The following is an 87,932-nucleotide window of genomic DNA, read 5'->3' on the forward strand; positions in this document are numbered from 1 at the left end:
CGAGATGGACGCCGACCAGCTGGCCGAGACGACGATGGACCCGCGCCACCGCACCCTGCGACGCATCAACCTCTCCGACCTGGAGGCCGCCGAGCGGGTGTTCGATCTGCTCATGGGTAATGACGTGGCGCCGCGCAAGGAGTTCATCTCCAGCTCTGCGGCGACGCTCGACCGGTCTCGCATCGACGCGTAGCCGCTGCGGCGGGCCCGGCCGGTCTTCTCGCCGGTTGGACTTGAAGTCCGGGGGTTCGGCTGGGGGTTCTCCACCTGTGGGTGGAGAACCCCGGCCTCCACGGATTCCACCCGTGATCCACCCCCGCTCCGATCTGCGGACCGGCGTGTTTCCGTAGCGTCGAAGGCGTCGGCAGTGCTCGCTGCCGGTTTCCCCTTCCCGCTCGCGGAGGCCGTGATGTCCGGGCTCGTCAACGCACTGCTGATCGTGGCTGTGGCCGCACTGGTGATCGTGCGCCAGTTCCGCGCGAGCCGCATCGACACAGATCGGCGATGGTGGCTCCTACCAGGGATCCTGGCTGTCGTGGCGCTGCGTGAGCCCGACCTGCTCGACGCCCGTCATCCCACCGAATCCGTCCTCGTGCTCGGCGCCGAACTGGCCGTTGCCCTGGCCGTGGGAGCCGCCTGGGCCTGGACCACCCGCATCTGGGCGGAGCCGGACGGGGCCGTGTGGGGCAAGAGCACCAAAGCGAGCGTGGCCGTCTGGGGCACGGGCATCGGTCTGCGAGCGGGCCTCTTCGGGGTCGGTGCACTACTGGGCGTCCATCAGGGCAGCTCGGCCCTGATGCTGGGGCTCGCGGCCACCCTGCTCGTTCGCTCCGGGATCCTGATCTGGCGCGTGCAGTCCCTGAACCAGGCCCCCGTCCACGTCACGGCGTACGGTGACCACGTGCCCCGGTCCCCGTGGAAGGAGCGCGTGTGACGGAGAACGTCTGGACACGCTGGCCCTCACGGGAGGCGCTGGGGCCGAGAGGGGTCTCGCGCCCCAGGCGGCTGCTGGCGTGGGCCGTAAGGCTGCTGGTCGTGAGCGCGCTGATGTGGAGCGCCTTCCACGACAGCCACGTACACGGGTGGGCCTCGGTCGCGGGAGCCGGCGGAGTGCTTGTGGCAGGCGGGCTGGCCTGGGCTTTGTTCCGGACCACGCTCGAGCACCGGCTGTTTCCGTCCCTCGCACTCCTCCTCGTGCTGATGGGGCTGGCGGTCGGAGCCGAGGCCGCCGGATTCCGCTCCCCAGCCGTGGTCCTGTGGTGCGGGTGCGCCATTACGGCACTGGAGCGACTGCCCCTGAGGGCGGCGCTGCCTGCGGCTTCGGTCGGGTTCGCGGCCTTCGCCGTGGTCAACGACGACCCGGGGACGACCACGGCCGTCGTCGTCGGGGCGATGGCCCTCGCCGGATACGCACTGCGTCTGGATGCCGAAGCGAGGGGCAACGCGCAGCGGCTGCTCGCCCAGGAGCGGGCCGCGCGCGTGGCCGAGGCCGAATCCGCCGCACTGGCGGAACGGGCCCGCATCGCCCGGGAGATCCACGATGTCCTGGCCCACAGCCTCTCGGCGCAGCTCGTGCACCTGGAGGCGGCACGGTTGCTGATCGAGCGGGGCGCGGATCGCGAGCAGATTCTCGACCGCGTGGTGGCGGCGCGGGGAATGGCCCGGGACGGTCTCGAGGAGACCAGGCAGTCCCTCTCCGCCCTGCGCGGTGAACTGACGCCGCTGGAGGACTTCCTGACCGACCTCGTCCGTGCGTCCGACGGCGCCGAGGTCACCGTAGAGGGGGAACGCAGGCCGCTGCCGGCCGAGGCGTCGCAGGCCGTGCGCAGGGTCGCTCAGGAGGCGTTGACGAACGCCCGCAAACACGCACCGGGCGCGAAGGTTCGTGTACGGCTGGAGTACGGCCCCCAGGAAGTGACCCTGAACGTGCGGGACGCGGGTGGTCCGCCGGGCGAACTCGCCGAGGCCGGAGGCGGGTACGGTCTGCTGGGTATGAGGGAGCGTGCCGAGCTGCTGGGTGGGTCGCTCGCTGCCGGGCCGGGCGAGGAAGGGTTCGTGGTGACGCTGAAGGTGCCGGTATGACGGAGGAGCCGGTGGCGAAGCCCGCCAGGGTGGTGGTCGCGGACGATCAGACGGTCGTCCGGGAGGGCATCGTGATGCTGCTCGGGCTGTTGCCCGGAGTCGAGGTCGTGGGCGCGGCGGGTGACGGGGAAGAGGCCGTGCGGCTCGTCGCCGAACTGGCGCCCGATGTGGTGCTGATGGACCTGCGCATGCCCCGCTGCGACGGAGTGGAGGCGACTCGGCGCATCCGGGCCGAGTATCCCGGAACGCAAGTCGTGGTGCTCACGACCTACGCGGACGACGAATCCCTGTTCCCGGCGCTGAAGGCGGGCGCCCGGGGATATCTGACCAAGGACGCGGGCGGGGACGAGATCGTACGGGCCGTGCACAGTGTGCTGTCCGGCGACGCGGGGCTGTCGCCGAGCGTCCAGCGGAGGCTGCTGGAGCGCCTGTCGGCGCCCGAACCGGAGCCGGCGCAGCCCACCGTGGTCCCCGACGGGCTCACGACGCGGGAGGCGGAGGTGCTGGTGCTGATCGCCGACGGTCTCAGCAACCAGGAGATCGCGCGCACGCTGAGTGTGTCCATGGCGACGGTGAAGACCCACATCAACAACATGTTCTCCAAGACAGGACTCAAGGACCGCGCCCAGGCCGTGCGTTACGCGTACGCGAAGGGGCTGGTCCGGCCGCCCACGGGGTGAATGGCCAGTTGGTCACCTGATGGGGTGAAGTGTGCGGGGAAGAAGAGTCGGGGATCTTCCCGTTCTGTCCATCCTTGGGCATGCAGTCAAGCAACGGTCGCCCCCGGGCCGACGGGGACGGTCCCGACAGCGGTGCCCCCATGCCACACGTGCGCGAACACCATCAAGGTCCGGGCCAAGCGTTCACCGAGGTACCGGAGGACGTGCGCTACGAGGACCCGTGGTACGACGCGCTCGCCTCGGGCTGGGGTGAGTCGGCCATCATGAGCGCGCCCGTGACCGACGTTCCCGTGGCACGTAGGCACAAGGAGACCGGAGCTCAGGCAGCGGCTCAGATCTACCTCGAGGTCCAGCGCAGCGCGGCGTTCCAGGAGGTACGCAGCCGGTACCGGAGGTTCGTGGTGCCGGCCGTCGCCGGGTTCTTCGTCTGGTACGTGGCATACGTCGTGACCGCCACGACCGCGCCCGGGTTGATGGCGCGACCGGTCGCAGGAGCGGTGAACGTGGCATTGCTGGCCGGGCTGGGACAGTTCCTCAGCACGTTCCTGCTCACCTGGGCCTATGCCCGCCACGCACGGCTGCGCCGGGATCGTGCCGCGCTCGAACTGCGCTGGGACACACAGGAGTTGACTCGGGGAGCAAAGGGCGGTGCCTCGTGAGCGGTAACCAGCAGACGCTCGCGTTGTGGCTGTTCAGCGCCTTCGTCGCGACCACGTTGGGGATCACGACCTGGGTGAGCCGCAACCGGCACGGTTCGGAGGTGGAGTTCTACGTCGGCGGGCGTCTGTTCTCTCCGATGGAGAATGGTTTTGCCATCGCGGGTGACTACATGTCGGCCGCCTCCTTCCTGGGTGTCACCGGGCTCATCGCGCTGTTCGGGTACGACGGGCTGCTGTATGTGGTCGGCTTCCTGGTGGCCTGGCTGGTGGTGCTGTTCCTCGTCGCCGAACTGGTGCGCAACTGCGGGCGGTTCACCCTCGCCGACGTGGTGGCCGCGCGGATGAGCGAGCGGCCGGTACGGATCGCGGCGGGAACCGCCTCGGTCACCGTGTCCGTTCTCTATCTGGTGGCGCAGATGGTGGGGGCGGGCAGCCTGGTCGCGCTGCTCCTCGGGAACACCACCGAGGCGGCCCGGACCTGGGCCGTCATCGGGGTCGGTGCCCTCATGGTGATCTATGTGTCGTTGGGAGGGATGCGGGCGACCACGTGGATTCAGATCGTCAAGGCGGTTCTGCTGCTGGCAGGCACCATCGTGCTCACCGTGCTGGTCCTGTTGCGCTTCCACGGCGACTTCGACCAGCTTCTGCTCACGGCGGCCGAGCGCAGCGGACACGGTGACGCGTTTCTGGCGCCCGGGCTGAAGTACGGCGGGGACTGGACCGCGCGCTTCGACTTCATGAGCCTGGGACTCGCACTGGTGCTGGGCACGGCGGGGCTGCCGCACATCCTGTCCCGCTTCTACACCGTGCCGACCGCGCAGGCCGCCCGGCGCTCCGTCGTCTGGTCGATCGGGCTGATCGGCGGCTTCTATCTGATGACGATCGTCCTCGGCTTCGGCGCGGCGGCGATCGTCGGCCCGGAGGCGGTGCGCGGCTCGAGCGCGTCCGGAAACACGGCGGTTCCGCTCCTGGCACTCGACCTGGGCGGCGGCGCCGACTCCACGGGTGGAGCGGTTCTGTTCGCGGTCGTGGGAGCCGTCGCCTTCGCCACGATCCTCGCGGTCGTCGCCGGGATCACGCTCGCCTCCTCGGCCTCGGTGGCGCACGACCTGTATGCCTCCTTGCGCCGCCGGCAGAGCAAACCCCGCAGCGAGGTCGCGGTGGCGCGGCTGGCCGCGGTGGGTGTCGGCGTGGTCGCGATCGCCCTCGGCCTGCTGGCCCGCGATCTCAACGTCGCCTTCCTGGTCGGGCTCGCCTTCGCGGTCGCGGCGTCCGCGAACCTGCCGGTCCTGCTGTATTCGCTGTTCTGGCGGGGCTTCACCACGCGGGGCGCCGTGTGGGCGGTGTACGGCGGGCTGGTTCCGGCTCTGGCGCTCGTCGTGCTGTCGCCGGTGGTCTCCGGGAGCCCCGAGTCGCTCTTCCCGGACGTGGACTTCCAGTACTTCCCGCTGCAGAACCCCGGCCTCGTCTCGATTCCGCTGGGCTTCCTGGCGGGCTGGCTCGGCACGGTCACCTCGGCCGAGATCGCGGACGAGGCCAAGCACGCGGAGACCGAGGTGCGGTCACTGACGGGCGCTGGTGCCGCGTAGCGGGCGGCTCAGCACCGCCGTAACACGTCGGGGTCCTCGCGCCCCCTCACGGTGCCACCCACGCGTACCGGTGTTCCGGGCGGCCCGTGTCGCCGTACCTGAGGGAGAGGTGCAGGCGTCCGGCCTGTTCCAGGTGGCGGAGGTAACGCTGGGCGGTGGAGCGGCTCAGGCCGGTCTCGGCGGCGACCTCGTGGGCCGACAGAGGGTGGCTCGCGCGGTGCAGGACGGCGCAGATCAGGTCCGTGGTCGGTTCCGAGTGGCCGCTCGGCAGGCCGGGCGAGGACGGCGCCGGACCGGTGCGCAGGGCGCCGAAGATCCGGTCGACCTGCTCCTGGCCGGCGATGCCGTGGCCACCCACGCGGTCCACCGTGCGGCGCAGGGCGGCGTACGAATCGAGGCGGGTGCGCAGGGCGGCGAAGGTGAACGGCTTGACCAGGTAGTGCAGGGCGCCCAGGCGCATCGCCGTCTGGACCGTCGTGACATCGCCGGCCGCCGTGATCATGATGACGTCGGTGCCATGGCCCTGTTCACGCATGCGGTGGACGAGCTGCAGGCCGGTCTGGTCGGGCAGGTAGTGGTCGAGCAGCACCAGGTCGATGGTTCCGCGCTCGATGGCGCCCAGCGCCTGGGCGGCACTGTGTGCGCGGGCGGCCACCCGGAAGCCGGGAACCTTCCCCACGTACTTGGCGTTGATCTCTGCGACACGGAAGTCGTCGTCCACGACCAGGACGTCAATCATCGGGCCTCTCTCCGTCAAGGCCAATCGGGCGTCAAGCCCGTGTTTCGGCTTCGCTGTTTCTAGCGCGAGCAAAACGAGCACAACAGGCTACTGCGAGCAAAAGAAGCGCATGCGGCCAGAAGGGTGACGTCGCCTCCCGGGTCACCTCTACCGTCCCCGGCCATGAGCGCACACACCAGCCCCGCCATCGAGCTGCGGGGCGCGAGCAAGGTCTTCAGGACCCCGTCGGGGGTCCCGCACACTGCCGTCCGGGAACTCGACCTCACTGTCGGACGTGGCGAGTTCGTGGCCGTCGTCGGCCCGACCGGCTGCGGCAAGTCGACCACGCTGACACTGGTCAGCGGCCTGGAAGAGCCCACCCGGGGCGAGGTGATGATCGCCGGGAAGCCCGTGCGGGGCGTCGGTGACAAGGTCGGCTTCGTCTTCCAGCAGGACGCCACCTTTCCCTGGCGTACGGTCCTGTCCAACGTCATGGCAGGGCCCCGTTTTCGCGGTGTGCCCAAGGCGGAGGCGAAGCGGAAGGCGCGTGAGTGGCTTGCCCGGGTCGGGCTCAGTGCTTTCGAGGACCGCTATCCGCACCAGCTCTCCGGCGGTCAGCGCAAGCGCGTCGCCCTTGCCGCGACCTTCGTGAACGACCCCGAGATCCTCCTCATGGACGAGCCGTTCTCGGCGCTCGACGTGCAGACCAGGGCCCTGATGTCGGACGAACTCCTCGAGCTGTGGGAGGGCACGGGCGCGTCCGTCGTCTTCGTCACCCACGACCTGGAGGAGTCCATCGCGCTGGCCGACAAGGTCGTCGTGATGACCGCGGGCCCCGCCACCGTGAAGCAGGTCTTCGACATCGACCTGCCGCGGCCGCGCAAGGTCGAGTCGGTGCGTCTGGAGCCGCGGTTCATCGAGATCTACCGCGAGATCTGGGAGTCCCTCGGTGAAGAGGTCCGCATCACCCGCGAACGAGGTGCCGCCCGTGTCGCCTGACCTTCTCAGCACACCGGTCGTCGACACCGTCAAGGCACCGGACCGCGCCCACTCACGCGCGCGTGCCGCGCGCAGACGCAAGGTCGTCGTGTCGGCGGCCCGTGTCCTGCTCCTGGTGACCGTGCTCGCCCTGTGGGAGGCACTCTCCCGGGCCAAGCTCATCGATCCCTTCAACTTCTCGATGCCCACGAAGATCTGGGACCAGATCTACACCTGGATGACGCACGGGACCGCGCTCGGTTCGCTGGGCGAGCAGATCTGGTACACGCTCTACGAGGCGCTCCTGGGCTGGATCATCGGTGTCATCGCCGGTGTCGTGTGCGGTATCGCACTGGGGCGGATCACCTTTCTCGCCGACATCCTTGGTCCTTACATCAAGGTGCTCAATTCCATACCCAGGATCGTGCTGGCCCCGATCTTCGTGATCTGGTTCGGCCTCGGCCCCGCCTCCAAGGTCGCCTCGGCCGTCGTCCTGGTGTTCTTCCCGGTCTTCTTCAACGCCTTCCAGGGCGCCCGCGAGGTCGACCGCAATCTCGTCGCCAACGCCCGCATCCTCGGTGCGAGCGACCGCAGGGTGACGCTCCTGGTGGTCGTCCCCTCCGCCACCTCGTGGATCTTCACCAGCCTCCATGTCAGCTTCGGCTTCGCCCTGATCGGCGCCATCGTCGGCGAGTACATCGGAGCGACCAAGGGAATCGGCCTGCTCGTCGCCCAGTCACAGGGCACGTTCAACGCGGCAGGCGTGTACGCCGCGATGGTCATCCTCGCCGCCGTCGCCCTGGTCGCGGAGGGGCTGCTGACCTTCGCCGAGAGCCGCATCTTCCGGTGGAAGCCGTCGGGCTCCGACAGCTGACCCATCGTTGAACGATCCCTCGGGAGGCTTTTCGCGAGGTACGCCCCTCGCGGCCTCCCTTCGACAGTTCCCTCGTCCCCACCCCGCGTCGCCCTCTCACAAGGACGTGAACCCGCCATGCGCACAACCGTCAGATACACGGCACTGGCCGCCGCCGGCCTGCTCGCCCTGTCCTCGCTCACCGCCTGTGCCAACGACGCGGCCGGCACCGCGTCCACCGGCTCCGGAGCCAAGGGGGACGGCAAGGGGACCAAGGTGAAGATCATGGTCGGTGGTCTGGACAAGGTGATCTACCTGCCCGCCATGCTCACCCACCGCCTGGGCTACTTCGACGCCGAGGGACTCGATGTCGAACTGCTGAGTGAGCCGGCCGGGGTCCAGGCCGAGACCGCGCTCGTCTCCGGCCAGGTCCAGGGTGCGGTCGGCTTCTACGACCACACCCTCGACCTCCAGGTGAAGGGCAAGGAGGTGGAGTCCGTCGTGCAGTTCTCGCAAGCACCAGGTGAGGTGGAGATCGTCTCCACCAAGGCGGGGGAGGACATCACCTCGCCGAAGGACTTCAAGGGCAAGAAGCTCGGTGTCACGGGCCTCGGCTCCTCCACCGACTTCCTGACCAAGTACCTCGCCGTCAAGAACGGCGTGAAGGTCAGCGAGTTCAGCCCGGTCGCCGTGGGCGCGGGACCGACCTTCATCGCGGCGCTCCAGCAGGGCGCCATCGACGGCGGCATGACGACCGACCCGACCGTGGCGAACATCCTGGACAAGAAGGCCGGCAAGGTCCTGCTCGACATGCGCACCCCGCAGGGCTCCGAGGAGGCGCTCGGCGGACCGTATCCATCGTCAAGCCTGTACATGCAGACGGACTGGGTCAACAGTCACAAGGACACCGTCCAGAAGTTGGCCAATGCATTCGTCAAGACGCTCACTTGGATGTCCACCCACAGCGCGAGCGAGATCGCCGCGAAGATGCCGACGGACTACTCGCAGGGGAACAAACTGCTGTACTCGGTGGCCATCAAGAACACGCTGCCCATGTTCACCAAGGACGGTGTGATGCCCAACAACGGTCCCGAGACCGTCGAGAAGGTCCTCAAGGCGTTCAACCCCAACATCCAGAACGCCGACGTGGACCTGAGCAAGACCTACACGACCGAGTTCGTCGAGAAGGCGGTGGGCTGACGGTCGAGCGGGCGGTGGGCCGGGATCCGTAACCCAGGAGGGGCACGGTTCCTTCCCCCGCCCCACGGGCCGTGCCTCAGGCGCGGGTCGCCCACACGTAACGGTGTTCCGGGCGGCCCGCGTCGCCGTACTTCAAGGTCAGCCGGGCCCTTCCCGTGCGCTCCAGGAGTTTCAGATAGCGCTGGGCGGTCTGGCGGCTCACCCCGGTCCGGTCGGCGATCTCCTGGGCCGACAGGGGACCTTCGGCGTTCATCAGGGACTGGCGTACGAGTTCGGCGGTGGTGGGGGAGTGCCCCTTGGGCAGACCGGGCTCCGAGGGGGCGGACAGCGCGCCGAAGATGCGGTCGACGTCGGCCTGTTCGGCCTCCCCGCCGCCGTCGAGCGTGCGGCGCAGCTCGGCGTAGGCCTCCAGTTTGGCCCGCAGACCCGCGAAGGCGAACGGTTTCACCAGGTACTGAAGGGCGCCCTGGCGCATCGCCGCCTGCACCGTCGAGACGTCCCGCGCGGCCGTCACCATGATCACGTCGGTCTGGTGGCCGCGTCGGCGCATCTCCTGGACGACCTCCAGACCCGTCTCGTCGGGCAGGTAGTGGTCCAGCAGGACGAGGTCCAGGCGGGGCAGCACCGCCAGCTGGCGCAACGCGTCGGCAGCGCTGTGGGCCTCGCCGGCGACGTGGAAGCCCGGCACCTTCTCCACGTAGGCCGCGTTGACCTGCGCGACCCTGGTGTCGTCGTCCACGACGAGGACCTCGATCATCGCGACTCCTCCTTGGCAGCGATCTTCGCGGGTGCGGCAAGGGCTGGTTCCAGGCCGGGCTCGGTCAGCGCCTCGGGCAGGACGACGGTGAACTCGGCGCCGCCGCCGGCCGCTTCGTCGACCGTCGCGTGGCCGCCCTGCCGCTCGGCCAGCCTGCGCACCAGGGAGAGCCCGATGCCCCGCTTGCCGTGCGCCGGCGGCTTCTTCGTGGACCAGCCCTCGGTGAAGATCAACTCCCGTTGCCCGGCCGGGATGCCGGGCCCCGTGTCCCGCACCCGCAGGACCGCAGTACGGCCCTCGGCGCGCAGTTCGACCTCCACGCGCGCGTGCGGCTTGCCCGCGACGGCGTCGAGCGCGTTGTCCACGAGGTTGCCGACGACCGTGACCAGCCCGCGCGGATCGATCAGACGGTCGGGCAGCCAGGTGCGGTCCGACACCCACAGGGCGACACCGCGCTCGGCCGCGACGGTCGCCTTGCCGACCAGCAGGGCGGCGAGCAGCGGGTCCCCGATCTTCTCGGTCACCTGCTCCGCGGTGGCCCGGTGATCGCCGACGACCTCCCCGACGAAGTCCACGGCGTCGTCGTACATCTCCAGCTCGAGCAGCCCCAACAGTGTGTGCATACGGTTGGCGTGCTCATGATCCTGGGCGCGCAGCGCGTCGATGAGGCCGTGCGTCGAGTCGAGTTCGCGGCCCAGCTGTTCCAGTTCGGTGCGGTCGCGCAGGGTGGCCACGGCGCCGCCGTCGTCGGTGGGCATGCGGTTGACGACCAGGACGCGCTGTCCGCGCACGGCTATCAGGTCCGTACCGGTCACCCGGCCCGCCAGGACGTCGGCCGTACGTCCCTCGCCGAGTGCTTCGTCGGGCGGTCTGCCCACCACCTCCTCCCCGATGCCGAGGAGACGCTGGGCCTCGTCGTTGAGCAACCGGACGCGGCCGGCACGGTCCAGGGCGACGACGCCCTCGCGGATGCCGTGCAGCATCGCCTCGCGTTCGGCGAGCAGCGCCGAAATGTCCGAGAAGGCCAGGTCACGGGTCTGTCGCTGGACCCGCCGGGAGATCAGCCAGGCGGCCAGCGCACCCACGGCGAGTGCGCCGCCGGCGTAGGCGAACAGCCCGGGAATCGCGTGGATCAGGCGGGCGCGCACGCTGTCGTACTCGATGCCGACCGAGACCGCGCCGATGATCTTGTCGTCGCTGTCGCGCAGGGGAACCTTGCCGCGGGCCGAGCGGCCCAGGGTGCCGCTGTCGATCTCCATGACGTCCTTGCCCGCAAGGGCCTGGCTCGGGTCCGTCGACACATGGCCGCCAACCTGCTCGGGGTCGGCGTGCGACCAGCGGGTGCCGTGAAGGTCCATCACCACGACGTACTCCGCACCACTGGCCTTGCGGATCCTCTCGGCCTCCCGCTGCACCGGTCCGCCCACCGACGGCCGGGTGCTCTGCAGGTCCTCGGCGATCTGCGGCACGGCCGCGGTGGTCTGCGCGATGGCGAGGGCGCGGCGCATCGCCTGGTCGTCCAGCTGATCGCTGAGCGGAGCGAGGAACAGCCCGGTCGCGAGCACCACGACTCCCGCGGCGATCGCCAGCTGCATCAGCAGGAGCTGCGAGAACATGCGGCGCGGCATTCCGAGGCGCAGGCGACGGGCGGGGGGAGTGGGGCTCATACCCAAGACGGTACGTGGGTGGACCGGCGCAGCCGTAGGGGTGGGTGATGTGGATCTCTTGACGGGATCAAGAGGAAACGGTTCGGCCGCGCCCGCGCTGAGATGCGGACGAGGCCTGCCGCGAGGTGGGTCGCCCCACCCGTGCCGTCCCGGTCAGCTCGTGTACCGCCACCACGTCCATCCGAGAAGGTGAACCGAGGACCGAGGTGCCGCAGCTTTCCGGCCGCGGCGGCAGCGAGGCGCCCTGGGCGACGACGACCTGCCAGTGCCGTCCGTCCACGTGCGCGACGGTCACCTCCCAGCGGGGTGCGCCGCCCGTGGTCCGGACCACGCTCAGCACCTCCGCCGCCGCCTCGCCGGTCGCCGAGCGCACCGCCAGCTCCGCCGCCTGACCGGGCCGATCCCAGGCCGAACACCCGCGGCACCCCTTCACGACGATCCGCCCCTCCTGGACCCCGTGCAGGACCTCCTTGACGGCGTGGGCCTCGGCGCGGCCGTACGCGTACCCGTGCGGCAGGACGAGCAGCGTGGGGGAGAAGCGATGACCTCCCAGATGGGTGACCTCCCAGGCGCCCGGCACCCCCGAGGCGGCGAGCTCCGCGGCCAGCGGACGGCCGAGCAGCGCACAGCAGCGGTCGCGCTTGCCGTTGGTGCACACGAGAGCGAGCGGGTCACCCATGTGGGGCCGGCCGCGCAGGGCGGCGTCGAAGGTCTGGTGGTCGCCCCTGCCGAGCGCGGCGAAGTCGAGGTCCAGCAGCTGCCGTGGGTCGTGGGTCGTGGCGCTGTGCAGCCACACCTTCCCCGGGACGGTGTGGGCCGCGTACACCTGCCGCGGGAGCGTTGCGCCGTGATCCGCGTGGCGTCCTGGACGGCGGATGAGCGCGATACGCACGCCTGTGTTCTGCGCGGCGGCCTCCAGGGCCCGGCCGAGGGCCGGGTCCAGGTGGCTCGCCACCAGCGCATTGGCACCCCAGGGGCCGGGCTGTTCCAGGAGGAGCCAGGTAGTTGCCGTGGCCGCGGTTCCGGAAATGGGCTCGTCGAGATCCCGCGAGACGGTCGCGCACGTACTCACACAGGTGAGCCTAACCTGACTTGCCGGAGCGTGGCTTCCGGCCGTGGAGTCTGCTGAGCCATGCGGGTACGCGTACGCGTGCCGTCCGGGACGGGGCGCCCGGGCCTGCTGGGACGTCTCCCCAGGTGGACGGGCCCCCTCGTCCGGGCGGGATGATCCGAGGGCTGCCGATGATCCGGCCGCGGATGTCGGTCCCGCTCGTTCCAGCCGCCGTCTGCCTACTTCGGCAGTGGCTGGGGCGGCTTGGGGCCCACGTAGTGACCGCTCGGACGCATCCGCAGGGGTCGCTCGCCGTACTCTTCCAGGGCGTGTGCGATCCAGCCCGCCGTACGGGCCACGGCGAAGATCGTCTCGCTGGCCGAGGACTCCATGCCGCAGGACGCGGTCAGGACGGCGAGCGCCAGGTCCACGTTGGCGTGCAGCGGCGCGTGGCGGGCGGTCGTGGCCACGATGTCCCGCGCCGCGGCGAGGGCGGGCGCGGCCTCGGGGATCTCCTCCAGGAGGGCGAACAGGGCACGCGCGCGTGGGTCCTCGCCGGGGTAGAGCCGGTGACCGAGGCCCGGAACGCGGCGGCCCGCCCGCAGTTCCTCGGCGATCACCGGGGCGGCGCTGCCGATGTCCAGCACCTCGAGCAGCATGCGATGGGCGAGCCCGCCGGCCGCGCCGTGCAGCGGTCCCTCGATCACCCCGAGTCCGGCGGACACCGCCGCATAGGCGTGCGCGCGGGCCGAGGCGGCGACGCGCACCGCGAGCGTCGAGGCGGCCAGGTCGTGGTCGACCAGCAGGCCGAGCGCCGTGTCGAGGACGCGCAGCTGCGCCTCCTCGGCGGGACGTCCGCTGAGGCGACCCCACAGGCGCAGGGCGAGCGGGCCTTCGTCACGGTGCGTGGGCAGCTGCGGGGGCAGGGCGGCGACGAGGGTGGGAATCAGGATCCGGGCGGTGCCGAGCACGGCGTCCTCGGACAGGTCGAACCGCAGGGGGTCGACGGCCGCCGCGGCGACGGCGGCGACCCGCAACCGGTCGGTGGGGCCGGTGTGCTCGGGCAGCGCCTCGACGACGCGACGGGCGGCCGTGACGGATGCCTCGGGCGCGGCGAAAGTGACCCCGGGACGCAGCCGCCCGGTCCACAGCCACTCCGCGACCTCTTCGTACGAGTGTTGGGTGGCCAGTTCGACCGCGTCGACGCCCCGGTAGTAGTAGCGGTCCTGGTCGATGAACGTGACGCGCGTGCGTACGGACAATTCCGCCCCGGAGCCCGGACTCCCGCCGCTCTCCCGCTTGTTGCGCCGTGCGAGCGCCTGGACCTCCTTGGCGTCGAAGGTGCTGCCCCGGCCGCCGGGCGTGCGGCGGCTGGTCAGCTGGCCGCGACTGACGTACGCGTACACGGTCTCGGGTTTCACGCCGAGCAGCTCGGCGGCCTCCTTGGTGCTCAGCCGTCGTTCGGGGTGGCCGGGTCCGGGTTCGTGATCGCGCATGGGGGTCACCGTATCCACAAGACATATATATTGATCCAATCAATATTGACAACAAGCAAATCAATCATGGACAGTCAAAATCAAGTTCAGGGAGGAAAGATGTCCATCAACCCGTCCGCAGCAAGAACCACAGCCACGGTCACCACCCCCAGCGACGTGCCGCGAGGACTCGCCGGTGTCGTCGTCGCCGACACGGTGGTCGGCGACGTCCGAGGGCGCGAGGGCTTCTACCACTACCGGCAGTAAATCTGCCGCACCCTTTCTGACCTGGGCTTATGAGGGTCAAAGCGGCTGTGACCTGCTAGGACGGGTTGCAGAGGCGATCGGAGGCAGTCAGAGGAAAACGCTCTGATTCGACCCCGGTACGACCCGGGTCGCTCGGAGGCAGTCAGAGGCAGTGCCTCTGCAAGCTGCTTCTGGGAGACCCGAGTTGACCGGGCGGATCAGGAGCGGCGACCTCGACGGCTCTCTGTTCCTGCCTTGGTCGAGTTGCGATGGGGACGCCTGCCTCCAGAGCGGGGCCAGGCATACGAATGCCTCCAGGACGGCAATCCTGGAGGCATCGCTGGCACCGATCGGAGGTCGGTTCCGGGCATCACCCGTGGTTTTAGCGGGCCTGGGTGTCGCCCTTGTCTTTGCGAGACGACCTCACCGTGCCACACCACAGTCATCAGGCAGAACCACAGCGGCAGATCCCTCACTCGTTCGGCCGACGGGGCCTTCACCACCTTCGTCCGGCTGCGGCCGAACTGGTCCTGCTCGGGGATCTCACCGGCCTGTACGCGACAGGCAGTTACAGCAGGCTCGGCTCCGACGGCCGCACCGTGGCCGTGCGCCAGGACCGGCAGGGCGCGGCCGAGCACGGGCATCGCGTCACGGCGGCGATCGCCTGCCATGTCGCTCGGGCCGGGGGCACCGTTGACGAGCTGGCCCGGTTGCTGCTGCACCCCGACCATGAGGGTGGCCGGCACGCCCGGCACATCGCACTGCGCTCGGGGCAGGCCCGCGCCCTGGACTACATCCGCCGGGTGTGGGCCAGCGCCTCGGCTGTGGTCGCCGGAACGCGAGTGCTGGACTCACGTCACCACGCCTACGAGGTTCTGGCCGCGCTGCGGGACCGCATCGAGACCACGCCCTGGCGCGGCGAGCGGGGACGGACCGCGCTGCGGGTGCTGCGGGCCCATCTGAACTTCGCCGAGACCGCCGGCGGCCCGCTGCACCACGCCAGCGAACGACAGACCGCGGAGGAAGCAGGGATCTCGCGGACGACGCTGCGCGTGGTCTACGAGACCGTCCTCAAGCCTGGGGGCTGGCTGCGTCGGCTGCGGGTCGGTCACGGCCGGGAGGGCTCCACCTGGTACCTCGACCACGGCAGCACCAGGAGCCGTCGTCCCCACGCTTCGCTGTCTCGTTTCTGGACCACTCAGTACCCCCCCGACCTGGCACTTGAGGAGTGGACCACCCCTGAGACAGGCATGACGGCCGACATCGACTCCACCGTCATCGCCCGCCTGATGGGCCACGACGCCTTCGCCCACCGCGGCCTCGGCAGCTCCGCCCTCATGATCATCGGGGCGCTGCACGTCCGGCCTGCTCAGAACGGTCAGCGATCTTGTCGGTACGGCCTCCGTGTCCCGTGCCACTGCCTACCGGACCTTGCGGCGCCTCGCCGACCACGGTCTCGTGCACCACGACGGTGAGACCTGGACCCTCGCTCCCCGCGCCGTGGAGGGCTTTTTCGAGTACACGGAAGACGACGACCTCGCCCCCCTCACAGGTGTGATCCTCGACCTGGACGACACCTGCTCCGAGGTCAAGATCGAGGCGGCGCTTGAAGTTGCTCGCCCAAACGACTTCCTCAAGGACTTCTGGTCGGCCAGCCAGCGGGAGCCGTTCGATCGCATCAAGTGGCTGCGCAAGAACTTCTCGGATTACTTCGCCCCGGCTTATCGCGCGGTCAGCCCCTTGGACGAGAACGTCCGCAAGGAGATCAAGCGCGGTGCCGCCGAGTCCATCCTGTCGGTCAAGTTCGTCTACGCGCAGACCAAGATGGATGACACGCCGAGCGACAAGGCCCGCACGTTGTCGAAGACGTTCGAGGCCTACTACAAGGTCAACAGCGGGCACGAGGACCGTCACCAGAGCATCGAGCAGATCGAGACCGCTCTGGCGTCCGCCTCACAGCAGCTCGACGACAACTACGCCACGCTGTTCGACCCGATCTTCGAGGACCTGCGCACCTTCGGGATGGGCACCATCACCCCGGTCCAAAAGCCCCGCATCGTCTCCCTCATCGAGGCCTCAGGCATCCTCCGCGGCAGTACCCGCATCCAGTACCCCTCCGGGGACGCCGACTTCCATCTTCCCGAAGGTCACAACGGGCTGGGCTACAGCAAGCTGATCTTTACGATCCTGCAGGTCATCAGCTTTCACCAGACCTACGAGCGCACCACACCCAAACCGGCGCTGCAGGTGCTGTTCATCGAGGAGCCCGAAGCCCATCTGCATCCCCAGATGCAGGAGACATTCATCAAGAACATCCAGGACTTCATCGACCGCAAAACGGGCTGGAAGGTGCAGGTGGTCATCACTACACACTCCTCCCGCATCGTTGCCAGCAGCGGCTTCCACACGGTGCGCTACTTCGACCGTTCCGAACCGCAGCTCACGGTCAAGGACCTATCGACCTTCGAGGCCAACGTGAAGGCCACTCCGCAGGGGGACGAGACCCTGCGCTTCCTGCGCCAGTACATGGTCTTGCACCGGTGTGACATGTTCTTCGCCGACAAGGTGATCCTGATCGAGGGCACCGCGGAACGGCTGATCCTGCCGGAAATGGTCCGGCGGTGCGCCAAGGGGCTTCTGCACCAGTACGTATCGGTCATCGAGGTCGGCGACGCCTACGCCGTCCGCTTCCGGGAACTGCTCGCCTTCCTGAACGTCAAGACGCTCGTCATCACCGACCTCGACTCCGTGTGCCCCAAGCACCGCAAGGCCTGCCCACCCGGCCAGGGGCAGACGGTCACCTCGAACCAGACGCTCAAGAACTGGCTGCCCGCAAAGTCCAGCATCGCCGAACTGGTCGCCACCGACCCGACTGACAAGGAGCAGGGACACGTACGCGTCGCCTACCAGATCCCGGAGAAGGATTCGGGAGCCTGCGCGCGGAGCTTCGAGGATGCCTTCATCATCGCCAACGCAGAACCCCTCGTACGTGGCTTCCGCCAACTCGCTCTGAAGGCGGCCTTCGTCAAGGAGGTCGGGGCCGACCCCACCGCCGACGACATCGAAGCCAAGGCCTACGGCATCGCACAGCAACTCAGCGACCACAAGACGGACTTCGCCTTCGACGTGATGCTCCTGGAGGACTGGGCCGTTCCCCGCTACATCGCCGAAGGACTGCAGTGGCTCGCCTAGACACCCTCGAAGCCGTCGCCACGGAGCTGGAGGCCCGGCGCAGCTTCCTCGTCGAAGCGGGAGCCGGCGCCGGCAAGACAACCACCCTGGTACGCGCCCTGCAGCACCTCCTGACCCACCACCGCGCGGACCTGGAGGCACACGGCCGGCGGATCGCCTGCATCACCTACACCAACGTCGCCAAGAAGAAGATCCACGAACGCATCGCCTCAGACCCGCTCGTCGACGTCGGCACCATCCACGAATTCCTGTGGAGTGCCATCCAGCCCTACCAACATGAGCTCTGGCAGCAGATCCTCGACTACAACAAGGACCTCACCAGACCGGACGACCTCGATGACGTCACCGCTCCACCGGCCATAGAATATTCCGACCGCGGGCGCAGGCTGAGCGAGGGACGCATCTCCCACGACGACGTCATCGCACTGTCGCTCCGCCTCGTCACATCCCACCCCAAGCTCATACGCATCATCGCCAGCAAGTACCCGGTCATCTTTGTCGACGAGTACCAGGACACTTCTCCCAAGACGATCCAGCTGCTACTCGACCACCTGGCGGGCGCGGGCCGTGACAAATGCGTGGTCGGTCTCTTCGGCGACTCCATGCAGAAGATCTACGAATCCGGCGTCGGAGCGGTGAAACGTCCCGGCCTCCTCACCGAGATCACCAAGAACGAGAACTACCGGTGCTCGCCTCCCGTCGTCGATGTGCTCAACCAGATGCGCCCTGAGCTCATCCAGGACGCCGTCGGCAAGCAGCAGACAGGCGAGGTCCACCTGTTTCTCAACAGTGGCATCTCACCCGGCCCTGAGCGACTGACGGCTGCCGAAGCGATACTCGCCCGGAACGGCTGGACACGGGAGAACAGCAAATACCTGCTCCTCACCCACCGAGGGATAGCCGGCACCCTGGAGTACGCCAACCTCCTGGAGCAGTAACGAAAGTTGGGCCGCTACGGTCCCGACGACCTCATGGCACGCAGCGAGCCGTACATCCAGTACCTCACCCGCATCGAGGCCATAAGCACCGCGTTCCGCAACAACGACTTCGCCGGGCTGACAGACCTGCTGGATGAGGGACGGACACGGATCACCCGTCACGCCCACAAACGCGCCATCAGTGACGCCATCCGTGCAATCGACGCCGTAAGCACGACCGGAACCATCGGCGACGTGCTCGACCGGATGGCCGACGGCCATCTCCTCGCCATGCCAGGAAAGCTCAAAGACCTCGAACGCCGCAGAACCGCAACGGACCTGGACGAGCGCGACCAGCGGCGAGCGGACTTCTCGAACAACCTCCGCGGCGTGTCCTACCGGGAAGTCATCAGCGTCACGTACTTCATCGACGAACTCACCCCGTTCTCGACCCAGCACGGCGTCAAAGGCGACGAATTCGAGAATGTCTTGGTGGTGGTCGACGACCGCGCGTGGAACAGGTACAGCATCGGCAAAATGCTTGCTGGCACCGACAAACCCGACCGGACAGAACGGTCACGCAACCTGTTCTACGTGTGCTGTTCTCGAGCCCAGCGCGGCCTGGCTGTCGTGTTCGTCGACGATCTCCCAGACGGGGCGGAATCCACACTCCACAAGTGGTTCGCCTCAGGAACCATCCATCCATAAGAGAATGGTCCGGAGCCTCCATCAGCTCGGAGCGGTCCACGTGGACACGTATCCTGGGACCTCGTCCTGAGCGCCTCAGGCAGGAGTCAGGACACGGGCACCGCCACTGGCGGTTGCGGTCCGACGTACCGCGCTGCCGGACGGATGATCTTCGAGTCCTCTGCCTGTTCGAGGATGTTCGCTCCCCAGCCGACCACTCGCGCGGCCGCGAACGTCGGGGTGAACATCTGCCGCGGCAGGCCGCACAGTTCCATGACCACGCCCGCGTAGAACTCGACATTGGTGTGGAGTTCGCGGCCGGGCTTGAGTTCCGCCAGGATTGCCTCCACGCGCTGTTCGACCTCGACCGCGAAGTCGACCAGCGGACCACCGAACTGTTCCGCGATGCCACGCAGCATGCGGGAACGGGGATCCTCGGTGCGGTAGACGGGGTGGCCGAAGCCCATGATGCGGTCCCCGGCAAGGACGTGTTGCCGGATCCACGGATCGATACGGTCCCGGCTGCCGATCGCATCCAGCGTGTCCAGCGCACGGCTCGGAGCGCCGCCGTGGAGGGGGCCGGAGAGTGCCCCCACCGCGCCGGCCAGGGCGGCCGCCACGTCCGCCCCGGTCGATGCGATCACTCTCGCCGTGAACGTTGATGCGTTGAATCCATGGTCAATGGTCGAGATCAAGTACTGCTCGATCGCCCTCGCCCGGTCCGCGTCTGGTTCCGAACCGGTCAGCATGTAGAGGTAGTTCGCGGCGTACGGCAGATCCGTCCGCGGCTCCACCGGTTCGAGGCCCTGCCCGAGCCGGTACAGCGCCGTCAGCAGCGTGGGTACGGCCGCTGCGGCCGCGACGGTGTCCGCGCGCCGTTGGTCGGCGTCGATGTCGTACACCGGCCGGAACCCCTTCGAGGCCCCGAGCAGGGACAGTGCGGTCCGTAGACCGGCAAGCGGCCCGGAGGCGCCGCTCGCCGCGGCGAGGGCGGGCAATACGGCGCGCACGTCATCGGGCAGGCGGCGGAGTTGTGCTGTCTGCGCCGCGAACGCGGACAGTTGCGCAGCCCCCGGCAGTTCGCCGTGGACCATCAGGTACCAGACGTCCTCGAAGCCGCGGGTCCGCGCAAGGTCGACGGCCGAGTATTGGCGATAGTGATAAAAGCCTTCCAGCCCTCTGACGTCACCAAGTGCGGTGTCGGTGACGATGACGCCCGCGAGGCCTCGCGGTACATCGATCGAGGTGGACGCGGCTGGGTTGGTAGGCATGTTCCCTCCTTGGACTTGATTCGACTGTCCATGATTGACGTAGTGCACGTCAATATTGATTGAATCAATGTAATGCGATGTGGCGTGACATCCGCGAGGGAGCGCGGGCTGGTGATCGCGCACATGGGTTCTCTGCTCGCGCGCAGGACGCTCCGTAGCAGAACACTGCCGCGTGCTTGGGTGAGCCGCGGCCAGTCCACCGCCGGCATGCCCGCGAGGATCAAACCCTGTCATCGGCCACGACAGCGCGAGTTCAGGCTCAGTAGCCAGGGCGGGAGGTGGCAGCACGGCCGGTGGCCGGAGTGTCAGCCACGAACAGCCATTCCGCGCGGACATCGGGGGCAATCGAGCGGCGCTCTTTCGCTGGGATTTGCGGGCGAAAACCGATCGGTTTACGAGCAGGCTGAACCGATCGGTTTTTCGTTGCGGAGACGGGCGCGGCCATTTCATTGCTGGGAGTACGAATGGCTTCCCCGCGCGACACCGAAGGGCAGCATGCCGAGATTCCCGCGACCTTATTCTTCAGGCGAGCGCTAAAAGTGTGTTCTTCATAGCCGGTCTCTGGGGTGGCGCACATCGCGACCCACGTCAACATCATCAACAATAAGCCGGCGTCCTGCTGCCAGCCCAGTGCCCGCCTAGAGCGACAAACACCAGTTTTCTGAGACCGAAGAGAGTATTGGCATGAGTGAGAATCCGCAGAACAAGAAGTTTTACGCCCTGAATATGTTCGACGTGGTCGCGAGAAGTACCTTGCGTATTTCAGCCGTCTGCCCGAAGTGGCTCCGAAGTATGGTGGCCGAATTGTGGCGTTTGGCCGTTTCCGGAGCAGCGTAGCCGGTGACCTCGCACCGCGGCAGGTTCTGTTTCTTGTTGAATGGGAGTCCGAAGAGGCGTTTAACAGCTTCCGGGACGATCCGGACTTGGCCGACTTGCATCCGCTGCGGGAGAACGGGACGGCGTCCTATGTCTGGCAGACGTTCGATGGTTCCGATATGAGTGACCCCGCCGGCGTTTCGCTCGATGACGTACTGGCGGTGCTCAAGCCTTGACCTCAGCATTTCGTGACGGCTCGCCAGTTGAACTGGCGAGCCGTTTCGGCTTGTTGGGCTGATGGCGGGCAGCGTGAGGGCCCGGCTGTCGCGCCGGGTGCCCGCCGGGTTCCACGGCTCCGGTGGGGTTGTGCTGTTCGCAGGGAAGGGAACGTGCTGGTCGGCTGGAGTTCGGCATGCTCTCCAGTCAGATCTGGTTCTGCGCCATGTCGTGGAGCGGGAAGTTGTGCAGGCCGGTGGCGCGGGCGGCGCAGATGCCGTCTTCGGCGCGGGCGCGCCGCGGCGGTGACGCGGTTCCAGGGCGGCGACACCCCAGCGGCGCGGCACGGCATGTCGACGCGGATGCGGTCGCTCTGTTCGTGGAACGGCTGCGCGGACGTCGAGCAGCCGGTCAGGCGTCGAGACAACACCGGCGGCAGGCGTGGGCGTCGGTGCTGTCTGGTTGCTCACGGGGTCAGAGACACCTCGTTCGCTTGCGCCATGGAAACCGATCTGTTTTCCTATGTGGAAACAGATCGGTTTCCGGCCGGTCTGCAGCCCATGACCAGCAGCCAAGGGAAAACATGACTACCACCTTCGATCGTGGGGCGCCCGCCTCCGGGAAAACAGACTCGGGCCGCCGCGGCTCACATGCCGTGCGCTGGTTGGTGCTCGTCGTGCTTGGCGTGGCACAGCTCATGGTCACTCTCGATGCGACCGTCGTGAACATCGCGCTGCCCGAAGCGCAGCACGACCTCGGTTTCAGTGACGGCAGCCGGCAGTGGGTCATCACGGGGTACGCCCTGGCGTTCGGCAGCCTGCTGCTGCTCGGGGGCCGGCTCGGTGACCTGTTCGGCCGACGTACGACCTTCGTGACCGGCCTGATCGGTTTCGCGGCCGCGTCCGTCATCGGGGGCGCGGCCGGCAGCTTCGAGATCCTCGTCGCGGCACGGGTGGCCCAGGGCCTCTTCGCCGCGCTGCTCGCGCCCGCGGCGCTCTCGCTGCTCAGCGTGACCTTCACCGACCCGGCCGAAAGGCCGAAGGCGTTCGGCATCTTCAGCGCGTTGTCCGGTGCGGGCGCCGCGGTCGGACTCCTGCTCGGCGGCATGCTCACCGAATGGGCGTCATGGCGCTGGGTGATGTACGTCAACGTCGTCTTCGCGGGCGTCGCGCTGGTCGGTGCGCTGCTGTTGCTGGCCAAGCCCGTGGTCACTGAGCGACCCAAGATCGACATTCCTGGCGCCGTCACGGTGAGCGCCGCGCTGTTCGGCATCGTCTATGGGTTCGCGCACGTCGAATCCACCAGTTGGACCGACCCGGTCGCCCTCGGCTCCATGATTAGCGGTGTGGTGCTGCTCGCGGTGTTCGTCTGGCTGGAGCTCAGGGTCGCGCATCCGCTGCTGCCGCTGCGCGTCGTGCTGGACCGGACCCGCGGCGGTTCGTTCCTTGCCGTGTTCGTCCTGGGCATGGGGATGTTCTCGATCTTCCTGTTCCTGACCTACTACCTGGAGGCCAGCATCGGCTACTCGCCGATCGAGGCCGGTCTGGCGTTCCTGCCGATGGTCGGCGGCATCGTCGCCTCGTCGACCACGGTGCCTTCGCTGCTGCTGCCCAAGGTCGGCCCGAAGATCGTGGTCAGCGCCGGCTTCCTGGTCTCAGCGTCCGGCATGGCTCTGCTGACCCGGCTCACGCTGGACAGCGCCTATGTCGCCGACATCATGCCGGGCATGATCCTGCTGGGTCTCGGTATCGGTGCGGTGATGACCACCGCGTTCCAGGGTGCGACCGCGGGCGTGCATCACGAGGACGCGGGCGTCGCCTCGGCGCTGATCAACACCAGCCAGCAGGTGGGCGGCTCGATCAGCACGGCGCTGTTGACCACCGTTGCCTCATCGGCCGCGACCGACTACCTGTCCTCGCACAAGCCCGGCGCGCTGACCGTGGCGCGGGCCGGGGTCGAGAGCTACACGGCCACCCTGGCCTGGGGTGCCGGGATCTTCGTGGTCGGCGCGGTACTCACGGCGTTCCTGATGCCGAACAAGGCTCTGGCGCCATCAGAGGGCGAGCCCGTCATCGCCCACTGAGTCCGATCCGACGAGGAGCGTAGTTGATCACAACGAGTGGCAGTGGGAAATGTCTTGTTGCCTGCGGTGACTGGTGCCCTCCAGGCGCAGATCGGCGAAGGAGGACGGGGCGTCTCCGAGATGGCCCCACCTCTGCCCCCGTGATCCGTCTTGAGGAATCTGATCATCGCAGCTAGCGGGCACCGTCCGTCAACACGGCCTCGGATCCACGATGTGTGAATTTACGCAGCTGATGGGCACGCTGGTCATGCCGGGTGCGGTTGGCCTCATAGGGTGGCTGCCTCTTGCGTTCTGCTGCTGCCGTACTCGGCGTGCGCCATCGCGGTCTCCGGGATCGGTCGCTGACCTCCTTGCCGTGTTCGGCAAGCCCCGGCATGTTGGTGGTCACGTCGTTCTGTGTCGCGATGCGCTGTCCGGCGGTCGGTGCCATCACTCGCTCAAGTTGCTGCCCGTCTGCTGCGCTTCCTCACGGAGTCCGAGCCGCTGCGGCGGATCACCGGCGGAGTTCGCTCGATCCTCTGCAATGGCGCCCAGGTGGCGCGGGCCTGGACCGGGGCTGGGTGAGGATGGTCGTCGGCCTCGTCGCGGCCACACTCTTCGGCTTCGGGAGTGACGGGCTGGTCCCGGCCGCCAGGGGCCGCGACGCGACCCCGCCGAGGCCAAGCCCGAGAAGAGCGCAGCCCCGGCGTAGCGGAACCGTACTGACATGCCCGCTCGCCGTGGGCGGTGCCACGGTAGCCCTGGCAAAGCGGCAAAAAAAACCGATCGGTTTCCATTTCGTCCACATCGAGTTAACCTCGCAGTATGACCACCGTAGTGAAGCCAAGTACCAGAGAGCGGCTGCTGGAGGCAGCGGCCACGCTCACCTACCGAGATGGTGTCGGCATCGGCATCGACGCCCTGTGCAAGGCAGCCGGAGTGTCGAAGCGCTCCATGTACCAGCTGTTCGAGAGCAAGGATGAACTGCTGGCAGCAAGCCTGGAGGAACGCGCCGCCGCCTTCGTGGCCGGGCTCCTGCCCCCGGCGGACGACGGCCGTTCACCCCGCGAGCGGATCCTGTATGTCTTCGAGCAATTGGAGTCGCAGTCGGGTGCGCCCGAGTTCCGAGGCTGCCGGTACCTGGCTGTCCAGGTTGAACTCAAGGATCAGAGCCACCCCGCGAGCCGGGTGGCCCACCGGATCAAGGCGAACCTGACAGGTTTCCTCCGTGCCGAGGCCGAGAAGGGTGGCGCGAGTGATCCCGACCTGCTGGCCCGGCAGCTGATCCTGGTCTTCGACGGCGCCAGCGCCCGCGCGGGAATCGGTGCCGACGAACTGCCGGGGCTCATCGCGCCCACAGTGACCACCCTGCTCGACACGGCAGGCATGCGCTGACGCGTCGCGTTTCCGGAACGCTCCCTTACTGTCCGGTGCTCAGGGGAAGCAAATGGCCGCAAGGGCGTTGCCGAGCATGCCGCAGGCGAAGAAGCTCGCGATCTCTTCGCTATCGGCGCCGAGCGACAGGCGCACGGCCTCCCAGATCCTCATCCAGCCGGCCCGGACGAGTTCACCGATCAGGTCATCGCCCTGCGCCTCGGCGGCCGTCACGATCGCGTATCCCCGCATCTGCATCAGGAGCGTTTCGGGGCGCGTCGAGATCGGCTGGTTGTAGGCGCGAGCGGCAGAGGCCGGCTTGGTCAGAGTCCGCGGGCAGGCCAGCGGCAAGGCCCACCGAACCGGCTGCCGCACGGCCTTTGCGCTCTGCATCATTCGAGGCAGGCCGGGGAAAACGTCTTCACGGCCCGGCTGCGAAGCATCCGCCTCGACGGCGCCCCGTGCCCGTCTCGTCGGTCAGCGCGGTGCCGTGCGGATGGCGCCGTCGAGGCGGATGACCTCGCTGTTGAGCATGGGGTTCTCGACGATGTGTCGCGCCAGGGCGGCGAACTCGGCCGGATCGGCGAGGCGCGTGGGGTGGGTGAGGGACCTGCCGCCCGAGGGAGTCACGGGCCTCCTGGGGCAGTCCTGCCATGAGCGGGGTGTCGAAGAGGCCTGGTGCGATGGAGACCACGCGGATGAGGTGCTGGGGTGATGGCGATGCGTCAGCGCAAGTCTGCGGCATCGAGCAGGGTGGCCACAGTGGGAGCGACGAGCCCCGTCAGTCTGTCGGCGCCGATCCCCGCACGAGCGCCGGCGCCGTCGAAGACCACCATCAGCTGCCGGGCCAGCAGTTCCGGATCGCTCGCCCCACCCTGTTCGGCCTCGGCTTGAAAAAAGGCCGTCAGGTTCCCCTTGACCCGGTGGGCCACCCGGCTGGCGGGGTGGCTGTGATCGTTCACCTCGATCTGCACAGCCAGGTACGCACAGCCCTTGAATTCGGGCGCTCCCGCCTGCGACTCCAGCTGCTCGAAGACGTGCAGGATCCGCTCCCGGGCGGAACGCCGGTCGCCCGCCTCAGGCAGGAGACGGACAGCGTAGTAAGCGGCTCGTCGCTCCAGGCTCGCCGCCGGCAGGTCATCTTTGCTCTTGAATAGCTGGTACATCGACCGCTTGGACACCCCAGCCGCTTTGCACAAGGCCTCGACGCCTACACCGAGGCCCTCGCGGTAGGCGAGCGTGGACGCCGCCTGCAGCAGCCGCTCTCGCGGCGTCGGCTTCGCCTGTGTGGTCATGATGCGAGGCTACCTTGGATTTCCGAGAATGAAAACCGATCGGTTTACCGGTGTGGCCGCACCCTTCCATGTGGGGGTCGCGATCCTCCCGGGCGTCTTCTCGGCAGGGGGTGTGGTGCAGCCCCTTGTCGCCTCAAGGAGTGCGAACCAAAGGGTCATCGTCCCGGCGTCACGGGGCGTCGGCTGCCGTGAAGCCGGGTTGTCGTGCTTCAGGGCAGCACTCCGCCACGCCTTCGCCGCCGCCCCGCCGACGCTGCGAAGGTCCCGCGCCCCAAGGCGCACTGCTCACCGGTTGACCGTCTGACCCTGCAGCGGCCGAACGTGATCGCACATCTACCCGAGTCCGGCCGGTGGGGGCGCCCGGGGAGCAGTTCCTGCTTTGACTTGCGTCATGAAACCGATCGGTTTACTGTATTGGAAACCGATCAGTTTCCCGTCTCTTTCCACTTTGGAGCACGTCATGACTGCACTCAAGGGCGCGAACGTCTTCGTCACCGGTGGCAGCCGCGGGATAGGCAAGGCCCTGGTGGAGGAGCTCTATGCGCGTGGGGCCGGCAAGGTGTACGCCACGGCCCGCGACCCGCGCAGCGTGACGCACCCGTACGCGGTCCCGGTGGCACTGGAGGTCACCGACCCGGCCTCCGTGGCGGCGGCCGCCGCGCAGGCGGACGATGTCACCGTGCTGATCAACAACGCGGGTGCCGCGGTCGGCGCGTCCTTCCTGGACTCTCCGGTCGACGACGTGCGCCGCGAGTTCGAGACCAACTTCTACGGCCCGCTGCTGCTCACCCGGGCCTTCGTGCCGGTCATCGAGCGCAACGGCGGCGGCCACCTCCTCAACGTGCACTCCGTGCTGTCCTGGCTGGCGCTCGGCGGCTCCTACAGCGCCTCCAAGGCCGCCCTGTGGTCACAGAGCAACCCCCTGCGCCTGGAGCTTGAGCCACGCGGCATCACCGTCACCGGACTGCACGTCGGCTACGTCGACACCGACCTGGCGGCCGGCGTCGACGCCCCCAAGTCCGACCCCCGTGACGTCGCCGCACTCGCCCTCGACGGCGTCGAGACGGGAGCGTACGAGGTGCTCGCCGACGACATCTCGCGGCAGGTCAAGGCAGGCCTCGCCGGCGACCTGGCCGACCTGTACACCCAGCTGGCCAAGTAGGCCGCGGACCACAGTGAGGGTGTGACCGCGCGCCACCCCCGCCTGTCCGACCGTATCCGCATCACCCATGCGCAGTTCACCCAGAAGGAAACGGCGATATGCCCGACCAGGAGTCACGTCCCACGATTCACATTCCGCGGACCACCAGCCACACCGTCGCCCCGCGCGCAGGAAGCCGCAGCCGCGAGGGCACCCTGCGCTACCTCAAAGCGGGCACCGGTGCTCCCCTGGTCCTGCTGCACACTCTGCGCACGCAGGCCGAGCATTTCCGTTTCCTCGTGCCGCTGATCGCGGATCAGTACACCGTGTACGCCCTCGATCTGCCGGGGATGGGCTATTCGGAGATCGTGCCCGGTGCGTCGTACGAAGAGCCGGCGCTGCGCGCGGGCGTCGAACGGCTCCTCACCGAACTCGACCTCCACGACGTGACGTTGGTCGGGGAGTCGTTGGGCGGGGTGCTCGCCCTGACCACCGCGGCCGATCTCCCGGAGCGGGTACGGCGCGTCGTCGCGGTGAACCCGTACGACTACCGCGATGGAATCGCCCGCTCCGGTCTCCTCGCCCGTGTGGTGGTCGGCGGGATCATCGCTCCGGGGGTGGGTCCCGTGATCGCCAGCCAGGAGCCCAAGCCCATTCTTCGCAGAATCCTGCAGGGCGGCGTGGGTGACAAGGCCGCTTTCCGGGAGGACTACCTGGGCGAACTCCTCCAGTCAGGCAGGCGTCCCGGCTTCCCGGCCGTTGCCCGCGCTCTGTACCGGAACATGCCCAGCCTCATCGCGGCCCGCTCGCGCTACCCCGAGGTCAAGGCCCCCGTCCATCTCGTCTACGGGGAGAACGACTGGTCGCGGCCTTCGGACCGGGAAGCCAACAAGCAGCTGCTGCCCGCCGCCGACTTCACGCAGGTGCCGGGAGCAGACCACTTCATCGCACTGGAGAACCCGGAGGTGGTGGCCGACCTGCTGAACGCGGTCGCGTGACCGCGACGGCCTGAATGGAGCGCGCGGTCGACGGGCCCCTCCGGTCATTGACCCGGAACATGACGCGGAACTGGGCCATACCATCGGACAGCGCCGAATGCCGCAGGTCGTACAGCTCCTTCGCAAGCGGCGTGTTAGTGAGGCAGGTGACGGGGGAGCGCGGGCTCTGCGTCAGGCCCGATGGCATGGTCGGCCGTGTCGAAGGCGACGTGCTCGCCCCCGGGTCCACCGGATGCGGCTCGGCCCGATCGCCCTTTCGGTCAGTCTCCAACCCGACTTCACGATCCCCAACTTCCTCATCCTTGAACTGGCCCTGGCCTCCTGGTAGTCCGCGGTGCGTCCTTTCTGCGGGCGCACAGGCGCCTCCGCACCAGTCGATGGCCAAGATCTGGATACGGGCGCTTGCCGCTAGAAACCGATCGGTGTACCGTGCTGGAAACCGATTGGTTTCCGCTGTTCCATGGCCCACGCCCGCGCGGCGTCAGCCAGCCGGTGCCGTTGATCGCCAAGTTGTTGTAGGAATCAGCCCCGAACGCGCCGGCAACAGCGTGCGCCGAGCGCGTCCATACTCAACCTCGGAGTCAAAGATCATGTCTACTCATGCCACCTCGACCATCTTCGTGGTAGGCGGCACGGGGGCTCAAGGGATGCCCATCGTTCGTGCTCTCGTCGCCGACAAGAAGTACTCCGTCCGGGTCCTCACACGGGACGCCACCTCCGCCCGGGCCCAGGCTCTCCTCGCGCTCGGCAACGTCTCCATCCTCGAAGGGTCATTCGCCGACGAGGACGTGCTGCGCGAAGGATTTCGCGGCTGTGACGGGGCGTTCATCAACATCGACGGGTTCAACACCGGTGAGAAGACCGAGACCTACTGGGCCTTCCGCAGTTACGAGATAGCGATCGAAGAAGGAATCAAGTTCTTCGTCTACGGAAACCTCGACTACGCCCTCAAGAAATCAGGCTACGACTCCAGGTTCCGCACCGGCCACTATGACGGCAAGGGTCGCATGGCCGAATGGGTACTGTTCCAGAACGAAAAGAACAGGGACCGGATGGGGGCAGCGGTCTTTACGTCGGGTCCCTACATCGAGATGGTGATCTCGCCGCTCACACCCATGCAACCCGCCATCGAGGACGGTGTTGTCACGTGGCGAGTCCCGCTCGGCGAGGGCGCCGTTCCGCATGTGGCTCTCGAAGACTGCGGATTCTATGTCCGCTGGCTCTTCGACCATCCGGAACGGGCCAACGGCATGGACCTCGAAGTCGCCATCGAGCACATGACCTACACCGAAATGGCTGCAGCATTCGAGAAGGTCACCGGACATCCGGCGCAGTACATCGACACCGATCTGGAAACCTACTGGAACAGTCCGGATCTGGAGGGGATCGCTGATCACCCTGCCGGATACAACGCCGATCCCAACGACAAGAGCACCATGAGCTTCCGCGACAATTTCACGGGCTTCTGGAACGTCTGGAAGCATGGAATCATCGCCAGGGACTACGCCCTGCTCGACGAAATCCACCCCAACAGGATCAGAAGCGCTGAGGAGTGGTTCCGTCGCGAAGACCAGTTGGGAAGGGAACTCGGTAAGGGAAGCCTCTGGGAGAGGGTCCAGCCAGAGAACTGGAACATGGACTCCGCCGTCCTCAAGAGCAGCGCAGATTTCAGGACGGGCAAGTTGTAAGCACAAGTCGTAAACGGGAGATCGAACGGCGGCTCGGTATCCGCTGCGCGACGATTTGAATAACCGCGCACGGCCCTCGGTGAGCAGGCTGCGAGCTGCCGGCCGGTGGTGCAGCCCGCAGTTCGGTGAAGCGTTTTCGGACCGATCAGCAGTTCAGTTCCCGCACGATCGGCGTCGCCCGGGCTGGCCCGGCGTGGTCAGGAACCAGGCGATCGGGCACCTCGGTAGGAGAGTGTTCCGGATCACTCGCGCTCGCTCCATTGGTTCAATTGAAGTAACTGGTTCGGCTGCGGAACTGTAGCCGGTGCAGCCCGCACCACAGACCATGGAGGACCTCATGGCTGCGATCAGCACGGCCAACACCTCAAGCGAGATATCTTGAGCTGTACGGCACCGGCGACGGCGCCGGGGCGGACGAGGTGTTCGCCCCGGATGTGATCGACCACAACCCCGCTGGTGACGCCGCCTCGGGCATCGACGGCATGCGAGCGCTGATCGCCACGGTCCGTGACGGATTCACCGGCACGCAGCACCGGATCCTGTTCCAGCAGGAGCTTGCCGACGGCTGGGTGGTCCTGCATTGGCGGGTGACCGGGACCCACACGGGAGACGCCTTCGGGTTCCCCGCCAGCGGCAACCCGGTCGACATCAAGGGCACCGACATCGTCCGCGTGATTGACGGCAAGATCACCGAGATCTACCGCGTCGATTCTGTGTCAAGTCCAGCTGTGTTGCCCGCAGCTCTCCACGGCTTCGTGAGGGACCGAGGCGCGCAGTGAAGGCGTTCCAGCGACGCCAAGCATCTGCAGTCGCTGCACGCTGGTCAGCCGGCCTTCGTCACCGGTGTGCGCGCTGCCCCCCCCCATACCCCGCCGATCCCGTCCGGCAAGCGCGTGATCTCCGTGACGCTGGAGGACGGCTCGGGCATGATCGACTTGGCCCTCTTCGAGGACAACCACGCGGAGCGCGCGCAGAAGACCTTCCATTCCGGGCTGCTGCTGGTGCGTGGCACCATCGAGCGCAGCGGTAACCGCCGCACCGTGGTCGGCCAGGCGGTCTGGGACCTCGAAGAAGTCGCCGCGGCCCGCCGGGACTTGGGGCCCGAGGCGGCCCTCACGCTCCTCGGCCGCGCCGGGCCCGCGCAGCACCGCGCGGCGCCCGCCGAGCGGGCCTTGCCCGACGGGACGGCCGGTGCCCGCCTCCACCCGTGGAGTGATCTTCAGCCCTGCGGGGAGCCGCTCGGTGGACCTGCGGCGCCTCGCTAGCTGAGCGGCACGTCCACGACAGCCTTGATGTGGCTGAACGCCTCGAGGGAGTACAGGCCGTGGTAGTGGCCCATGCCGCTTTCGCCGACGCCCCCGAAAGGCAGGCCAGGCAGGAGCACGTGCGTCCCCGGCTGCCCCGAGGCGAGGCCGCCGGAGGACGTCTCGTTCACCAGGCGTGACTTGGTGGCCTCGGACCTGGTGAGGGCGTAGAGCGCGAGCGGCTTGTCGCGTTCGTTGATGAAGTCGATGGCGGCGTCGAGGTCGGCGACTTCGATGATGGGGAGGATCGGACCGAAGATCTCCTCCTTCATGACCGGTGATGCGGGGTCGACGTCGGTGAGGACCGTCGGTGCGATGTACAGGTCGTCACGGTCGTGCTGGCCTCCCACCGCCACCTGGCCGGAGTCCAGCAGACGGGTGAGCCGGTCGAAATGCCGCTGGTTGACGATCCGGCCGTAGTCGGGTGCGGTCTGCGGTGTGGAGCCGAACTGGGCTTCGAGCGCCGTGCGGAGGGCGGGAATCAGCGCGGCAGCGGTGGCCGAATCAGCCAGAACGTAGTCCACTGCTCCGCACGCCTGTCCCGCGTTGAAGAACTTGCCTCCGACCAGCCGCTTCGCAGCCTCGTCCACGTCGGCGTCGGGCGCCACGAAGATCGGACACTTGCCCCCGAGTTCAAGCGTGACGGGGGTGAGGTTCTTGGCCGCTGCGGCCATGATGATCCGGCCGACCGTGCCGTTGCCGGTGTAGAAGATGTGGTCGAAGCGTTGGGCCAGGAGGGCCGTGGTCTCCTCGGCGCCTCCCTCGACCACGGTGAGGACGTCGGCGTCGAAGTACTGGCGCAGGAGGCGGGAAAGCACCGCCGAGGTGCGCACCGAGATCTCGCTCGGCTTGGCCACCACGGTGTTTCCGGCGGCCAGTGCGCCGATGATGGGATCGATGAGGAGATGCACCGGGAAGTTCCACGTGCCGATCACCAGGACGACCCCGAGCGGGTCGTACTTGGTGTGAGCCGTTGTCGTGGGACCGAAGAGGGCAGGAACCTCCACCGGGCGGGGCTGAAGCCAGTTCTCGAGGCTCGCCAGCGTCTCGTCGATGTGACCGACGGTGAGGTCGATCTCCGCCATCTTCGCCTCGGTGGTGTTCTTCCTCAGATCCGCCCAGAGCGCTTCGAGCAGCTCCTTCTCGTTTTCGACCAGCATCGCCCGCAGCCGCTGCAGCTGGTTGACGCGCCAGTCCAGTCCGCGGGTGACGCCGGTGTTGAACGTCGCGCGAAGGCGGCCGACGACCTCCGCAGCGGGTTCGCTCTGGCGCGTCCTGGACTCGTTCGCCTTTGTTGCGGTCATGGGGTGTGCTCCGTTCTTGAGGTAAGTCACATGTCAAAGCGGGTGCGGCGGGTGCGGCGGGTGCGGTGGGTCTCAGATGGTCGCGTTGTCGATCACGAACCGGTAGCGCACGTCGCTGGCTTCCATTCGCGTGAACGCCTCGTTGATCTCGGACGCTGCGATGAGTTCGATCTCTGCGCCGAGGCCGTGCTCGGCACAGAAGTCGAGCATTTCCTGGGTCTCGGCGATGCCGCCCATCGCTGAACCGGCGAGGGTCTTGTTGCCGTAGATGAGGGAGAAGAGGTTGAGGGAGATCGGCTCCTCGGGGACACCGACGTTCACCAGCGCACCGGGCATCTTGAGCAGGCTGAGGTAGGCGTCGAAGTTCAGCGGCGCCGAGACGGTGGAGAAGATGCGGTCGAAGCTGCCCGCCAGTTCCTGGAAGGTGGCTGGGTCGCCGGTGGCGTAGTAGTGGTCGGCGCCCAGGCGCAGGCCGTCGTCCTTCTTGTGCAGAGACTGCGACAGGACGGTGACCTCCGCGCCCATCGCGTGTGCGATCTTGACGCCCATGTGGCCGAGACCGCCCAGGCCGAGGATGGCGACCTTCTTGCCGGGGCCCACACCCCACTGCTTCAGCGGGGAGTACATGGTGATGCCGGCGCACAGCAGCGGCGCGGCCACGTCGAGGGAGAGGCCGTCGGGGATGCGCACGACGTAGTTCTCGTCGACGACGACCTTCTGCGCGTAGCCGCCGTAGGTGACTTCGCCGTCACGGCCGATGGCGCCGTACGTGGGGGTCATACCGCCGTTGGTGCACATCTGTTCAAGGCCGGCCTTGCAGTTGTCGCACTCGCGGCAGGAGTCGACCAGGCAGCCGACGCCCACGCGGTCGCCGACCTTGTACTTGGTGACGCCGGGGCCGACCTCGGAGACGACGCCTGCGATCTCGTGGCCCGGGACCATCGGGAAGATGGCCTTGCCCCAGCCCTCGCGGGCCTGGCTGACGTCGGTGTGACAGACACCGGTGAACTTGATGTCGATCAGTACGTCGTGCTCCCGGACCGCGCGACGTTCGATGGTGGTGCGCTCCAACGGAGCCTTGGCGGCAGGGGCTGCGTACGCGGCGACAGTGGTCATGCCGTGGTTCTCCTTGCGGGGAGGGGGAGGAGGAAGGGCACGCCGGGCTGCCTTCTTCCGGCCGGGCCTGTTCCTTCACCGTAACTCATGTTCGCGTTGATGCGTACATGGGCTACAGTGAAGGACCGGAATGGCCTTCCCCCCGTTCTCCACCGCATTGCAGAAGGACACCCATGCCCGTCAACACCTCAGAAATTTCCTCTGTTCCGTCACTCTTCTCCCCGGTCACCCTCGGGAAGATCGAGCTCGCCAACCGCATCGTCATGGCACCGCTGACCCGGGTCCGGGCCGGTTCCACCGGCATCCCCGGGAACCTGATGGTCGAGTACTACCGGCAGCGGGCGAGCGTCGGAATGATCATCACCGAGGGCACCTACCCCGACCACGCGTCGCAGGGATGGGTCGGCGCGCCGGGCATCGCCACCGACGAGCAGGCGGCCGGCTGGCAGCGGGTGTTCGAGGCGGTGCACGCCCAGGGCGGCCGCATCGTCCTGCAGATCATGCACGCCGGCCGCGCCGCACACCCCGACGTCAACGGCGGCCGTCGCGTTCTCGCCCCCAGCGCGATCGCCATAGACGGCAAGACGTTCACAGAGAAGGGCGAGCAGCCCTTCCCCGTACCGGAAGCCATGACCACTGCAGAGACCCGGGCAGCCCTGGAGAACTTCGTCGCCGCGGCCCGCCGGGCCATCGAGGCGGGAGCGGACGGCGTGGAGATCCATGGCGCCAACGGCTACCTGCTCCACCAGTTCCTCTCCCCGGCGGCCAACCAGCGCACCGATGAATACGGCGGCTCGCCGCAGAACCGGGCTCGCTTCGTCGTCGAGGTGGTCACGGCGGTCGCCGAGGCCGTCGGTGTCGAGCGGGTCGGGCTGCGGATCTCGCCGGAGATCAGCCTCGCGGACGTCTTCGAGACCGACCGGGATGACGTCCTGGCCACCTACGGCACCCTGGTGGACCAACTGCGCCCGCTGCACCTGGCCTACCTCTCCGTCCTGCACACCGAGCCGGGCGGCGAGCTGGTCCAGGAGCTGCGGCAGCGCTTCGATGGCAAGCTGCTTGTCAACAGCGGCTTCCTCGGAGGGCAGACCACCCGCGAGGACGCGATACAGCGGATCGAGGCCGAGCACGCCGACGCCGTGGTCGTGGGCCGGGCTCTCATCGCCAACCCCGACCTGGTCGAGCGCTGGCGGAACGGGCATCCCGAGAACGAGCCGCGGCCGGAACTGTTCTACGTACCGGGCGCAGAGGGCTACACCGATTACCCCTTCCTCCAGGCGGACTGAGGACTCACGGTTGCGCCTGTCCATGCTGCGGCCCGCCACTTCGGATGAGTTCGCCGCCCTCGCTGGACAGGTCCCCGTGTTCCGGTTCGACGGCCGGCCGGCACGCCGGCCGGGTCTTCAGGTCCGGTCTGCGCGCCGGTAAAGGCCGGTTCCGGAGCGGTATCGGTGCCGGCGCCGCCGTGACCACTGCACGACATGGCCCCCCTCCCTCAATCCAAAGCAGGAGTAGACATGACCACCCTCGGCATCATCGGAAGCGGAAACATCGGCGCCGCCGTCGCGCGCCTCGCGGTCGCGGCAGGCATCCCCGTCGTGGTGTCCAACTCCCGAGGCCCGCAGAGCCTCGCCGGCCTCATCGCCGAGCTGGGCCCGCTGGCCACGGCCGGCACGGTCGAGCAGGCGGCCCAGGCTGGTGACCTCGTCCTGCTGTCTGTACCGCTCACTGCGCACACCGCCGTCCCGGCCGCACTGCTCGCGGGCAAGACAGTGCTGGACACCAGCAACTACTACCCTTCCCGCGACGGCCGGATCGCCGAGCTCGACGATGACAAGGTCACCACCAGTGAGCTGGTCCACCGGCACTTCGAGGGAGCCCGGCTGGTCAAGGCGTTCAACAGCATCCTGGCTCACCACATCCCCCAGCTGGCCCGCCCCTCGGAGAACCCGGGGGCCGCCGACCGCACCGCACTGCCGATCGCCGGTGACGACGCCGGCGCGAAAACCGACGCGGCGACGCTGATCAACCGACTGGGATTCGACACCATCGACACCGGCTCGCTCGCGCAGAGTTGGCGCTTCGAACCCGATGCCACCGCCTACACCCGCCTCTACCTTGCCGATCCCTCCACGCCCGATACGCAGATTTTCACAGCGCCTGGCCGCCCCGTTCCCGCTGCCGAGCTGCGAACCGCGCTCCAGGCAGCCGAGCGGGTACGGGTGGCCGACCGCGTCATCTGACCCCGCCGGCAACCAGTACGCAGCACTGTCGTGGCTCCACGCGAAGCAACTGATATCCCGTGCTGACAGCGACGTCACTGCCCGCCCGGGCGCACCTTGGAAGCGCATGACCTGGTGCGCAAGTTCGCCGCCATGCTGTCCGTGATGCCCCACATCGCCTGACTGGCTCGGCATGCTCACGACCAACGGCCTGGCCCACTCGATGGCGTGGCACTGCACTGCACGAGGACCACTCCGGATCAAGTCCTGACCTGCATGAATACGGGTCAGGACTTTTTGCGCTGATGCCAAACCGCACATGCTCTCTTGGTCGGCGCTTTTCGCAGGGCAGACTACTGCGACCAGTCGGTCCACTTGAAGTGTCTGCGCTGGCCGGGTGTCCTGGGCTTTCAGGCAGTCACCCTGCGGAAACTATGTCTGACCTGCGTGAATGTGGCCGACGGCGCACTGAGATGCAAACGGTCTGGTGGGTCGTCACCCTTTTTCAGCGCCTCTCGTCCGGCTACTGCCGGCGGGCGACTGCGCGGCCATCCGTGCAGTCACCAAAGCAGGCACACCGAGACCCGGTGCTGGAGAACTCCCATGCCTACGACGAAGGGTCCAGCAGCCACCGCTGATGTCTCGACCTGGCGTGTTGCCACCCACCGTCACAACTTCCCCCCGGGTTCCGCCGGGCGGTTCCCGTCGTTGGGCGATCTGCCGCCGGTGCCGGGCGGAGGAACCCGCACCGGTGGTCAGTCACGAAGCATCTTGGTAATTGACAGGGTACGAGAGTACCTCTTAACGTACCCGCACCGCAGCAACACCGTCAGCTCAACGAGGAGCGCCGATGCAGCACGTATACGACATAGATGCCCGGGTTCCGATGCGTGACGGCGTGGCCCTGGCCGCCAACGTGTGGCATCCGACCGAGGGGCAAGGGCCGACGCTGCTCGTGCGCATGCCGTACGGCAAGGACGTGATGGGCATCACTTTGGGGGGAATCCTGCCCAATCTCCCCGCTTTGCTGGAGGCCGGTTACGCCGTGGTGGTGCAGGACTGCCGGGGCACCCACCGCTCGGAGGGCGAGTTCGTTCCTCATATGGCCGACCGGGCCGACGGTGAGGACACCGTCGCCTGGATCACTGACCAGCCGTGGTCGGACGGCGCGGTGGGCATGTACGGGGCGTCCTACCTGGGGATGGTCCAGTGGGAGACCGCCGTGACCGGTACTCCCGCGCTCAAGGCGATCGCGCCGGCCTTCACCTCGATCGACAACTATGAGGCGCCCTGGTTCTCCGCGGGCGGTGCGCTGTCACTGAGCCTGGTCACGGTGTGGAACGCCATGATGTACGCGGCCGACGCGCAGCGGTCCCTGGCGGCCGGCGAGGGCTCCGTGTCGCAGCTGCAGCAGCTCGGTCAGGCGTTCCTGTTCCCGGAGCCGCTGAACGAGGTGCTGCCGACGGGTGAGGTTCCGGTCCTGGAGGAGTACGGGAAGTGGTGGGACGACTGGATGGCCCACCCGTCCCACGACGGGTACTGGGACGCCATGGAGCTCACGCCCGAGCTCAAGAACGTCACGGCCCCGGCGCTCAACATCGGTGGCTGGTACGACCTGTACATCGGGCAGACCGTGCGCACCTACACGACTGCCCGCAGGCAGGCGGGCAGTGCGCAGGCACGTGAGGGGCAGCGGCTGATCATCGGTCCGTGGGATCACATGTCATCGACCGGCGTCTATCCCGACCGCTCCTTCGGCCCGCTGGCCAGTGCCCAGATGCTGGGCCTGACCGGCCTGCACGTGAAGTTCTTCGACCGCTGGCTGCGCGGCGACACCACCGCTCTGGACGACGTGGCACCGGTGAAGATCTTCGTGATGGGCATCGACCAGTGGCGCGACGAGCAGGAGTGGCCGCTGCCCGACACGCAGTGGACCGACTACCACCTCAGCAGCACCGGCCACGCCAACACAGCCGGCGGCGACGGCACGTTGACGACCGAACCGCCTACCGGCGCCGGGCACGACACCTACCTCTACGACCCGCGCCGCCCGGTCCCCACAGCCGGCGGGGCATCCATGCCGGTGACACTGGAACTCTGCGGCCCGGTCGACCAGCGGACCGTCGCCGGCCGCGAAGACGTCCTGTGCTTCGCCGGCCCCGTGCTGGAGGAGCCTGTCGAGGTCACCGGTCCGGTCAGCCTGACCCTGTTCGTCTCCTCCTCGGCGGTGGACACCGACTTCACCGCCAAGCTCGTCGACGTCTTCCCCGACGGCAAGGCGATCAACCTGTGCGACGGCATCCTGCGCGCCCGCTACCGCAACGGTCTCGCCACGGAAGAACTGATGGAGCCCGGCACGGTCTACGAGATCACCATCGACATGACCGCCACCTCCAACGTGTTCCTGCCCGGTCACCGCATCCGCGTGGACGTCTCCAGCAGCAACTTCCCCCGCTACGACCGCAACACCAACACCGGCGGCGTCATCGCCCGGGAGAGCGAGGAGCAGATGATCCCCGCCGTCAACCATATCCATCACGGACCGAACCACCCCAGCCGTCTGATCCTGCCGATCATCGACCGCAAGGACCAGCAGTGAGCGCCGCCGACCGGGTCGCCGAACTGACCGCGACCTTCGCGGCCCCTTCCCTCAACGCGGCCTGGCTGCTGTGCGACCGGCACCCCGCCGACCGCGTCGCGTTCGCCGTCGCCGACGGCACCGGCAAGGCTTCCACGCTGACCTTCGGAGAGCTCGCAGCCCACTCGCACCGCTGTGCGCGGGCGCTGCAGGAGCTTGGGGTCGGTCCGGGGGACAGGGTGGCGACCCTGATGGGCAAGAGCACCGACCTGATCACCGTCATCCTGGCGATCTGGCGGCTCGGCGCGGTCTACGTCCCGCTGTTCACCGCGTTCGCGCCCCAGGCCATTGCCCTGCGCCTGGAAGGCTCGGGTGCGCACGTCGTGGTCGTCGACCCGGACCAGCGCCACAAACTCGGCCCGGGCCCCGACATGCCGGACGACCCTCAGCGCCGCATCGTCGTCGCCGGAACCGCCTCGTCCGGTGGTGACGCGTCGCTGGCCGAGCTCGTCGCGGCCGCGTCACCGGAGCCGGTGCCCGCCATCCCCACGAGCGGGGACGGACCGCTGGTGCACATGTTCACCTCCGGCACCACAGGCAAGCCCAAGGGCGTCATCCACCCCGTCTCCTACATCGCCGGATGGCAGATCTACCTGGAGTACGGCCTCGGCGTCACCCGGGACAGCAGCTACTGGTGCGCCGCGGACCCCGGCTGGGCCTACGGGCTGTACGCCGCGATCGTCGCCCCGATGGCCGCAGGCATCCCCAGCCTGCTGCTGGCCGGCGGGTTCTCCCTGGAGACGACCTGGCGCACCCTGATCGACCACCAGGTCACCGACTTCGCCGCCGCCCCGACCGTGTACCGGGGACTGCGCTCCTCGCCGGTGCCCGTGCCGCAGAAGCTGCGCCTGGAGCGGGCGTCCAGCGCGGGGGAGCCCCTGACTCCCGAGGTCAACGAGTGGGCCGGCGCCGCGCTCGGCCTGGCAGTGCACGACCACTTCGGCCAGACCGAGGTCGGCATGCCGCTCGCCAACCACCACCATCCTGAACTCGCCCGCCCCCTCAAGGCCGGATCGATGGGCCGGCCGGTACCCGGCTGGAGCCTGACCGTCCTGGCCGACGAGAAGGACGAACCCGCCGGACCAGGCGTGCTCGGCCGGGTCGCGATCGACGTCGCCGCCAGCCCGCTGATGACCTTTGGCGGCTACCAGATCCCCGGGCAGGCTGGCGCGAAATTCACCGCCGACGGCCGCTATTACCTCACGGGCGACGCCGGGCGCGTCGACGCCGACGGGGACTTCTTCTTCTCCTCCCGCGACGACGACGTCATCATCATGGCCGGCTACCGGATCGGGCCGTTCGAGATCGAGAGCGTCCTCGCCCAGCACCCCGCCATCGCCGAGTGCAGTGTCATCGGCGCACCCGACGACGTCCGCGGCGAGGTCATCGAGGCGTACGTCGTCCTGCGCGACGGCCACGACGGCTCACCGGAACTGGCCACCGAACTCCAACTCCTGGTCAAGACCCGCTACGCCGCCCACGCCTACCCCCGCACGATCCACTTCATCGACGCCCTGCCCAAGACACCCAGCGGCAAGACCCAGCGCTACCTGCTGCGCAAACGCCGACGCACCGAACTCACCACCCGAGAGACACCGTGACCGACACCGACACCGACACCGACACCGACACCGAGCCCTTGCTCGTCGAACAACGCGGACCCGTCCGATGGCTGCTGCTCAACCGCCCCGAGCGGCGCAACGCCCTCGACATCACCCTCATCGAGGCCCTGGACAAGCAGATCACCAGCGCCGAGGCCGACCCCGGCACAGCGGTCATCGCCGTGGCAGGCAGGGGGCCCAGTTTCTGTGCCGGCGGGGACTTCCACCAGTTCCTCCAGCTGCACGACCGTGGCGACAACCCGGTCGACTTCCTGACCGACGTGTCGGCCTGCTTCAGCCGCATCGCGGCCAGCCCGAAACCATGGGTCGCGGTCCTGCACGGTCACGCCGTCGCCGGCGGCCTAGAACTCGCCCTGGCCTGCGATGTCGTCGTCGCCGCCGACAGCACCCTCATCGGCGACGGCCACGTCAAACAGCGGCTGGTACCGGCCGGCGGGTCCAGCGTGCGGCTGCCCGGTGCGGTCGGACGCGGACTGTCACGCTGGCTCCTGCTCACCGGCGAACTACTGCCCGCGACCTCCTTCGCGCACACCGGCTGGATCCACGCGATCGTGCCCGAGGCCGACCTCCACGACACCGCCACCCGCGTCTGCCACCAACTGGCCGACCGCAACAGCCCCGCCCAGCAACGGCTCAAGACGCTGCTGCACCGCATCGACGGCATCGCCCCCGAGCAGGCCCTGCGCGAGGAACTTGCCACCTTCGCCGACAACTGGACGGCAAGCTCCGTCGCCGACGCCTTGCGGGCCTTCCTCACTCCCCACACCACGAAAGCAGACACCACGTGAACCGCTACCACGGACGCGTCGTCGCCATCACCGGCGCCGCACAAGGTCTCGGCCTCGCCATGGCGACCCGCTTCGCCGCCGAGGGCGCCACCGTCGCGCTGGCCGACGTCAACGAACAGGCACTCACCTACGCCGCCAGGACCCTCACCGACGCCCACGACGTGAAACTTCGCGCCGACGTGGTGGACGTGACCGACTCCGCCCAGGTCAACGCCTGGATCGCCGGCATCACTGCCGAACTCGGCCGCCTCGACGTGCTGGTCAACAACGCCGGCATCATCCGCGACAACCGCGTCGAGGACATCACCGACGACGACTGGCACGCGGTCATCGGCGTCAGCCTCACCGGCGGCTTCCACTGCGCCCGCGCCGCGTTCGGCCCCATGAAACGCCAGGGGTACGGACGTATCGTCAGCTTCTCCTCCATGTCATGGCGCGGGAACTTCGGCCAGACCAACTACGTGGCCGCCAAGGCCGGCATCGTCGGCATGACCCGCACCCTCGCGCTGGAGGGCGCCCGCCACGGCATCACCGCCAACGCCATCGCCCCCGGCCTCATCGACACTCCGATGCTCGCCTCCATGAACGGTCCCGCACGCGACAAGCTCACCAGCAAAGTCCCGATGCGCCACACCGGCAGGCCCGAGGACATCGCCGAAGCCGCGGCCTTCCTCGCCAGCGAAGCCGCCGGCTACATCACCGGCATCGTCCTCGACGTGGACGGCGGCATCTCCATCGGATCCTCCATCCGGTAACCGCGAGCCAGGGGCGAGCAGGTGCTCATCCACTGCATCGATTCGTCGTTGTCCGGCCCAGCCACGCTGACCGGGCCGTACTGACAACGCCCTGATCACCGAGACGCCGGCCGGATCGGACCAGGAGACGCGTCCCGAACAGTTCCGGCACCCTTGCCTGAACGTCACTCACGGGGCTCACCGTGGGTACGTTAGACGGTACGCTAGTACCCGCTAGCCAGGGTCGACTTTCCGGCGGCCTGGACAATCACTCCCCGCTTCCGGTGGGGACGCTCCTGGGAGACTGCTGTGGTGACGGCCCAAACTGACTCGCGTGACCGACGCCCGCGCCGAACGGCGCGCAGGCGGGTCGTCGACACACGTCGGCGGGACGAACTGCTGCGCCAGGCCGAGGCGATCATCCTGGCCGAAGGCTTCACCGCGGTGACCATGGACGAGCTCGCCCAGCGACTGGAGTGCTCCAAGGCGACGCTGTACAGCCTCGCCTCCACGAAGGAACAGCTGGTACTGGCGGTCACCCGCGCCTTCTTCCGGGAGGCGACGGCCGAGATCGAACAGGCTGTCCAGGCCGAGCCCGACCCCAGGCAGCGCATCCACGTCTACCTCGTCGGCGTCGGCACGGCCATGCGCCGGCATTCCCACGCCTTCTACGACGACATGGTCGGTTACGCACCGACCGCACAGATCTACCGCGAGAACTCCGCCGCCGCCGCGCAACGGGTCCACGAACTGATCGAGGAGGGCGTGCAGACCGGGGTTTTCCGCGCGCTCAACGGGCATTTCGCCGCCCAGGTCGTGGCAGTCACCATTGATGCCGTGCAGTCCGGGACCCTGCTCGAACGCACCGGGCTGACCGCCGGGGACGCGTTCTCCCAGCTCGGCGACCTCCTCCTCGACGGCCTGTCAGCGGCCTAGTCTGGTGCCCACCAGGACTTCCGCCGCCGACACCGGGAAGTGTCCGAGGAACGGCACCTCTCTGCGTCAAAGGTCAGACGGTCCCGAACAGCTGCGGGCGCTCAGCGAGGCCATCACCACTGCGGCCGAGACGACTCCCTCTCGATCGCCTCCGTCGAGACCGAGGGCGAGTGCACGGTCCGGCTCAACCTCGCCTCGCCGTCCCCGATCGTGCCCCTGCTCCTGTCCCAGTACGGAAACCGGGGCGCCCACCGCGGCGTCTGCTGACAGGCAGGCGCCCTGCTGGGAGGTCATCGCTTCCGGCGGCGGGATGTCTGCCGCCCTTCGACCGAGCCGACATGATTGCTTCGGCGACCTTGCCCGCCGGGCGACGGACCGGCAGCTCTCCCCGTTTCTGGTCAGGCCGGAGGCACCACGGGCAGGATGATGCGGGAGGGCCGGTCCGGGTCGTGGAAGATCTGCTGGCGGGCCACTCGGGCCGTGGTCGCCGCCGGTGTTGAGGTTGCGGTCCCAGCGGGGGAGAAGTGCTGGAGGTGACCTGGACTCGTATGCGGTGTCCTGCCCGGAAGACGATGCTGGTCGACCACAGGTCCACGAGGTGCTCGGCCGCTTCGCTCGGTGTTGCCGCGCGCACGCGCACGATGCCGTCGGTCACGTTGCGGGAGACGTCGTTCTCGTCGACGTCGCACAGGCGTGCCACCCAGTCGGTGGAGGGGCCGTTGGTGGCGGCGAACAGTACCGGCTTGACGCGGCCGGTCACCTCGGTGTCCTGGGTGAGTGGTTCGGTGGTGAAGACCAGGACGTCCTCGCGTGCCTCCATGGTCGTCTGGTCGAGTGGTCCGGGACGGAAGTCGTCGGTCATGAGGAGAGCCCGCCGGTGGTGGGCATCGGATCCAGCGGGGCGTAGGTGAACTCCTCGACCTGCTCGGCGACAGGCGGCGGCTCAACGGTCAGGCGTCCGTCGGCGCGGAGGTGGAAGTCGGTGTCCACGGCCCGGGACAGGGGCCATTCGGTCTCCTCGCGCCGCTGGTTGACGCCCATGACGAACAGCGCACCTGGCCGCATGGCGGTGAAGTTGTCGAGCGTGCCCTGGCTGAAGATATCGTACCAGCCGCCGGCCTGGAAGGTGGGCAGGTCGACCTCGTCGTGCCGGCCCGCGACGCGGCAGGAGCGCGCCCAGTCGGGCTCGTGCCGAGACCGCTCATGGCCCAGCTCGGGCAGGTCGTGCCGGGCGAACGCGGGAAGCCGCCCGGCGGGCAGCTCCGCGTAGCGGCCGCCCGCGAGGCCGTCGACATCCCGCACGAGCCCGCCAAGGCCGGCCACGAGCGCGGCGGGGTCGGTGCGGTGACGGCGCATCAGCGTGGCGGCGCCGTGCAGAAGCGACCAGGTCACGGTCGTACCGAGTTCGATCGTGCCGCCGCGTGTCCACAGTCCGTCGTCCGGATCGGACCACGTGACCATCGGGGCGATCGCCTTCAGCTCCGGCGGCTTCGACAGCGCCGCCATCCACTGGGTGTTGCCGAAGTAGCTGGCGCCCAGCATGCCGACCGAGCCGTTCGAGCCGGGCAGGGCGGCGGCCCACCGCACGGTGTCGTACCCGTCGCTCTCCTCGTACGTCCACGGCTCCCGCTCCCCTTCCGGAGGCGAACCGGCGACGGGTGTTTTGGATGACCACCATGAACCCGTGCCGGGCCGCCGCCAGGGGATTGAACGCCGCGGGCAGAAGGGGCATCTGCTTGCCGTAACGGCAGCCGCATCAGCAGCACCGGCCACGGTCCCACGCCCACGGGCCGGTAGACATCGGAGCACAGCACCGTGCCGTCACGCATCTCCGCCGGAACATCGAACTCGATCTGCATCTCTGCCATGTGCCGCTCCTTTGCATGCCGTGACGCTGTCACGCGACATGGTCGAACCGGTCCCGGTCACGCGCTACACCCGAACGGGGGTGGCCACGGCACTCTCGGGGCAGTCACGCCAGCGCGGTCAGCAGGTCGGCCAGCACGTCGGGCCGTTCCAGGGCGATGAAGTGGCCGGCCTTCGGCACTTGAGTGAAGGCGGCGGCGGGCAGCAGCTTCTTGTTGGCCTCGCGGTCAGAGGGCCGGGACCAGTCGTTCTCCCCGTAGACGAGGTGGACGGGTGCCTTGACCTCGGCGTAGCGCGAGCGGGCGGCGATGAGGCTGGGCAGGCTCTGGTACACGCCCCGGGCGACGGTCGAGTAGCCGGGGCGGCCGCCCACCTGGAGGAGTTCGTCGAGGTAGTCCTCCCGCAGCGCGGTCTTGTCGACCAGCCCGCCCTGCAGGATCCGGCGGACGACGGGCTTGGGCTCCACCCCGGCGACCACCGGGCCCGCTCCCGGAGTGAGGACACCGCCGACCACCACACGGGCGAGAAGGCTGGAGCGGGCGATCCCGCCGGGGAAGTCGTAGGTGTTCACCGCGACGACGCGTCGTACCCGCTCGGGCAGGTCGGCCGCGGTGGTCAGGGCGAGCACCGCTCCCATGGACTCCCCGACCAGGGTCACGTCGTGAAGGTCGAGTTCGGTCAGGAGCCGCTTGACGCCCGCGCGCATGGCCGGCTCGTCGTACGACGCGCCGGGAACGATCTCGGAGTAGCCCATCCCCGGCAGGTCGAGGGCATACACGGTGTACTGGTCCGCGATCAGCGGGATGAGGTGGCGGAAGTGCTCGGCCTGCGTGCGCACGGTGTGCAACAGGATCACGGGAGCCCCGGTGCCCGCCTTGAGGTAGCGCAGCGTTCCCTCGCGGCTGTGGCGTTCTGCGCGTGGGGCGATGGTGTGGCTGGTGGTCCCCGGAATGTGAATCGTGGGACGGGACTCGTGGCTGGGCATCTTGTTCTTCGATGCGGGCATGGCTACCTCCACAGGCTCGGAAACCGATCGGTTTTCAGTACAGTAAACCGATCGGTTTCCGATCGCAAGTCCAAGGGTGGCATCAGCCGAGTCGGGCCGCCGAGTAGGAATTTGAGACCGGCTTCCCCGACCATGTCGGAGGGACGTTTCGGCATGGTCGGGGTGGGTGAGGTGTAGGGCGGCCGGCTGATGGCAGCGCATGCCTTCGCCGCCGAAGAGGGTGCTGGTCAGGTTTTCCACGTACACGGTGATCGAACCACCGCCATGATCGTCGCGCCCGCGGGGGAGAGGAGTGGTCGGCGGAGTGAGTCCCCGGCAGGGTGCCCATTATCTCCGTTGTAGAGCCCGGTTCGGGCTCGTGGCCTTCGGGACCGGTATGACTCGTTGCCCCTGTCCTTGATGATCGGGGGGTGCTGTCGCCATCCTGGCGGCACCGGATGGTCGCTGATGGAAGGGTGTCAGTCGACAGGCAGGGCTGCGTAATGTGGCTGCCGATCTCCGGTGCCGGGCGGGCCACCGGTGGTGACTCCGGGGAGGGAAAGCCCGGTGACCAGAAACGACTTCACCTCGATCGATGTGTTCTGCGCCCTGGACGTGGGTAAGTCCGCCCATCACGGCACGGCTCTGCTGGCCGACGGCCGTACGGTGTTCGACAAGCCGCTGCCCAACGGCGAGCCCCAGCTGCGGGAGTTGTTCCCACGCCTGGGCCGCCCGGGGAAAGTCCTGGTCGTGGTCGACCAGCCCGCGTCCGTGGGGACCTTGGCGGTGGCCTGGCCCGCGCCGGCGGATGCAAGGTGGCCCACCTGCCCGGCCTGTCCATGCGCCGACTGCCATCCCGGCACCGGCAAGACCGACGCCCGCGACGCCTACGTCATCGCCGATGCCGCCCGCGCCATGCCCCACCCGCTGCACAGCATCGAAGCCGACGAGAGCGTGCGGGCCGAACTGACCATGGTCTACGACGACGACCTCGTCCAGGACGCCACCCGCACCTCCAACCGGCTGCGCGTACTGCTCACCTCGATCATCATGCTCGGTGGCCTAGGTCGTAGATGCCGGGCGGTCCCGGCAGGCATCTCCAGGACCAGATCGCGGGTGGTGAGGCGGTTCGCCAGGGCGGTGAGTTCGGCGGCGTCGCGGCCGAGCCGCTTCATCTTGTTACACGGTGAAGATGACCTGGCCGTGCGGGGCGTCCGCGTTGGATCGGCTTCAGGTGCGGCGTGTCGTGACACCGTGCTCCGATCTGGCCGTGCCCGACGCCCCATACATGACGTGGATGCCGAACTTGTCGTTGTCTCTGACGTTGTTCGCTGACAGGACCCCAGTGCGGTCCGGTGCGGGAACGGGGGTCGGCCGAGCGAATCAACAATTACGAAAGTAATCCGCAGGCAGATTCGACCCCAAATCGACCCCAACGCCTCGACTGGTCTGCGTCGCGGCCTTGACCTGCATAAACGTAAAGAAGTGGGGGCAATTCCTGTACCGGCAGTACTCCGCCGTGGACCTCGCGCGTACCCGTCGCTTCGAGGATGTCTGGCATCTTCTGATCCACGGCGAGCTGCCCGACGCGCGACGCGGTGCCGCCTTCGCCGCCGAGACCGCGGCACTGCGGAGCCTGCCCGTGGAGGTGAGCGCCGCCCTGCCCGCCCTGGCGGCGGCCGGTGCGGACGCGAATCCGCTGGCCGGGATGCGGACCGCGCTGTCCATGCTGGGCGCGGCGAAGGGTTTCCGGCCGGTGTACGACGTCGACGCCGCCCGGCGCCTTGAGGACACAATCGTCGCGGCCGCAGCCGTACCGACGCTGCTCACGGCGCTGTACCGGCTGGGGCGCGGCCTCGATCCCGTCGAGCCGCGCGAGGACCTGCCGTACGCGGACAACTATCTCTACATGTTGACCGGAGCCGAGCCCGATCCCGAGCACGCCCGGGCCGTGGAGCAATACTTGATCTCCACCATTGATCACGGCTTCAACGCGTCAACGTTCACCGCGAGAGTCATCGCCTCGACCGGGGCGGACGTGGCCGCGTGCCTGGTGGGCGCTGTGGGCGCGCTTTCGGGACCGCTGCACGGTGGTGCGCCCAGTCGCGCGCTGGACACCCTGGATGAGATCGGCACCCCTGACCGCATCGACTCCTGGATTCGTGGGCGGGTCGTCTCCGGGGGCCGCATCATGGGCTTCGGTCACGCCGTCTACCGCACGGAGGACCCCCGTTCGCGCATGCTCCGCGAGATCGCGCGTCGATTCGGAGGCCCGCGAGTCGAGTTCGCCCCGGAGGTGGAGCGGCGCGTCGAGGCGATCCTCGCCGAGCTGAAGCCCGGCCGGGAGCTGCACACGAATGTGGAGTTCTACGCCGGTGTGGTCATGGAACTCTGCGGGCTGCCCCGTGAGATGTTCACCCCGACCTTCGCGGCGGCACGGGTGGTGGGCTGGAGCGCCAACATCCTGGAGCAGGCGGAGGACTCGAAGATCATCCGTCCGATCGCGCGGTACGTGGGGCCGGGAGCGCCGGTCGAGGTGCCCGTGGTGGCCTGAAGCAGTTCCGCCCCCAGGGCGGGCGGAACTGGCAGGAAGGCCCGGCGGCACGGGTGGGCACGCCGGGCCGGATTCCCGAAGGGGGCTGAAGTTCTCGAAAGAGCTTAGAGGTCCGGAATATCGGCCTTCGCGCGAATCAGAGTCTCCCGGGTGATGACGACAATTCTCTCGTGGTCGCCGCGTGAAGCATCGGATGGAAGGTCCGGGTCCAGTGAATCCGTGGCATCCGTGCCGATAATGGCGAAATTGCCGTCGGCAAGTTCAAAGATATCGGGGCAATTCGCCCCGCTGGCGCTTCCTCGGGCGCGCGGAGATGCACCGATCCGACGGATGATCTGACTCACTGTTGCTTCCCTTGGGTCCGTTGGCTTGCGCACGACGACTGCGCGGCGCAAGGCGGGCCCTGTGGGGTGCGCTCGTCATCCGGCGGCGTAGGCGACGATCTGGTGGGGTCCTCTACGCGATCTAGCGCGAGTCAACTCCCTGACGTCCCACCTAACTCTCGACTTCACCCGTTCGTTATGGGCCGAGGGTGTGATTCGACGCGAGGGGGTGCGAGCCCCGGAGCGTAAGCCCTCGGCTGCCGGAGTGCGCCGAGGGCCCGCGAGAGTTCACGGACTCGGCGGCTCGCCCACCACCCACCATTCGTCCGCGTCCGACTCCTCGAGTTGCGTCAGGAGTTCGTCCACCATGCGGCCGAGTTCCGCTTCGTCCGAACCGTCGGCAATCGTCGCCCGCTGGTATCGGGTCGCGTACCAGTACTCCCGTACCACGGGATTCTGTAGAATGCCTCGAATGTATCCGAAGAACTCCTCGCGGGATATGTTGCCGATCCGGTAATAAAACAACACGTTCGTGTAGAGAGCGTTGGCGTACAGGTACTGGCGCCGCTGCTTGGTGGACACGGGAGCCTCGAAGAGGTCCAGTACTTCCGCGAGTTCGGGGTCGTCGATGGCCTTGCTCAGCAACTCCCAGTGCAGACGCTGCTGGTTGGCCAGATTGGTGTGCTGCTGGGAGTGGGCGGTCCGTTCCAGGTGTTCCAGTCGCACGCGCAGTTCCTCCAGCGCATGACGTTGTGCCGCCATGGTGACGAGGGCACCCGCGGCCATGCCGACGGCCGCCGCGGCGACTGCGCCGAGTCCGCGTATCCCAAACTTCTGTGTGGCCATGTCAAAAACCCCCGATCGAGCGGCCGTGCGCCGGTCGTCGGGGTGCGGGTGGACATGACGGGGACCGGCGAGCGGTGGGCGGCGCTTGCCGTCTCCCAGGGTGCCGAGCGGCTCTGATCGGCGGGGGAGGCGGAGGGGAGGCGCACGGAGGGAAGCGAGGGTCGCACGCCAGGGCGCCTTGCCCAACGTCTGCCCCGCAAAAGCTGCTAACAATCGTTCACTTCGCGGTGATTCCCGCGGCTCGTATCCTGGAGCGGCATTCGATCCTCGTACGCGCGCCGGGCCGCGCGCCGGTGCACGCGTAGGTTTCAGAAAGGTCGCACGTGTCGCAGAGCCGCAGTCCGCAGCAGATCCCGGTCGTCGTCCTCGCCGGATTCCTCGGTTCCGGCAAGACGACCCTGCTCAACCATCTCCTGCATCACAGCGGGGGCAGCCGGATCGGTGCGATCGTGAACGACTTCGGCTCCATCGAGATCGATGCCATGGCCGTGGCCGGTGCGCTCGGCGACTCGACCGTCTCCCTCGGCAACGGCTGTCTGTGCTGCGCCGTCGACACCAGTGAACTCGACGTGTATCTCGACCGGCTCGCCGGACCGGCCGTCGGCATCGATGTCATCGTCATCGAGGCCAGCGGCCTCGCCGAGCCCCAGGAACTCGTCCGGATGGTGCTGGCCAGCGAGCATCCAGGCATCGTCTACGGCGGGCTCGTCGAGGTGGTCGACGCCGCCGAGTTCGACGGGACCCGGGCGAAGCACCCCGAGGTCGACCGGCACCTCGCCCTCGCCGACCTCGTCGTGGTGAACAAACTCGACCGTACGCCCGACGCCGACCGGGTGCTCGGACTCGTCCGCTCCCTCACCGACCGGGCCGCGGTCGTGCCTGCCACCTACGGCCGTATCGACCCCGAGTTCCTCTTCGACTGCCGGCCGGGCGAGGAGCGTGTCGGACAGCTGTCCTTCGACGACCTGCACGATCACTCCGAGGGCGATCACGCCGGCCATCTTCACACCGTCTACGACAGCCTCTCCTTCACGTCCGAAGCGCCTCTCGGTCCACGCCGGTTGATGGAGTTCCTCGACAGCCGGCCCGAGGGGCTGTACCGGATCAAGGGGTATGTCGACTTCGGCCCGCGCGACCCGGCCAACCGGTATGCCGTGCACGCCGTCGGCCCCTTCCTCCGCTTCTACCCGGAGCCCTGGTCGGCCGCCGACGCCCGTCTCACGCAGCTCGTCCTCATCGGCTCCGGCATCGACACCGCCGCCCTGGGCAAGGAACTCGAGGCGTGCAAGGACTACGCCCCACACGCCGACGAGCACGGCATGTGGGGCGTCCTGCGCTACGTACAAGCGCCTGATGACGAGGCCTTCCAGGAGGCCGAGGAAGCCGAAGAAACCCAGGAGGCCGAGGCACAGGCCCCGGCCCGGGCCCGGGACTAGAGCGGGCCGGCCACCACCGAGACCGTCTTCGTCAGCGACACACCCGAGCCGTCACGGCGCGGGTCCATCTCCGGCAGCTCGGCCGGCAGACCGTTCTTCTGTGCCGCCTTGGCGGGGACGGGGCCCGCCCAGGCCAGGGACAGGCAGTCCTCGCCCTTCAGGAACCGCTGGCAGCGCACGCCACCTGTGGCGCGGCCCTTGCGCGGGTACTGGTCGAAGGGGGTGAGCTTGGCGGTCGTCTGGACGGAGTCGTCCAGCGTTCCGCGCGAGCCCGCGATCGTGAAGACCACCGCGTCCGCCGCGGGGTCCACGGCCGTGAACGAGATCACCTTCGCGCCCTCGGTGAGCTTGATGCCGGCCATACCGCCCGCCGCGCGGCCCTGCGGACGCACCTGCGAGGCCTGATAGCGCAGCAGCTGGGCGTCGTCGGCGATGAAGACCAGATCCTCCTCGCCGGTACGCAGTTCGACGGCACCGACGATCCGGTCGCCGTCCCGGAGGGTGATGACCTCCAACTCGTCCTTGTTGGTCGGGTAGTCGGGCACGACCCGCTTGACGACGCCCTGTGCCGTGCCGATGGCCAGGCCGGGGGAGGACTCGTCGAGCGTGGTCAGGCAGACCACCGTCTCGTCGCCCTCCAGAGGGACGAACTCCGCAAGCGGGGCGCCGCCCGAGAGGTTCGGCGCCGAGGCCGTGTCCGGGAGCTGCGGCAGGTCGACGACGTTGATCCGCAGCAGACGACCCGAGGAGGTGACCGCGCCGATCTCCCCGCGCGCGGTGGCGGACACCGCCGAGACGATCACGTCGTGCTTCGTGCGCTTGCCGCCGTCTCCATCTCCGTCCCCGTCCCCGTCCCCTTCTCCGTCCCCGGCGTTCGCCGTGAAGGGTTCGCCGTTCGCCGTGCGGGCCAGCAGACCCGTGGAGGACAGCAGGACACGGCACGGGGCGTCCGCGACCTGGAGGGGTACGGCGGTGGCCGTGGCACCCGACGACTCCAGCAGGACCGTACGGCGCTCGGTGCCGAACCTCTTCGCCACCGAAGCCAGTTCGGCCGAGACCAGCTTGCGCAGCTCCGCGTCCGAGTCCAGGATGCGGGTCAGCTCGGTGATCTCCTCGTTGAGCTTCTCCTTCTCCGCCTCCAGTTCGATGCGGTCGAACCTCGTCAGCCGGCGCAGCGGGGTGTCCAGGATGTACTGGGTCTGGATGTCCGACAGCGAGAAGCGCTCCATCAGGCGCTCTTTCGCCTGCGCGCTGTTGTCGCTGGAGCGGATCAGCCGGATGACCTCGTCGATGTCGACGAGCGCCGTCAGCAGGCCCTCCACCAGGTGCAGCCGGTCACGGCGCTTGCTGCGCCGGAACTCGCTGCGGCGGCGCACCACGGTGAAGCGGTGGTCCAGGTAGACCTCGAGAAGCTCCTTGAGGCCCAGCGTGAGCGGCTGGCCGTCGACCAGTGCCACATTGTTGATGCCGAAGGACTCCTCCATCGGCGTCAGCTTGTACAGCTGCTCCAGGACCGCCTCCGGCACGAAGCCGTTCTTGATCTCGATGACCAGGCGCAGTCCGTGCGCGCGGTCGGTGAGGTCCTTGACGTCGGCGATGCCCTGGATCTTCTTCGAGCCGACCAGGTCCTTGATCTTGGCGATGACCTTCTCGGGCCCGACGGTGAAGGGCAGTTCGGTGATGACCAGGCCCTTGCGGCGGGCCGTGACGGTCTCCACCGACACCGTGGCGCGGATCTTGAACGTGCCGCGGCCGTTCTCGTAGGCGTCCCGGATGCCGGAGAGGCCGACGATCCGGCCGCCGGTGGGCAGGTCGGGGCCCGGAACGTACTTCATCAGGGCGTCGAGGTCCGCGCCCGGGAAGCGGATCAGGTGGCGGGCGGCCGCGATGACCTCGCCCAGATTGTGCGGCGGCATGTTCGTGGCCATGCCGACCGCGATCCCGGACGCGCCGTTGACCAGGAGGTTCGGGAACGCGGCGGGCAGCGCGACCGGCTCCTGTTCCTGACCGTCGTAGTTGGGCGTGAAGTCGACCGTGTCCTCGTCGATCGACTCGGTCATCAGGCTCGTCGCCGCGGCCTGGCGGCACTCGGTGTACCGCATGGCGGCCGGCGGGTCGTCGTTGCCCAGCGAACCGAAGTTGCCGTGCCCGTCGACCAGCGGCACCCGCATGGAGAAGGGCTGGGCCATCCGCACCAGCGCGTCGTAGATCGACGCGTCGCCGTGCGGGTGCAGCTTGCCCATGACCTCGCCGACGACCCGGGCGCACTTCACGTATCCGCGCTCCGGGCGCAGACCCATCTCGTTCATCTGGTAGACGATGCGGCGGTGCACCGGCTTGAGGCCGTCACGGGCGTCAGGCAGGGCGCGGGAGTAGATGACCGAGTACGCGTACTCGAGGAAGGAGCCCTGCATCTCGTCGACGACGTCGATGTCGAGGATCCGCTCCTCGTACGAGTCGTCGGGCGGCGGGGTCTTCGTGCTGCGGCGGGCCATCGCTGCCGGCTCCTTGCTGGAACGTGATACGGGATCTGACGCGGACCATTGTGGACCGTGGCACTGACAGCGCGGGCGGGACCCGGCGTCGGCCGACCGGCCCGAACGCAGAGGCATCTCCTCCACGGCTGCCCGCAGGCTACGCGATCTCGCTCTCGGCGTATGTCGTCCGGGAACTTCGCGGACCGTGCGCACGCTTGCATACAGTGGCAGGACCGGCAGGAAAACCGCGGTTTCGACGACCGCGTCCGCGATCGGAAGGGACGTACATGCCCATGGGTCACACGGCCACAGCCCAGACAGGCTCCGGGGGCCTGACAGCGACCGAGCACCGTCTGGCCAACGGCCTGCGCGTGGTGCTCTCGGAGGACCATCTGACCCCCGTCGCGGCGGTGTGCCTCTGGTACGACGTCGGTTCACGCCACGAAGTCAAGGGGCGTACCGGTCTTGCTCACCTTTTCGAGCACCTGATGTTCCAGGGCTCCGGCCAGGTCAAGGGCAACGGCCACTTCGAGCTGGTCCAGGGGGCGGGCGGCTCGCTCAACGGCACCACCAGCTTCGAGCGCACGAACTACTTCGAGACCATGCCCACCCACCAGCTGGAGCTCGCCCTCTGGCTGGAGGCCGACCGCATGGGCTCGCTGCTCACCGCGCTAGACGACGAGTCGATGGAGAACCAGCGCGACGTCGTCAAGAACGAGCGCCGCCAGCGCTACGACAACGTCCCCTACGGCACGGCCTTCGAGAAGCTGACGGCCCTCGCCTACCCGGACGGCCACCCGTACCACCACACTCCGATCGGCTCGATGGCCGACCTGGACGCGGCGACCCTGGAGGACGCGCGCGCGTTCTTCCGCACGTACTACGCGCCCAACAACGCGGTCCTTTCCGTGGTCGGTGACATCGACCCGGAGCAGACCCTCGCCTGGGTCGAGAAGTACTTCGGCTCCATCCCCGGCCACGACGGCAAGCCCGCGCCGCGTGACGGCGGGCTGCCCGACGTCATGGGCGAGCAGCTGCGCGAGATCGTCGAGGAGGAGGTGCCGGCCCGTGCGCTGATGGCCGCCTACCGGCTGCCCGAGGACGGCACGCGTGCGTGCGACGCCGTCGACCTGGCGCTCACCGTCCTGGGCGGCGGCGAGTCCTCCCGCCTCTACAACCGGCTCGTGCGCCGGGACCGTACGGCCGTCGCGGCCGGCTTCGGCCTGCTGCGGCTCGCCGGAGCGCCCTCCCTGGGCTGGCTGGACGTGAAGACGTCCGGCGACGTCGAGGTGCCCGTCATCGAGGCCGCCATCGACGAGGAGCTCGCCCGGTTCGCCGAGGAGGGCCCCACGGACGAGGAAATGGAGCGGGCCCAGGCGCAGTTGGAGCGCGAGTGGCTCGACCGGCTCGGCACGGTCGCCGGCCGCGCCGACGAACTGTGCCGGTTCGCCGTCCTGTTCGGTGACCCGCAGCTCGCCCTGACCGCCGTCCAGCGCGTGCTGGACGTGACGTCCGAGGAGGTGCAGGAGATCGCCAAGGCCCGCCTGCGCCCTGACAACCGCGCGGTGCTCGTCTACGAGCCGACCGCCGCCGAAGCCCCCGCCGACCAGGACGAGAACGAGGAGGCGGCCCGGTGACCGAGCTCGCCACGATGGACTTCCACCCCCAGCCCCGGGCGGGCGAGGCCAAGCCGTGGGCGTTCCCGGCGCCCGAGCGCACCGCGCTGGCCAACGGCCTGACCGTGCTGCACTGCCACCGTCCCGGCCAGCAGGTCGTCGCCGTCGAGATCCTGCTCGACGCGCCCCTGGACGCCGAACCGGCCGGCCTCGACGGAGTCGCCACGATCATGGCGCGCGCGTTCTCGGAGGGCACCGACAAGCACTCCGCCGAGGAGTTCGCCGCCGAACTGGAGCGCTGCGGCGCCACCTTGGACGCGCACGCCGATCACCCCGGCGTCCGGCTGAGCCTCGAGGTGCCGGCCTCGCGCCTGCCCAAGGGTCTCGGCCTGCTCGCCGACTCCCTGCGGGCGCCCGCGTTCGCGGACAGCGAGACCGAGCGCCTCGTCCGCAACCGCCTGGACGAGATCCCGCACGAGTTGGCCAACCCCTCCCGGCGTGCCGCCAAGGAGCTCTCCAGGGAGTTGTTCCCGGCCACCGCGCGCATGTCGCGCCCGCGCCAGGGCACCGCGGAGACGGTCGAGAAGATCGACTCCGCTGCCGTACGCGCCTTCTACGAGAAGCACGTCCGGCCCGCCACGGCCACCGCCGTGGTCGTCGGCGACCTCACCGGCGTCGACCTGGACGCGCTCCTCGGCGACACCCTGGGCGCCTGGACGGGCTCCTCGGCCCAGCCACGGCCGGTGCCGCCGGTGACCGCCGACGACACCGGCCGGGTCGTCATCGTGGACCGCCCCGGCGCCGTCCAGACGCAGCTGCTGATCGGCCGCATCGGCGCCGACCGGCACGACCGTGTGTGGCCCGCGCAGGTCCTCGGCACGTACTGCCTCGGTGGCACCCTCACCTCCCGGCTGGACCGCGTCCTGCGCGAGGAGAAGGGCTACACGTACGGTGTCCGCGCGTTCGGCCAGGTCCTGCGGTCGGCCCCGGACGGCTCGGGCGCGGCGATGCTCGCCATCAGCGGCTCCGTCGACACCCCGAACACCGGTCCCGCCCTGGACGACCTGTGGAAGGTGCTGCGCACCCTCGCCGCCGAGGGGCTGACGGACGCCGAGCGTGACATCGCCGTGCAGAACCTGGTCGGCGTGGCGCCGCTGAAGTTCGAGACCGCCGCCGCCGTCGCCGGCACGCTGGCCGACCAGGTCGAGCAGCACCTGTCCGACGACTTCCAGGCCACGCTCTACCAGCAGCTCGCCGCGACCGGCACGGTGGAGGCCACCGCGGCGGCCGTGAACGCCTTCCCGGTGGACCGCCTCGTGACCGTCCTCGTCGGTGACGCGGCCCGGATCAGGGAGCCGGTCGAGGCTCTCGGCATCGGTGAGGTCAAGGTCGTGTCCGCGGAGTAGATCCCGGCAACGGCACGCGCGCGCAGGGGCCCTGGTCGACGAAAGCGTCACCAGGGCCCCTGCGTGTCCGAATTGGGGCGGAGGTTGCCTGTCTGCCCTGTGGGATGCGCTACAAAAACCGAGATCCGTTTGAGGATTGAAACCCGCGCCGCTTAACGTCATCCGGGCTGTTCGTCAGGCAGTGCGCCGCAGCCGCGGCACCGGACAGTCATCGCCGAGTCCCCGTACGGCGCGAGCCAGGGGAGCCGGGGACCCACTTGTGAAGTCCCTGGGGTGAATCGGACGCCCGCGCGCGAAGCGCGAGGGGGTCCGTAGGAGACCTTCCTGCTCCGAACCCGTCAGCTAACCCGGTAGGCGAGAGGGAAGGAAAGGACACCCCCAACTTCATGGCGTTCACCTGCGCCACCGGGAAGCACCGTCGGCCCAGCCGGATGCAGCGCACCAGCGTCCGCGCGGCGGGCATCGCGGCGCTCACCACCACCGGTGTCATGGCCACCGTCGCCTCCACCCCGGCTTTCGCCGCCGAGCCCACCCCCGAGCAGACCGGGCTCATCCCCGTCGTCACCGCCGGCGAGTCCGTCGTCGAGCAGATCGACGACCAGGTCGCCGTGCAGAAGCAGGCGGCCTTCGAGCAGGCCGCCCGCGAGGCCGCCGCCAAGAAGGCCGTGGAGGAGCGCGCGGCACGCGTGCGTGCCGCCCGTGAGGCCGAGCGCAAGCTCCTCAACACCTTCGTGTCGCCGATCACCGGTTCCTACGTCTCCACCGGCTACCAGGCCAGCAGCTCGCTGTGGTCCTCCGGCAGTCACACCGGCATCGACTTCCACGCCGCGAGCGGTACCTCCGTGCACGCGGTCGGCTCCGGCACCGTCGTCGAGGCCGGCTGGGGCGGGTCCTACGGCAACCAGATCGTCATCAAGATGAACGACGGGACGTACACCCAGTACGGTCACCTGTCGTCCATCGAGGTGTCGGTGGGTCAGCAGGTCACCCCCGGTCTGCGGATCGGCCTGTCCGGCGCCACCGGCAACGTCACCGGTCCGCATCTGCACTTCGAGGCCCGTACCACGGCGGAGTACGGCTCGGACATCGACCCGGTCGCCTATCTCCGTAAGCACGGCGTGAACGTCTGACGTCCCACGGCGACAGATCGTCCTGCCCCGGCCCTCCCGGCCGGGGCTTTCGCTGTTTCCGAGGCTCTGCTGTCCAAAAAATATCCCTGGATTCCGGCCCGCCATCGGAAATTCCCGCTCATTGCAATAGAGTCACGGAACACACGTCAATCGTCGACGTTTCACGGGGATTAAGGCGGAGGTCCGTCATGCGTATTCCGGCGCACTCGGTGTGCACGGCCATTCGGGACGACATCGTCGCGGGTGTCTACGAGCGCGGCAGCCGCCTCACCGAGGAACTCCTCGCCCGCCGCTACGGCGTTTCGCGCGTCCCTGTCCGGGAGGCGCTGCGCACGCTGGAGGCCGAGGGCTTCGTCGTCACGCGGCGGCACGCGGGCGCGTGCGTCGCGGAACCGACCGAGCAGGAGGCGGCCGACCTGCTGGAGATGCGCATGCTCCTGGAGCCGCTCGGCGCCTCCCGGGCCGCCCAGCGGCGCACCGAGGCCCATCTGAAGGTGCTGCGCGGGCTCGTCCGGCTGGGCCAGGAGCGGGCCAGGCGGGGCAACAGCGAGGATCTGCGCTCCCTGGGGAGCTGGTTCCACGAGACGCTCGCACAGTCCTCCGGCAGCCATGCCCTGACGTCGATGCTCACCCAGCTGCGCCACAAGATCGCCTGGATGTACGCGGTGGACGCCCCGGCGAACCCCGCGGAGTCCTGGGCGGAGCACGGCGCGATCGTGGACGCGGTGGCCCGTGGCGACGGCGAGCGCGCGCGGGCGATCACCCTGCTGCACACCGAGCGGGCGACGGCCGCGCACCGGTTGCGCTTTTCCGGCGGCACCGGGCGCATCGACCGTGTGAGGACTTCGCAACCTCCCGTAAACATGACGGGTCTGCGGCATTAACACAGGGGCCGTATACAAAGAGGGGATAATTCGCGGGGGATTATTTCTGCTGCCCGACAACGGGAAATGCGAAGGGCTCGCCCGATAATTCGGACGAGCCCTTCGGGGTCAGCGGGACGGCGCCTTTGAAGCGACGAACACCACAACCATCAATTGAGAAACCCCGACGACGCGCAACCGTCTCCGCCGGAGCGGCGGCGGCTCAGCGGCACAGGGGTGTGCGCTCAGACGGTCTCGGGAAGCTCCTCGAGCCCCTCGGCGACCAGCTTCGCCAGTCGGTCGAGGGCGGCGTCCGCGCCGTCGGCCTCGGAGGCGAGGACGATCTCCTCGCCGCCCTGGGCGCCCAGGCCGAGAACGGCCAGCATGGAGGCCGCGTTGACGGGGTTGCCGTCGGCCTTGGCGATCGTCACCGGGATACCTGCGGCCGTGGCGGCCCGGACGAAGATGGAAGCGGGGCGGGCGTGGAGGCCCTCGGCCCAGCCGACGTTGACGCGGCGCTCAGCCATGTGATGCTGCCCTTCAGTGTTTCAGGTTGTCTAGACCAGTGTTCCACACGTGAAGCGTGTGAGGGAGGGGCTGTGTGTCCCTCCTGGCGTGGTTGCCGGATCGCGGCCTCGATCCGGCTTCCGTCCTGCACAGACTGCCTCGCGCCGTTGTCGTGCGCGAGCCGTACTCTGGGCCCCATGCAGAGCGCGTCGGACCGGCACGAGTACCCCGCCCACTGGGAGGCCGACGTGGTGCTCCGCGACGGCGGCACCTCACGCATCCGCCCCATCACCGTCGATGACGCCGAGCGCCTGGTCAGCTTCTACGAGCAGGTTTCGGACGAGTCGAAGTACTACCGCTTCTTCGCGCCCTACCCGCGTCTGTCCGCCAAGGACGTCCACCGCTTCACGCACCACGACTTTGTGGACCGGGTGGGACTCGCGGCCACGGTCGGCGGCGAGTTCATCGCCACCGTACGCTATGACCGCATTGGTGCCGACGGGATGGCGGCCTCGGCGCCGGCCGACGAGGCCGAGGTCGCGTTCCTCGTGCAGGACGCCCACCAGGGCCGGGGCGTCGCCTCCGCGCTGCTCGAACACATCGCGGCCGTGGCGCGTGAGCGTGGCATCCGCCGGTTCGCGGCCGAGGTGCTTCCGGCCAACACCAAGATGATCAAAGTGTTCACGGACGCCGGCTACACCCAGAAGCGCAGCTTCGAGGACGGCGTCGTACACCTGGAGTTCGGCCTCGAACCCACCGAGCGCTCCCTCGCCGTGCAGCGCGCGCGTGAGCAGCGCGCCGAGGCGCACTCCGTACGGCGGTTGCTGGCGCCCGGCTCCGTCGCCGTCGTCGGCACCGGCCGCGCTCCCGGTGGCGTCGGCCGAAGCGTCCTCGGCAACCTCCGCGAGGCGGGCTTCACCGGGCCTCTGTACGCCGTGAACAAGGCCTTCCCCGAGGATCTGAAGGAACTGGACGGCGTGCCGGCCCACCGCTCGGTGCGCGACATAGCCGCGCCGGTCGACCTCGCGGTACTCGCCGTCCCGGCGGAGCAGGTGCCCGAAGCGGTCGCCGAGTGCGGCGAGCACGGCGTGCAGGGACTCGTCGTTCTCTCCGCCGGCTACGCGGAGAGCGGACCCGACGGGCGTGAGCGCCAGCGTGAACTCGTCCGCCACGCACGCGCGTACGGCATGCGGATCATCGGCCCCAATGCCTTCGGGGTCATCAACACCTCCCCGGAGGTGCGACTCAACGCCTCACTGGCCCCGGAGATGCCGAGGCCCGGCCGGATCGGCCTGTTCGCCCAGTCCGGCGCCATCGGCATCGCCCTGCTGTCCCGTCTGCACCGGCGTGGCGGAGGAGTCACCGGCGTCACCGGCGTGTCGACCTTCGTCTCCTCCGGCAACCGTGCGGACGTCTCCGGCAACGACGTCCTCCAGTACTGGTACGACGACCCCGACACCGACGTCGCCCTCATGTACCTGGAGTCCATCGGCAACCCGCGCAAGTTCACCCGCCTCGCACGGCGCACGGCGGCCGCAAAGCCCCTGGTCGTCGTACAGGGCGCGGGATCCGCCCCCCAGGGGCACGCCGTACGGGCCACGCGGCTGCCGCACGCGACGGTGTCGGCACTGCTGCGGCAGGCCGGTGTGATCCGCGTGGACACCATCACCGAACTGGTCGACGCGGGGCTGCTGCTCGCCCGTCAGCCGCTGCCGACGGGACCGCGGGTGGCGATCCTCGGCAACTCCGAGTCGCTGGGCCTGCTGACGTACGACGCCTGTCTCTCGGAGGGACTGCGGCCGCTGCCGCCGCTGGACCTGACGACAGAGGCCTCCGCGCAGGACTTCCACGCGGCGCTGGCCCGGGCGCTGGCCGACGAGACGTGCGATGCGGTGGTCGTCACGGCGATCCCGGCGATCGGGGAGCGATCGCCGGGGGACGCGGAACTCGCCGAGGCCCTGAGGTCGGCCACGGCCGCCGCTCCCGCCAAACCGGTGCTCGTCGTACACGTGGAACTCGGCGGTCTCGCGACGGCGCTGTCGGCCGCGGCGAGCACCGCACCGCGCCCGGAAACGGCCTCACGCGCGCGTACCGGCGTCCCGGACCGCGCGCCTGGAGACGTCCCGGACGGCGGACCGCCGGCGTCCCCCGCCGTCGAAGCACCCGAGGGGACCCACCTCATCCCCGCCTACCCCGCGGCCGAACGTGCCGTCCGCGCGCTCGCCGAGGTGGTGAAGTACGCCCAGTGGCGGCGCGAGGCGGCCGTCGCAGGCAAGGTGCCCGAGTACGAGGACATCGACGAGAAGGGCGCCGCCGAACTGATCGGCGGGCTCCTCTCGCGCGGGCAGGGCCTGACCCTCGGCACCGACGAGACGCGCGAGCTGCTCGGCCGCTACGGCATCAGCATCCGCCGGGCGATCCCGGCGCCGACTCCCGACGACGCGGCGCGGGCCGCGGACGCCCTCGGCTATCCCGTCGCCCTCAAGGCCACCGCCCCGCACCTGCGGCACCGTGCCGACCTGGGCGGTGTACGCCTCGACGTGGCCGACGAGGAGCAACTGCGGCGGTCGTACGCCGAGTTGACCGAGCTCTTCGGGAAGCCGGAGGAGATCCGCCCGGTCGTCCAGGCGATGGCCCCGCGCGGGGTCGACACGGTCGTCCGCGCGGTCATCGACCCGGCGGCCGGCGCCGTCCTGTCCTTCGGGCTCGCCGGCGCCGCCTCGCAGCTGCTCGGCGACATGGCACACCGGCTGGTCCCGGTCACCGACCGCGACGCGACCTCGCTGATCCGGTCCATCAGGACCGCCCCGCTCCTCTTCGGCTGGCGCGGCTCGACGCCCGTCGACACCGCCGCCCTCGAGGAGCTGCTGCTGCGGGTGTCCCGGCTGGTCGACGACCACCCCGAGGTCGTCGCGGTCACCCTCGAGCCGGTCGTCGTCGCCCCGCACGGCCTGAGCGTTCTCGGCGCCTCCGTACGCCTCGCGCCCCCGCCGGCCCGCGACGACCTCGGACCGAGGACGCTGCCTGCGTACTGAGGAGGCCGCGGACGACCGGCCCGGCCCGCCGGTCTCCTGCCCGACGGCCGCAGCTGCGCAGGCGTACGCGCACGCGTGAAGATCGTCCCCGCGGACGCTCGGAGATCGTCCGGGCGCATGGTGCGTGGCCACGCCCGCGTGGCCACGCCGCCCGGGCCGGGGCTCACCCCGCGGCCGCGCCCCGCCGGGCCACCGACGGGGCACCGGCGCAGCGCGCCACGGCCGCCGACGACGTACCGAAGCGGTGCTGAGCGGTGCCTCGCAGTCAGTGGGTCCCCGTAGGATGGAGGGCATGGCCAAGACCAGTACGACGACCCAGGGGCTGCGCGCGGCGATCGAGCGCAGCGGCTACTACCCGGCCCTCGTGGCCGAGGCGGTGGAGGCCGCCGTGGGCGGCGAGCCGATCCGGTCGTACCTGGTCCACCAGGAGACCACGTTCGACCAGAACGAGGTGCGCCGGCATGTGACCGTGCTGGTCCTCACCGGCAACCGCTTCATCGTCAGCCACACCGACGAGCAGGCCGCCGACACCACCTCTCCGACTCCGTACGCCACTACGTCCACGGAGTCCGTGAAACTCAGCCGGATCTCGTCCGTCGTCCTCAGCCGCGTCGTCGCCAACCCGGAGTCGTACACGCCGGGCACGCTGCCGCGCGAGGTGGTGCTGACCATCGGCTGGGGCGCCGTCTCCCGCATCGACCTCGAGCCCGCCGCCTGCGGCGACCCCAACTGCGACGCCGACCACGGCTACACCGGCAGCTCGACGGCGGACGACCTCAGCCTGCGCGTGAGCGAGGCCGGCGACGGCCCCGAGACGGTCCGCCAGGCCCTCGTCTTCGCGCAGTCGCTCTCCGAGGCGACAGCGGACGTAACCCGCTGATGTCCCACCCGCCGCCCCCCGCCGCCCATGATCGAGGGCGCTCCGCGCCCACCTCTTCCGGCCCCGCCCCCTGGGACTTCCCCGAACCGCTCGCCGTCGGCTCCGCCCCCGTCCCCGAGTACGGCTCCGGCTCCCTCGCCGATCTGCTTCCGACGCTGGCGGCGGGCATGGGCGTACCCGGTCTGACCGCTGCGATCACGGAGCTGACCCCCGCCGACCGCAACTGCGTCTTCCTGATCGACGGCCTCGGCTGGGAGCAGATCAAGGCCCACCCCGACGAGGCGCCCTACCTCCACGCGCTGCTCGGCACCTCACGCGGCGGCACCGGACGCCCGCTCACCGCCGGCTACCCGGCGACCACCGCGACCTCCCTCGCCTCCGTGGGCACCGGCCTGCCTCCGGGCGCCCACGGCCTGCCCGGCTACACCGTGCGCAACCCGGCGACCGGCGAGTTGATGAACCAGCTCCGCTGGCAGCCGTGGACGGCCCCGGGCGCCTGGCAGCCGTACCCCACGGTCTTCCAGCTCGCCCACAAGGCGGGTGTGCACGCCGCGCAGGTGTCGTCCCCCACGTTCCAGAACACCCCGCTGACCAAGGTCGCGCTCAGCGGCGGAACGTTTCACGGGCGGCTGACCGGCGAGGAGCGCATGGACTTCGCCGCCGAGCAACTCGCCGCGGGCGACCGCTCCCTCGTCTACACGTACTACGCGGAACTGGACGGCGCCGGTCACCGTTACGGCGTCGCCTCCGACACCTGGCGCGGCCAGCTCATGTACGTCGACCGGCTCGTCCAGCGCCTCGCCGAGCAGCTCCCGCCGCGCAGCGCGCTCTACGTCACCGCCGACCACGGCATGGTCGACGTGCCCTTCGACGAGGAGCACCGCATCGACTTCGACGCGGACTGGGAGCTGCGCGCCGGGGTCGCCCTGCTGGGCGGCGAGGGCCGCGCCCGCCATGTCTACGCCGTGCCCGGTGCCGAGCAGGACGTCCTGACCTGCTGGCGCGAGGTGCTCGGCGAGCAGTTCTGGGTGGCCTCACGCGACGAGGCGATCGCCGCGGGCTGGTTCGGGCCGCAGGTCGACAAGCGGGTCTACGCCCGCCTCGGCGATGTGGTCGCCGCCGCCCGGGACGACGTCCTGATCATCGCCTCCGAACGGGAGCCCAAGGAGTCGTCGATGGTCGGCAACCACGGCTCGATGACCCCTGCCGAGCAGCTGGTCCCGCTGCTGGAAGTACGCTCCTGACGCCCAGAACCGTTTCTCCTGCTTCTTCTGCCGCTGCTTCTTCACCTTTATCGAAAGGCGCTCGACTCCCCATGCCCGAGCTGGTGTTCTTCTCCGGAACCATGGACTGCGGGAAGTCGACGCTGGCTCTCCAGATAGAGCACAACCGCTCCGCGCGGGGCCTCCAGGGCATGATCTTCACGCGGGACGACCGCGCGGGCGAGGGCAAGCTGTCCTCCCGTCTCGGCCTGGTCACCGACGCGGTCGAGGTCGAGGACGGTCAGGACCTCTACGTCTCCCTCGTCGACCACCTCTCGCAGGGCGGCCGCGCGGACTACGTGATCGCGGACGAGGCGCAGTTCCTGGCCGAAGAGCAGATCGACCAGCTGGCGCGCGTGGTCGACGACCTGGACATCGACGTCTACGCCTTCGGTATCACCACCGACTTCCGCTCCAAGCTGTTTCCCGGCTCCCAGCGGCTCGTCGAACTCGCCGACCGCGTCGAGGTGCTCCAGGTCGAGGCCCTGTGCTGGTGCGGTGCCCGCGCCACGCACAACGCGCGCACGGTGGGCGGTGTCATGGTCGTGGAGGGCGCCCAGGTCGTCGTCGGCGACGTCGACCAGGCGGACACGGTCGGCTACGAGGTCCTGTGCAGGCGTCACCACCGCCGCCGTATGACCTCGGCGTCGGCGCGGGCGGCAGCCCTGTCGCCGGACGTGCTGCCGGTACACCAGGCCTAGGCCGTGTTTCGAAGTAGGCGGAGCCATTCGTTGATGGCGGTGATGTGGACGGTGGCCAGGTAGCGGACGGCGAGCTTGTCGAACCGGGTGGCTGCCGCCCGGTGGCGTTTGAGGGTTTGATGCCGCACTCCACGGCATGCCGGCCGCGGTAGTCGATCGGGGTCGAAGGCGGGCGGGCGGCCGCCATGCCGCGCCTGCGCCGGTGACCGGTCTGGTCAGCAGGCTCGGGAATGGTGCAGGCGATCTGGCGCCGCCGCAGGTGGGCGCGGATGGCGCGGGAGGAATACGCCTTGTCGGCGCGGACCCGCTGCGGCCGGGTCCGCGGTCGGCCACCATCCGGCCGGGCGATGCGGATACCGGCCATCACCGCCTCGAAGCGCGGGGCATCCCCGGCCTGCCCGGCGCTCAGGACCAGCGACAAGGGCCTTTGCCCGTGCTCGCAGGCCAGGTGCAGCTTGGTCGACAGCCCGCCGCGGGAGCGGCCCAGCGCGTGATCGCCCGGCTCCGGTGTGCTCCGCCGGGCGGCTCGCGCTGGGTATCCGGCTGCCGCCGGGCGCCGGCGGTGTGCTGATGCGCGCGCATGATGGTGGAATCCACACTCACCTGCCAGTCGACCAGCCCCGCCGCATCGGCTCTGGTCTGCAACGCGGCCAGGATGCACGTCCAGACTCCGTCGCGCTGCCAGCGCCGGAACAGCGCGTAGACCGCCTGCCAGGAGCCGTAGCACGCGGGCACGTCCCGCCACAGCGCGCCGACCCGCACCCGCGATCGGATGCCGTCGATGAGCTGCCGCTTGGTCCACTTCGAGGGCCGACCCAGCCGCGTGGGAGCAGGTAACAACGGCTCCAGGCTCGCCACCGTGCGTCGGTCAAATCGAACCGCCGCGCGTCACCTATACGGTGGCCACGAGGTCTCCGGTGTCTGGTTCTTCTTGGTCGAATGCACCCTTACCGGAGAGCTCACTGCTTCCCGATCAGGACAGGCCGCCGCTCAGCTCACTCCGAAACACGCCCTAGTCGCGCTTGGGCCAGACGAGGCCCTGATCGGTCCAGATGACACCCTTGTTGCGGCAGAGGCAGAAGGGGTGGCCGATGGGGTCGGCGTAGACGCGGAAGCCGTAGCCGTCGGGGCCGGTGCAGTCCCGCTGCAGGGTCGCGCCGAGGGCCAGGACGCGGCGCTGTTCGGCCTCGATGTCGTCGACTTCGAAGTCGAGGTGAAACTGCTTGGGGTGCTCGCTGTCGGGCCACTTCGGGGCGCGGTAGTCCTCCACCTGGATGAAGGCCAGTTCGATCTCGCCGAACTGGATACCGGCCCAGTTCTCGTTACTGCTCTCCTTGACCGGGAGTCCCATCACCTCGGAGTAGAAGGCTGCCAGCTTCATCGTGTCCGGGCAATCGATGATGAAGTCGGTTAGTCGTAGCATCCCGCGATCTTGTCACAAGATCAAATGAGCCGGACTTTGAGACAGGCCCTTGCGTCGGCGGCTTCAGGGGCCGTCTCTCACCGAGGCCCCTGGATCACGGAGAAGCGGGCTCCCTCGGGGTCGGCCACGGTCGCCACGCGCCCGTGCGCGCTGTCGTGGGCCGTGTCGAGGACATGCCCGCCGAGACTCGCGACGAGGCCGAGCGCCACGTCCGTGTCTGCCACCTCGAAGTACGTCGTCCAGTGCGGTCCCAGGTCCCGGGGCAGCGCGGTGCCCACACCGTGGATGCCGGCGACCGGGTGGCCGGCGACCTGCAGGGTCACGTAGTCGAAGTCGGCGGACGACTCCGTCTCCTCGTAGCCGAAGACCGTCTCGTAGAACTTGCGGACGCTCGCGGCCTCATAGGTCGTCAGCTCGTTCCAGACCGGGGTGCCCGGCACGCCGGTGATGGTGGTGCCGACGTGGGCAGCCGCCTGCCAGACGCCGAAGACGGCGCCTGAGGGGTCGGAGCCGATCGCCAGCCGTCCGGCGTCGGATGCGTCCAGTGGGCCGACTCCGATCGTGCCGCCGCACAGCCGGACCGTTTCGGCGGTCGTGTCCACGTCGTCCGAGGCGAAGTAGGGCGTCCAGGCGACCGGGAGGTGGCGGTCCGGGGGCAGTTCACCGATGCCGGCCACCTCCCGGCCGTCGAGCAGCGCCCGCACGTACGGGCCGAGGTGCTGCGGGCCGGGCCGGAACTCCCAGCCGAACAGCTCGCCGTAGAACTCCTGCGTCGTGGTCAACCCGTGCGCCATCAGACTCACCCAGCAGGGTGTACCGGGCGCGTACCGGGCGTGTGCTGCGCCGATCGGACCGGCCGACCCGCCTGCCTCGGTCATCGTCACTCTCTCCTCGGCCCCTTGGTGGCCGTGTCGCTTCCGCCCTCGGAGGATGCCTGATGGGGGGTTTCTCAATGGTTTACGCGTGGTTGTCGCCGTATGTCGATCGCCTGTACGGCATGTGCTTGATCACGCACGCTCCGTGATCGATCCTGTCCGGCCGAGCAGAGTAGCCGGACATCGGCGCTGGGGCCACCCCGTGCGCGAGGATGGTGGCCATGAACGTCATCATCACCGCACCGGAACTGGCCGGCGATCTGGCTGGACCGAATCCGCCTGTCGTCCTCGACGTCCGCTGGCAGCTCAGCCTGGCGAAGGCGGCCGGGGAGCCGCCGTTCGACGGCCGCGCCGCCTACGAGTCGGGGCATGTGCCCGGCGCGGTCTATGTCGACCTGGACCGGGAGCTCGCGGGAGCGCCGGGCGGACGTGGCCGGCATCCGCTGCCCGACATCGCGCTGTTCGGTTCCGCGATGCGCCGGGCGGGTGTCTCGGCCGGCAGGCCGGTGGTCGTGTACGACGGCGGGCAGGGCTGGGCGGCGGCACGCGCGTGGTGGCTGTTGCGCTGGACGGGTCACCCGGACGTGCGGGTCCTCGACGGAGGGTTGCCGTCGTGGCAGGGGGGCCTGTCGGTCGACGTCCCCGCGCGCGTGGAGGGCGACTTCCAGCCGGTGCCGGGTGCCACGGGCCTCCTCGACGCCGACGGGGCCGCGGCTCTGGCCCGTTCCGGAGTGCTGTTCGACGCCCGCGCGGGGGAGCGGTACCGGGGCGAGGTCGAGCCGGTCGACCGGGTCGGCGGGCACATTCCGGGCGCGGTCTCCGCGCCCACGAACGACAACGTGGGTGCGGACGGCCGCTTCCTGCCCGCAGCCGACCTGAAGGACCGCTTCAAGGCACTGGGGGCGTCCGACGGCACCGGGGTCGGCGTGTACTGCGGCTCGGGCGTCTCCGGCGCCCACGAGGTGCTGGCGCTGGCGGTCGCGGGTGTTCCGGCGGCCCTGTACGTCGGCTCCTGGTCGGAGTGGTCCTCGGACCCGGCCCGGCCGGTCGCCGTGGGCCCCGATCCCCAGTAGCCGGGCAGCGCGCGCTCGTCGGTGAGGGCCGCACCGAGCAGGGGCGGCCCTCACGGACGTATGTGCGGGCATGCGAACCGAACTCCGAGAACCGGCCGACGCCTCGGGCGAGTTGCCCGAGGGCCGGTTACTCCTGCTTCTTGCGTCGGGTGCCGAACACGATCTCGTCCCAGCTCGGCACCGCGGCCCGGCGGCCCGGACGGACGCCGTCCGCCTCGGCCTGACGGTCGGTGGCACCGACGAGACGGTCGCGGTGGCTGCCGACGGAACGCGGCATGAGGACGTCCGCGTAGGCGGATCCGGCCGAGGCGGCCGGCGCCGGGGGTTCCTCGGTGACGGGCTCCTGCTCGTCGGGCTCCTCCGGAGCGGGCTCCGTCGGGCGCTCCGGGACAACCATGTCGCCACGGAAACTCGGCACCGCCTCCAACAGGCTGGTCAGCGAGTCGCGTTCCCGCTCGCCAACGCTTTCCTCGGCCGGCTCGGACGGCTGGGCCGGCAGGCTGGGCCGGTCGAGGGTGCGGTCCAGCGGACGGTCGCGCGGCAGCCGTGCGATGCGCGGGACGAACGGAAAGCTGGGCTCGGGAGCGGCCAGGTCGTCGGACTCGCCGATCAGCGAACGCGCCTCGTCGTCGACCGCCTGGACGAGCCGCCGGGGCGGGTCGTACGTCCAGCTCGCCGAATGCGGTTCGCCCGCGACCAGATAGACCAGCAGGACTTCCCAGGTGCCGTCGTCGCGGCGCCAAGAGTCCCATTGGACGGTGTCCTTGTCGGCGCCGCGCAGCAGCAGCCGTTCCTGGACGGCCTCGCCCAGTTGGGGTCCGGCGTTCTCGCCGGGCCGACGGACCGGGGTCTTCCGGGCCCGCTCGGCCATGAAGGCGCGCTCGGCCAGCACGGGACCCTCGAAACGGCGCACACGGTCGACCGGGATGCCGGCCATCTGGGCGACTTCTTCCGCGGTGGCACCGGCACGTATACGCGCCTGGATGTCGCGGGGGCGGAGATGGCTCTCCACCTCGATCTCGATCTGGCCGAGGCGGGGGCGATCGCCGCGGACGGCAGCGCGCAGACGCTCATCGATCGGAAGCGTGTACTCCGTGCTGTCCGCAGCCTTCAGCACCAGCCGTGTGCCGTCATTCGAGACGGCCACGACACGCAGTTCGGGCATGGGGACCTCCCGGGTGGTGCCTGCCGACGTCACGTGCGTCGCTGCTTCCGCTAGTCGAGTGTGGCCTGCCCGGGTGCAGCCTGCCACAACCTTGCCGAGTTGCCCGGCGTGTCGGGCACAGGTCCTGCGCCGCCGTTATGGCACGGTTACCTATTCGCCACGCTAAGTGACCAACACCGTCACCCTGTGCAACTGGTCCCCTTCCAGCGGTCCAGCGAGGCCCCGGACATCCTGGAGGGAGACCGGGCCCAGGGCTCGCAACAGTACTCCATTTGGGCCACGTGCGTGGATTGGCGCGCCACTCAACTTCTGGTGGCAGTCGCGATCTGACCGTCCGTCGCGGGAGTTCGGCGATCTTGAGCGTGGCGTAGTTCACGCAATCTCCCGAATCGGAACTATCGGTTTCGTCCGTACGTCCCCTTCTCGTGCAGTTGGTTGATCAAGTGTGGGAAAGGCAGGCAAGTTCCCGGTATGCGTGAAAGGCCGGAAGTCGTCGTTGAGCCGAGTGCCGAGGGGGAGGTGAAACGGAAACGGATCGACCTGAGCGTGCCTCAGGTCGCGGGCAGCGCCGTGGCCGCGGTGGTGGCCGCGAAACTCGCCTCGTACTTCGGGGTGTACGGCACGATCCTCGGCGCGGGTCTGGTCAGCGTCGTGGCCACCTGCGGCGGATCGCTCTTCCAGCACTTCTTCAGGCGTACCGGCGAGCAGCTGCGCGAGGCACAGGTGCGTGACGCGCAGGTGGCGGCGATGGCGGCGAGAGCGACGGAACGGACACCGCCCGCCCCGGGCAAGTTCACCGAGGGCACCGTCCACCGCGCTCGGATCGGAAGCCGCAGGCGACCACTGGTGGCGGCAGCGCTCGTCTTCGGAGTGACGATGGCCGGGATCACCACGTACGAGCTGGTGTCGGGTGACAGCTTCAGCGGCGACAAGGGCACGACGGTCAGCGAGGCGGTCACGGGCAGTGGTTCGTCGTCCGGTTCGTCGTCCGGTACTTCCGACGACGAACCGGCCACCCCTTCGCCCTCGCCCGCCACCCCCTCACCGTCCTTGTCCTCCACCGGGGATCCGCAGCCGGCTCCGTCGGGCGGAGCCACCTCCTCGGCGGGCGACGGCGTCGAGGACGCGGGCGGGGCCACCGGCGGCGGTACGACGGCCGGGACCACGCCGACTCCCACGGCCACGGAGGGCGGCGCGGGGACCGACGACCCGGCGGCCCCCGCGCCCACGGAGTCCGCTACGACCCCAGGACCCTCCGCAAGTAGTCGTTCTGGAACCGGCGGTCAGGATCCAGCCGGTCCCGCAGCGCCGTGAACTCGCCGAAGCGCGGATAGACACCGGCGAAGTACTCCGCGTCCCCCGTGTGGATCTTGCCCCAGTGCGGCCGGCCCCCGTGGGCGGTGAAGATGCGCTCGGCGGCGGTGAAGTACCCCTGGTAGGGCGTGCCCTTCGCCATGTGGACGGCGATGTAGGCGCTGTCGCGGCCGGAGGCGGTGGACAGGGTGATGTCGTCGGCCGGCGCGGTGCGTACCTCCACGGGGAAGCTGATCCGCAGACCGGAACGTTCGACCATCGACTTCAGCTCACGCAGCGTCTCGGTCACCGCCGCACGCGGAACGGCGTACTCCATCTCCACGAAGCGCACCCGGCGCGGAGACGTGAAGACCTTGTACGGGATGTCCGTGTAGGTGCGCGCGGACAGGGCCTTGCTGGAGACCTGGGCGATCGTCGGGATCGTGGCGGGCGCCGCCCGGCCGACCCACTGTGCCACCTGGAAGACGCCGTTGGAGAGGAACTCGTCCTCGACCCAGCTCGAGATCCGGCTCACCGGCTTGCGGGGGCCCGCGCTGCGGTTGTTGCGCTTGGTGTTGGTGCTGCCGGTGTGCGGGAACCAGTAGAACTCGAAGTGCTCGTTCTCGGCCCACAGCTCGTCGAAGTCGGCGAGGACCTTGTCGAAGGGCATCGGTTCCTCCCGCGCGGTGAGCAGGAAGATCGGTTCCACGGCGAAGGTGATCGCGGTGACGATGCCGAGGGCGCCCAGGCCGATCCGGGCGGCGGCGAAGACCTCGGGGTTCTCCTTCTCGGAGCAGACGAGCACCGAGCCGTCCGCGGTGACGAGTTCGAGGCCCTTGATCTGGGCGGCGATCGAGGCGGACTCGCGGCCGGTGCCGTGCGTGCCGGTGCTGGTGGCCCCGGAGACCGTCTGCTCCATGATGTCGCCCATGTTCGTGAGCGACAGACCCTCGCGCGCCAGCGCCAGGTTGAGTCTCTTGAGCGGCGTTCCGGCCTCGACCGTGACGGTCATGTTGTCGCGGTCGAGGTTGCGAATACCGGTCAACAGTTGAGGGCGGATCAACACGCCGTCGGTCGCCGCGATCGACGTGAAGGAGTGACCGGTGCCGACGGCCTTCACCTTCAGCCCGTCCTCGGCGGCCCGGCGCACGGCCTCGGCCAGTTCGTCGACGGAGGCGGGCGTGACCTCCCGCGCGGGGCGTGCGACGACGTTGCCGCCCCAGTTACGCCACGTGCCGTTCTTCCCGCTCGTCGTGCTGCTCAACGGTGCCTCCCCGACCCGGAGCCGGCCTGCTCAGCCGGCGGTACCCCAGGAAACCGACCGCGACCGCGACGGCTCCGGACACCGCCGGAACCCCGTACCCGGCCCGTGCGCCCGCCGCGTCTATGACCCAGCCGGCGATGGAGGAGCCGAGCGCGACGCCGACCGCGAGCCCGGTGCTGATCCAGGTCATGCCCTCGGTCAGTTGTGCGCGTGGTACGTGCTCTTCGATGAGGGACATCGTGGTGATCATCGTGGGAGCGATGGCCAGGCCCGCAAAGAACAGCGCCACAGCCAGAAACGGCAAGTTCCCGACCAGTAGGAGGGGGATCATACTCACGCCCATCATGAACACGCCCAGCAGCCAGCGCCGTTCCGGCGTCCCCTTGAGGCGCAGCAGGCCGAACACGAGCCCGGCCGCGCAGGATCCCGCCGCGTACAGCGCCAGGACGACACTGGCGGCGCCCTTGTGGCCCTGCTCGTCGGCGAAGGCGACGGTGACCACGTCGACCGCCCCGAAGATCGTCCCGGTCGCGACGAAGGTGGCCACCAGGACCTGGAGACCGGGTGAGCGCAGGGCCGAACCGGCGCCGCCCTGCCCGCGCGGGTGCGGCACGGGCTCGGTGGCCCGCTGAGCGGTCAGCCAGAAGACGCCGACGGCGAGGAAGCAGGCCGCGAGGAGCGGTCCCGCCTCGGGGAACCAGACCGTGGACAGGCCGATGGAGATGATCGGTCCGAAGATGAAGCACACCTCGTCCACCACGGACTCGAAGGAGTAGGCGGTGTGCAGTCGCGGCGTGCCCCGGTAGACGGCCGCCCAGCGGGCCCGGACCATCGCGCCGAGGCTCGGCACGGTGCCGACCCCGGCGGCGCACACGAACAGGACCCAGTCCGGCCACTCGAAGTGCGCGGCCAGCAGCAGCCCGGCCGCGGCGGCGAGCGCGACCAGCGTCGCGGGGCGCAGCACCCTGCGCTGACCGTGCACATCCACCAGACGCGAGATCTGCGGTCCGAAGGCGGCGGCGGCCAGCGCAATGGTCGCCGACAGCGCTCCCGCCAGCCCGTAGCGTCCCGTGAGCTGGGAGACCATGGTGACCACGCCGATGCCCATCATCGACAGCGGCATCCTGCCGAGGAACCCCGCGGCGGAGAAGCGCTTGGAGCCGGGGGCGGCGAACAGGGCGCGGTACGGGCTGGGCACGGGGTCTCCGGTGGGTCCTGTGCACGCGCGCGTGCAGGCTCGGCGCGGCGTGAGGGAAAGCGGTTGGGCAGGGACTCGGTAAGGCGTGCGGTGAGCCCGGCGGAACCGGTAAGGCGTGAATACCGCTCATACAGCTTACGAAGTTAGGCCACCCTAACATCCGGGTACGCAGGTGGCTCCTCGTCCGGGACCCCGTCCGGCACCCCGTCGGCACCCCGCCGTTTCCCGCCTGTCAGCGGCGGGTGGCAGGATCGACTCATGCGAGACGCGCTCGATGCCACCCCCTACGACGCCCTGCTCCTGCTCTCCTTCGGCGGCCCGGAAGGCCCGGACGATGTGGTTCCGTTCCTGGAGAACGTGACGCGCGGGCGCGGCATCCCCAAGGAACGCCTCAAGGAAGTCGGGCAGCACTACTTCCTGTTCGGCGGGGTCAGCCCCATCAACGACCAGAACCGCGCCCTGCTGGACGCCCTGCGCAAGGACTTCGCGGACCACGGCCTGGACCTGCCGGTCTACTGGGGAAACCGCAACTGGGCCCCGTACCTCACGGACACCCTGCGCGAGATGGTCGCCGACGGCCGCCGCCGCATCCTCGTCCTCGCCACCAGCGCCTACGCCTCGTACTCCGGCTGCCGCCAGTACCGCGAGAACCTCGCCGACTCGCTGGCCGCGCTGGAGGCCGAGGGCCTCGAGCTGCCGAAGGTCGACAAGCTGCGGCACTACTTCAACCACCCCGGCTTTCTCGAGCCCATGATCGAGGGCGTACTGCGGTCGCTGGCCGACCTCCCCGAGGACGTCCGGGACGGCGCGCACCTCGCCTTCTCGACCCACTCGATCCCGAACGCGTCCGCGGACACCTCCGGCCCGGTCGAGGAGCACGGCGACGGCGGCGCCTACGTGCGGCAGCACCTGGACACCGCGCGGCTCATCGCCGACGCCGTCCGCGAGCGCACCGGTGTGGACCACCCCTGGCAGCTCGTCTACCAGTCCCGCTCGGGCGCGCCGCACATCCCCTGGCTGGAGCCCGACATCTGCGACCACCTGGAGGAGCGGCACGCGGCCGCCGTCCCGGCCGTCGTGATGGCTCCCATCGGCTTCGTCTCCGACCACATGGAGGTCCTCTACGACCTCGACACCGAGGCCAGGGCGAAGGCGGAGGAACTGGGACTGCCGGTGCGCCGCTCGGCCACCGTCGGCGCCGATCCGCGCTTCGCCGCGGCGATCCGTGAACTCGTCCTGGAGCGCGCCGCGGCCGAGAGCGGCCTGGAGGTCACCCCGTGCGCCCTGGGCGCGCTGGGCGCGAGCCACAACCTCTGCCCGGTCGGCTGCTGCCCCGCCCGCGCCCCCAAGCCCGCCGCCGCGGGCGCCGACAGCCCCTACGCGTGAGGAACGGCGTGATCGACCCCCTGCACACGGAACTGCTCGAGCTCGCCAAGAAGGCCGCCCGCCGGGCCGGCGAGCTGCTGCGGGACGGCCGCCCGGCCGATCTCGCGGTCGCCGCCACCAAGTCGAGCCCGATCGACGTCGTCACCGAGATGGACATCGCGGCCGAGAAGCTGATCACGGGCCTCATCTCCGAGCACCGCCCCGACGACGGCTTCCTCGGCGAGGAGGGCGCCTCCAGTGCGGGCAGCAGCGGCATCCGCTGGGTGATCGACCCTCTCGACGGCACGGTCAACTACCTCTACGGACTGCCCACCTGGTCCGTCTCCATCGCCGCCGAGCAGGACGGCGAGACCGTCGTCGGCGTCGTCGGGATCCCGATGCGCGGTGAGACGTACCACGCGGTGCGCGGCGGCGGAGCGTGGGTGACCGGCCCACGGGAGGGCGAGCGCGCGCTGTCCTGCCGTCCCGCGGCGCCCCTCGACCAGGCGCTGGTCTCCACCGGCTTCAACTACGTCACCGAGGTCCGCGCCCACCAGGCCGACGTCGCGCAGCGGCTGATCCCGCTGCTGCGGGACATCCGGCGCAGCGGCTCGGCCGCGGTCGACCTGTGCGACGTGGCAGCGGGGCGCCTCGACGGCTACTACGAACGCGGGCTGCACCCCTGGGACCTCGCCGCGGGCGACCTGATCGCCCGGGAAGCGGGCGCGCTGACCGGTGGGCGCCCCGGAGAGCGCCCGGCACGCGACCTTACGGTCGCTGCCACCCCCGGCGTCTTCGAGCCCCTACAGCGACTCCTGGAGGAGTTCGGCGCCTGGCACGACTGAGCCGCTTCCGCGCGGCCACGCGAAGGGGCCCCGGCGCTGGATTCGCCGGGGCCCCTCCGCGTACCTGCGAGCTGCTCAGACGACGCTCGTCGCGCCGACCTCCACACCGTGCTCGGCGGCGAGGCGGCGCAGGTCGTCGAGCTCGGCCTGTTCCACCTCGACGAGGAAGTCGTCGCCCTCGTCGCGAGCCCGCGTCAGGTCGGACTCGGTCGTCCTTATGCGGTGCAGAAGACCTGCGGTGAATGCGTCCATGCTGCGCCCCCTCGTCCTGGGTCGTGGGTCGGTGGCACGGGGGTGTGCCGGTTGGGAAGGGGCGATCACGTCTGCCACAGGTGCCCAGCGCTGCCCGGCCGGGCGGCGACGGTGCCGGACACCCACGCCCGCTCTGCGGCAAACAGACCGCGGAGTACCGCATGGTGCTGCGGCACATGCAGAGCGTGATCGCGGGGTGTAAAGCCGTCCTCCCCCCGCTTCATTCCACGGAAACCTCAACCTCGCTAGAAAATTTCGCATTCCCGGGCCTCACACCGGTCCTTCATCTTCCGCGCACCCGTCTTACCGCCGACTTATGGCCGAAAAGGGCAGGATGGAGGCACTCACTCACCAGGACCCCCACCCGCGTGCGCTCACGGAGCGCTACGCGGGTGGACACAGGAAGGACAAGCGACGTGCGCGTACTCGTCGTCGAGGACGAGCAACTGCTCGCCGATGCGGTGGCCACCGGACTGCGCCGGGAGGCCATGGCCGTCGACGTCGTGTACGACGGTGCGGCCGCCCTGGAGCGCATCGGTGTCAACGACTACGACGTGGTCGTCCTCGACCGGGACCTCCCTCTCGTGCACGGCGACGACGTCTGCCGCAGGATCGTCGAACTCGGCATGCCCACGCGCGTGTTGATGCTCACGGCTTCGGGTGACGTCAGCGACCGTGTCGAGGGCCTGGAGATCGGCGCCGACGACTACCTTCCCAAGCCCTTCGCCTTCAGCGAGCTGATCGCACGCGTGCGTGCCCTCGGCCGGCGCACCAGCCTGCCGCTGCCGCCGGTCCTGGAGCGGGCCGGCATCAAGCTCGACCCCAATCGTCGTGAGGTCTTCCGCGACGGCAAGGAGGTCCAGCTCGCACCGAAGGAGTTCGCCGTCCTGGAGGTGCTGATGCGCAGCGAGGGGGCGGTGGTCTCGGCGGAGCAGCTCCTCGAGAAGGCCTGGGACGAGAACACCGACCCGTTCACCAACGTCGTACGCGTGACCGTCATGACGCTCCGCCGCAAGCTGGGCGAACCTCCGGTGATCGTCACCGTCCCCGGTTCCGGCTACCGGATCTGATCGCCGTGGCATCCACACCCGCGCCCGCCCAGGCGCCTCCGAAGCCCACCTGGGACCCCAGGAGCCCGCAGGCCCCCTTCCCATGGCTGCGCCCGACCATCCGCATACGGCTCACGCTGCTGTACGGGGGGATGTTCCTGATCGCGGGCATCCTGCTGCTGTCGATCATCTACCTGCTGGCGGCGCAGGCCATCAGCACGGGCAACCAGCCGCCGTTCAAGATCGTGAGCGCGAGCGACGAGATCAAGGTCGCCAGTGCCGACTGTCCCGCGGTCAACAACGCCACCGGCCTGCTGCTCAACCAGTTCAACTCAGCGATCAGCGCCTGCATCGACCACCAGCGCCAGGTGGCGCTGGACAACCTCCTCAGCCGCTCCCTGCTGGCCCTCCTGGGCCTCGCCGTGATCGCCTTCGCCTTCGGCTACGCCATGGCCGGCCGGGTGCTGTCCCCGCTCGGCCGGATCACCCGGACCGCGCGCGCGGTGGCGGGCTCGGACCTGTCCCGCCGTATCGAGCTGGACGGGCCGGACGACGAGCTGAAGGAACTGGCCGACACCTTCGACGACATGCTGGAGCGCCTTCAGCGGGCCTTCACGGCCCAGCAGCGCTTCGTGGGCAACGCCTCGCACGAGCTGAGAACACCGCTGGCGATCAACCGCACCCTGCTCGAAGTGCACCTCTCCGACCCTGGCGCGCCCGTGGAGCTCCAACAGCTCGGCAAGACGCTGCTGGCCACCAACGAACGCAGCGAGCAACTCGTCGAGGGACTGCTGCTGCTCGCCCGCAGCGACAACCAGATCGTCGAGCGCAAGCCGGTCGACCTGGCGGAGGTCGCGGAGCAGGCCGTCGACCAGGTGCACGGAGAGGCGGCGGCCAAGGGCGTCGTGATCCGGGGCGAGCAGAAACCCGCGGTCGTCCAGGGCAACGGCGTCCTGCTGGAGCGGATCGCCCTGAACCTCGTGCAGAACGCCGTACGGTACAACGTGTCCGAGGGCGGTTGGGTCGAGGTGACCACCGAGGTCCAGCACGGGCAGGCGGTCCTCGTGGTGTCGAACACCGGGCCGGTCGTGCCCGCGTACGAGATCGATAATCTGTTCGAGCCCTTCCGTAGGTTGCGCACGGAGCGCACGGGCAGCGACAAGGGGGTCGGGCTGGGCCTGTCCATCGTGCGGTCCGTGGCACGGGCGCATGGTGGCCATATCGCGGCGCAGCCGCGCGAGGGAGGTGGGCTCGTGATGCGGGTCACCTTCCCCGTCTGAGATCATGTCGCCGACACACGCGGGGATGTTCGCTTTGCGCGGAATTTTCTGGGTCCCGACCTGGGTTTCCCCTGTGTGATCGATCACAACGGCGAATTTCCGGCCATCTACTCTCCGTGATCATGAATGCCGTCGTAAAGCCCGGAAAATCCGGGTTTTCAGGGGTCATCATCACGGGAAGTACACGGTGAGACGCCTTTGAAGTGCGGCATTCGGACCGTGTACGGTCCGCATCGCCATCCAAGCCGATCACTCGTGAGGAGTCCGGTTGGGTGTCGATTGAGTAACAGACCTTGATGTGAGGCAAAATCTCCGCCTCGAGGCGGGCACAAGTCCGGCCTCTCACGCGTTACGTGCGCTGGAGACACCGCAGACACCCAGAGGGGGAGAGGCGAAATGGCTACCGATTACGACACCCCACGCAAGACCGATGACGACGTCGACTCAGACAGTCTTGAAGAGCTGAAGGCCAGGCGGAACGACAAGTCCGCCTCCGCAGTCGATGTCGACGAATTCGAGGCCGCCGAAGGCCTTGAGCTGCCCGGCGCGGACCTTTCGAACGAGGAACTGGCCGTCCGGGTGCTGCCCAAGCAGCAGGACGAGTTCACTTGCATGAGCTGCTTCCTGGTGCACCACCGCAGCCAGCTGGCCCGCGAGAAGAACGGCCAGCCGATCTGCCGCGACTGCGACTGAGGCGGGGTCGGCCGTGACTGGCTCGACCCCTCCTCGGAAGCGCCGCTTCCCCTTCCGGGGAACGGACAAAGGGCCGTCCAGCGGCCCTCACGGCGTGCGCGACGACGAGCGAGGCTCATCCGGAAAGGGAGCTGTCCCTGACGGATCGGCCTCGCTCGAACCCGCGACCGACCGGAGTGACCAACCGGTGCCCCCGCGGGACGCCGCCCCCGTCGACAGGATGGGGGTCCCCCCGCTCGAGCGCAGGCGCGAGTGGGGGAGGGCGGCGGTCATCCGGGACAAGGCGACAGACCTGGCCCGGGAAGGCGTCCGTATGGGCGGGAGCCGCGCCAGGGCGGGGTTCGGGTACCTCGCCGACCGGATCATCGAGATCGCCCCGCGGATCCCCGTACGGGACCTTCATGCGCTGCGCAGGCAGTTCCCCGGCCTCGGTCCGGAACAGCTCGCGGACAAGCTCGTCTCGGGCGCGGCCAACGCCACGTCCACCGTCGGAGCGGGCATCGGCGCGGCGGCCATGCTTCCGGTGCCGCCGGCGATGCCGACCGAACTGGCCGCGGAGATCACCGGGGTAGCGGCGATCGAGCTGAAGCTGATCGCCGAACTCCACGAGGTCTACGGTCTGCGGCCGGCGGGCAACCTCAAGGACCGCAGTACCGCCTATCTGCGCTCGTGGTCGGGCGAACGCGGGATCGACGTCCTGAAGCCGTCCTCGATCAATTCGGCGCTCGGCGGCCAGCTGAAGCGCGAGCTGCGCCAGCAGATCATGAAGCGCATGGTCCGTGACCTGCCGAACCTGATGCCCTTCATGGTCGGCGCCGCCGTCGGGGCGGTCATGAACCGGCGGGACACCAGGAGGCTGGCCGGGAAGGTCCGGACCGACCTGCGGAAGATGCAGGTGCCGTGGGACGCGCTTCCGGAGCTGCCGCCGCTGGAGAAGCCGGCGGATCCGCTGGCCATGGGGGAGATCTCCCGGAACCCCCTGACCCCCTTGAACCCCCTGACCCCCTCGGACCCCGGCAACCCCGCGGACCCCGAAGACCCCGACGGCCTTGAGAACCCCGGACGGCTCGGGCGCTGAGGGCTCGGGTTACGCCGCCGCCTCCCGCGCCGCCTTCAGCGCCTGCGCCAGGCGCTCCGGCTCCCGCGTCGACAGATACAGGTACGGCGTGGGGTCGTCCGGGTCGGTGACCTCCACCCGCAGGGCCGTGGGGATGTACGAGCGCAGCAGCAGGAAGGCCCGGGTGTCCGCCTTGTACGTGCGCCAGGCGCGCGCCTCGTCCGCGTCCAGGATCTCCGCCTCGCCCAGGGCCGCGACCGGGATCTTCGCCTCGCCCGCGATCAGGGAGTCGCCCACCACGCGGATGCGGAGCGAACCGTAGGAACTGGCCACGACCGCCGCGGCCGCGGTGCCGCCGACCAGACCGCCGAGCAACGGCAGGGTGCCGAAGGGCAGCAGGATCAGGGCCATCGAGACACCCACGAGGAACGAGACGAACCACCACGAGCGGGGGGCGGTGAGGCGTTCTTCGTACGGGGTGGCGGAGAGCTGCATGGAGCCAAGCTTGGCACGGTGTCCTGATACGACGGACGCGCGGGTAAGGTCTGCGGCTGTGAGTGGTACTTCCGCAGCTCTTGAGCCTCCGGCCGATGCCGTGAAACCCGTCCGGCACCCCGACGCTCCCGTGCCCGGTGAGCTTCTCGGTGCCCACTACGAACACTGTTTCGGATGCGGCGGCGAACAGACCCACGGGCTGCACCTGGAGGCACGGGCCGGCGAGGGGGTCACCGTCACCGCCGAGTTCACCGTGCAGCCGGCCCACCAGGGCGCGCCGGGCCTCGCGCACGGCGGGATCCTGGCCACCGCCCTGGACGAGACACTCGGCTCGCTGAACTGGCTGCTGCGGACGATCGCCGTGACCGGGCGGCTGGAGACCGACTTCGTACGGCCCGTGCCCGTCGGTACCACGCTGTACCTGGAGGCCGAGGTGACGGCGGTGGCCCGGCGCAAGATCTACTCGAGTGCCACCGGACGGATCGGCGGCCCCGACGGGCCCCTCGCGGTCCGTGCCGACGCGCTCTTCGTCGAGGTCGCGGTCGAGCACTTCGTGAACCATGGCCGTGAGGCGGAGATCCGGGCCGCGATGAGCGACCCGGACCAGAGCCGGCGCACCCGCGCCTTCGAGGTGAACCCGTGACCCGCGACCCCCTGAACGTGCTGATCCGGCGCGTCGACCCCGACGTACCGCTTCCGACGTACGAGCACCCGGGTGACGCCGGAGCCGATCTGCGCACCACGCGCAGTCACGAGCTGGCGCCGGGGGAGCGGGCCGTGCTGCCCACCGGGGTGTCCATCGCGCTGCCCGAGGGGTACGCGGCCTTCGTGCACCCGCGTTCGGGGCTGGCCGCCCGGTGCGGCGTCGCCCTCGTGAATGCCCCGGGGACGGTTGATGCCGGGTACCGTGGGGAGATCAAGGTGATCGTGGTGAATCTCGACCCGCGCGAGTCCGTGCGGTTCGAGCGCTTCGACCGGATTGCCCAACTGGTCGTACAGCAGGTCGAGAGGGTCCGCTTCCAGGAGGTCGCGGAGCTTCCCGAATCGGCGCGGGCCGCGGGGGGCTTCGGGTCCACCGGCGGGCATGTCGCCGTGGGCGGTGCAAGCGGTACAAGCGCCTCGGCCGCCGAGGGCGGCGCGACGGGCGGGAATCGATACGCTTCGGTCGTATCCGACCGGGAAGGACAGTGACGTGTTCGGACGTCGCAAGAAGAAGGGTGCCGCCGAGGACGCGGCCGGCGAGGCCGAGCAGGTCGTCGACAGTGTCGACGCTGAGGCGGACGATGTAGAGAGCGGGCGCGAGCGTGTGCGGCTCGAGCCCGAGCCGCGGCCCGACGGGCCCTGGGACGACTCGGAGGTGCGCGACCCGGCCGAGGGCCGTGTGGACCTCGGCGGGATCTTCGTGCCCGGGGTCGACGGCATGGAACTGCGGGTCGAGGTCGCCGGTGACGCGATCGTCGCGGCGACCGTCGTGCTGCGCGACAGCGCCATCCAGCTCCAGGCCTTCGCCGCTCCCAAGCGCGAGGGCATCTGGGGCGAGGTGCGCGAGGAGATCGGCTCCGGCATCACTCAGCAGGGCGGCATCGTCGACGAGGTCGAGGGGCCGCTGGGCTGGGAGCTGCGGGCCCAGGTGCCGGTGCAGCTGCCGGACGGCACGGGCGGTTTCCATGTCGTGCGGTTCGTCGGCGTGGACGGCCCCCGCTGGTTCCTGCGCGGCGTGATCTCGGGACAGGGCGCGGTGCAGCCGCAGGCGGCCGGCCTGCTGGAGCAGATCTTCCGGGACACGGTCGTGGTCCGCGGCGAGGGCCCGATGGCGCCCCGCGACCCGATCGTCCTCAAGCTGCCGAACGACGCGCAGATGGTTCCCGAGGGCGTCCAGCAGCAGGACGAGAGCTCCCGCTTCTCCGGCGGCATGGGCCAGTTGCAGCGCGGACCGGAGATCACCGAGGTCCGCTAGTCCGCGACGGCGGACCGTACGGCTGACAGGGCCGCATCCCTCTTGGGGGTGCGGCCCTTCGCCGTGCCCTTTGCCGTATTTTGTGCCACGCGTCGGGCCATGCCCTGTGACGTGTTGTTTTGGCGTGTCCATTCCTGCGGCTTTCTCGTGTGTGAACTCTTGACGGCTCATTGGTCTGGACCTACGGTCTCCGCTCAACGCCTGAGTTCATAAGGGCGCTCTGTGTTCACATACAAGAACAGAACGGAGCCGCTGTGCGTCGAACCGCATTCCTTGTGACCGTCACCGCCCTGGTCCTGGGCGCCCTCCTGCCCTCGAACGTCCCCTGTGCGCAGGCCGCCCCCGCCACCTTCGTCCACCCGGGGGTGACCGTCTCCGGGGCGCAATTGGACTTCGTCCGGGACAAGGTCGACTCGGGCGCTCAGCCCTGGAATGGCGCCTTCGAGCAGCTTCTGGCGAGCAAGTACGCCGGCCTGAGCCGCACCCCCAGGCCCCGTGCCGTGGTCGAGTGCGGGTCCTACTCCAACCCGAACAACGGCTGCACGGACGAGCGGGAGGACGCGATCGCCGCGTACACCGACGCCCTCGCCTGGTACGTCACGCGGGACGAGCGGTACGCGAAGAAGGCCATCGAGCTGATGGACGCCTGGTCGGCCGTCCTCGAGGACCACACCAACAGCAACGCGCCCCTCCAGGCCGGTTGGGCCGGCTCGTCCTGGCCGAGGGCCGCCGAGATCATCAAGTACACGTACACCGGCACCTGGTCCGGCTCGGGCCGCTTCGCGACGATGCTGCGGGACGTCTATCTGCCCGAGGTCATCAACGGCTCCAACTCCAACGGGAACTGGGAGCTGTCGATGACGGAGGCCGCGATCGGCATCTCCGTCTTCCTCGAGGACAGAACCTCGTACGACAAGGCCATGGCGAGATTCCGCGCCCGCACGGCCGCCTACGTCTATCTGGCCTCCGACGGCGAGCTGCCGAAGACAGTGCCGAGTCAGAACCTGAACACCCGGGACAAGATCGTCGCCTACTGGCAGGGGCAGGACACCTTCGTCACCGGCCTGACCCAGGAGACCTGCCGCGACCTCGCCCACACCGGGTACGGCATCTCCGCGATCTCACACGTCGCCGAGACCAGCCGGATCCAGGGGCAGGACCTGTACGGCACCGACGTCGGGGAGCGGCTGCGGCAGGCCCTCGGCCTCCAGGCCAAGTACCAGCTCGGCGCGGCCGTCCCGGGCGAGCTGTGCGGAGGCTCCCTGAACCTGGGGCTCGGCCCGGTCACCGAGGTCGGTTACAACGCGCTGCACAACCGTCTGGGCATCGCGATGACCAACACCCGGACGTTGACCCTGCAGAACCGCCCGGCCGGCAGCAACAACCTCTTCGTCGCCTGGGAGACGCTCACCCACGGGGACAATCCCGCGTGACCCGGTGCCCGTGACTCCAGGTCCGTGACCCGATGTGCGTGAACCGATGCGGGGGGCTCGTCCGATGAAGGGGTGAGGGGCGCCGGTGTTCGTCTCGCCGCGTCAGGGTTGCGTCAAAGACGCCCCTCACCTCTCGGCTCGTCCCCTATGTCGGAACTGTTGGCCGTAAGGTCGACGCTGCGTACGCGGTAGTCATACGCAGTAGTACCTGGAAGACAATGAGGCCATGGCACGCGGAAAGCTTCGGATCTACCTCGGTGCGGCACCGGGCGTGGGCAAGACGTACGCGATGCTGTCCGAGGCGCACCGCCGGGTGGAGCGCGGTACGGACTGCGTGGTGGCGTTCGTGGAGCACCACGGACGGCAGCGCACCGAGGTGATGCTGCACGGCCTCGAGCAGGTCCCGCGCCGGGAGCTGGAGTACCGGGGCGGCGCCTTCACGGAGATGGACGTGGACGCGGTCCTCGCCCGCGCCCCGCATGTCGCCCTGGTGGACGAACTCGCCCACACCAACGTCCCCGGCTCGCGCAACGCCAAGCGCTGGCAGGACGTGGAGGCGCTGCTCGCCGCCGGCGTCGACGTGGTCTCGACCGTGAACATCCAGCACCTCGAGTCCCTCGGCGACGTCGTGGAGTCGATCACGGGGGTGCGGCAGCAGGAGACGGTGCCCGACGACTTCGTCCGGCGCGCCGACCAGATCGAGCTGGTGGACATGTCACCGCAGGCGCTGCGGCGGCGGATGGCACACGGCAACATCTACAAGCCGGACAAGGTCGACGCGGCCCTGTCCAACTACTTCCGGCCCGGGAACCTCACCGCCCTGCGGGAGCTCGCCCTGCTGTGGGTGGCCGACCGGGTCGACGAGTACCTCAAGCAGTACCGCAGTGAGCACCAGGTGTCGGCGATCTGGGGCTCGCGCGAGCGGATCGTGGTCGGGCTGACCGGCGGACCCGAGGGACGCACCCTGATCCGGCGCGCGACGCGACTGGCGGAGAAGGGCGCCGGCGGCGAGGTGCTGGCCGTGTACATCGCGCGCAGCGACGGGCTGACCTCCGCCTCACCCAAGGAACTGGCCGTTCAGCGCACCCTCGTGGAGGACCTGGGCGGCACCTTCCATCATGTGGTCGGCGACGACATCCCGGCCGCCCTGCTCGACTTCGCCCGTGGGGTCAACGCCACGCAGATCGTGCTCGGCTCCTCGCGCCGCAAGGCCTGGCAGTACGTCTTCGGTCCCGGGGTCGGCGCGACGGTCGCCCGGGAGTCGGGGTCCGACCTCGACGTGCACATCGTCACGCACGACGAGGTCGCCAAGGGGCGCGGGCTGCCGGTGGCCAGGGGCGCCCGGCTGGGGCGGGCCCGGATCATCTGGGGCTGGCTGGTCGGCGTGGTGGGCCCGGCGCTGCTGGCGGTGCTTCTGAACACCGTCCACCTCGGCCTCGCCAACGACATGCTGCTGTTCCTGGCCGTGACGGTGGCGGCGGCGCTGCTCGGCGGGCTGCTGCCGGCCCTGGCCTCGGCGGCGGTGGGCTCGCTCCTGCTGAACTACTTCTACACCCCGCCCCTGCACAGATGGACGGTCGCCGACCCGAAGAACATCGTCGCCATCGTGATCTTCGTCGGGGTCGGGGTGTCCGTGGCGTCGGTGGTGGACCTGGCGGCCAGGCGTACGCACCAGGCGGCCAGGCTGCGGGCCGAGTCGGAGATTTTGTCCTACCTGGCGGGCAACGTACTGCGCGGCGAGACCAGCCTGGAGGCACTGCTGGAGCGGGTGCGCGAGACCTTCGGTATGGAGTCGGCGGCACTGCTGGAGCGGGCGGAGGGCAGAGCGCCGTGGACCCGCGCGGGACATGTCGGGTTCGGACGACCGGTGGAGCGGCCCGAGGACGCGGACGTGGACGTGCCGGTCGGCGACCGCATGGCGCTGGCGCTCACCGGCCGGGTGCTGCCCGCGGAGGACCGGCGGGTGCTCGCCGCGTTCGCCGCGCAGGCGGTCGTCGTACTGGACCGGCGGCGCCTCCAGGAGGAGGCCGACCAGGCCCGCGCGCTGGCGGAGGGCAATCGCATCCGCACGGCCCTGCTGGCCGCCGTCAGCCACGACCTGCGGACACCGCTGGCCGGGATCAAGGCGGCGGTGTCCAGTCTCAGGTCCGACGACGTGGCCTGGTCGGAGGAGGACCGGGCGGAGCTGCTGGAGGGCATCGAGGACGGCGCGGACCGCCTCGATCATCTGGTGGGCAATCTGCTGGACATGTCCCGCCTCCAGACCGGTACGGTCACGCCGATCATCCGGGAGATCGACCTGGACGAGGTGGTGCCGATGGCGCTCGGCGGGGTGCCGGACCCGGCGGAGAGCGTGGAGCTGGACATCCCGGAGACGCTGCCCATGGTCGCGGTGGACGCCGGGCTGCTGGAGCGGTCGGTCGCCAACCTCGTGGAGAACGCGGTCAAGTACAACCCGGGCGGCGAGCCCGTGCTGGTCTCGGCCAGCGCCATGTCCGACCGGGTCGAGGTCCGCGTCGTGGACCGCGGGCCGGGCGTTCCCGACGAGGCCAAGGAGCGGATATTCGCGCCGTTCCAGCGCTACGGCGACGCACCGCGCGGGGCCGGGGTCGGACTGGGTCTCGCGGTCGCGCGTGGCTTCGCCGAGGCCATGGGCGGCACCCTCAACGCCGAGGACACCCCGGGCGGCGGCCTCACCATGGTCCTCACCGTCCGCGCGGCGGGACCGGGCCCCGAGCCGCACCCCGTACGGCCCGCTCAACCCGTACAACCCGCTCGACCCGAAAGGTACACCCCATGCTGAGCCCGGCTGGGGGGACACCCCAGGCCCCCACGAGGGTGCTCGTGATCGACGACGAGCCGCAGATCGTCCGCGCCCTCGTGATCAACCTCAAGGCCCGCAAGTACGAGGTCGACGCCGCCCACGACGGCGCCACCGCCCTCCGGCTCGCCGCCGCCCGCCACCCGGACGTGATCGTCCTCGACCTGGGGCTGCCGGACATGGACGGCGTCGAGGTGATCAAGGGGCTGCGCGGCTGGACGAGGGTGCCGATCCTGGTGCTGTCCGCCCGGCACTCCTCGGACGAGAAGGTCGAGGCGCTCGACGCGGGCGCCGACGACTACGTCACCAAGCCGTTCGGCATGGACGAGCTGCTGGCCCGGCTGCGAGCCGCCGTCCGCCGGGCAGAACCGGCCGGGGGCGGCGAGGACGAGGTCCTGGTGGAGACCGACGGGTTCACTGTCGATCTGGCCGCGAAGAAGGTCAACCGGGCCGGGAAGGACGTACGGCTGACCCCCACGGAGTGGCATCTGCTGGAGGTGCTGGTGCGCAACACCGGCCGTCTGGTCAGCCAGAAGCGGTTGCTCCAGGAGGTCTGGGGGCCGTCGTACGGCACGGAGACCAACTACCTGCGGGTGTACATGGCGCAGCTGAGACGGAAGCTCGAGGCTGATCCCTCGCACCCGAGACACTTCGTCACGGAACCGGGGATGGGTTACCGGTTCGAGCGGTAGTGCGACGGGTGCGACGGGTGCTACGAGTGCGACGGGTGGGGCGGTGGCTACGGCTCGGGGGGTGAGCCCCGGTACGCTTCAGACATGAGTGCTGTTCCTCGTTCCGAAAAGCCGGTGGGCCGCTTCCGGCGCATGCTGGACCGGCTCTCCTCGTCGCAGGAGGACCTGGAGTCCGAGGAGCTGCGAGAGGACGCCGAGACGGCCGGGTGCACGCGGATCGGAGACTGCCAGGACCGCCAGATCGTCACGGTTACTGGTACCTTGCGCACGGTCACCCTGCGGCCGCGTGCCGGAGTTCCTGCGCTGGAGGCCGAGCTGTTCGACGGCAGTGCCGCGTTGGACGTGGTGTGGCTGGGCAGGCGCTCCATAGTGGGGATAGAGCCGGGGCGCAGGCTCATCGCATCGGGGCGGGTCTCCATGAGCCGGGGCCGCCGGGTGCTGTTCAACCCCAAGTACGAACTGAGACCCCTGGGTAGGGAGTAGCCGGTGACCTCGCTCGACAAGCCGACCGAAGACACGACCGCGGACGACACGACCGCGGCCGACGCCCGGGCGGTGACCGAGGCCGCGCTGTTCGAGGCGTTCGGCGGGGTACGGGGCATGGTCGAGACGGTCGTGCCCGGCCTGCTCTTCGTCACGATCTTCACGATCAACAAGGATCTGCACATGTCCGCGATCGCCGCGATCGCGGTGTCGCTGATCCTGGTCGTGGTCCGCCTGGCGATGAAGGACACGGTCAAGCACGCGTTCAGCGGGGTCTTCGGGGTCGCGTTCGGCGTCGTCTTCGCGATGATGACCGGCAACGCCAAGGACTTCTATCTGCCGGGCATGCTCTACACGCTGGGCCTGGCACTCGCCTACATCATCACGACGTTGTGCGGGGTGCCGCTGATCGGCCTGATCCTGGGCCCGGTCTTCAAGGAGAACCTCTCCTGGCGGACCCGCAACCCCGGCCGCAAGAAGGCGTACGCCAAGGCCAGCTGGGCGTGGGGGCTGATCCTGCTCGCCAAGTGCGCGATCCTCTTCCCGCTGTACTGGTGGGCCAACACCGCGCAGCTGGGCTGGGTCCTGATCGCGCTGAAGATCCCGCCGTTCCTGCTCGCCGTCTGGCTGACGTGGGTCTTCCTCGCGAAGGCGCCCGCGCCGATCGACGTGTTCGCGGAGATGGAGGCGGAGGAGAAGGCCGCTGCCGCGGAGGCGGCGTCGTCGGAGGCTGGTGGGCGGCACCGTCGGGACGGGTAGTTCCGTCGGGACGGGTTCCCTGCGTTGCGGTGACCATCCCTGGGGGCTGCGCCCCCAGACCCCGCTTCGGCCCTGAACGGGCCTTGTCCTCAAGCGCCGGACGGGCTGGAAAGTACGGACCGGCGCTGAAGGTGCGGCGGCCGGGCTCGCGTGGGACGGCGGCCGGCCTCGTACGGGACGGCGGCCGGGCTCGTACGGGACGGCGGCCGGCCTCGTACGGGACGGTGGCCGACCTCGCATGGGAGGCGGTCGGCACTCATAGTGCGATGGGGGGCGCCCGGCGATATCGGGGCGCCC

Annotated in this window: 78 protein-coding genes, 4 pseudogenes and 1 riboswitch; of the genes and pseudogenes, 56 read left to right on the forward strand and 26 right to left on the reverse strand. The window is 69.2% G+C overall.

The window, feature by feature from the left end:
• The 6 genes from ACFWBB_RS18095 to ACFWBB_RS18120 all read left to right on the forward strand — a co-directional run.
• Positions 1-193 (forward strand): hypothetical protein (locus ACFWBB_RS18095; protein ID WP_385272773.1); only part of this gene is annotated, 193 nt, incomplete at its 5' end.
• A gap of 216 nt (positions 194-409) precedes the next feature.
• Complete coding sequence (locus ACFWBB_RS18100) at positions 410-934, forward strand: DUF1453 domain-containing protein (RefSeq protein ID WP_385272980.1); 525 nt, start codon at positions 410-412, stop codon at positions 932-934.
• Entirely contained in the window at positions 931-2,082 is a 1,152-nt protein-coding gene (locus ACFWBB_RS18105; protein WP_385272776.1) for a sensor histidine kinase, read from the forward strand. Before ACFWBB_RS18100 ends, ACFWBB_RS18105 begins: the two co-directional genes overlap by 4 nt.
• Positions 2,079-2,762 (forward strand): response regulator, encoded by a 684-nt coding sequence (locus ACFWBB_RS18110; protein WP_385272779.1) that lies wholly within the window; start codon positions 2,079-2,081, stop codon positions 2,760-2,762. The genes ACFWBB_RS18105 and ACFWBB_RS18110 overlap by 4 nt, the downstream gene beginning before the upstream one ends.
• Before the next feature lie 80 nt (positions 2,763-2,842).
• Positions 2,843-3,421: a DUF485 domain-containing protein gene (locus ACFWBB_RS18115; RefSeq protein ID WP_385272782.1), complete on the forward strand. Its 579-nt coding sequence runs from the start codon at positions 2,843-2,845 to the stop codon at positions 3,419-3,421.
• Positions 3,418-5,010 carry a cation acetate symporter gene (locus tag ACFWBB_RS18120; RefSeq protein ID WP_385272785.1) on the forward strand — a complete coding sequence of 531 codons (1,593 nt, stop codon included), beginning with the start codon at positions 3,418-3,420 and terminating at the stop codon, positions 5,008-5,010. The genes ACFWBB_RS18115 and ACFWBB_RS18120 overlap by 4 nt, the downstream gene beginning before the upstream one ends.
• A gap of 46 nt (positions 5,011-5,056) precedes the next feature.
• Here the strand turns inward: ACFWBB_RS18120 and ACFWBB_RS18125 are convergent, their stop codons facing one another.
• A complete protein-coding gene (locus ACFWBB_RS18125; RefSeq protein ID WP_385272788.1) occupies positions 5,057-5,749 on the reverse strand; it encodes a response regulator in 693 nt (230 codons plus the stop codon).
• 162 nt (positions 5,750-5,911) lie between these two features.
• Here ACFWBB_RS18125 and ACFWBB_RS18130 point away from each other — a divergent pair, with 162 nt between their 5' ends.
• The 3 genes from ACFWBB_RS18130 to ACFWBB_RS18140 all read left to right on the forward strand — a co-directional run bounded on the left by ACFWBB_RS18130 (position 5,912) and on the right by ACFWBB_RS18140 (position 8,759).
• Positions 5,912-6,727, forward strand: a complete 816-nt coding sequence (locus ACFWBB_RS18130) for an ABC transporter ATP-binding protein (protein WP_385272791.1) — start codon at positions 5,912-5,914, stop codon at positions 6,725-6,727.
• The gene (locus ACFWBB_RS18135; RefSeq protein WP_385272794.1) at positions 6,717-7,580 is read left to right on the forward strand and encodes an ABC transporter permease; all 864 of its coding nucleotides are present in this window, start codon (positions 6,717-6,719) and stop codon (positions 7,578-7,580) included. The genes ACFWBB_RS18130 and ACFWBB_RS18135 overlap by 11 nt, the downstream gene beginning before the upstream one ends.
• Positions 7,581-7,697: 117 nt before the next feature.
• A complete protein-coding gene (locus ACFWBB_RS18140) occupies positions 7,698-8,759 on the forward strand; it encodes an ABC transporter substrate-binding protein (protein ID WP_385272797.1) in 1,062 nt (353 codons plus the stop codon).
• A gap of 76 nt (positions 8,760-8,835) precedes the next feature.
• Here ACFWBB_RS18140 and ACFWBB_RS18145 read toward each other — a convergent pair whose 3' ends face one another.
• The 4 genes from ACFWBB_RS18145 to ACFWBB_RS18160 form a co-directional block, all read right to left on the reverse strand.
• Entirely contained in the window at positions 8,836-9,516 is a 681-nt protein-coding gene (locus tag ACFWBB_RS18145) for a response regulator (protein ID WP_385272800.1), read from the reverse strand.
• Positions 9,513-11,183 (reverse strand): ATP-binding protein, encoded by a 1,671-nt coding sequence (locus tag ACFWBB_RS18150; protein WP_385272803.1) that lies wholly within the window; start codon positions 11,181-11,183, stop codon positions 9,513-9,515. The genes ACFWBB_RS18145 and ACFWBB_RS18150 overlap by 4 nt, the downstream gene beginning before the upstream one ends.
• Positions 11,184-11,250: 67 nt before the next feature.
• A complete protein-coding gene (locus ACFWBB_RS18155) occupies positions 11,251-12,255 on the reverse strand; it encodes a sucrase ferredoxin (protein WP_385272806.1) in 1,005 nt (334 codons plus the stop codon).
• Between the two features lie 218 nt (positions 12,256-12,473).
• Positions 12,474-13,730: a citrate/2-methylcitrate synthase gene (locus ACFWBB_RS18160; protein ID WP_385272810.1), complete on the reverse strand. Its 1,257-nt coding sequence runs from the start codon at positions 13,728-13,730 to the stop codon at positions 12,474-12,476.
• A 99-nt stretch (positions 13,731-13,829) separates the two neighbouring features.
• On the opposite strand from ACFWBB_RS18160, the pseudogene ACFWBB_RS18165 reads away from it, so the two are divergent.
• The 5 genes and pseudogenes from ACFWBB_RS18165 to ACFWBB_RS18185 all read left to right on the forward strand — a co-directional run.
• Positions 13,830-13,973 (forward strand): annotated as a pseudogene (locus ACFWBB_RS18165) (citrate synthase/methylcitrate synthase); the annotation flags it as partial.
• A gap of 410 nt (positions 13,974-14,383) precedes the next feature.
• Positions 14,384-15,430 carry a hypothetical protein gene (locus ACFWBB_RS18170; RefSeq protein ID WP_385272813.1) on the forward strand — a complete coding sequence of 349 codons (1,047 nt, stop codon included), beginning with the start codon at positions 14,384-14,386 and terminating at the stop codon, positions 15,428-15,430.
• Positions 15,360-17,147 (forward strand): AAA family ATPase, encoded by a 1,788-nt coding sequence (locus ACFWBB_RS18175; protein WP_385272816.1) that lies wholly within the window; start codon positions 15,360-15,362, stop codon positions 17,145-17,147. Before ACFWBB_RS18170 ends, ACFWBB_RS18175 begins: the two co-directional genes overlap by 71 nt.
• Positions 17,135-18,085, forward strand: a complete 951-nt coding sequence (locus ACFWBB_RS18180; protein WP_385272819.1) for a UvrD-helicase domain-containing protein — start codon at positions 17,135-17,137, stop codon at positions 18,083-18,085. Before ACFWBB_RS18175 ends, ACFWBB_RS18180 begins: the two co-directional genes overlap by 13 nt.
• A gap of 33 nt (positions 18,086-18,118) precedes the next feature.
• A complete protein-coding gene (locus ACFWBB_RS18185; protein ID WP_385272822.1) occupies positions 18,119-18,772 on the forward strand; it encodes a hypothetical protein in 654 nt (217 codons plus the stop codon).
• 86 nt (positions 18,773-18,858) lie between these two features.
• Here the strand turns inward: ACFWBB_RS18185 and ACFWBB_RS18190 are convergent, their stop codons facing one another.
• A complete protein-coding gene (locus ACFWBB_RS18190; protein ID WP_385272983.1) occupies positions 18,859-20,022 on the reverse strand; it encodes a citrate synthase in 1,164 nt (387 codons plus the stop codon).
• 779 nt (positions 20,023-20,801) lie between these two features.
• On the opposite strand from ACFWBB_RS18190, the gene ACFWBB_RS18195 reads away from it, so the two are divergent.
• The 3 genes from ACFWBB_RS18195 (at position 20,802) to ACFWBB_RS18205 (ending at position 24,511) form a co-directional block, all read left to right on the forward strand.
• The gene (locus ACFWBB_RS18195) at positions 20,802-21,074 is read left to right on the forward strand and encodes a DUF1330 domain-containing protein (RefSeq protein ID WP_385272825.1); all 273 of its coding nucleotides are present in this window, start codon (positions 20,802-20,804) and stop codon (positions 21,072-21,074) included.
• A 563-nt stretch (positions 21,075-21,637) separates the two neighbouring features.
• The gene (locus tag ACFWBB_RS18200) at positions 21,638-23,137 is read left to right on the forward strand and encodes an MFS transporter (protein WP_385272985.1); all 1,500 of its coding nucleotides are present in this window, start codon (positions 21,638-21,640) and stop codon (positions 23,135-23,137) included.
• A gap of 804 nt (positions 23,138-23,941) precedes the next feature.
• Positions 23,942-24,511: a TetR/AcrR family transcriptional regulator gene (locus ACFWBB_RS18205; protein WP_385272828.1), complete on the forward strand. Its 570-nt coding sequence runs from the start codon at positions 23,942-23,944 to the stop codon at positions 24,509-24,511.
• A 39-nt stretch (positions 24,512-24,550) separates the two neighbouring features.
• On the opposite strand, the gene ACFWBB_RS18210 is transcribed toward ACFWBB_RS18205, so the two are convergent.
• The 3 genes and pseudogenes from ACFWBB_RS18210 to ACFWBB_RS18220 form a co-directional block, all read right to left on the reverse strand.
• Entirely contained in the window at positions 24,551-24,886 is a 336-nt protein-coding gene (locus tag ACFWBB_RS18210) for a hypothetical protein (RefSeq protein ID WP_385272831.1), read from the reverse strand.
• A gap of 81 nt (positions 24,887-24,967) precedes the next feature.
• Positions 24,968-25,193 (reverse strand): annotated as a pseudogene (locus ACFWBB_RS18215) (3-hydroxyacyl-CoA dehydrogenase); the annotation flags it as partial.
• 22 nt (positions 25,194-25,215) lie between these two features.
• Complete coding sequence (locus ACFWBB_RS18220) at positions 25,216-25,785, reverse strand: TetR/AcrR family transcriptional regulator (RefSeq protein ID WP_385272834.1); 570 nt, start codon at positions 25,783-25,785, stop codon at positions 25,216-25,218.
• A 460-nt stretch (positions 25,786-26,245) separates the two neighbouring features.
• Here ACFWBB_RS18220 and ACFWBB_RS18225 point away from each other — a divergent pair, with 460 nt between their 5' ends.
• From ACFWBB_RS18225 to ACFWBB_RS18245, 5 genes and pseudogenes are all read left to right on the forward strand, one after another.
• Positions 26,246-26,947, forward strand: a complete 702-nt coding sequence (locus ACFWBB_RS18225; RefSeq protein ID WP_385272837.1) for an SDR family oxidoreductase — start codon at positions 26,246-26,248, stop codon at positions 26,945-26,947.
• A 98-nt stretch (positions 26,948-27,045) separates the two neighbouring features.
• A complete protein-coding gene (locus ACFWBB_RS18230; protein WP_385272840.1) occupies positions 27,046-27,924 on the forward strand; it encodes an alpha/beta fold hydrolase in 879 nt (292 codons plus the stop codon).
• 590 nt (positions 27,925-28,514) lie between these two features.
• Entirely contained in the window at positions 28,515-29,612 is a 1,098-nt protein-coding gene (locus tag ACFWBB_RS18235) for an NmrA family NAD(P)-binding protein (RefSeq protein WP_385272843.1), read from the forward strand.
• Positions 29,613-29,953: 341 nt separating this feature from the next.
• On the forward strand, positions 29,954-30,391 hold the full coding sequence (locus ACFWBB_RS18240) for an ester cyclase (protein ID WP_385272988.1): 438 nt from the start codon (positions 29,954-29,956) through the stop codon (positions 30,389-30,391).
• A 6-nt stretch (positions 30,392-30,397) separates the two neighbouring features.
• A pseudogene (locus ACFWBB_RS18245) lies at positions 30,398-30,881 on the forward strand (DNA polymerase III subunit alpha); the annotation flags it as partial.
• On the opposite strand, the gene ACFWBB_RS18250 reads toward ACFWBB_RS18245, so the two are convergent.
• A complete protein-coding gene (locus ACFWBB_RS18250; protein ID WP_385272846.1) occupies positions 30,874-32,220 on the reverse strand; it encodes an aldehyde dehydrogenase family protein in 1,347 nt (448 codons plus the stop codon). The pseudogene ACFWBB_RS18245 and the gene ACFWBB_RS18250 sit on opposite strands and share 8 nt — an antisense overlap.
• Positions 32,221-32,292: 72 nt before the next feature.
• Positions 32,293-33,336 (reverse strand): NAD(P)-dependent alcohol dehydrogenase, encoded by a 1,044-nt coding sequence (locus ACFWBB_RS18255; protein ID WP_385272849.1) that lies wholly within the window; start codon positions 33,334-33,336, stop codon positions 32,293-32,295.
• Between the two features lie 173 nt (positions 33,337-33,509).
• On the opposite strand from ACFWBB_RS18255, the gene ACFWBB_RS18260 reads away from it, so the two are divergent.
• The 7 genes from ACFWBB_RS18260 to ACFWBB_RS18290 all read left to right on the forward strand — a co-directional run bounded on the left by ACFWBB_RS18260 (position 33,510) and on the right by ACFWBB_RS18290 (position 42,276).
• The gene (locus ACFWBB_RS18260) at positions 33,510-34,622 is read left to right on the forward strand and encodes an alkene reductase (protein ID WP_385272852.1); all 1,113 of its coding nucleotides are present in this window, start codon (positions 33,510-33,512) and stop codon (positions 34,620-34,622) included.
• Positions 34,623-34,853: 231 nt separating this feature from the next.
• Positions 34,854-35,579 carry an NADPH-dependent F420 reductase gene (locus tag ACFWBB_RS18265; RefSeq protein ID WP_385272855.1) on the forward strand — a complete coding sequence of 242 codons (726 nt, stop codon included), beginning with the start codon at positions 34,854-34,856 and terminating at the stop codon, positions 35,577-35,579.
• A gap of 829 nt (positions 35,580-36,408) precedes the next feature.
• Positions 36,409-38,157 (forward strand): CocE/NonD family hydrolase, encoded by a 1,749-nt coding sequence (locus ACFWBB_RS18270; RefSeq protein ID WP_385272858.1) that lies wholly within the window; start codon positions 36,409-36,411, stop codon positions 38,155-38,157.
• The gene (locus ACFWBB_RS18275; RefSeq protein ID WP_385272861.1) at positions 38,154-39,797 is read left to right on the forward strand and encodes an AMP-binding protein; all 1,644 of its coding nucleotides are present in this window, start codon (positions 38,154-38,156) and stop codon (positions 39,795-39,797) included. Before ACFWBB_RS18270 ends, ACFWBB_RS18275 begins: the two co-directional genes overlap by 4 nt.
• Entirely contained in the window at positions 39,794-40,606 is an 813-nt protein-coding gene (locus ACFWBB_RS18280; RefSeq protein ID WP_385272864.1) for an enoyl-CoA hydratase/isomerase family protein, read from the forward strand. Before ACFWBB_RS18275 ends, ACFWBB_RS18280 begins: the two co-directional genes overlap by 4 nt.
• Complete coding sequence (locus tag ACFWBB_RS18285) at positions 40,603-41,361, forward strand: SDR family oxidoreductase (RefSeq protein WP_385272867.1); 759 nt, start codon at positions 40,603-40,605, stop codon at positions 41,359-41,361. The genes ACFWBB_RS18280 and ACFWBB_RS18285 overlap by 4 nt, the downstream gene beginning before the upstream one ends.
• A 291-nt stretch (positions 41,362-41,652) precedes the next feature.
• Complete coding sequence (locus ACFWBB_RS18290; RefSeq protein WP_385272870.1) at positions 41,653-42,276, forward strand: TetR/AcrR family transcriptional regulator; 624 nt, start codon at positions 41,653-41,655, stop codon at positions 42,274-42,276.
• A gap of 184 nt (positions 42,277-42,460) precedes the next feature.
• Here the strand turns inward: ACFWBB_RS18290 and ACFWBB_RS18295 are convergent, their stop codons facing one another.
• From ACFWBB_RS18295 to ACFWBB_RS18305, 3 genes are all read right to left on the reverse strand, one after another.
• Positions 42,461-43,138 carry a CocE/NonD family hydrolase gene (locus ACFWBB_RS18295; RefSeq protein ID WP_385272873.1) on the reverse strand — a complete coding sequence of 226 codons (678 nt, stop codon included), beginning with the start codon at positions 43,136-43,138 and terminating at the stop codon, positions 42,461-42,463.
• The gene (locus ACFWBB_RS18300) at positions 43,135-43,863 is read right to left on the reverse strand and encodes a CocE/NonD family hydrolase (RefSeq protein ID WP_385272876.1); all 729 of its coding nucleotides are present in this window, start codon (positions 43,861-43,863) and stop codon (positions 43,135-43,137) included. Before ACFWBB_RS18300 ends, ACFWBB_RS18295 begins: the two co-directional genes overlap by 4 nt.
• 385 nt (positions 43,864-44,248) lie before the next feature.
• Entirely contained in the window at positions 44,249-45,127 is an 879-nt protein-coding gene (locus ACFWBB_RS18305; protein WP_385272991.1) for an alpha/beta fold hydrolase, read from the reverse strand.
• Positions 45,128-45,694: 567 nt separating this feature from the next.
• Between ACFWBB_RS18305 and ACFWBB_RS18310 the strand changes: the two genes are divergently transcribed.
• On the forward strand, positions 45,695-46,462 hold the full coding sequence (locus ACFWBB_RS18310) for an IS110 family transposase (RefSeq protein WP_385272879.1): 768 nt from the start codon (positions 45,695-45,697) through the stop codon (positions 46,460-46,462).
• A gap of 109 nt (positions 46,463-46,571) precedes the next feature.
• Positions 46,572-47,681, forward strand: a complete 1,110-nt coding sequence (locus tag ACFWBB_RS18315; RefSeq protein WP_385272994.1) for a citrate synthase — start codon at positions 46,572-46,574, stop codon at positions 47,679-47,681.
• A gap of 104 nt (positions 47,682-47,785) precedes the next feature.
• Here ACFWBB_RS18315 and ACFWBB_RS18320 read toward each other — a convergent pair whose 3' ends face one another.
• Entirely contained in the window at positions 47,786-48,025 is a 240-nt protein-coding gene (locus ACFWBB_RS18320; RefSeq protein ID WP_385272882.1) for a hypothetical protein, read from the reverse strand.
• 267 nt (positions 48,026-48,292) lie between these two features.
• Positions 48,293-48,850, reverse strand: a complete 558-nt coding sequence (locus ACFWBB_RS18325; RefSeq protein WP_385272885.1) for a DUF6082 family protein — start codon at positions 48,848-48,850, stop codon at positions 48,293-48,295.
• Between the two features lie 323 nt (positions 48,851-49,173).
• Here ACFWBB_RS18325 and ACFWBB_RS18330 point away from each other — a divergent pair, with 323 nt between their 5' ends.
• Positions 49,174-50,286 carry a CobW family GTP-binding protein gene (locus ACFWBB_RS18330; protein ID WP_385272888.1) on the forward strand — a complete coding sequence of 371 codons (1,113 nt, stop codon included), beginning with the start codon at positions 49,174-49,176 and terminating at the stop codon, positions 50,284-50,286.
• Here ACFWBB_RS18330 and ACFWBB_RS18335 read toward each other — a convergent pair.
• Positions 50,283-52,781: a DNA topoisomerase (ATP-hydrolyzing) subunit A gene (locus ACFWBB_RS18335; RefSeq protein WP_385272891.1), complete on the reverse strand. Its 2,499-nt coding sequence runs from the start codon at positions 52,779-52,781 to the stop codon at positions 50,283-50,285. The genes ACFWBB_RS18330 and ACFWBB_RS18335 overlap by 4 nt on opposite strands.
• 275 nt (positions 52,782-53,056) lie before the next feature.
• On the opposite strand from ACFWBB_RS18335, the gene ACFWBB_RS18340 reads away from it, so the two are divergent.
• The 4 genes from ACFWBB_RS18340 (at position 53,057) to ACFWBB_RS18355 (ending at position 57,799) form a co-directional block, all read left to right on the forward strand.
• The gene (locus ACFWBB_RS18340; protein ID WP_385272894.1) at positions 53,057-54,400 is read left to right on the forward strand and encodes a M16 family metallopeptidase; all 1,344 of its coding nucleotides are present in this window, start codon (positions 53,057-53,059) and stop codon (positions 54,398-54,400) included.
• Positions 54,397-55,785 (forward strand): M16 family metallopeptidase, encoded by a 1,389-nt coding sequence (locus ACFWBB_RS18345; protein ID WP_385272897.1) that lies wholly within the window; start codon positions 54,397-54,399, stop codon positions 55,783-55,785. The genes ACFWBB_RS18340 and ACFWBB_RS18345 overlap by 4 nt, the downstream gene beginning before the upstream one ends.
• Positions 55,786-55,987: 202 nt before the next feature.
• Positions 55,988-56,157: riboswitch (cyclic di-AMP (ydaO/yuaA leader) on the forward strand.
• A 14-nt stretch (positions 56,158-56,171) separates the two neighbouring features.
• Positions 56,172-56,915 carry a M23 family metallopeptidase gene (locus ACFWBB_RS18350; RefSeq protein ID WP_385272900.1) on the forward strand — a complete coding sequence of 248 codons (744 nt, stop codon included), beginning with the start codon at positions 56,172-56,174 and terminating at the stop codon, positions 56,913-56,915.
• A 188-nt stretch (positions 56,916-57,103) separates the two neighbouring features.
• The gene (locus ACFWBB_RS18355) at positions 57,104-57,799 is read left to right on the forward strand and encodes a GntR family transcriptional regulator (protein WP_385272904.1); all 696 of its coding nucleotides are present in this window, start codon (positions 57,104-57,106) and stop codon (positions 57,797-57,799) included.
• 224 nt (positions 57,800-58,023) lie between these two features.
• Here ACFWBB_RS18355 and ACFWBB_RS18360 read toward each other — a convergent pair whose 3' ends face one another.
• Complete coding sequence (locus ACFWBB_RS18360; protein ID WP_020125117.1) at positions 58,024-58,305, reverse strand: HPr family phosphocarrier protein; 282 nt, start codon at positions 58,303-58,305, stop codon at positions 58,024-58,026.
• Between the two features lie 177 nt (positions 58,306-58,482).
• Between ACFWBB_RS18360 and ACFWBB_RS18365 the strand changes: the two genes are divergently transcribed.
• The 4 genes from ACFWBB_RS18365 (at position 58,483) to ACFWBB_RS18380 (ending at position 64,163) form a co-directional block, all read left to right on the forward strand.
• Entirely contained in the window at positions 58,483-61,320 is a 2,838-nt protein-coding gene (locus ACFWBB_RS18365) for a GNAT family N-acetyltransferase (protein ID WP_385272908.1), read from the forward strand.
• 283 nt (positions 61,321-61,603) lie between these two features.
• Complete coding sequence (locus ACFWBB_RS18370) at positions 61,604-62,200, forward strand: DUF5998 family protein (RefSeq protein WP_385272911.1); 597 nt, start codon at positions 61,604-61,606, stop codon at positions 62,198-62,200.
• A complete protein-coding gene (locus ACFWBB_RS18375; protein ID WP_385272914.1) occupies positions 62,200-63,444 on the forward strand; it encodes an alkaline phosphatase family protein in 1,245 nt (414 codons plus the stop codon). The genes ACFWBB_RS18370 and ACFWBB_RS18375 overlap by 1 nt, the downstream gene beginning before the upstream one ends.
• Before the next feature lie 71 nt (positions 63,445-63,515).
• On the forward strand, positions 63,516-64,163 hold the full coding sequence (locus ACFWBB_RS18380; protein ID WP_385272917.1) for a thymidine kinase: 648 nt from the start codon (positions 63,516-63,518) through the stop codon (positions 64,161-64,163).
• On the opposite strand, the pseudogene ACFWBB_RS18385 reads toward ACFWBB_RS18380, so the two are convergent.
• From ACFWBB_RS18385 to ACFWBB_RS18395, 3 genes and pseudogenes are all read right to left on the reverse strand, one after another.
• Positions 64,160-65,059 (reverse strand): annotated as a pseudogene (locus ACFWBB_RS18385) (IS5 family transposase). The gene ACFWBB_RS18380 and the pseudogene ACFWBB_RS18385 sit on opposite strands and share 4 nt — an antisense overlap.
• Before the next feature lie 116 nt (positions 65,060-65,175).
• Positions 65,176-65,586: a VOC family protein gene (locus ACFWBB_RS18390; RefSeq protein ID WP_385272920.1), complete on the reverse strand. Its 411-nt coding sequence runs from the start codon at positions 65,584-65,586 to the stop codon at positions 65,176-65,178.
• 77 nt (positions 65,587-65,663) lie between these two features.
• The gene (locus ACFWBB_RS18395) at positions 65,664-66,464 is read right to left on the reverse strand and encodes a VOC family protein (RefSeq protein ID WP_385272923.1); all 801 of its coding nucleotides are present in this window, start codon (positions 66,462-66,464) and stop codon (positions 65,664-65,666) included.
• A gap of 218 nt (positions 66,465-66,682) precedes the next feature.
• On the opposite strand from ACFWBB_RS18395, the gene ACFWBB_RS18400 reads away from it, so the two are divergent.
• On the forward strand, positions 66,683-67,534 hold the full coding sequence (locus tag ACFWBB_RS18400) for a sulfurtransferase (RefSeq protein ID WP_385272926.1): 852 nt from the start codon (positions 66,683-66,685) through the stop codon (positions 67,532-67,534).
• A 127-nt stretch (positions 67,535-67,661) separates the two neighbouring features.
• Here ACFWBB_RS18400 and sepH read toward each other — a convergent pair whose 3' ends face one another.
• On the reverse strand, positions 67,662-68,699 hold the full coding sequence (gene sepH / locus ACFWBB_RS18405; RefSeq protein ID WP_385272929.1) for a septation protein SepH: 1,038 nt from the start codon (positions 68,697-68,699) through the stop codon (positions 67,662-67,664).
• Positions 68,700-69,170: 471 nt separating this feature from the next.
• On the opposite strand from sepH, the gene ACFWBB_RS18410 reads away from it, so the two are divergent.
• Positions 69,171-70,013 (forward strand): hypothetical protein, encoded by an 843-nt coding sequence (locus tag ACFWBB_RS18410; protein ID WP_385272932.1) that lies wholly within the window; start codon positions 69,171-69,173, stop codon positions 70,011-70,013.
• Here the strand turns inward: ACFWBB_RS18410 and ACFWBB_RS18415 are convergent.
• Positions 69,937-71,256 (reverse strand): D-arabinono-1,4-lactone oxidase, encoded by a 1,320-nt coding sequence (locus ACFWBB_RS18415; protein ID WP_385272935.1) that lies wholly within the window; start codon positions 71,254-71,256, stop codon positions 69,937-69,939. The two genes, ACFWBB_RS18410 and ACFWBB_RS18415, sit on opposite strands and share 77 nt — an antisense overlap.
• On the reverse strand, positions 71,216-72,454 hold the full coding sequence (locus tag ACFWBB_RS18420) for an MFS transporter (protein ID WP_385272938.1): 1,239 nt from the start codon (positions 72,452-72,454) through the stop codon (positions 71,216-71,218). Before ACFWBB_RS18420 ends, ACFWBB_RS18415 begins: the two co-directional genes overlap by 41 nt.
• A gap of 258 nt (positions 72,455-72,712) precedes the next feature.
• Here ACFWBB_RS18420 and ACFWBB_RS18425 point away from each other — a divergent pair, with 258 nt between their 5' ends.
• Together ACFWBB_RS18425 and ACFWBB_RS18430 are read left to right on the forward strand one after the other, a co-directional pair.
• Positions 72,713-73,840 (forward strand): ferrochelatase, encoded by a 1,128-nt coding sequence (locus ACFWBB_RS18425; RefSeq protein WP_385272941.1) that lies wholly within the window; start codon positions 72,713-72,715, stop codon positions 73,838-73,840.
• A gap of 8 nt (positions 73,841-73,848) precedes the next feature.
• Positions 73,849-74,664, forward strand: coding sequence for an inositol monophosphatase family protein (locus ACFWBB_RS18430; protein ID WP_385272944.1), 816 nt, complete (start codon positions 73,849-73,851; stop codon positions 74,662-74,664).
• Between the two features lie 75 nt (positions 74,665-74,739).
• Here ACFWBB_RS18430 and ACFWBB_RS18435 read toward each other — a convergent pair whose 3' ends face one another.
• Entirely contained in the window at positions 74,740-74,916 is a 177-nt protein-coding gene (locus tag ACFWBB_RS18435; RefSeq protein ID WP_310435743.1) for a hypothetical protein, read from the reverse strand.
• A 416-nt stretch (positions 74,917-75,332) separates the two neighbouring features.
• Between ACFWBB_RS18435 and ACFWBB_RS18440 the strand changes: the two genes are divergently transcribed.
• The 4 genes from ACFWBB_RS18440 to ACFWBB_RS18455 all read left to right on the forward strand — a co-directional run bounded on the left by ACFWBB_RS18440 (position 75,333) and on the right by ACFWBB_RS18455 (position 79,016).
• Positions 75,333-75,986 (forward strand): response regulator transcription factor, encoded by a 654-nt coding sequence (locus tag ACFWBB_RS18440; protein WP_356254900.1) that lies wholly within the window; start codon positions 75,333-75,335, stop codon positions 75,984-75,986.
• 5 nt (positions 75,987-75,991) lie between these two features.
• The gene (locus tag ACFWBB_RS18445; RefSeq protein ID WP_385272948.1) at positions 75,992-77,245 is read left to right on the forward strand and encodes a sensor histidine kinase; all 1,254 of its coding nucleotides are present in this window, start codon (positions 75,992-75,994) and stop codon (positions 77,243-77,245) included.
• 396 nt (positions 77,246-77,641) lie between these two features.
• On the forward strand, positions 77,642-77,938 hold the full coding sequence (locus tag ACFWBB_RS18450; protein ID WP_003993510.1) for a DUF4193 domain-containing protein: 297 nt from the start codon (positions 77,642-77,644) through the stop codon (positions 77,936-77,938).
• Between the two features lie 13 nt (positions 77,939-77,951).
• On the forward strand, positions 77,952-79,016 hold the full coding sequence (locus tag ACFWBB_RS18455; protein ID WP_385272952.1) for a hypothetical protein: 1,065 nt from the start codon (positions 77,952-77,954) through the stop codon (positions 79,014-79,016).
• Positions 79,017-79,025: 9 nt separating this feature from the next.
• On the opposite strand, the gene ACFWBB_RS18460 is transcribed toward ACFWBB_RS18455, so the two are convergent.
• Positions 79,026-79,490 (reverse strand): DUF3093 domain-containing protein, encoded by a 465-nt coding sequence (locus ACFWBB_RS18460; RefSeq protein ID WP_385272955.1) that lies wholly within the window; start codon positions 79,488-79,490, stop codon positions 79,026-79,028.
• A 58-nt stretch (positions 79,491-79,548) separates the two neighbouring features.
• Between ACFWBB_RS18460 and ACFWBB_RS18465 the strand changes: the two genes are divergently transcribed.
• The 8 genes from ACFWBB_RS18465 (at position 79,549) to ACFWBB_RS18500 (ending at position 87,635) form a co-directional block, all read left to right on the forward strand.
• The gene (locus ACFWBB_RS18465; protein WP_385272958.1) at positions 79,549-80,133 is read left to right on the forward strand and encodes a PaaI family thioesterase; all 585 of its coding nucleotides are present in this window, start codon (positions 79,549-79,551) and stop codon (positions 80,131-80,133) included.
• Positions 80,130-80,681 (forward strand): dUTP diphosphatase, encoded by a 552-nt coding sequence (gene dut, locus ACFWBB_RS18470; RefSeq protein WP_385272961.1) that lies wholly within the window; start codon positions 80,130-80,132, stop codon positions 80,679-80,681. The genes ACFWBB_RS18465 and dut overlap by 4 nt, the downstream gene beginning before the upstream one ends.
• A gap of 1 nt (position 80,682) precedes the next feature.
• Positions 80,683-81,447 carry a DUF3710 domain-containing protein gene (locus tag ACFWBB_RS18475; RefSeq protein WP_385272964.1) on the forward strand — a complete coding sequence of 255 codons (765 nt, stop codon included), beginning with the start codon at positions 80,683-80,685 and terminating at the stop codon, positions 81,445-81,447.
• 254 nt (positions 81,448-81,701) lie between these two features.
• Positions 81,702-82,880 carry an alginate lyase family protein gene (locus ACFWBB_RS18480; protein WP_385272967.1) on the forward strand — a complete coding sequence of 393 codons (1,179 nt, stop codon included), beginning with the start codon at positions 81,702-81,704 and terminating at the stop codon, positions 82,878-82,880.
• Between the two features lie 226 nt (positions 82,881-83,106).
• Positions 83,107-85,683, forward strand: a complete 2,577-nt coding sequence (locus ACFWBB_RS18485) for an ATP-binding protein (protein WP_385272970.1) — start codon at positions 83,107-83,109, stop codon at positions 85,681-85,683.
• On the forward strand, positions 85,677-86,393 hold the full coding sequence (locus ACFWBB_RS18490; protein ID WP_385272973.1) for a response regulator: 717 nt from the start codon (positions 85,677-85,679) through the stop codon (positions 86,391-86,393). Before ACFWBB_RS18485 ends, ACFWBB_RS18490 begins: the two co-directional genes overlap by 7 nt.
• An 84-nt stretch (positions 86,394-86,477) precedes the next feature.
• Positions 86,478-86,876, forward strand: a complete 399-nt coding sequence (locus tag ACFWBB_RS18495) for an OB-fold nucleic acid binding domain-containing protein (protein WP_078890401.1) — start codon at positions 86,478-86,480, stop codon at positions 86,874-86,876.
• 3 nt (positions 86,877-86,879) lie between these two features.
• Positions 86,880-87,635, forward strand: coding sequence for a DUF3159 domain-containing protein (locus ACFWBB_RS18500; protein WP_385272977.1), 756 nt, complete (start codon positions 86,880-86,882; stop codon positions 87,633-87,635).
• Positions 87,636-87,932: the final 297 nt, after the last annotated feature.

The sequence above is a fragment of the Streptomyces sp. NPDC060000 genome (genome assembly GCF_042737375.1).
GTDB lineage: Bacteria > Actinomycetota > Actinomycetes > Streptomycetales > Streptomycetaceae > Streptomyces.

Excerpts from the sequence above, each read along its gene's own strand:
- ACFWBB_RS18100 (WP_385272980.1), top strand. The coding sequence starts at position 410 with ATGTCCGGGCTCGTCAACGCACTGCTGATCGTGGCTGTGGCCGCACTG.
- ACFWBB_RS18110 (WP_385272779.1), top strand. The coding sequence starts at position 2,079 with ATGACGGAGGAGCCGGTGGCGAAGCCCGCCAGGGTGGTGGTCGCGGAC.
- ACFWBB_RS18115 (WP_385272782.1), top strand. The coding sequence starts at position 2,843 with ATGCAGTCAAGCAACGGTCGCCCCCGGGCCGACGGGGACGGTCCCGAC.
- ACFWBB_RS18125 (WP_385272788.1), bottom strand. The coding sequence starts at position 5,749 with ATGATTGACGTCCTGGTCGTGGACGACGACTTCCGTGTCGCAGAGATC.
- ACFWBB_RS18130 (WP_385272791.1), top strand. The coding sequence starts at position 5,912 with ATGAGCGCACACACCAGCCCCGCCATCGAGCTGCGGGGCGCGAGCAAG.
- ACFWBB_RS18140 (WP_385272797.1), top strand. The coding sequence starts at position 7,698 with ATGCGCACAACCGTCAGATACACGGCACTGGCCGCCGCCGGCCTGCTC.
- ACFWBB_RS18145 (WP_385272800.1), bottom strand. The coding sequence starts at position 9,516 with ATGATCGAGGTCCTCGTCGTGGACGACGACACCAGGGTCGCGCAGGTC.
- ACFWBB_RS18150 (WP_385272803.1), bottom strand. The coding sequence starts at position 11,183 with ATGAGCCCCACTCCCCCCGCCCGTCGCCTGCGCCTCGGAATGCCGCGC.
- ACFWBB_RS18160 (WP_385272810.1), bottom strand. The coding sequence starts at position 13,730 with ATGCGCGATCACGAACCCGGACCCGGCCACCCCGAACGACGGCTGAGC.
- ACFWBB_RS18185 (WP_385272822.1), top strand. The coding sequence starts at position 18,119 with ATGGCACGCAGCGAGCCGTACATCCAGTACCTCACCCGCATCGAGGCC.
- ACFWBB_RS18190 (WP_385272983.1), bottom strand. The coding sequence starts at position 20,022 with ATGCCTACCAACCCAGCCGCGTCCACCTCGATCGATGTACCGCGAGGC.
- ACFWBB_RS18200 (WP_385272985.1), top strand. The coding sequence starts at position 21,638 with ATGACTACCACCTTCGATCGTGGGGCGCCCGCCTCCGGGAAAACAGAC.
- ACFWBB_RS18205 (WP_385272828.1), top strand. The coding sequence starts at position 23,942 with ATGACCACCGTAGTGAAGCCAAGTACCAGAGAGCGGCTGCTGGAGGCA.
- ACFWBB_RS18210 (WP_385272831.1), bottom strand. The coding sequence starts at position 24,886 with ATGATGCAGAGCGCAAAGGCCGTGCGGCAGCCGGTTCGGTGGGCCTTG.
- ACFWBB_RS18220 (WP_385272834.1), bottom strand. The coding sequence starts at position 25,785 with ATGACCACACAGGCGAAGCCGACGCCGCGAGAGCGGCTGCTGCAGGCG.
- ACFWBB_RS18225 (WP_385272837.1), top strand. The coding sequence starts at position 26,246 with ATGACTGCACTCAAGGGCGCGAACGTCTTCGTCACCGGTGGCAGCCGC.
- ACFWBB_RS18230 (WP_385272840.1), top strand. The coding sequence starts at position 27,046 with ATGCCCGACCAGGAGTCACGTCCCACGATTCACATTCCGCGGACCACC.
- ACFWBB_RS18235 (WP_385272843.1), top strand. The coding sequence starts at position 28,515 with ATGTCTACTCATGCCACCTCGACCATCTTCGTGGTAGGCGGCACGGGG.
- ACFWBB_RS18250 (WP_385272846.1), bottom strand. The coding sequence starts at position 32,220 with ATGACCGCAACAAAGGCGAACGAGTCCAGGACGCGCCAGAGCGAACCC.
- ACFWBB_RS18255 (WP_385272849.1), bottom strand. The coding sequence starts at position 33,336 with ATGACCACTGTCGCCGCGTACGCAGCCCCTGCCGCCAAGGCTCCGTTG.
- ACFWBB_RS18260 (WP_385272852.1), top strand. The coding sequence starts at position 33,510 with ATGCCCGTCAACACCTCAGAAATTTCCTCTGTTCCGTCACTCTTCTCC.
- ACFWBB_RS18265 (WP_385272855.1), top strand. The coding sequence starts at position 34,854 with ATGACCACCCTCGGCATCATCGGAAGCGGAAACATCGGCGCCGCCGTC.
- ACFWBB_RS18270 (WP_385272858.1), top strand. The coding sequence starts at position 36,409 with ATGCAGCACGTATACGACATAGATGCCCGGGTTCCGATGCGTGACGGC.
- ACFWBB_RS18295 (WP_385272873.1), bottom strand. The coding sequence starts at position 43,138 with ATGACCGACGACTTCCGTCCCGGACCACTCGACCAGACGACCATGGAG.
- ACFWBB_RS18305 (WP_385272991.1), bottom strand. The coding sequence starts at position 45,127 with ATGCCCAGCCACGAGTCCCGTCCCACGATTCACATTCCGGGGACCACC.
- ACFWBB_RS18325 (WP_385272885.1), bottom strand. The coding sequence starts at position 48,850 with ATGGCCACACAGAAGTTTGGGATACGCGGACTCGGCGCAGTCGCCGCG.
- ACFWBB_RS18335 (WP_385272891.1), bottom strand. The coding sequence starts at position 52,781 with ATGGCCCGCCGCAGCACGAAGACCCCGCCGCCCGACGACTCGTACGAG.
- ACFWBB_RS18340 (WP_385272894.1), top strand. The coding sequence starts at position 53,057 with ATGGGTCACACGGCCACAGCCCAGACAGGCTCCGGGGGCCTGACAGCG.
- ACFWBB_RS18350 (WP_385272900.1), top strand. The coding sequence starts at position 56,172 with ATGGCGTTCACCTGCGCCACCGGGAAGCACCGTCGGCCCAGCCGGATG.
- ACFWBB_RS18355 (WP_385272904.1), top strand. The coding sequence starts at position 57,104 with ATGCGTATTCCGGCGCACTCGGTGTGCACGGCCATTCGGGACGACATC.
- ACFWBB_RS18360 (WP_020125117.1), bottom strand. The coding sequence starts at position 58,305 with ATGGCTGAGCGCCGCGTCAACGTCGGCTGGGCCGAGGGCCTCCACGCC.
- ACFWBB_RS18365 (WP_385272908.1), top strand. The coding sequence starts at position 58,483 with ATGCAGAGCGCGTCGGACCGGCACGAGTACCCCGCCCACTGGGAGGCC.
- ACFWBB_RS18370 (WP_385272911.1), top strand. The coding sequence starts at position 61,604 with ATGGAGGGCATGGCCAAGACCAGTACGACGACCCAGGGGCTGCGCGCG.
- ACFWBB_RS18375 (WP_385272914.1), top strand. The coding sequence starts at position 62,200 with ATGTCCCACCCGCCGCCCCCCGCCGCCCATGATCGAGGGCGCTCCGCG.
- ACFWBB_RS18380 (WP_385272917.1), top strand. The coding sequence starts at position 63,516 with ATGCCCGAGCTGGTGTTCTTCTCCGGAACCATGGACTGCGGGAAGTCG.
- ACFWBB_RS18390 (WP_385272920.1), bottom strand. The coding sequence starts at position 65,586 with ATGCTACGACTAACCGACTTCATCATCGATTGCCCGGACACGATGAAG.
- ACFWBB_RS18395 (WP_385272923.1), bottom strand. The coding sequence starts at position 66,464 with ATGACCGAGGCAGGCGGGTCGGCCGGTCCGATCGGCGCAGCACACGCC.
- ACFWBB_RS18400 (WP_385272926.1), top strand. The coding sequence starts at position 66,683 with ATGAACGTCATCATCACCGCACCGGAACTGGCCGGCGATCTGGCTGGA.
- sepH (WP_385272929.1), bottom strand. The coding sequence starts at position 68,699 with ATGCCCGAACTGCGTGTCGTGGCCGTCTCGAATGACGGCACACGGCTG.
- ACFWBB_RS18410 (WP_385272932.1), top strand. The coding sequence starts at position 69,171 with ATGCGTGAAAGGCCGGAAGTCGTCGTTGAGCCGAGTGCCGAGGGGGAG.
- ACFWBB_RS18425 (WP_385272941.1), top strand. The coding sequence starts at position 72,713 with ATGCGAGACGCGCTCGATGCCACCCCCTACGACGCCCTGCTCCTGCTC.
- ACFWBB_RS18435 (WP_310435743.1), bottom strand. The coding sequence starts at position 74,916 with ATGGACGCATTCACCGCAGGTCTTCTGCACCGCATAAGGACGACCGAG.
- ACFWBB_RS18450 (WP_003993510.1), top strand. The coding sequence starts at position 77,642 with ATGGCTACCGATTACGACACCCCACGCAAGACCGATGACGACGTCGAC.
- ACFWBB_RS18460 (WP_385272955.1), bottom strand. The coding sequence starts at position 79,490 with ATGCAGCTCTCCGCCACCCCGTACGAAGAACGCCTCACCGCCCCCCGC.
- ACFWBB_RS18485 (WP_385272970.1), top strand. The coding sequence starts at position 83,107 with ATGGCACGCGGAAAGCTTCGGATCTACCTCGGTGCGGCACCGGGCGTG.
- ACFWBB_RS18490 (WP_385272973.1), top strand. The coding sequence starts at position 85,677 with ATGCTGAGCCCGGCTGGGGGGACACCCCAGGCCCCCACGAGGGTGCTC.
- ACFWBB_RS18495 (WP_078890401.1), top strand. The coding sequence starts at position 86,478 with ATGAGTGCTGTTCCTCGTTCCGAAAAGCCGGTGGGCCGCTTCCGGCGC.